The following is a 115,343-nucleotide window of genomic DNA, read 5'->3' as shown; positions in this document are numbered from 1 at the left end:
CCTGGACAAAGATGAATTACAGGGAGATGTTTTGCGGAATACTGGCTCTGGGGCTTCTTGGAATCTTCTTATTTGTCCTCTTGGATATTATGGAGGAGGTTCTGGTGCCCTGGTCTAAGGAAGAAACTCATTGAGGAAGGAAAGAAAAGTCAGTTAACTCCTCATAAGTATAATCCTTTGTTATCTGCCCCTTTTCCTTTGTCCACTTGATTATATCCTCAAACTGGGATTTATCGATAGTTCCGGCAGGCTCATAGGCTTTTTTCAGATTGCTAAGATAGGTGCCGATTGCTTCCGGGAACTGGTAGTCCGTCAGTATGGATACAAACTCCGAAACCTTGGTGGTATTCATATATTCGACCGCTTTATTGTAAGCTTTGTAGAAGGCTTTCACGCTGTCGGGCTTTTCTGTTAAAGCAGTCTCGGTAAAGAGCAGTGCACCGCCCTTAATGCCTGCATCTCTGGAGCTTCCAAGAAGATGGGCACCCTGGGCTGCCAGCATACCGGCCTGGGGCTCTGTAAATACTACGCCATCAACCTGATTGGACAAAAGAGCTTCTGAACGGCCGGAAAAGGAAGGGATTTCTACTATTTCATAAGTAAAGCCGTTTTCCTCGGCGAATTTGTCCATAATATACTCCAGAATAAAATTAGGAACCAGGCTGACCTTCTTGCCGTCAAGCCCCTTCATATCCGTGATTCCGGAATCCGGAGAAGAGAGGATCTTAAAGTCTTCGTTGATATCAGAAGTAATCTTAAGCTTTAATCCATTTTCGTAAAAGGCTGCCTCGGTCATAACGTCTCCGATTACTCCGTCCAATTCCTTGGCCTGTACCGCTACATTGCGGTCATTTGGAGAAGAAAAGGATTTAATCGTCACGTTGAGACCTTCGTCTTCAAAAAATCCCTTTTCTTTTGCCAGAATAATAGGAATAGCAGATTCTGCCGGCAATATACCAAAGGTAAGCTCTTTTTCGGGCTGCTTTTTGGTACTCTGGCAGGCGGTCAGAAGAAGAGCTGACAGTAAAAGTACTGTAAATATTTTTTTCATAATAATCCTCCAAGGGTCTTAAAAGTGTCTATATCTGCAGAATATGGAATTACATTTCTCTTTAAAAGCAGAGGATTCGTATCCTTTTCGTTACTTCCATTAATACAGGTAAAAGCCAGTTTAAAGTGTTCCCTGTTAAGAAGCTTTACATTCCTCTCTTCCAATAAACCAAAAGGATAGGCAAATGTATCTTTTGCAGAAATAAGGGGATACCGGTTGCAGGCGGCAAGATCGGCGGCAAAGGCTTCATCTGTTTCTGTCATAATACGGCCTGTCTGAATACTGCTTCTGGTATGAAAGTGGTGGGTATGGTTGGCATATTCGAATACATCCGCCATAGGGGTCAAGTCTTCCTCTGTCAGGCAGACGGACCTTTCAGGAGTAAAGTCTGCAGGATTAGTATTTAACCACCCTGTAACCGTAAACACAACCGCATGAAATCCGTATTCCTTAAGGATTGGATAGGCATAGCGCTTTAATGCCTGGTAGCAGTCATCAAAAGTAATAAGAATACTTTTATCCGGCAGGCTTTTGTCCTGATAATAAAAATCCCGTACTTCGTCTAAGGTTAAGGTATGGGCTCCCTGTTTTTTCAGATAGTTCATCTGTTCTTTGAAATTTTCCAGAGTAACAAATAAAAGGGAGGGAAGAGCATCCGTATAGTCCTGCTTCACCTCAATGGGAGAGGGATGGGAGGGATCAAAAACCGCCGCCTCTCTGATTTCGTGGTATAAAATTGTATGAAATGACATGGTGTAAACTCCTTTTAAAGGTTTGTGCGCATCTTACTATTATAAGCTTGTCGAAATTTTCTGTCAATTAAAAGGAGTTTAACCTTATTCAATGAATTTTATCAATTCCATGGACTTGTTCTTTCCGTTTCTCCCACATTGCCCATAGGGTGCCTGCCACACAGATAGAGGAATAACATCCGGTAACTATACCAAAAAACATAGGAAGCGAGAATTCCGTAATAGAATCAATATGGAATATGAGTGAAGCAATTAAAATAATGAGCACACAAATTCCGGTGGTGGAAGAGGTGTTGATGGAACGGCCAAGAGTTTGTGTGGTGCTTTCATTTACGAGGTCTACTACGGGCAGTTTGCCTGCTTTTTTTCGGTTCTCACGGATTCTGTCATAGATTACGATGGTATCGTTCATGGAGTATCCGATAATCGTAAGAATAACCGCTACAAAGGCATCATTTAATGGAATGCCGAAAAGTACAAAGGCAAAGAATACCACCAGGGCATCATGCATCAGCGCGACCAGGGATGTTATTCCGGCCGGAAGGCCTGATAATGCCGAAAACCTTATCCATACGTATACTAAAATAAAAGCCGAAGACAGTATAATGGCAAGACCGGCATTCCTAAGCGCTTTCGCACCGATATAAGGTTCTACCACAAAGGTCTGCGCCAGCTTTGCATCAATCTTGTCCGAGGTGCTGTTTATAGCGTTTGTGAGTGCTTTCTGGTCGCCAGGTGACATTCCTGCATTTCCGGCAAGAGTAACGGAAAGCCTCTTAATGCCGGTCACATTATCTTCTTTAATCTGTACTGTAACAGGTCTGCTGGTCTGTTTTTGGATAGCGTCCTGAATTTTACCGGTATCAGCACCTTCCGATACCGTATAGCTTAATACTGCACCTCCGGTGAACTGTGTATCCAGCCTAACACCCTTTATAAAGCAGCCTGCAATACCGGCCAGGATAATAGTGCCGGAAATGATGGCAAATATATATTTCTTTTGGTAAAAAGGTATTGTCTTTTTGGTTTTTCTTATACGGAACCACTTCTCATTATACCAACGGTTATATTCAATGACCGATAAAAGGAGTTGTTTGGAAACGGTTACTCCGACCAGAATATTTACGATCATACCGATTAAGAGTGTGTAACCAAAGCTTAGCATGGAACCGGAGCCGAATATCATCAGAATTACAGCCACAATCGCTGTCGTTACATTTCCGTCCAATACCGATGTAAATGCGTGCTTATATCCGTATATAATGGCTCCCTTGATTTGCATTCCTTTCTTAAGTTCATCGGAGATACGTTCCGAAATAATGATATTAGCATCCACAGCCATACCAAGAGTGAGGATGATACCGGCAATTCCCGGCAGTGTCAGCGTGAACTGCGGAATGGAAATGGCCAGCATCTGCAATATGACCTGCAGTATCAGAGTAATGCAGGCAACAACACCGGGTAATTTATACATCGTAATCATAAAAATGCATATTACGATAAAGGCAGTGATTCCGGCAGCCACCATAATAGTTAAAGCATTGCCGCCAAGGGTGGGACTGATAGTGGAAAAGTTGGTTGTTTCCAGCGAAAACGGCAGGGCACCGGCGTTGATTTTAGCTGCAAGCACCTTTGCCTCATTATAACTTCCAAGGTTTGTGATAACAGCGTTCCCCCCGGAAATCTGTGTCTCTACCTTGGGACTGGAGATAAGGGTTTTATCCATGTAAATACTCATTCTCTGGCCAACAAGCTTTCCGGTAGCTTTCTCAAATTCCCTGGCTCCTTTGGCATTGAATTTAAGCGCTACCAGGTATCCCCTTGTGACTCCTGAGGTATCCGCTTCCGGAGTTGCGCTGATAACATTCTTACCTTCGACCAGTACATTTCCCTTTTCGTCCTGGAAGGTAAGCTCTGCCATTTCTCCCAATTCCTTAATGGCATCTTCCGGATTGAAATTCGTCTCACTGGATTTCCAGGGAAACTGTACAATAATGTAACCTGCATTTTTGTCCACTGTCACTTCACGGTCGGAAATATTCTGGTTATCCAGCCTGGTCTCAATGACCTCTCTGGCTGACTCAAGCTCCTGGCTTGCAGGCTTACGGTTCAGCCCCTGAGGTTCAAAAACAGCTTCCACACCTCCGCGGATGTCAATACCATAACGCATGTCAAATACACCTTTGACAGCACTTCCGATTCCAAAAACTGCAATATAAATAAAAACTGCTAATGTTATAAAAATAGCAGCAAGCATTTTCTTTCCTGGCTTCATAGGTTATCCCCTTTTCTTATTCAATTTTAATATGCCATTAAATGCTTGCTGCTTTTCCTTTCTCGCCGTCCGAATTATGGATAAATAGAATCAGATACATTCTGCTGATATATCCGCCCTTTAACAGAACAGTCAATGCTGTCCACAGGATGAGCGGTATATATAAAAGAATTGTCTTCAGATAGATATATTTTAGAGATAAAACCTTAAGAGACAATGTATTTGCTGTAAGGGATGAAATATCAGCAGAAGCTTCAACGCCGACGTTTTCCGATACCTCGGCCATAACATCTGCTTTTTTGTTGTGTGGGGATGTTTCAGATAATACATCTGCAGATATATTATCTGCAGAGACAGAAGAAGGGAGGGCAGAATCCGAGTACATACCGGGAATAGACAGTTCTGCCAAAAATAAAACCATACAGAATATAAATGCCAGTATACCGTAAACAGATCTATTTTTCTTTGACCAGCACATGGATGGGGCCCCTCCTCACAGTGAGTTTTAAACTTTGTTTCACAATTACCCTATTCTTTACTACTCCTCTGGGTCCTTAGAAGGCGTATGTTTCATACATTCCGGACAGATTCCGTATACCTCCAGGTTGTGTCCGGTGATGGTATAGCCGGTCTTTTTCGCCAGATTTTCTTCGATAGGCTCAAGGGGGCAGACATCAATATTTACCTTCTTATTGCACATGGAACAGATAAGGGAATGCCTGTGCTTATGGTTATTGATTTCGAAATAAGTCTTTCCGTCCTGATATAAAGTCTTAATCACAATATTTTTATCAGTCAGGGCATTTAGAGCGCGGTATATCGTTGACAAATTCATTTTCATATCCTTTGAGGCCAGCTCGGCAATCTCCTCCACCGTAAGGGCAGTGGGTGCGGCTTCCAGCACAGCAAGAATCTGATTACGTTTTTTGGTTTGTTTTAAATCGGCAGATTTAAGTATATTGTTATTCACAATGCACCTCTCCCTTTTATTTATACAAGGTATTTCGAATTTCTAAATAAAATCATAGTTTACCTGCCATGAAATGTCAAGCATAATAAAAGGTATTAATTCGTTGACATGGCAATAGAATAGTTGTATATTAAAGGCAAATGTGTTGCATTTGCGAATTTAAAAAAATGACCGTAAGGAGTTTCCATGGCAGTAAAGATAGATATATTTTCAGGTTTTTTAGGAGCCGGCAAGACGACACTTATGAAGAAGTTGTTAGAGGAGGCCTTCATAGGGGAAAAAGTGGCATTAATTGAGAATGAGTTTGGCACGGTAGGTATTGATGGAAAGCTTATGAAGAACTATGACTTGCAGATTACAGAGTTGAATGCGGGCTGTATCTGCTGCAGCATAGCGGGAGACTTTACGCAGGGATTAAGAGAAGTATTAAAGCTTTACAATCCTGACAGAATACTGATAGAACCCTCAGGAGTAAGTAAGCTTTCCGATGTCATAAAGGGATGCACTTCTTTTCTCCGGGAAGGTCTGGTGTATTTAGAGCTGTGTATTACAGTGGTGGATGCCACAAAATATAAGATGTATCTGAAAAATTTCTCGGAATTTTACAAGGACCAGCTGAAAAATGCCAAAACGATTATGCTAAGCCGTACAGCAGGGGCAGACAGGGGAAAGCTAGATTCCATAGTAGAAGATATCAGGCAGTATAATGGTCAGGCGGCTATTATTACTACAGATTGGGACAGTCTTGACGGCAAAGCCATTCTGCATATTGCGAAAGAAGAGAGCAGAGGCAGTATGGAGGAGTCATTACAAAAGGGAAGACATATTTCTGTGTTAAGAACACAAAAGGTAACAGGTATCCGTATAGAAAAGGAAGTACATAGTGCGGAAGAGGTATTTTCGGTATGGGGAATAGAGACTGCCAAGATATTTAGCAGCGAGAAGCTAAAGGACATACTTCACAGGCTGGATAGCCTGGATATGCAGATACTTCGGGGAAAGGGAATTCTGGAGGGAGAGAACCATGAATGGCTGCAATTTGACTATGTTCCGGGTGAAGTTACTATAAATAAGTGGACACCGGATTATACCGGGAGAATCTGTATTATTGGCAGCTTTATTGATAAGGACAAATTAAAACGGCTGTTTGAAGTCTGAAAGCAGGAGTGTTTATGGCAGTTGATATTGATGTTGTTACCGGCTTTTTAGAAAGCGGAAAAACAACTTTTATAAAGCAAATGATAGCAAGCGGGATAACAGCGGAATATGAAGGAAGTGCTCTTCTTCTTTGTGAAGAAGGAGAAGAGGAATATGAGGAGGATTTTTTAAAGCGGCATAATATCACTCTTATCCCGGTAGAGGAACCGGATTCCATTACCGGAGATTATCTTAAAAGGCTTACTGAAAGCGGCGGAATAGACTATATAATGATAGAATATAACGGTACGTGGGATATGCAGAGTTTCTTAAACAGGAAGCTTGTGGGAGAATGCCGTATAAGAAATATTGTTTTTGTCAGTGAAGCGGCAGCCTTTAACAGTTATTACAGCAATATGGCAGGGTTATTAAGGCCTCATATGGGAAACAGTGACTATGTAGTTGTAAACCGCTATCAGGATATGGGAAAGGCCGAAAAGACAGAATTGAGGAATAAGGTAAAGAGGGTAAACCCTGTAACGAAAACGGTATTTTTAAATGACCCGGCAGAGGATAAGAGATTTCTTCGCATTTTTACGCCCTTTGAAGACTTGAAGAAAACCGTTACACCCGGTATGATTTTACTGATGTCGGTGCTGCTGGTGCTGTGCTTTTTGCCGACGGCTTACCTTTCTGTTCTTTATGATTATACGAGGAAGATTTCCGTGTCGTTTTTAAGTATTCTGATTCAGGCAGTACCCTTTATTTTATTAGGGGCATTTCTTTCTTCTATATTGCAGCTGATCATACCTGTAAGCTTCATCACCAGGCAGTTGTCGGGAAACAGCTGGAAGTCTTTTTTGGCGGCAGGGCTGGCAGGCTTTTTCTTTCCGGTGTGTGACTGCGGACTGGCACCTCTTATTTCCGGATTGTTAAAGAAAAATCTGCCCCTGCCCCAGATAATTACCTTCTGGCTGGCATCCGCGGCAGTAAATCCGGTAGTAATCCTGTCCGTATATTATGCCTTTCCCGATAATAGGAAGGTGATTCTTGCAAGGATTCTTTCCGGTATCGTAATCGCTGTTCTGGTCGGATGCATTTTGATGCTGTTAAAGGTCCGTACAAAGGAAGTTATCAGGCAGGATGCAGGTCTGACCTTTATGAGTGTCGACATGGTGTATGGAGACAGCAGGACAAGAAAAGCAGCAGCGGTTATCAAAGGAGCACAGCTGGAATTCTTCCGGGTATTCAAATATGTAATTATCGGAGCCTTTGTATCTTCGCTGTGCCTGACTTTTTTGCCTCAGACAATTAAATTGTTTATCAGTACGAATACTTTGCTGCAGTTTTTTATAATGCTTGCAGCGGCGGTCTTTATGTCTACCTGCTCCACTTCCAATGCCTTTATCGGCAGAAGCTTTTACGGACAGTTTACACTGCCTGCCGTGTTATCTTTTATGGTGCTGGGGCCTATGCTGGATTTTAAAAATATTATTATTTTATCCGAGGTCCTGACTAAAAAATTTATTATACAGCTGTGCCTGTTAACGTCAGTGGCAGGCTTTTTAACTTATACTGTTGTTATGTTTATTTTATAGCAGCAGGAATACCAAATCGAAGGTTTGATATTCACAAAAGGGAGTTAGTTTGAAAAATCAAGATTTTTCAAACGCAAATTTGTGCCTGCGGCCCAAAGTTTGCAGGTACAGGAAAGGCATGGCTATTAATATGCGAGGAAATAAGAATCTGGAAATATATATGAAGCTTTTTACCGTTATTGCTCTTGCGCTGTTTTTAGTATACGAGCTGCTTTCCGGCAAGGTATATTATTATGTACATCCAAGGTATAAGTATGGAATCTGGTTTGCCGCAATAGCTCTTTTTGTATTTGCTTTTAGCATGATAGGGGAATTGAAAAAAGGGAGGCATAACTCCGGTTTAAAGCGTTATCTTATCTATCTGCTCCCCATTTTGCTGGCCTTTTTATTCCCTGATATAGAGGGGGGCAATGGAAATGTTGCGATTGCACAAAGCAGCAGGGGAGGGAACAGTCTGTACGAAAATACCGTAGACAAGACAGACAATGATCCGGGAGCCGTTTCGGACAGCACGCAGGATTCGGGGAGTATAACCGGTGACAGCACACAGGATTCAGAGAATATAACCAGTGACGGCACAGATGATACAGGCGGTGCGGTAATAGAGAAGGACAGATCCCTGAAATATAAAAACAAGACCAGCGACGGTGCTATTTTAATCACTGATGATGAGTTTAGCTGCTGGTATTTTGAACTTTTTGATTATCTGAAGGATTTTAAAGGGAAACGCTACCAGTTTACTGCCCAGGTATTTACCTCGGATGAGCTGAAAGCCGATCAGTTTCTTGCAGGAAGATATATTATGACCTGCTGTGCTGTGGATTTAATGGGATACGGGATAATTACGGACAGTACTTTAAGCAGTAAACTAAAGGAAAACGAATGGATTACCGTTACCGGGACTATAGGGGAATACAACTATAAAGGTACCAAGGTTCCTTTGCTTAAGGACGCTGTCATAAGCAAAACCAAGGCACCTAAGGAAGAATATGTTTACTACTATTATTATTGATAAAGTATCTCACCTTTGAATGATATGCTGATGGATTCCTTTGTATCTGCCTTTTACAGATGGCAAATCTTCTGATAAGGCAGATATTTTTATGCAAAGGTGTATTGACAAATGAAAAAAATATGATATGATAAATTCAGTAAATGCAAATGCAAATAATTTGCTTTTAGAAAGGGAATAGATATGAGAGTAAAAATTGTACTGGAATGCACGGAGTGCCATGAGCGTAATTATGTAACTACAAAGAATAAGCAGAAACATCCGGAGAGGATGGAGGCTATGAAATACTGCCCCCGTCTGAAAAAGTATACTCTTCACAGAGAAACAAAATAATACCGGTAGGAAAGGGATTAGTGTGAAAAATAGAAAACATTTTTCACTTTCTATTTAGGCAGTTTCGCAAGTAAACTTGCGAAATGCATAGGTGTTAGTGTGAAAAATAGAAAGCATTTCACACGCGAATTTGTGCCTGCGGCCCAAAGATTGCAGGTACAGGAAAGGTATGGCTATTTATATGAAAAAATTTGTCAGCTTGCTTGCAGCTGTAATGCTGGTAACTGTATTTGTGGCAGGATGCAGCAATAAGAATACAAATACCAATGGAGCTTTGGAATCCCCTGCAGAAAAAGGGAAGCTAAAGGTCGCTGCCAGCTTCTATGCCATGTATGACTTTGCAGAGAAGATTGGCGGAGATAAGGTAAGTGTAACAGATATGGTTCCGGCAGGAATTGAACCCCATGACTGGGAACCGGCAGCCTCCGATATTGTTAATCTGGAGGAAGCAAATGTATTTATCTATAATGGAGCCGGCATGGAACACTGGGTGGATACGGTGTTAGACAGCTTAAGCAATAAAGAGCTTGTAAAAGTAGAAGCGTCCTCCGGTATTACCTTACAGGAAGGACATAGCGAGGAAGAAGAACATAGTGAAGAGGAAAGCGCATATGACCCGCATGTATGGCTAAATCCCGAGTATGCCAAAATCGAGATGAAGAATATCAAGGATGCCTTTGTAAAGGCTGATCCGGACAATGAAGCTTATTATAATCAGAATTATGAGACCTACGCCGCCAAATTAGATGAGCTGGACAAAAAATACAAGGAAACCTTGACAGGCCTGAAAAATAAGGATATTATAGTAGCACATGAGGCTTTTGGCTATCTTTGCAGTGCTTATGGACTGAATCAGGTCGGAATTGAAGGACTCTCACCGGATTCTGAGCCGGACCCCGCAAAGATGGAGGAAATTATCAAATTCGCAAAGGATAATGAGGTTAAGGTTATTTTCTTTGAAGAATTGGTAAGCCCTAAGGTAGCCCAGACTATTGCAGATGAAGTGGGCGTTAAGACGGAAGTATTAAATCCTCTGGAGGGATTATCCGATGATGAAATAAAGGCCGGCGGAGATTATTTTTCCGTAATGGAAACGAATTTAGCCAGTCTGGTGGAAGCATTAAAATAAAGCCGCAGGAAGGGGTTGTTGCAGAAACGAGTTGATTCGTTTAAGTTGCAGCAGCACCTTCTTTTTGAGGATTTGCGATGTTTTGGTATTTTGTTTTGTATAATTGTTGAACATTATAAGTTACACTTGAAATTAGATTCAGGAATATCAGTCAGGAAAACGATATTCACGAAAGAGGTTAGAATGCAGGCAATAGAGATACAGAATGTAGACTTTGCATATGGAAAAGAACTTATCTTAAAAGAAGCTTCTGCTGGTATCGATGAAGGTGATTTTGTTGCCCTGACCGGTGAAAACGGTACGGGAAAGAGCACTCTTTTAAGGCTGCTTTTGGCAGAATTAAAGCCACTTCGCGGTAGAATCAGACTGTTAGGAGAGGATAATGATAGGATTATTCGAAGCGGAAAAGTGGGCTATGTAGCCCAGAATGGTACTTATGCCAATCAGAATTTCCCTGCTACGGTAGAGGAAATTGTGACGGCTAATCTCTATAAACAAATCGGTCTGTTTCGTTTTCCCTCTAAAAGCCACAAACATCAGGTTTATGAAGCCCTCGAAAAGCTTAAGATGTCGGAATTTGCAAAGACCATGATAGGTGAACTCTCAGGAGGCCAGCAGCAGCGCATTATGCTAGCAAGAGCACTGGTAATTAAGCCGGAGCTCCTGATATTGGATGAACCCACAACAGGTATAGATATGAAGTCTGTAAGACAGCTCTATGAGATATTGGGAGAATTGCATGAAAGCGAAAAACTTACCATACTCATGGTTACCCATGGCCATCTGGAAGAATGTGCGGGAATTAACAGAATCTTGCATTTGGAAGACGGAAAGATTGAAGAAGTTATTGGAAATGGGGGGGAGTTATGAGTATCTTACAGTATCCTTTTATGCAAAGGGCATTTCTTGTGGGAATATTCTTAGCAGTTATAGCCCCCTGTATCGGTATGACCATTGTATTACAGAGAAAATCCATGATAGGTGATGCCCTTTCCCATACCTCCCTTGCAGGAGTTGCAATCGGTATTCTGCTTGGAATCAACCCGATCTTAGGGGCAACCGCTACCTGTATTGCTGCCGCCCTAAGTATAGAATTCATTCAAAGGAAGATACCAAGATATTCAGAAATGGCTATTGCCATTATCATGTCAACTGGAATCGGCCTGGCCGGTGTACTCTCCGGCTTTACCAAAAGCAGCGGGAATTTCAACAGTTTTTTATTCGGAAGTATAGTTGCCATAAGCAATATGGAGCTTCGAATGGTAGTAATCATAAGCGTATGTGTCCTGACAGCTTTTCTTCTGCTGTATAAGGAGCTTTTCTACATCGGATTTGATGAAAGGGCAGCCAGGATTGCCGGTGTGCCGGTAAGACTGGTGAACTTTATCTTTACCATGTTAACGGCGCTAACCATATCCATTGCATCCAGAACCGTAGGAGCTTTAGTAGTATCTTCCTTGCTGGTAATACCGGTGGCCTGCGGTATGCAGATAGGAAGAAGTTATAAGATGACTCTTGTCTGCTCTGTTATATTTGCCGTATTCTTTACAGTTGCCGGACTGACTCTCTCCTATTATTGGAAACTAAAACCCGGCGGTACAATTGTTCTGACCGGAGTGGTATGTTTCCTGATAATTATTATTCTGAAAGCTCTCATAAAATCTCTTCGCCGCGCCGGTTGAAAGAAAGAGCCTTAATTCAATATAATAATATAATAAACTTCATTACTTTTCTTAAAATACCTGACTTAGAACTTCTTTGGTTGAGCCGGTAGAGAGGAAAAGGCATGAAGTTTTTTTGATTTTAAAACACGCCAAGTATGTACAAAAAATCACAAGAATATACTATTTACAAATTATGTAAAAACGGTGAAAGTGTAGTTGTAGGGGTTGTCCTTTGTAGGAATTATACAAAAGAAGGGGAGAGGAGGAGTGTAAAAGAATAAATTTTAACAAAGACTAAAAAACAGTACAGTAAATGTTGCTAGAAGTAAAATAATTAACAAGGAGGGATAGTTATGAGAAGGAAATTACTAAAATGCAGTATGGTTTTACTATTGATACTGTCAATGCTTCTTCCTGCTAAAGTCTTAGCTGCGGACTACACACAGGGAGTAAGTGCTTCAGGAAATAATGCCATCATATGGTTTAAGTCCACCGTAAGTACTACCTGGGTGGATGTCCATTACAAGGTCAATTCCGGTGCACGGCAAAATCTAAGGATGACCTACAATTCGGCAACTGCAAGATACGAACAGTCAGTTGATTCCGCAGCAAATGCCGTAATTGAATATTTCTTTACCTATAACAATGGTACCCCGGCCTATGACACTTCTACTTTTACATACACAGGACAGGCGAGCGGGATAAACAGCGGAAGCGTTTATAAAATTACCAGTAAGGTAAGTGGAAAGGTGTTGGACGTTACCGATAAATCTACTGCAGCCGGTGCCAAATTAGAGCAGTGGACGAATTATGATACAACCAATCAACAGTTTAAGGTAGAAAAGCAATCGGATGGCTACTATAAGATAACAGCCATGCATAGTGGTCTGGTGCTGGATGTGCCTAATAGTTCTTTAAGTAACAGCGTTCAATTACAACAGTGGACGGATAATGGGACCAGTGCACAGAGATGGAGTATCGTGGATGTTGGAGGGGGCTATTACAAAGTAATCTCCAAGGTCAGCGGACTGGCAATGGATGTCCGCAGCTCTCAGACTACCGACGGCGCTGTGGTACAGCAGTATACAGATAATGGAACCGATGCGCAGAAGTGGTCTTTTACCCTTGCATCCACCTCCGGCGGGACTAATCAAGGCTCTATTTATTCCATAGCAGCTTCGTCCATTCCTACTCCGTCAAATGGCGGTGTCAGTGTTAAGGTTATGAACGGAACCAATGGCGCTTATGCAGACAGTAATATTTACTGGGGAGTTATTGGAATTAATCCGGCTACCGGAGCGTGGAGTTATCTGGACCTGTCCGGTAATCTAGTACCTATTTCATTAAGTCTTAATGATGCGACTGGACACCTGACTAAAAACGGTATTAATTATGCCAATATCTATCATAAGGTAAGTGAAACTTCCTGGGTGAATTTACCGAAGATAACTTCAGGAAGAATGTTTTTAAGTGTGGGTTCACCCTGCTATATCAAGACTTATAATGATGGCTTCGCAGGTCCGGACATTAACAATCCGACAGACCCTAACAGAGATATATATTTTGACTTTATTGAATTCACGGTAGATGCTGCCGGATACCATGGGAATACCACCAGGGTAGATCAGTTTGGCTTCCCCGTTCAACACAGACTGGTAAATATTGCTGGGAATTATGACAGAACAGTGGGTGAACTGGAATCCGAAACCCGGGCAGGGTTATTCACCAAGTTCCAGAGCGAAGTTCCCACAGAGTTTAAGTCACTGGCAACGCTTCAGGCACCCTACCGTATTGTTTGCCCTATCAGCGGACCTTTTAATACCGGTGGAACTTATGCTAACTACTTCTCCAGCTATTCCGGTATATCTACTAGAGATATTTTACTGGGTATCGGAGGAGCCAGTGATGCGTCTGTTTGCGCTGCACTGAACAGGCATGTGTATGGAAATACTGCCGATTGGAATAATGTAAGCAAGTATTATCAGGCAGCTCCTGCCAACTACTATGCAAAATTCTGGCATGACCACAGCATAGACCGTTTAGCTTACGGCTTCTGCTATGATGATGTGAACGGACAGGCCGCGTACCTGGAGGTGGGAAATCCCAAAGGACTTATTATAAGAGTGGGCTGGTAATTCATCAAATGAAACAAAAGAACAGAAACATACCACATTGGAGCATTTTATAAAATTTGGAAAAGATTATAATATGCTTAAAGCCGGAAAGTAAAGGAGCAGCCTGCCAGGCTGCTCCTTTCTTTATAAATACTATATATTGGAGGTTGGGGTAATGGTAAAAAACAGTTTTAAGAGTAAGGCGCTGTCTTTTGTGGTAGCAGTTTCACTGTTCTTAGGAATACTTACGCCGGTAGGAGCGGCATTGGCAAAGACTGCCGGGCATACGTCTCATAGTGTTCCCGCAGCGCAATCAAAGGATGGGAATCCTCTTAAGGGCTTGTTTCCTTTTGAGGATGGAACCGATACTTCCTTTCCGCACAGCATGGAATGGTTCTACATTTCGGTAAAAGAAGTACAAACGGGTATGAAAACCTTTGATTGGACTGCTCTGGAAAAACATCTGGATGCTATTTCTGGCCGCGGCCATCAGGCGGCCTTCAGATTTTATTATGACTATCCGGGATTAGACACCGGTGTGCCGCAATTTTTAATTGACGGCGGCTTGAAGATGAATCAATATGATGAGCCCGATAACCTGGGAGGCTCAGGATACAGTCCCGATTACGAAGACCAGAATTTTAGGCTTTCGATGCAAAACTTCATAAAAGCCTTTGGTGAAAAATATGATGGTGATCCGAGAATCGGTTTTCTTACCATTGGTTTACTGGGTTTTTGGGGAGAGTGGCATACATGGCCTTATGACGGCTGGAATCCGCCGAAAGAAAACTGGTCCCCTTCCACAGCTGTTTACACGGAGGTATTAACAGCCTTTGACAAAGCATTTAATAAAACTCTTTTATGTATGAGGGAACCCAAGGATGGTGTTCCGAATTCGACAGCAGATGTGGGTTATCATGATGATTCCTTTTGCAGAGAAACCCTGACGGTGGATGCAGGAGGGCAGAGCTGGAGCTTTATGGAGAAGCTAACAAATGCCAAGGAGCAGAATAAGTGGATGACAAATCCTGTTGGAGGTGAAATTTATCCGGCAGATCAGACGACGATTTTCTCCGGCGATCCCTGGAGGGGAGGAGAAGGACAAACCTGGAGTGCATGCATTGCACAGGCACATCCTTCCTGGCTCATGTGCCATAAAATCCTGGAATATAGCGGAGATACCCTAAAAAATGCCCTGAAAGCATCCAAGCAGTTAGGCTATGATTTCCGGGTTTCAAAGGCTTATTTTGATACTATCTCTACAGCTGATCCCCTCTATCTGGGTATAGACATTAAAAATATCGGTATTGCGCCATTTTATTATGATCATACTATGTGGCCGGTACAGGTAGGGGTGAAAAAGTCCGGAAAGCTGGTGAAGAGCTGGACTACAAAATGGGATCTGAATACCATTGCAGCTGATGGAAAAGCAAAGACATTCGAGTATTCGGTTTCTGACCCCGGTTTGGCGGCAGGTACCTATACGATATGTATCAAAGTTAAAAATCCTTTGAAGAACGGTAATATCCTGGGCTTTGCAAATAAGGGACAGAATGCGGATGGCTGGTTGGATTTAGGTACTTTTAAGGCGGTAAAAGCAACTGCAAAAATTAAATAGGAGGCAAAGGTATGAGTGTGAAAAAGGTAATAGCCTTTACGTTGACGGTTTCTCTGATAATAGGAATTTGCTTCATAAATTATTCTTCTAATGTCGTTTCAGCCAGCACAGCAGGACATACCGCACATACCATCAGTACAGGTACCTCTTTTGATACCAATCCGCTGAGGGGGTTCCTTCCTTTTGATTATAGTACAACCACATTCCCCCATAGCCTGGAGTGGTTTTATATTCCGGTGAGAGATGTCCAGACCGGTATAAACACCTTTGACTGGACCGTTCTGGAAAGCAGGCTTAATGCCATTGCGGGTCGAGGCCATCAGGCTGTATTTCGATTCTATTACGACTATCCGGGATTATCCACCGGTGTACCTCAATTTCTGATTGACGGCGGGCTTATCATGCGCTACTATAATGAGCCTTCTAATCTGGGCGGTGCAGGTTATTGTCCTGACTATGAAAATCAGACCTTTAGAACCTCGATGCAAAACTTTATCAAAGCCTTCGGCACCAAATATGACGGGGATTCGCGCATCGGCTATATTACACTGGGACTTTTAGGTTTCTGGGGGGAATGGCATAACTGGCCTTATGACGAGGACACCTCCGACGGTAAAGCCAACTGGAACATTTCCACCACCGTATATACCGAGGTTCTTACAACCTTTGATACCTATTTTAACAAAACACAGCTTTGTGTGAGAGAGCCAAAGCCGGGAGTACCGAATGCCAGCGCGAACATTGGATATCATGACGATTCCTTTGGAAATGCAACTTTATCTGCTGCAAGCGGAGGGCAGACCTGGAGTTTCGTTCAAAAGTTAATCAACTTGAATCAGCAGAACAAATGGATGACAAACTGTGTAGGCGGTGAAATATATCCTTCGGACCAAGGGACTATCTTTTCCGGTACAACCTGGCAAGGTTCCACAAATCAAAGCTGGTCGGCATGCCTTAGTGAAGCACATCCGACCTGGATGATATGCGACCAGATAAAAAGCTATACCGGAAATACCTTAGCAAATGCAAAAGCAGCCGCAAAACAGATGGGATATGATTTGCAGGTTGCCACGGCATATTATGATAATTTATCAACCTCCGATCCGCTTTATCTAGGAATTAATATGAAAAATATCGGGATTGCGCCATTTTATTATGATCATACCATGTGGCCGGTACAGGTCGGTGTAAAACAAAACGGAACTCTGGTAAAAAGCTGGACGACAACTTGGGATCTGAATACAATACCGGCAGACGGCTCTGTAAAAACCTTTGAATACACGGTGTCTTCCCCGGGATTAGCAGCCGGTACTTATAATATGTGTATCAAAGTTTTAAATCCTCTGGCAAATGGAAATAAGCTTGGATTTGCCAATGCAGGGCAAAATACAGACGGATGGCTGGATCTGGGAAGTTTTACGGTAGGAGGAACAGTGACACCGACACCGACGCCGGGAAGTATAACAATAGATGGAAATTCATCTGACTGGAGTAATATTCCAGGCATTGCAACTGCTTCGGGACAATCAGCCACCAGCCTTAAGGCGACCAATGATTCGAATTATATTTATATTTGCGTGCAGGGAAGCAATCTTGGAACGAATAGTCAGATATATATTAACAGTGACAATAATTCTTCCACCGGCTATTTGGAAGGGACATGGAGCAATTCCGGCTGTGACTGCCTTATTGAATTGGGCAAGTTATACAGCTGCCCCGATAATAGCAATACTTGGAGCTGGACTGATCTTGGCACTTCAAATGTAATGGTTTCTGCTAATTCTTCTGTTTATGAAGCCAGGATTGCAAGGTCTGCCATCAGCAATCTAAGCAATACCTTTTGTATCGGTTTTAAGGATGTAAACAGCAGCTGGAGTACAGTAAGCAGACTTCCGGTTTCCGGATCACTTGCAAGCTACACCTTAAAATAACGGGAAAGACCCCAAAGTCAGTATCCAGATGACTTTGGGGTCTTTTATCAAGCATTTTTACTTCTGTATTTTGAAGGTGAAATTCCGATTGTGTTTTTGAAAGCCTTCTGAAAGACTACCGGATCATTATAGCCTGACATAACGGCAATTTCTGAAATAGAAAAGGACTCGTCTTTTAGCAGGGTACATGCTTTATTTATCTTGAATTGAGTTAAATAGGTCTGGGGAGGGATATTTAAGCACTCCTTAAAAATAGTAGTGAAATAACTACGGTCTAAACCTACATAATTAGCAAGGTCAGTTACTGTTATATGGTCCATATAATTAGTCTGAATATAGTCAATTGCTTTTCTGATATATTGATTTTTGGTAGTATGCAGGCTTACAGGAGTATTCTGCAGTGAGTTCTCCACCAATTCCGCAAATAGTGAATAGAGTAAAGATTGAATGCGCAGATTGGTGCTGTGAGTGTATTCATTATTTACCTTAACCATTTCCAGCAAGCAGTTCTTAAGCTGATCACCTCTGGTGAATTGGAACGTTGGCTTATCAGAGGATAACTCTGCCAGCTGCAGGTAATTATAAGCATTCAATCCATGAAAGCCGACCCAAACATATTCCCAGGGATTGTCATGACTTGCCGAATAGGTGGATATATCGTTGGGGCTTAATAAAAAGCCTTCATTTTCTTTCAAAGTATATGTCTTGTCTCTCATTTTCAAGGTGCCTTCACCGGATAAAATATAGTGTATAACGAAATGCTCCCGTATGGCAGGCCCCCAGGTATGGCCGGGTGCACAGGAAGAGATACCGCAATAATACACATAGAGTTCAGGTGAATTGGTATTGTCATAAAAATGATATTCTTTCATGGTGTCATCCGTGTATACTGCTTTTAAATAGGAATCATATTGACTAATTATTTTGCCGTCATCAGATAACAGCTTACAATGTTTGACTTTCATAGACAAGACCTTTCTTTGTTAGTATCTGCGTATGCAGTATTCTTATATTATAGCATGGACGACTGGAACATTACAATTGAATACACACAAAATGACAAGAAAAAGTATCAAAACGGGTATTAACGGTCTAAGTGGCAGATGATATGATAATAGTTGTATATCTAAATCACTAAAGGATGTGAAAGAATGAAAGAAAAGCAATATAAGTATGCTGAATGCATGTACTATTGCGGTTTTCATAACTTACCGGATGGAATAGAGCATTATTTCGATTTATATGACGATACGCAAAAGAAAGAAATTATTGAAAGAAGCTTTCTGATGGAAGTCTTAAAGGAATTCGAGGTGCCGGCTGCTAAAACAGAGCAGATGGAAAATGCTTTGGACGAAGTCGAAAGTGATAATATCTTATGCTATTTTACGAAATTTTTAATCTGGGATATGTGTCAAGCTAAAAAACGTTATGAAGATAATTTTTATAACAGCCTGGTACCGACGTGCATGAAGAGTTATCAGGAATACTATCCTTTCCTGGTATTATTGGCGTGTATAAAGCCTTCCATGCAGATGCTTGAACAAAGAGGAATCCCTTTGAAATACTATGAAGATATACCATATGCACCACTGAGAAGGCAGCTGGAGAAGTGGATTTTAACTGATGATATTACTGTCAGTGACTTTCAATGGGATATTAATTTTTATACTTGCTCTATTTTTTTGCTGGATAGATTCTACTTCATACCATGTAAATTGGAGGATGAAATATGCGCATACCGGAACCGTCATAACGGCAGTGTAGTGGCACTACAGAGGGGAAGTATTGAATTCAGACGCGATGGCCAGGTAAACGGTACGAATGAAATATACGATGAAGAAGGTAAAACTCGCTCAAAGTGGGTAGAAGATAGTTTCATGGTACAGGCTAACCGGGTAAATCCAATGGGCTTCTTGGAGAAAAACACTGTAACACTCCCAAAAGCTGATTGGGAGCTGGCTTTAAGAAAAGGTGATATTTTGCTGGCATTTCATATTCCGGAAGGGGAGGGGTATACCCCGCAACGAGTAAGGAATTCTATGAAGCTGGCACTGGAATTCTATTCCTCCTATTTTAGTGAAATCCCTGTAAAGGGCTTTTGGAGTGAGAGCTGGCTTTATGATTCCAGACTTTCTCTGATTATGGACTACGAGAAAAGCAATATAGTAAAAGTGCAAAGGCAATTTTATTTATACCCGACAAAGAATAATGATGATATGCTGCTTGACAGAGTATTTGGTGATGGAAAGATTGATTTGTCCTATGTAAACTATACGAGTTCCTTGCAAAAGGCAGTCATAAATTATATGAAAACAGGTGCCCGCTTTAACTCATTAAGCATGTTTGTGCTAAAAGAGGATGTTGATAAAATCGGAGAATGTCCTTATATCTCGGAAAATGACATCGAAACATTTAAGGCAGTGATGGCATCTTATGTGAAGAAGAAATAACGCTGCTTCCGGTGGGAGCTAAGATGATGACCCTGGAGTGCGGAATCCGCTTTCTGACAGATTATTTACAGGGAAATAAGTACTTTAGGCATCATTGATGAGAAGCACAGTGTAGAAAATATGTTAGGATGTGGTTTGGAATAGTCTATTTGTTGTGTTGGGATAAAACCTCAATAAAATGATGTTGTATTGACTGTGATTAAAATGTACATATTTGTAATCTATATTAAAAGATATACTGTGAAATAATACAACAAATCATCTTATTTGCCTAACAATAATTCGTATAAATGATGATTTTACTGTGCTATTATTATCAAGTAAACAGTTAATATGTTGTGTGAGGAAATGGAAATAAAACAGACGGGAAATTCTGAATATGGAATTTTAGTTGAATTTATAGTAGTAAAATCAGAAAGGAGCATGGTTATAAAAATGAAATTAGCAGTAATTGGTGCAGGACAACGAGGAATGATTTATGCAAAGATTGCAAGTACATATCCGGATGTGGAGATTACAGCTGTAGCTGAACCTTCGGAAGAAAGAAGGAATTTTGCGGCAGAATCATTGGATTTATCAAAGGATATGCTGTTTGATAACACAGATGCCTTTTTTCATCAGGGAAGATTAGCGGATGCAGTAATCATTGCAACAATGGATCAGGATCATTACAAGCAGACTATGAAGGCATTAGAATGCGGATATCATATCCTGCTTGAAAAGCCTATATCCCCTAATCCGGCAGAATGTCTGGAAATTATGGAAGCAGCCAATGCAAAGAACCTCAATGTGATTGTTTGCCATGTTTTAAGATATACTAATTTTTTTATGACTATGAAAGCAATTCTTGACAGCAATGAATTGGGTAAAGTGGTAACCATTGAACATAGTGAAAATATCGGGAATTTTCATATGGCCCATTCCTTTGTTCGAGGTAACTGGAGAAGAAAAGATTTATCAAGTCCTTTGATTATGCAAAAGTCCTGCCATGATATGGACATTTTAACCTGGCTTGTCGGAAGTGAAGCGGGTAGAATCTCCTCCTTCGGTAATCTGACTTATTTCAAAGAGGATAATGCTCCTGCAAACAGTGGAAAGAGATGTCTGGATTGCCAAGCAGCCGCTAAATGCCGGTTCGATGCAAGAAAAGTATATCTTCCCATTGCAGGTGAATGGCCGGCCACAGCAGTTTCAACTGTCCAAACAAAAGAAGGCCTTATGGAGGCATTCAGGAAAGGACCCTATGGCCGGTGCGTTTATCGCTGTGACAATGATGTCTGTGATAATCAGGTAACCATAATCGAATTTGAGAATGGTGTAACTGCAAGTTTTCACCTCAGCGGATTCACAAACCGTATCAGCAGAACCATCAAGGTCATGTGTGAGCATGGCGAGATTAAAGGAGATGATGGACTTAACACGATAGAAGTTACCCGCTTTGCATCCAATGCAAATGAAGCCTATGAGAAACGTGTTATTTATCCGGGAGTTGTTAACAGCGGACATGGCGGCGGGGATTCCGGGTTAATGGATGATTTTATCAGCTTAATGAAAATGGACAGCGATATAAGTAAATCCTCCATTAATAAATCGGTGGAAAGCCATGTTATGGCATATGCAGCAGAACAATCCAGAATCAGCGGACAGGTAATAGATATCTGCAATCTGAAGAAGGAAATAAAAGAAGAGTGGTGATGATAATGCGAGCAAAAGACGGCAGAATAAAAAAGAAAAACGGATTGTTAAAGGAAATAAATGATAACAAGATTTTATATTTAATGTGCTTGCCTGCGTTAGTGGTCTTGCTGCTCTTTTGTTATATTCCATTTACCGGAATCTGGATGGCTTTTACAGATTATAACGTTGTTGATGGAATTTTCGGAAGTAAGTTTGTAGGGCTTGATAATTTCAGATATTTCTTTATTGGAAACAGTATGGCAAGGAGAGTTACTTATAACACATTAATTATTAATATTTTCTGTATTATATTTGGCCTGATTATACCGATTAGCATAGCAATATTTTTTAATGAAGTGAAGGGTAAACTCTTTAAGAAAGTCACACAAAGCGCAATGTTTTTCCCTTACTTTCTTTCATGGGTTGTTGTAGGCGCAATTGTATACGGTTTTTTTTCAACGGATGTCGGAATGGTAAACAAAGTGCGTGAGACGTTGGGGCTGGATACAATAAGCTGGTATGCCACTCCGAAATATTGGAAGCCGATTATCATCTTTGCAAGCGTATGGAAATGGAGCGGATATAATTCTATTATTTATATGGCGGCTATGGCGGGCTTTGATGCTTCTCTTTTTGAAGCGGCAGAAATTGATGGTGCCAATAAGTTTCAAAGGATTCTATATCTTACATTACCTATGTTAAAGCCAACGGCTGTTGTTTTGGTATTACTTAGCGTCGGACGTATCTTTTACGGTGACTTTGGTATGATCTACGGTATTGTAGGCAATAACGCCAGTCTTGCAGATGCGGTCACAGTTATTGATACTTATGTATATTCGTCCATGAAAACCTTAGGTTTCTCCTATTCCACAGCGATTGGTCTGTATCAGTCCATCATGGGATTAATACTTGTTACCATATCGAATAAATTTGCGAAAAAAATAAATGATGGAGAGGGGTTGTTCTGACATGAAGATACAAAAATCATTTAGCGACAGATTATTAACAACTATAGCGTATCTTTTCATGGGTCTGTTCGCTGTAATTTGCCTTTATCCATTAATTCTTACCCTAAGTGTTTCCTTATCTTCTGAAAAGAATGTAGCAATACATGGATATTCCATATTACCCCAGGGATTTAGCTTAAATACCTATATTTATATTTTTGCCCATAGCGGTAAAAAAATCCTTAGATCCTATGGAATTACAATTTTTGTAACGGCTGTCGGAACGCTGGGAGCATTGCTGATTACCACTATGATTTCATTTGCAATCTCCGTAAAGACATTAAAATATAGAAATGTGATAGCATTCCTTTGTAATTTTACAATCATTTTTTCTGCCGGCTTAATACCCTGGTACATTGTATGCATTAATTACTATCACTTAAGGAATAGTATTCTGGCATTAATTCTGCCATCGATTTTCAGCGTATGGAATATGTTTTTGCTGCGTACTTATTTTTCCTATATTCCGCCATCCTTATATGAGGCGGCTAAAATAGACGGAGCCAATTATTTCAAGATTTACTATAAAATCGCTTTGCCATTATGCAAAACCGGAATTTTAACGGTTGGATTAATGTACGCTCTGCAATATTGGAACGATTGGTGGAATTCATTGATGTTTATCAATGATAAAAAGTTATTTCCGTTGCAGTATTATTTATACAATATTTTATCAAATGTAAATGCAATTAGTTCAGGATTAGTTCCTTCCGGAGCAGCAGCCAACATAGCCTTACCGGCGGAAACTGTAAAAATGGCGGTTACTATTATTACGATTGGTCCAATCATATTCCTGTATCCATTTGTTCAAAAATTCTTTATTAACGGTATTATGACCGGAGCGGTGAAAGAATAAGGATAGTTTAAAGTTAGATGGGAAGCAAATTCGCTTAACATAAAAATTAATTTAAGGAGGATTTTATGAGGAAACAAAAATTATTAGCTATTGTTTTAATGCTCACCATGAGTATGGGGTTATTGGGAGCATGCAGTAAAAATAATAATAGCGGCCAGACAAGCAATGAAACAAAAACGGAAGCAAATGCTGATAAAGGAACAAAAGACACTTCATCTGAAAAGCCAAGCACTTTAACGATTCTATACCCGGGGGATGAGTCAGACCGTATGACCGATTTTCTGGAAAATGAATTTGCTGAAAAAATGGCAACTGACCTTAATATGAAGGTTAAGATGATTTATGTTCCCTGGGATTCCTACTGGGATCAAAAGGATATCATGCTGGCAGCCAATGAGCCTATCGACTTATACTGGGATGGACTTCCCAATCTTTCACAGATAGTGAATGAAAAGCAGGCGATGCCTCTTGACGATTTGATTAGTAAGTATGGTCAGGATATTAATAAGGTAATACCCGAAACTCATATTGAAGGCGCAAAAGTTAATGGCCAGATATATGGTATCCCCTCTTCTTATGCATCATCCTCCGGTATGTATCAATTTGTAACTGTACGCCAGGATTTGATGGATGAAGTTGGAATGACAGATTTGAATACTCCCGACGATTTAAAGGAATATGCAACCAAAGTGAAAGAGAAGCATCCTGAATTAAAAGGACCCGGAGATATAATCTTTAAGCCTCTTACGAGATTTTATCAGCCCGAGCAGTACACCTTTGTAGCGAAAGAAGAGACTGCCGTATATGGTGAGGATACCGGTAAAGTTTATAGCTACTATGAAACAGATGCTTTTAAGGATGTAGCGAAATTTAATAGAGACATGTATACTTCAGAGCTATACAAAGACGAATTATCTACCAACTACAATGAAAGAACCAACCGTATGCAGACAGGCTTATATATATGGACCGAAGGTTCTTTTGGAAAAGATACGGAAATCTCCAGTGGTGTAAAAGCAAATGCACCTGATGCAAAATTAAAGAATTATCTATTAGCAGATGATAAGCCCCGTTACATCACAGCTACTGGCGGAGAAGCTCTTTGTATTCCAAACACGGCTCCTAATCCAGAAGGCGCTATGAAATTTATTAACTGGATTTATTCTTCTCAGGCAAACTATTTATTTGCTCTTTACGGTGTAGAAGGAAAAGATTATGAGATGGCAGACGGAAGAATCAATAGATTAGTAACCAATGATTTCTTCTATGAATGGATGTTCCGTAATAAGAATTACACTGTTTTCACACCGGATGTTGATCAGGCGTATATTGACGACTACCAGCATTGGGACGATGATGCTAAATTATCCAATGCCATCGGCTTTGTATTTAATAATGAAAACGTTAAAGAGATTGAAACAGCCGTATATGAAGTGTGTCAGAAGGATCTTGCTCCTATTAGAAATGGATTTGTAGATTTTGATTCAAACTATGATGCTGCTATTAAGAAATTAAAAGACGCAGGAATTGATAAATACATTGCAGAAGTGCAAAAACAATTTGACGAATTTACAGCTAATAAGAACAAATAACATATCTGGCATTATCTAAAGGATATAGGATGAGTAAGTAATAATTGATATATGTTTATAACTTGACCACCTAAATGTAAAACAAAAACAGATATACTGTTTTATATTAGGTGGTCTTCTTATAGCATGGTTTATTTATTGATACGGTAATTAGCGATAGGGTAGGATAAAGAGCCGGGCAAATGATATATAAATAGCTTTGCAAAGGAGTACTATATGTTGATTGGTAAACTGGCTAAAGATTTTAAATTTAAAAAGGGAAGCACACAACAGATACAAAGCAAGATAAAGCGTAAGGAAAAGAATGCAGCAGGGGGTATCTTTAATAAAATCCGCTATAAACTAATCGTATCATTTATGCTCCCAATTGCGTTTATCATAATACTGGGAGTGGTTTCGTATAAAGTTGCATCGAATAACATAATCAGTAATTATAAAACAAATGTCAGCCAGATGTTAGGAATGACAAGTGATTACATCAATTTTGGCTTACAATCCTCAAGAGACCTGTCGGTCCAGTATTTGTCCGACAATGAACTGGCGAAGTATTTAAGAGGCAGGTACAGCAAGAATTCCCCGGATTATTTAGAGGTATATAAGAATTTTAAAACAGAATTGTTATCGAAAAGGATGGCAGACAGTTTTATTGAAAATATCCATTTGTTAACGCCCAATGCAGAAATAATAAGCACCACTGAAAAAGCTAGTCAAACGGATCAGGGTGATTTATATGAGAAGTTAATGGATACAAAGGAAGGCTCGCTTATAAAAGATAACCCCAAAGCAGAATTGTGGTTAAGCAGCCTCAAAGAATTGGATGATTCCTTTAGACTAAAAACTTCAGAGTATTCCCTGCGGTACATGAGAGCTTTTGTGGATTTTGATGGATTAATTATTGTTGATATAAGCTCAAGTGCAATTCAGGATACCTTGGGTAAACTGAAATTTGGTAAGAACAGCTATTATAATTTCGTAACAGAAGATGGGAAAAACCTGATCTATCCTGCCTCGGACAACAATGCAATCAGTGATTTCGTGGAAAAAGAAGTGGCAAAAAATTATGAAGGCTGTTATTTTACGGTTTTAAAAGGAAAAGAATATTTATTTTGCAGATCAGAGATTGGAACCACAGGAGCGGTGGTGACTGCTTTAATACCAAAAAGTCAAATATTAAAGCAAGTTATGAGGATTAGGATTATTACATTTATCGTCGTATTGATTGCATCTGTTATTGCGCTGATTGTTACCATTATTATATCCGGGGGGATTGGCGGTACCATTTCCTCTATCATTGATAAGTTGGGTAAAGTGGCGGAAGGTGATTTGACCGTAGCGATTAAGACAAACAGGCGTGATGAGTTTCATGATTTGGTGCATAGTATGATGGACATGATAGGAAATAATAGAAAGTTAATTGAGAACATAAGAAATATCAGCAGAAAAGTAGAGAAAACTTCAAATAAAGTCGAAGATACCACCATGTATTTTATAAATGAAACCAGCAATATATCCAAATCAATTTCGGAGATTGAACAGGCTATGCAGCAGCAGGCAGGAGATTCATCGGAATGCTTGAAGCAAATGGATGACCTGTCGGAAGAGATTGGGCAAATATATGCTATTACAAAAGAAGTGAACCAGCTGATAATTGATATAAACAATAATATAGACCATAACATTATTATGTTTGCTGACTTAAAGGAAAAAGCAAAAGATACGAATCAAATTACAATTAAGGTTATTGATGAGGTCCAGGAGCTTAACAAGACATCAATGGCAATAAGAAAAGTGCTTGAAGTCTTAAATTACATTGCAGAACAGACTAATCTCCTCTCTCTCAATGCGTCTATCGAAGCAGCAAGAGTAGGGGCAGCGGGCAGAGGTTTTACGGTAGTTGCAGATGAAATACGTAACCTTTCAAATCAATCAATGGAGGCTTCTAAGGAGATTGAAAAGCTGATTGGTGATGTGCAAAACCATATTAATAAGGTTGTAAATAGTTCTTTTACAGCAAAAGAAATAGTCGAGCATCAGGAACTTGCCGTAAACAATGTATTAGATTGCTTTCAGCTGATGAACAAAGATTTATATGAGTTTATCAATAAAGTAAACATTATTCAAAATAAGATTGGTGTGGTTGAATCAAGCAAGCAGATAGTGTTAAGCGCCCTTGAGAGCATGTCTGCCATCATGCAGGAAACTGTCGCATCATCTGAAGAAGTAAACAGGGTAACGGAAAAACAGTTAAGCTATGCTGATAATCTGCATTTGGCATTTGATGAGCTATGCAGCCATGCATTGGACTTAAATGTATCGATAGAAGTATTTGAAATATAAAACAGACCCAATATTAGTAAACATAATAGCATTGGTACTTACTTATGCTAAGGAGGAATATATGAAAGAAAGAATTTTAGAGAATGAATACTGGTATGGAACATGTGTAAAATATGGCTTAAAAATGCCATTAGATGCTGAAAGTGAATGTGAATTGGATTTCAGAAGCAATGAAACCCCTAATCAGGCCATGCCCTTTCTGGTATCCAGTAAAGGACGGTTCCTTTGGAGAAAATCCGGCTTTCAGATTACTTTTCACAACGGTGAAATGGAATTTCCGGATGATACCATTCTGAAATCAGGATTTGGCAACCTGAAGACCGCATACCTTTCCGCCATGAAGGAGTATTTTCCATTTCATCAGATAGCGCCGTCAAAAGCTCTTTTTAACAAGGTTATCTATAATACCTGGATAGAGTTTACTTTTTATCAGAATCAAAAAGATATTCTGGAATATGCCAAGAGTATATTGAATTCAGGCATGCCAGCCGGTGTGTTAATGATTGATGACGGCTGGGCAGAGTATTACGGAGACTGGAAATTTCATAACGGTAAATTTCCCGATGTTAAGAAGATGATAGATAGTCTGCATAAAATGGGATTTGAGGTCATGGTTTGGATGTGCCCTTATGTTACACCGGATACGGTTGCATACCGCGATGCAGTGAAGAAAGATATTCTGCTGAAGGAAAAAGATGGGGAGTCATACATAACAAAATGGTGGAACGGTTATTCGGCTGTTCTGGATATGTCAAATCCGAAAGCACAGGAATGGCTAAGTGAGCAATTAAGGGAATTACAGGCAATTGGGGTGAATGGTTTCAAATTTGACGGAGGGGACAGCCTCTATTATAGAGAAGATAATGTGGCTTTTCAGAATTTGACTCCCGATGAACATTCTAATTTGTGGGCAAAATTTGGTGAGCAGTTTGAATTCAACGAATACCGCGTTGCTTTTGGAGCAGGCGGCTATGGACTTTTGCAGAGATTATGCGATAAAGATCACTCATGGGGAGATAATGGGATAGCTTCGCTAATTCCAGATATTCTATTGCAGGGTCTTACAGGACATCCTTTTGGCTGTCCGGACATGATTGGCGGAGGGGAATATGTTAATTTTCAGGAAGCAGCAGAAAACAACCTGGATCAGGAACTTTTCGTAAGACATTGTGAAATAGCTTGTCTGATGCCGGCCATTCAGTTTTCAGCAGCACCTTTTAGAGTTCTAAGTGAAGAGAATTTTAAGCTTATCTTAAAGAGTCTGGAATTTAGAAAGCAGTACCTTGATATTATCTGTCACTTCGTTGAATTGGCAGCGGTGACGGGCGAACCTGTAATAAGATATATGAGTTATGAATACCCGGAGGAACCGGTAGAAAAGATGATAGATCAGTTTATGATAGGAGACAGACTTTTGGCAGCTCCGGGTTATCAAAAAAACTGCACTGGAAGAGAAGTTTACATACCAAGAGGTAATTGGAAGAGAGAAAATGAAACGATAATAAGCAAGGGTGAAAAATTATATTTCGAATCCGTACCCGGCTGCCCGTTGGTATTTGAGAAAATATAAATGAAAGTTATTAAAAGAAGGTTATTAATAGAAAATCAGAAAAATGGATCAATTGTATTTAAGTTTCTGAAAAAGGAGCAGTTTGGTTTTCCAGACTGCTCCTTCGTATGTTGGATATGTGGAATGTAAGGCTTACATAATCAAAAACAAATATAAATATTCTTGCTATTCTTAGAGTAAGGATATTCTGCTATAATTATAAAAGATATGACCAATTAAAGGGAGAAAGAATCCATATGACAGAAGCAGATTTTTTAAGAATAAAGGATATGACTACAGGATTTTCATACAATTCTTTGGAACATACGGATTATGAAGATATTGCCGGGTATGAAATCAAGAAAAAAACTGGCAGTATCATACTAATAAGTGGCTTTCACAGGGAAGCAGATTGTATGCATTACCATTGGGGAGCCAATGAAGCAAAGCAGGTATTGGATGCTTTGGGTAAGGATAGCAGGGGCATGATTGAATTCATACCAGGAGAATGGGTGAAGGATTTCGAGAATGAGGGCTTTGTAATCAGAGATGTCTGGAAGGATTATTTTATGGATTCCATTACAGATATCCCAACGATAAAGGCAAGTGAGCTGGAAGAAGAATTCTTAAAGGAATATGAAAGCAAAGGAGCTTCGGATGCGACCATTGCCTGTAAGGGACAAAGCCGTGGATTTACCGGGCAGACGGAGGAATGGATTAAGGAATGGTTAGACAATTCCGCAGAAGAAGATGTGGTAAATAAGGTGGCTCTGGTAGAGCGGAATGAAGCTAAGGAGATTATTGGCCTTGTGTTTACCGGTATCTACGGACTTGAGAGTATGAAAGGCCCAATTGCCTGGATTAGAGAAGTATCGGTTATTCCGGAATATCAGAACAGGGGAATTGCAAGAAGTCTTATCAGAAAAGCATTGGGGTATTGTAAATCCAATGGTGCCACAAGAGCTTTCCTTACAGCAGATGAGTGCAATATCTATGCTATCCATTTATATGAAAGTATCGGATTTCGTCCCGGGCCGGACAAAGGACAGATTGACATGGTTAGAGAATAGGAGTTACAATAGGGGTATCATAGATTGATAAGGAGGAATGGACATGAAAATAACGATGTATGGAACAGAAATCTGCAGCGATTGTGTACAGGCAAAGAAAGACCTGGCTGATTGTAAAGATATTGAACTGATATATAAGAACATTACCGGAGATACAGCTACCTTAAAAGAATTTCTCGCTTTTCGTGATAAGGAAGAAATGTTCTCCTCGGTAAAGGAAAGAGGCGGAATCGGAATTCCTTTCTTTGTATTAGAGAATGGCGAAAAGACCTTTGATATCAGCGACTTTGCAGAAGTACCACAGAAAAAAGGTGACTTCGTACATGCAGCCAGCTATTGTTCCATAGACAATCCCGGCCAGTGCTGATGTGAATTATAGAAAAGCATAATTCTTATATGTTTAGAAACGAGGTAAAGATGTTAAACTATTTGTTATTGATTAAAAAATCCAATCAATCACCCAAAAAGCTCTATGCAGCGCAGGACATGTAGACTGGCGATTCCTTGCATAGAGCGATAATTGAATCGCTGTAAATATGAAATGTGCTGCACTCTGATGGAATTTATCAGAAGGAGTGAGAGGCATGTCATATGTAAATGGGAAAGAGATATTACCGGATAATATCTTAGAAGAGATACAAAAATATTTTGGAGGAGGATTAATCTATATCCCCCTGCCAAAGGATAAACGCTGTAAGTGGGGCAGCAGAACTGCCGTGAAAGAGGAATTACAGCTAAGAAATGAAAAAATCAGACAGAGAAAAAGAGAAGGGTGCAGTATAAAAGAGCTTATGGAAGAGTTCCACCTTTCTTATGATAGTATCAAAAGGATTATATATCAAAAAAACTAACAGGAGGCTGCCAGATTATTTTGGCAGCCTTTTTGTGTAAAACATTTTTTGAAAAATTTATAGCAAAGGCAGCAACAGCCAGGTGTGATATACTCGAAAGAGAGGTGGGGCTGTAACGGCATTTAAGATTCCATACAGTTTAGCCGCACCATAGGAGATTATATACCGCAGTATATGGCCGCAAGGGCAGTGAAGGAGTAAGCTATGGATTTTACAAAGAGTAATAAAGAAGCTTGGGAAGAAGCTTTTTGCAACCGTTCAAAAGATTGGAGCGGAGAGGATATAAAGGGAAAGCTTAAAGATGAAAAATTCTCTTTTCTTGAGAAAGTTCTGACAGAGGAATTAGCAAAGTACGACTATCAAAACAAAAAGATAGCACAGTTTTGCTGTAACAATGGCAGAGAGTTATTTTCCTTTATGAGGCTTGGGGCATTAGAAGGAACCGGTTTTGATATTGCAGAGAATATGGTTGATTTTGCAAACACTACAGCAAAAGATATGGGAGTTAATTGCCGGTTTATTGCCACAGATATTCTAAAGATCCAGGAAGAGTATTTTAACAGTTTTGACTATATTCTTATTACCATTGGAGCTTTAACCTGGTTTCGGGATTTAACCCCGCTTTTTCAAAAGGTATCCCAGTGTTTGAAAAAGGATGGTGTATTCTTCATTCATGAGACACATCCTGTTATTAACATGCTGGCTGCTCCAGGAGAAGATAATTATGATGAGGGAGTTCCGGAGAAAAATGTGAATTCTTATTTTCGGAAAGAGCCCTGGGTTGAAAATAATGGAATGGGCTATATGAGCAAAAAGGAATATGAATCCAAGGACTTTTATAGTTTTTCACACACATTTTCTCACATCATCAATGCTATTGATAATAATTGCATGTATGTTAAGAAATTAGAAGAATATGATTATGATATTTCAGATGCTTTTTATCATCTGAATGGCAGCGGAATTCCGTTGTCCTGCCTTATGGTAATTAAAAAACATGAGTAAATAGTATTATATTGTAAAATCAGGAAAAATGCTCCTTTGACGGCTATAGATTAATTGTTTTATAATATCTATAAAGCAGTCAGGGAGTATTTTGATTGATAGAAAGTTGATAAAAGTATAAAATAGAATCAATTAATCATAATAGTGATAATTATTTCTGTTTAGGTTGAAAAGTGGTAAGTCGTATTGTATTATACTTATGAGTTTTACTATTCTATTGATAATCGGGAGATGACGGTATGCCTTATGACGGTACAAAGGAAAAAACAGATTTAAGTGATGAGCAGTACATTGCTTTGGCGGGTGAGTTTGCAGCTTTATTTCATCAGGCTCTATTTATTCAAAACAGTGTGGTAATAACAGACAAGGAAAAGTTCACCCACTATTCTATGGGAATAGATGATAAGGTAACAGGCTTGGTAGGAAGGCCATATCCAACGAACGGAAATATTCCTGCAGTACTAAGAACAGGGCAGCAGAGTATCGGAAAAATCCCCAAGGAGGTATATGGAGCTGAGTTCAAATCTTCTACGGTGGCTATTAAAAATGCATCAGGAGATAATATCGGAACCTTAACCATAGCTTTGAGCCTTGATTCACAAAATTCTTTGAAAGATGTCATTGAAGGGCTTTCTTCCTCCACGGAGGAATTGTCGGCTACCACAGAGGAGATTGCTTCATCATCCGGTATCTTATCGGAAAATATCTCCGATATCGTAGATCAGACTGCGGATATTACACAGCTAATTGAGCAAACGAATGCAATTCTTGGTTTTATCAGTCAGACAGCCAGCACTTCCAGAATTTTAGGACTGAATGCTTCCATTGAAGCAGCAAGGGCCGGAGAGCATGGCAAAGGGTTTTCTGTAGTAGCCAATGAAATAAGAAAAATGGCGGAAAACAGTGCCAAGGCGGTTGTAGATACAAAGGTCATTCTGTCATCTATCCAGGAAAAAATTGATTTGCTGCTAAAGAAGACACAGGATATTTCAGACATATCGTTATCACAGGCATCTGCCACCCAGGAAATCTCCGCAACGGTTCAGTCACTTGCCGGGGACACGGATATCATAAAAAAGATTGCTGATATTATTTAATAGAGCAGTTACATAAATATAAGGGAAGCTTCCTATCTTTTTGTAGCGCACAAACTTTTTATTCAGGTGTGCCGGAAAGATACGGAGCTTCTTTTTTCATTTGTCAGCCTCCGTATCGCAAGAATTTGTTTATTAAAACGTTATTTATTGTAAGGAAAAAGAAATTGAAGGTACATATTAAATGGTATATAATGGAATTTAAAATTATTATTCAAAAGAATGGAGAAAAATATGAAAAAAAATATCTATCATGTACTATCAATCTTTATGCTATGTGCTGTTTTAGTGGGGTTCTTACCCGGTGATGTTGTGTTTGCAAAGGAAGCAGCCTACAATCCGAAGCACATAGTTGCTGAAATAAAAAAGGAAGATGTCCATCTTTACTATGATAAGAAAGCTGATGGTATGCTGCAAGGCTTTTACTTGAAATCAGGCAATAAAACAAAATATTTTGATTGGAGCAGTATAGACCAAAAAGCTTTTTATCCGGAAATTAAAATACTGGATAGTAAATATATTGCAGTTATTTGCACTACAGGAAAAGGTACCGGAGTAAACGAGGAAAAATTACATATTATAAATAGAAGTAATTTAAAGACGGTTGCCTTTGATAACCCGGTAGATGTCGTAAAGTCCAAGGTTAAGTTTGATATAAAGGCGCCGAAGGTATCTGTAAAAATTGACAATAAAACCTGGAATGGTTCCTTTGACGATATTGATATCAGTCATTTTAATAAAACAGTCGGTTATGAAAGTATCATCATATATGATGTAGAAAACGATGGTTTTACTGTAAGATTATCAGCGCAGATAACTCCCGCCGCCTTTATTGGAGATATCGAGATTCAGTATTATCTAAATGAGAAAAAAACTGCGTTTGTTCCAAAATATATAAATTTTAATTTTTACAAAACAGAAATCAAGTGATGTAATGAGCCGATTGAATACAATACCCAATAGATTAGCAAAAGAAGAGAATAAGCCTATTTTCCTATCTATTGGGTATAGCTAACTTTTGTTCAATTTTCGCACATGCCGCTGGTGGTAATCAAGTTATTGCACCCAATGAAAACTAATGATTTTACTTGGTTTTCGGTACATATTTCAATAAATATGCAAGAGCTATTGTATTTTAATAAAATTATTTTATAATAGTTACAGCAGAGTATCTACTTAATCATACAGTAGGACGATTATCGGGTTTTAAATGCTTAATTTATCAATTTTATGCAGTTTCTGTATTCAACTGCAATTTATGTGCATATGAGGTGAAATAATGTTACTTGACAGGATAAATGATTTTATGATACTTGGCAAAAAAGAGATTTCTTCACTTTTCGCTCAGTTTGACAGTAAACTAATTATACTGGATTTTTCGCTTATAAAAGATAGTATGAGCAACAGCGGTTATGTAGTTACAACAGATTCAGGGCAATATCTTTTAAAGCTTTATTCAAATACGACCGACAAGATTGAAACCGCCTCATACATATACCTGCATGATAAAATAAACGTTCCGGAACTGTACTATTATGACGGCAGTAAACAGAGTTTTCCGTTCGCTTATACTATAACGGAGTTTCTTAAAGGTGTGACCTTCATAAAATATGTTCGTAACGGTTTGAATTATCCTCCGGAATTTGCATATGAAATCGGCAGAATGTGTGCTACGATACATAAACGAAAATACGTTCATGATGCATTGCTGGATGATAATTTGAATATATCAAAAGAGCTTCCACGCACACGAGAAAAAATATTGAACTTAATTAACGATAAACCAAAGGAATATCTTAAAGCCGAAACGATTGAAAAGTTGCGCAATTTTATAAAAGAAAACCCGGATTTGTTTGACCGAATTGAATCCGAAAATGTCTTATGCCACGGCGATTTGGGATATAGTAACATTATGATATCTGAAAGAAAGGTTTATTTCATAGATTTTGAGTTTGCTTATTCCGGCAGTATTTACCACGATATAGGACATTTTTTTAGAAAAAAAGGAGACGACGTTCAGTCTCTTATTAATGAGCAAATTTATGATGCCTTTGCGCAGGGATATAATTCGGTTTCTTCGAATCAATTACCAGCCGACTGGCTAACGCTTGCGCATTTGTGCGATATAAACGCCATGCTCTGCTTGCTGACATACGATAACGTTCCGCTGGATTGGATTTCAGATATCGAACACGATATTCTGTTTGCAATTAATGAGAATATCAAAATGTAATAGAACATACAAAATAAGCATAACACCGTAAAGTCAACACTTAATCATACCCTATACCTAATAAATTTACCATACATAATTACAGCCCGGTCACACCATAAATGTGACTGGGCTGTAATTATTCTTCGAGATTTGTAAACATAACATCGGATTGTGCTTTGGCATACTCACCTGTGTAATATGTGCCGCCATTTGGCTTGTTGAGATATGTCAAACTGTATCCTTTGTTACTTAATTGGGTATAATAATCCAATCTTAAACATAGAAAGGAGTTGATGCCCATGCAAACTACAACAGATAGAGTACCTAATCGCTTGATAAATGAGAAAAGTCCGTATCTCTTGCAACACGCCTATAATCCCGTGGATTGGTTCCCTTGGTGTGACGAAGCTTTTGAAAAAGCTAAGAAAGAAGACAAACCAATCTTCCTGTCGATTGGGTACTCTTGACGTGGGTACAGTTATCTACATGCCACTGGTGCCACGTTATGGCGCATGAATCCTTTGAAGACAGAGAAATAGCAGAATATTTGAATACCAATTTTATTTCCATAAAGGTGGACAGAGAAGAGCGTCCGGATGTTGACAGCGTATATATGTCCGTGTGTATGAGCCTGACAGGGGATGGCGGATGGCCCCTTAGTATTTTTATGTCACCGGACCAGAAGCCTTTTTATGCCGGAACCTATTTCCCAAAATATTCTCTTTACCAGAGGCCAGGCTTTCTGGATTTATTAAGAGCTGTAAAAAACGCATGGAAAAATTCCAGAGATGAGCTGATAAAATCTGGGGAAGATATCACGAAGGCATTAAAGGAGCAGGAAAGTAAGAAGGGAACAGCCAATGTGCAGGAGCTTATCCAAAATGGAGAAAATTATTTAAGAAGATATTTTGACAAGGAGAATGCCGGTTTTGGTCGGGCACCAAAATTCCCGACGCCTCACAATCTGATATTTTTACTTAAATATGCCTATTATTATAAAGATAATAATGCCCTTGAAATGGCCGAGAAGACTCTTATCTCCCTGTACAGGGGCGGGATATTTGACCATATCGGCTATGGCTTTTCCAGGTATTCCACAGATTCTGTCTATCTGGTTCCACATTTTGAAAAGATGCTCTATGATAATGCTCTCTTAACCATTGCCTATCTGGAGTGCTATCAATGTACGAAAGTCACGCATTACAGGGAAATTGCCGAAAAGATTATGGAGTACGTAAAGAAGGAGCTTACCGAAGCGTCAGGAGGCTTTTATTGCGCCCAGGATGCCGACAGTGAGGGAAAAGAGGGAAAGTATTACGTGTTTTTTCCGGAAGAAGCAATCAAAATCCTGGGAGAAGAAGACGGAAGATATTTTAATGAATACTTTGATATTACAAAAGAAGGCAATTTTGAAGGAGCCAATATTCCAAACCGTATAAAGGCAGTGAAACAAAGCGGCCTGCAAAGTATCAAAAATGACAGGATTGACGGGCTGTGCAGGAAAATGTATGACTACCGTCTGACAAGGATGAAGCTTCATAAGGATGATAAAATACTTACTTCCTGGAGCAGCCTTATGATTGCAGCCTATGCCCATGCTTACCGTATCCTTGGGGAAGAAAAATACCTTGAGGAAGCCGTAAGAGGAGTACAGTTTATTAAGAAGCATCTGACAGAGGGCGAAAGGTTAAAGGTACTTTACAGGGACGGCGTAAGTAAAGGAGAAGGGCATCTGGAGGATTATGCCTTCTACTGCCTGGCATTACTATATCTGTACGAAGGAAGCTTTGAAGCAGAATTTCTGAAAGAAGCTCTGTATTATGCCAAGATAATGTTGGAATTGTTCTTTGACACAGAGGAAGGAGGATTTTATCTCTATGCAAAGGATGCGGAGAGCTTACTCTTTCGCCCCAAGACGGCAGAGGATAATGCCATGCCCTCCGGTAATTCCGCGGCAGCACTGGTACTGCAAAGACTGGCGCTTCTTACTGGGGATGCATCCATGGAGAAAGCCTGCAATTTGCAGTTAAACTACCTTTCAGAAGTGATTGATTATCCGGTATCACATTGCTTTACCCTTTCTGTGATGCTGTCCGAAATCAATCCTTCCAGGGAGCTTGTATGTGTAAGTGTAAGTAAGGATATTAAGGAATTGCAAAAGATTCTTAGAGAGCATTATCTTCCCGATATGACAGTCATAGTTAAGAACGGGGAAAATGAAAAACTTTTGGGTGAGCTGATACCTTTTACAAGGGAGTATCCGGTGGAGGAGAAAGACGCATATTATCTGTGTGAAGATAAGAAGTGCCAAAAGCCTGTTTATAATATAGAAGAATTAAAGTCGCTTCTTCGGATACCGGTAATAATATAAGGGATTTCGGTTATATTAAGGTTAGCTGCGGTTCCATAAGTTATTTCTTCACCCTAATTGTTGTGAAGAAAGCTTATGGAGGTGCAGCTTATTATGTTAGTTCATTCGACAAAGCCAGACCAGGCCTTTAGCCGACAGGATTGAAAATCATCGGAAAATCCTTTATACTTAAGTACGGCAAGTAAACTTGCGAAATGCATGGGAGCTAGTGTGAAAAATAAATTTTCACACGCAAATTTGTGCCTGCGGCCCAAAGTTTGCAGGTACAGGAAAGGCATGGCTATTAATATGAAATTACCAAGAGAATTTTACCGGCAGGATGGAGTAGCCCTGGCAAAGGCGCTTCTTGGAAAAGTGCTGGTACATAATACAGAGCAAGGCATTGTAAAAGGAATTATCGTGGAGACGGAAAGCTATATGGGGGTTATTGATGCAGCGGCCCATTCTTATAAGGGAAAGAAGGACGGCAGGTGCAATATTCAATACAATGAGGGAGGCTATGCTTATATCTATATGATTTATGGGATGTATTACTGTATGAATATTGTGGCCAATGCGGAAGGTGTACCAGAGGTAGTGCTTCTTAGGGCTCTTGAGCCGGCAGAGGGAATTCCTCTAATGGAAAAGCGAAGAAGCAATGCCAAAAGAAAAGCACTTCTTAGCGGTCCTGGCAAGCTCTGTCAGGCTATGGGAATCGGAAAAGAGAATTACGGCATAGACCTTTGCGGAGATCAGCTCTATGTAGAAGAACCGGAAGAAAAAGCTGATTTTGAGATTGAAGCTTCCAGGCGGATTAACATTGACTATGCCGGAGAGGCTAAGGACTATCTCTGGCGGTTTACTATAAAGGATAGCCCCTATGTATCCGTAAAGGTCAAGAAGCCTTGTTAATAATTTTTTATCAAAAACTATGGACTAATTTGACTTTTTATGAGAAAATAAGTGCGGTGTTAAAATAATAACGATTTATACTGCAATTATTGATGTACATTGAAAGGAGTCTTGACATGATTTATTCACATGAAGTAGAAATGATGTGTCCGGTTGCGCAAGGCGTTAACCACGGGGCAGCACCTATCCCGGAAGAAGCAAAATGGGTACAGGCTAAGGAAGTGAAGGATATCTCCGGTTTAACACATGGTGTTGGCTGGTGTGCACCTCAGCAGGGAGCCTGTAAGTTAACCTTAAACGTAAAGGACGGTATTATCCAGGAGGCGTTAATTGAGACTATCGGATGTTCCGGTATGACCCATTCCGCAGCTATGGCAGCAGAAATTCTTCCCGGAAGAACTGTTTTGGAAGCACTGAACACAGACCTTGTATGTGATGCTATCAATACTGCTATGAGAGAGCTTTTCTTACAGATTGCTTACGGTAGAACCCAAAGTGCTTTCTCTGAAGACGGACTTCCTATCGGAGCAGGTCTTGAAGATTTAGGTAAAGGCTTAAGAAGCCAGGTTGGTACGATGTACGGAACCTTAAAGAAAGGTCCCCGTTACCTTGAAATGGCAGAAGGCTATGTTACCGGAATTGCTCTTGACGAAGAAGACCAGATTATCGGTTATCAGTTCGTAAACCTGGGCAAAATGACTGACTTCATTAAGAAGGGTGATGACCCTACTACCGCTTATGAGAAGTCCAAAGGACAGTATGGACGTGTTGCGGATGCAGTGAAGATTATAGACCCCAGAAAAGAATAATAACCGAAGGAGGATACATAAAATGGCTTTATTTGAATCATATGAAAGAAGAATAGACAAAATCAATGCTGTATTAAACAGCTATGGAATAGCTTCTATCGAAGAAGCAGAAGAGATTACAAAAGCAGCCGGTCTTGATGTATACAACCAGGTAAAGGCTATTCAGCCTATCTGTTTTGAGAATGCCTGTTGGGCATACCTTATTGGTGCTGCTATCGCTATCAAGAAAGACTGCAGAAGAGCAGCAGATGCAGCAGCAGCTATTGGTGAAGGACTTCAGGCTTTTTGTATCCCCGGTTCCGTTGCTGACCAGAGAAAGGTTGGTTTAGGACACGGTAATTTAGGAAAGATGTTGTTAGAAGAAGAGACAAAGTGCTTTGCTTTCCTTGCGGGACATGAATCCTTTGCAGCAGCAGAAGGTGCCATCGGTATTGCTCTTTCTGCCAACAAGGTAAGAAAAGAGCCATTAAGAGTAATCTTAAACGGTCTTGGAAAAGATGCCGCTCAGGTTATCTCCAGAATTAATGGCTTTACATTCGTAGAAACACAGATGGACTATTACACCGGTGAAGTAAAAGAAGTGTTCAGAAAATCTTACTCCACAGGAGACAGAGCTAAGGTTAACTGCTATGGTGCCAACGATGTAACAGAAGGTGTTGCTATCATGCACAAGGAAGGTGTAGATGTTTCCATTACCGGTAACTCCACCAATCCTACCAGATTCCAGCATCCCGTTGCAGGTACCTACAAGAAGGAATGTGTTGAACAGGGTAAGAAATATTTCTCCGTAGCTTCCGGCGGCGGAACAGGAAGAACTCTTCATCCTGATAACATGGCAGCAGGTCCTGCTTCCTACGGTATGACGGATACAATGGGAAGAATGCACTCTGACGCTCAGTTTGCAGGTTCTTCATCCGTTCCCGCTCACGTTGAGATGATGGGCTTAATCGGCATGGGAAATAATCCTATGGTTGGAGCCACCGTTGCTGTAGCAGTTGCGATCCAGCAGAGTGCTGACGCAGGCAAGTTCTAATTATTCTGTAAAGTTTAAGTCTGGTTAGACGAAGTATTTGATTAAAAGCATGAAGAGAACCCCTGTGTTTTGTCCCCGGGTTCCTTCATGCTTTTTATTCATGAAACAGTGTAACCTGAAAATACCAGTAAAAAAATGATGGTAGAATTTGAGCATTATAACAGTTTTATCGTAAAAACATGCTGTATATTAGTGAAAGATTTTGAAGTTAAAAAGCATATTATGTCATAGATAAATAAGTAATCATAAAAATTGTATTTTTCTACATATAAAATGCTGAAAAATAAGTAAAATACAATATGTAAAGTGTATAAATATAGATGAATACAATGTTTGTAAAGATTCGTTGACAATCAAGTAATTGTATTATATAATACAACTTGTGATGGCGGCTTAAAGTCGTAAAGATATAGTCCGATAAAATTTGTTTGCAATGGTGCTTTTCTGAATCATTCAGAGAGAATGAGGAAAGGCTTTTTTTGTATAATGTTTTAATAAGTTAATTCTTTAATTTACTAAAATAATTACATACATATTTTCAGTTGCAAAGCAAATATTATAGGGTAGTATCAAAAATATTTTAAGGAGGAAATTTTATGCAAAAAAGAGTGTTAGCATTATTGCTGACCGTAGTCATGGTATTTTCCCTTGCAGGCTGCAAAGGAAAGAATGACACGGGAATATCAACAGAGCCTACTACTGCTCCTGTTGACACCACAGATGAACCTACTGAGGCTCCTACTCAGGCGCCCGCTGAACCCAGCGGACAGATTATAATAGGTAGTACAACAGATCTAAGCGGTGAGTTTATACCTTATTTCCAAAATGGCGCTGCTGATAATGATATTTTTTACATGACAAACGGATATCCTACCACAGATATTACGGATGCCGGTGAATTTGTTGTAGATAAAACAGTAGTTAAGGATTATAAGGTTACCAGTAACGAGGACGGTTCAAAGACTTATACATGGACCATTAACAACAACCTTGTATGGAATGATGGAACACCTATTACAGCCAAAGACTATGTTGCCAATCTGCTTTTATGGTCATCAAAGCAAATCGCCGATATGGGTGCCAATAATACTATTGTTGGTATGTATTTCAAAGGATTTACAGATTTCTCAAGCGGCAAGACAAAAGAATTTTCCGGCGTTAATTTAATCAGTGATGATACATTCGCCGTTACAATTGATGCATCTAATCTTCCTTATTTCTTTGAGTTAGGTTTAGTGCAGGTACAGCCTACAAAGCTTTCTTTCTGGACAGATGATAAGGTTACAATTTCAGATGACGGAAAAGGTGCTTATTTCTCTGATAACTTTACAGTAGAAAATTATAAGGATAAGATTAATGCTGCCAGAACAAAGGTTCCTGCCATTACTTGCGGAGCTTATAATGCTGTTAGCTTTAATGGATCCGCCAAAGAGGCTGTTATCGAAGTTAACCCTAAGTATTTAGGAAACCGCGACGGACAGAAACCCAGCATAAAGACAATTATCTATAAAAAAGTTACAACTGAAACAGCTCTTGATGAATTATCAACCGGATCTGTTGATTTATTAAATGGTATGTCAAGCGGTGATGAAATCAATGCCGGACTTGATTTAGTTGATAAGGGTGGTTTTGCTTATTCATCCTATGATCGTAATGGTTATGGTAAACTGCAGTTTGCCTGTGATTTTGGACCCACACAGTTTGTTGAAGTTCGTCAGGCTATTGCACATCTGTTAGATCGTAATGATTTTGCCAAGGCCTTTACAGGCGGTTTCGGTTCTGTTGTTAACGGACCTTATGGACCTGCAATGTGGATGTATCAGGATACCAAGGATACCTTGGATGAAAAACTGGATTCTTATCCTTACAGCCTTGATGATGCTGTTAAATTACTGGAAGACGGCGGCTGGGTATATGGCAAAGACGGTAAGGACTATACCTCTGGCGTACGTTACAAGAAGTTAGATGACGGAACCTTAATGCCTCTTGTTATTGAATGGGCATCCTCCGAACAAAATCCTGTATCTGAACTTTTGGTAGTTAAGTTACAGAATAATCCTGATGTTGCTGCTGCTGGTATCAAGATTAACCAGACAGTTATGACATTTACAGAATTATTAAGCTACCTGTACAGAGATGGCTCTAATGACAAGAAATATGAAGTTCCCACTTATAATATGTTTAACCTTGCAACCGGATTTACACCTATATATGATATGGTTCAGCAATATACTATTAAGGGCGGGGATAATACCAACTTTATAAAGGACGAGGAACTCGATAAGCTTACAAAGGATATGGTTCTGGTTGATCCTGCAGATAAAACCACCTTTGAATCTAAATTTGTTTCCTTTATTGAAAAATGGAATTATTTATTACCCGATATTCCTTTATACTCCAATCTCTATCATGACTTCTATAATGCAAAATTAAAGAATTATAATCCTAATGGTATTTGGGATATGAAGTATGCTCTTATGTACGCTTCTGTAGAAGAACAGAAATAATTTAATTGCATTTTATATTAATCAAGAAATAGGGTATGATAAATACCCTATTTCTTATGAATAAAAGAATATGTATTTTAAAAGTTATCAAGAAAGTGTCTATGCTTAAGAATAGGATTCTTCACTGTGCTTAGAAGCTGACATTATTTCTAAGCATAATGAAGAAGCCTATTTATTTATGATAGAAGAAAATCTGTTAAAGTTTTGCATGATTCGTTACAATTGTAGGAGGAATAAGAATGTTAAAGTATATTGGGAAGAGAGTGCTTTACATGATTTTTGTATTTTTTATCATGTCTCTCGTTATGTTCTTTTTGTATAATCTAATACCCGGAGATCCGGCAAGAGCAGAATTGGAGCCTCTTAAAAAAACCATGAGACCTGAAGCATATCAAATGAGATATGAACAGTTAAGAAAGCAGATGGGACTTGATGATCCTATTATCGTTAAATACGGTAAATGGATCGGCGGAGTATTACAGGGGGATTTTGGTATGTCAACAAGGCATAAAAAGCCGGTTGTCGACTTGATTAAAGCGCCTATGGGGAATACCATTTTTATTAATATATTTGCAACCATTTTAGCACTTGGCATATCGATTCCACTCGGAATTAAATGTGCGGTAAAACGTAATTCTGTGATGGATAATGTGGTACAGGTTTTAACCATTGTAGGTTACAGTTTGCCAATATTTATTATAACGCTTGTCAGTATTTTCTTATTTGCAGTTACCCTGCGGTGGTTTCCCGTCAGCGGTATGAATACGCCGAACTTTCATGGAACTGGTATAGTATTTTTCCTTGACAGAATGCATTATCTGGCACTGCCTTTGATTGTTATGACAATTGGTTCCTTAGGCGGTATGACAAGATATGTCCGTGCTGCTATGATAGAAGCCCTTCGTATGGACTATATCAGGACAGCCAGAGCAAAAGGTTTAAAGGAAAAGGTCGTTATCTATTCCCACGCCTGGAGAAACGCACTTCTTCCGGTAATTACATTAATTATCGGCTGGTTTATCAGTATTTTTTCCGGCTCTCTCGTTATTGAACAGATGTTTAACCTTAACGGTATGGGTAAATTTTATATGGATGCCCTTATGAATCAGGATTACAATGTTGCGCTTGCGGTACAGATGTTTTATATGGTTGTCGCATTAATCGGTAACTTAATTATAGATTTAAGCTATGGTTTTGTTGATCCCCGTGTCAGGGTAAATCATTAGGAGGAGGCTAAGTATGGACAACAAGAATACGCCCAAAAAGAAAAAAAGTTTTTTACAGCTTCTTTTTATTAAGGCCTTTGGTACTGGGAAGAAAAAATTATCCATTTTAGAAGAAGAACAGATGCAAGGACCTGTAAGAACAATTATCAAAAATTTTACCAGCAACAGGCTGTCTATGACCGGCCTAATTGTGTTTTTACTGATATTTGCTGTCGTTATTATCGGACCTTTCTTTGTGAAGCTGGATTTATCTTATACAGAAACCAGCCAGCAGAATGTGAATCCGGGCTTGGATTTGATGAAGGTGCCTTCCTCCTTAGAGGGAAAGGTGGCGGAAATCTCCGTAGGACCTACATATACAATTGCTGTTTCAGACAGTGGCCAGTTATATATGTGGGGTAAGACAAAGATTACAAGTACTCTGAACTTAAAATACGTTCCCTCTAATATGGGAAAGATTAAGCGTATATCTGCCGGCTTTGACCATATACTTGCTTTAAATGAAGAGGGCAAGGTCTTTGCATGGGGCAATGACAGGCAGAAGCAGTGTGCTGTTCCGGATAAAGTAAAGGAACTTACCAATATTGTAGATGTTATTGCAGGTTATCAATGTTCTGTTATCTTAACAGCTGACGGACATACCTATTTCTTTGGTAATGAAGCAAACAATGATTATAAAAATACACATAATTATCAAGGCCAGATTGTTAAGGTGGTTACAACAGCAGATGCTGTTTTAGGACTTACCAAGGATGGCCAGGCTGTATACCTTGGAAAGCAGAGCAACGGATATACCAAGATGCCTGAGAACATGGGAACGGTTGTCGATGTTGCTGCAACTGCTTCCACTATGGCAGCAGTAAACAGTGATGGTAAGGTATTTGTATGGGGTAATCTCTCCGAAAGAGGAGAAGGAAAAGTACCCGAAATTACCAGTAAGATAGTAGCTTTGGAAGCCGGAAGATATCATTATACCGGAATTACAGAAGATGGTAAAGCGATAGCCTGGGGCTTTGATAATTATAACCAGGCATCAGTACCTGCTTCGGTGAAGAACAGCAAGGTTGTAAAACTATTTACCGGTGCCTATCAGAATTATGCTGTCACAGACAGCGGAAAGATTCTGACATGGGGATTAAAAGGATATCTTTTAGGCTCAGATGATTTAGGAAGAGATATTTTAAATCGGTTGATTAATGGCGGAAGAATGTCTATGACCATTGGTGCGATCGCAGTTATTATATCAACGATTATTGGTGTAATTATCGGCGGTGTTTCTGGCTTCTTTGGCGGTAAGGTAGATATTATATTACAGCGTATCGTAGAGATTGTATCAGGACTTCCTTTCCTTCCTTTTGCTATGATCCTTTCAGCACTTTTAGGCAATGCCCTATCTTCCAACCAGCGTATTTACCTGATGATGATTATTCTGGGTCTGTTGCAGTGGCCAAGCCTTTCACGTCTTGTGCGTGCCCAGGTGTTTTCAGAACGTGAAAAGGAATTTGTAACAGCTGCAAAGGCAGTTGGTGTAAAGCAGATGTCTATTGTATTTAAGCATATACTGCCAAACGTTATTTCGGTAATTATTGTTACTGCAACCCTTGATTTTGCAACCTGTATGCTGACAGAAGCAACTCTTTCCTACTTAGGATTTGGTGTTCCCGCACCTCAGCCTACATGGGGAAATATGCTCTATGGCTGCAACAACAGTATCGTAATACAGAACTATTGGTGGAGATGGGTATTTACCTCCATTGTTCTTGGTATCTGCGTAATTTGCATAAATCTGACCGGTGATGGACTGCGTGATGCAATCGATCCGAAATCACAGGAACGTTAGGAGGGAATACAATGGCATTACTGGAATTAAGAGACCTACACACATTCTTTACGACGAAAAAGGGAATAATAAAGGCAGTTAACGGCGTTTCTTACGAGGTTGAAGCAGGTAAGACTCTTGGCGTTGTTGGAGAAAGCGGAAGCGGCAAGAGCGTATCTGCTATGAGTATTATAAAGCTGTTAGACGGCAATGGTTATATTAACAGCGGTGAAGTTATATTTGACGGAAAAGATCTTGCAGATGTTTCTATAAAGGATATGACTAAGATAAGAGGAAATGATATATCCGTTATCTTTCAGGAACCTATGACCTCCCTGAATCCGGTATTTACCGTAGAAAGACAGGTTTCCGAGCCCTTTATCATCCACCAGAGGATGAGCAAGAAGGCAGCGGCTAAAAAAGTAGTGGAAATGTTAAGACAGGTTAATATACCGAATCCGGAAGCTGTTGCAAAGCAGTATCCCCACCAGTTATCCGGTGGTATGAGACAGCGTGTTATGATTGCTATGGCACTTGCCTGCAAACCTAAGCTTTTGATTGCTGACGAGCCTACAACAGCACTTGATGTTACGATTCAGGCTCAGATATTAAAGCTTATGAATGCTTTAAAGAAAGAAAACGGAACCTCCATCCTGTTCATCACCCATGACCTTGGAGTTATCAATGAAATGGCAGATGATGTAGCCGTTATGTATTGCGGGCAGGTAGTGGAAATGGCTCCTTCCAGGGTTATATTCGGAAAGGAAAATAATTACTCTCATCCATATACCGAGGGACTTATGTATTCTATTCCAAGGCTTGATACACCTACCGGTGTCCGCTTAGAGGCTATTCCGGGAGCTGTACCCCATCCTTTGGATCTTCCAAAGGGATGTAAATTTGCCCCCAGGTGTAAGTATGCAACGGATAAGTGCCGCAATGAGGAGCCTGCTTTAGTAGAAGTGGAAAAAGGCCATCCTATTCGTTGTTTTTATCCGGAGAAAGGAGTGAGGGCAAATGGCAAATAAGGATAGAAAAGTATTAATAAAGGTTCAGAATTTAAAACAATATTTTCCTATAAAGAAAAACTTTATTCAAAAAGAAAAGCTCTTTGTAAGGGCTAATGATGATATAACCCTTGATATCTACGAGGGAGAAACTCTCGGACTGGTTGGAGAAAGCGGCTGCGGAAAGTCTACTCTTGGGCGTACACTATTACAGTTATATGCGCAGACAGACGGAAGAACTATGTATTATGGCAGAGATGTGGATGAAATTGCACCTGCTTATGTATTAGATATTCTTAACCATCTGGTAGACAGAAAGAAAGAGTACTTTACTTTAAAAGAAAAAGTTGAAAATATCAAAAAGCAATATGATGCTTTGCCGGACGGCGATGAGAAATATGCACTTAGAGCTCATCTTTTGGAGGCAGAAAAACATTCCAGAGACAGCTTTTTAGACATTGTACAGCTCATTGGCGGATTCTTTGTAGCAGACAATCTGGCTCCTGTTTCTGATATTCTGGTAAAGGAATATAAGGCGGGAGTTGAGTACCGTAAGCTGAAAGAAAAGCAAAATGAAGCCCGTGTTGCTTATGAGGGACAGCGTTCTTCTTTAAAAGAAAAAGGAAAGACAGCCGTGCAGATTGATGCTGCAACTAAGGGTACCCTCTCACAGATTGAAAAGCAGGATGAATTCATCAAGATAAAAGAAAAAGAACTGGAAGAAATCCGGGCAGAGATTTACAAGCTCATGAAGAAGTATGATGGTAATCCTGATTTTGCAAAATATGAAGTATACAGGGATAAAGGTATCAACCTGGCAAGACTGGACGAAGAGGAGAGCCGTAAGCTCCGTAAAGACTTACAATTAATCTTTCAGGATCCTTATTCATCCTTAAATCCCAGAATGACAGTAGGGCAGATTATTTCAGAAGGTCTTCTGGCACATAAATATTTTGATAAAAATGATGAAAAGCTTCAGAATTATGTTATGGAGGTCATGGAGAAATGCGGACTTGCTCCCTACTTCATCCACCGATATCCGCACCAGTTTTCCGGCGGTCAGCGTCAGCGTATCGGAATTGCCCGTGCTCTGGCATTAAAGCCGAAATTCGTTGTTTGCGATGAGGCTGTATCTGCTCTTGATGTATCCATTCAGTCACAGATTATCAATCTTTTGCTGGATTTAAAGGAACAGGAGAACTTAACTTACCTTTTCATCTCTCATGACTTAAGTGTTATTAAGTATATCAGTGACCGCGTAGGTGTTATGTACCTTGGAAACATTGTAGAGCTTGCGGCAACGGAAGAGCTTTTTGCCCATCCGACACATCCGTATACGGAAGCGCTGTTATCTGCAATTCCTACAACAGACGTAGACAATAAGAAAGAAGCCATTATCCTGGAAGGAGATATACCAAGCCCCATAAAGCCTCCTTCGGGCTGCAAATTCCATACACGCTGCCGTTATGCAACGGACATCTGTAAGAAAGTGATTCCTGATTTTGAAGAAGTAAGACCGGATCATTTTGTGGCATGCCACCATAAGATCAATCTATAAAAAGGAGGTGAAATGGTGTTTTTTCAAAAGAAAAATGACAGAGCAATGAACTGGCTGAAAGAGCAGAATGACAAAGAACTGGAGAAGCCAGATGATGCAGCACCATATTCACCGGATGAGTTCAGTGAAGACCAAAAAGCAGAAAATACTGCAGATGAGGATACTATAAAAGAAAAGCATAAGTCTCATAAGAACAATAAGAAGGGAATGGAGATAGAAAAGCATGATATGTCGGCATTAACATTGGCAGCTTTTCTGGTATTTATGCCCATCGCTATTCTTATTCTTGGATTATTTGCCTTGATATCCTGGCTTTTCTTTTAGGCAGCTCCTGGTTTTTCTGGCTTTGTAACAGTAATTTAGTGACAAAAGAAGCCCTGTAATTTTCGTATGAAGGAAAATTACAGGGCTTCTTTTGGCAGGATTAATTTATTCATCAGCAATTTTTATAATAAAAAATAGCAATTTGTGTACGGTCCCTTAGGGAAAGTTTCTCAAGAATCAGACTGATATAGTTTCTTACGGTACCTTCACTTAAAAATAACAATTCTGAAATCTCTTTGTTTGAAAGACCATCTGCTATTTTACATATAATTTCATATTCCTTATCCGTTATTCCGTAGCTTTCGTAATTCACCCTGCTGTTTGACTGTTGTAACAATACGGGCAGCTTCGTTATAATCTCATTTCCATAAACATTCTGTCCTTGATAAACTGCATGGAGGGCAGAGAGGATACTTTCGAAATCCTGTTTTAGCATATAGCCCTTTGCTCCGATATTCAAAGCTTTTATGATGTAATCATCATCCAGAAATGTAGTAAGATAAAGGATTTTTGCATCAGGATGAAGATGAAGTATTTTTTCTCCGGCAGCAAGGCCTGACATGGGCTCCATGCGTATATCCATCAGAAGAATATCCGGGTTGGTTTCTTCATAGAGGTTTATGGCGTCTTCTCCGCTGTTGCCGCTTCCGCATACAGTAACCTCCTTATCAGAAGAAAGAATAATTTTTAAGGAAGAGCATACAAGTTTGTCGTCATCGATAATAAGAACTTTCATATAGATCTCCATTTCTGCAGCTTTATTTGGTCTATTTTGGTATGCTGATAAAGATTTTGAAGCCATTATCAGCTGATATATTCATAATTCCCTGAAATCCCTTTACCCGGTCCATCATATTCTGCAATCCCATTCCATCAAAATAATTCTGGCTTTTATCCAGGGCTTTCAGCTTGATACGCTTTTCTTCGCTTATATGTCCATTGTCGGAAATAATCAACTGATACATGGCGGGATGCTCTCTTAGGCTTACTTGAATCTTTGTAGCATCGGAGTGCTTTACGGCATTGGAAAGCGCTTCCTTTGTAATAGCAATAAGCGCATACTTTAGCTTTATGTCGGGAGTATTACGGATGTCATAATCAAAGATTACAGGACAGAAGGTAAAATCTTTTGTCAGAGCTTCTATGGAGGTGTACAAATCAATGGATTCGTCGTACATATTGTGGATACTCGTTCGGATGCTGTCCATTCCCTGGGAAAGGGAAACTTTCAGGTCAGTTAATCCTTCTTTTTCTGTTTCATCCTTGGTTATCATAAGCAGGGCACCAATCTGTAACAGGGCACGGGAGAGGATATGGCCGACATTATCATGGATTTCCTTGGAAATACGGTTCCTTTCATTTAAAGTGGCTACATTGATTTCATAGTCCTGATTTTCAAGAAGGCTTTGGTTTCGTTCCTCCTGGAGGAGAGAGAGCTCTTTTGAGGTATCACGCTGTTCGTTGTATTCCAGCTTCATGGATTCATACAGATAGGATTTATGCTTCATGAAGGTGGAGAGTATGAATAGCAGGAAAAGGGAAGCTATAGCCTTAATATTATATTCTGTAAAGTTCATAAATAAAGGAATTAGAAGCAGAAAAACAAAATTTCCATACACTTCATATACAATGTCATAGTATATCAATGGCATTAGAAGAAGGCAGGGAGGCCAGAACTGGCAAAACCCCAATGCCAATAAAAATAAGGCCAGTTTGATACGCGGGTTTTCAATATAAGTACAGAGACAGGCCAATATGACAAACAGCAGTATTTGCACGGGTGAATAGTCAGAAGGATAGGAAAAAAGATATAAAAGCAGGCAGCCTGTCCCAAGAATCATCTTATCAGTAATAAATTGCAAAGTAATTTCCTCCTTCCATTAACAGCAAATATTTTTCCTATATCATAACAAAAGCGGTAATAAAAAGCAATTCATATTGCGAAGGAAGGCTACTTTAAGTATAATGGAAAAAAGACTTTTCGGGCAGGGTGTTCTCATGGTGATAGAAGTTAAAAATCTGGTAAAGAGATATGACAGAATAATTGCATTGGATTACTTTAATTTGATGGTAAAAGAAGGGCAGATCCACGGCATCTTAGGGCCGGCCGGCTCCGGCAAAACCACCTTATTAGACTGTATTCTTGGCCTTAAGAAATACGATAAGGGCTCCATCCTTTTATGGGGAAAGAAGATGGACAGGGATTCTTATGAATTAAAAAAAGATATTGGTGTGGTTTTAGAAGAGGAAGCTGTTTTTGAAGAGCTGACTTTGTACGAGAATATATCTTATTTTTGCAGTCTTTACGTGGGCGATAAGCAAAAGGTAAAGGAATTTACGAAAGAAACGATAGAGTTTCTGGGTTTAGAGGACTTTATTAAGCTTTATCCTAAAAAATTAAGTCCCGGACTTTTAAGAAGACTTAGCTTTGCCTGCGGAATTGTCCATAAACCAAAGCTTCTGATATTGGATGAACCAATAGAGGGGGCAGATCCCCACAGCAGAAAGAAGATAATGGATTCTATCCAGGAATTAAAAAATCGAGGAACTACTATTTTATATATATCCCAGAATATGGATGAGATAGAGCAGCTTTCGACAGAAATTACAATGCTGGACAGAGGAAGAGCTATTGCCCAGGGAACAAAGGAAGAATTAAAGAATATGATTTCCCTGGGGGAGAAGATATCCGTAGAAGTATATTCCCTGTCAGAGGAGCAGATGAAAGAGATATCACAGCTTCCCAATGTCTCGGGAACAGAGTATGATAACCGGACATTAATTATGAAAGCCAAAAAGGGGAGAAATAATCTGATGACATTATTAGATTATCTGCAGGAGCGAAAGATCCCATTTGGCAGAATTATTACAGAGATGCCTACCCTTGATGATGTTTACCTGGAGATAACCGGTAAGGAGTTAGGTTGAAAAATAAATTTTTTCACTACGTAATCACGAGAGAGGTTAAAAGACTAAATCATGAATAAAGTGAATTACTGGGAGCTTTTTTTAGATAGAATAAAACTTTTGTGCAGAAGAAAGAAAATCCTTTTTTTCTCGTTAATACTGCCCCTACTGATAATGGGAATAATTAATTTTATGATGACTGCCCTGCTTTCGGCAAGGGAAGAAGGAAACATAGAGCTCGGTATTGTAAGGGATGAGAAAGAAATGGCGGCATATTCCTTTCTCAACAAGGGAGAGTTTCATATAGTCTATGGTGACAAAGAAAAGATGCAGACCCTTCTGCTGGAAAAGAAAATAGATGCTTATCTGGTTTATAGCCAGGTTCCCGAACTTCACATGAGTGATATGGGGCGCAAGCAGGCAATCATCAAAGGGTATATTGACAGTGAAATACAAAGAATGGACAGCCAAAACAGCAACAGTAAACTGATAGTCAATATGACAGAACCTATTGCTTTACCGGATAAAAAGTGTTTGGCCTTTTTATATATAACCTCCCTGCTGTGTATTCTTGGGGCAAGATGGGGCTTTGAGGAAATGAAGGAATTGATCCCGAATCAGTCAGCGGTTAGTAAAAGGCTTCTCTTAAGTCCTGTTCCTAAGGAGAAGCTTCTCCTTTTCCATTTGGCTTGTGTATATATTTTACAGACCGGATGTATTCTGATCTTTTCTTTCATTATGTTAAAAACCATAGGGAAGCACCTTCAGTTAAGAGAGGAACTATATCTTGCAACTGTTGCGGCTGGCTCTCTTGGCAGCATATTGGCAGGAGCATTTTTTGGTACTTTAAAGAGGATAAACCAGAAGGTTAAAGATGTATTGTTGAATGGTGTGTTGATTGTAATGCTTTTAACAGCTTTTTTCACTCCGGCTGCTTCACGCTATTTCATATCCGATAAGCTTCCATACCTGACCTTTTTAAATCCGCCTGCCCTTATTACAGAAATGCTTTATTGCATTGCCTTGCAAAATGGCCTGTTTGTATTCCTAAAAGATAGTTTATTGCTGTTTGTATATACTCTTGCAGCCGGTATCTGTTTATATCTGCGGTACAAATGGCGGAAAGAGTAAAACTCGTGGGAATTAATGTGCACGGGAGGATTTACGGAAAGGAAAGAAGACCTTGACGAACGTATATAGAAAGCTTTTAAGAAATTCCATCATAATACCGGTTCTCTTACTGGTTTTGTTTATCATATCGATAAAGTATTCTTTGTACAAAGAGTCGGATGGCAGTACTTTGTCCGGGATAAAGGCAGAAGTACTGGTAATTAACAGAGACATGGGCAGTGAGCTTACTGGCAGTCTTGTGAGGTACTTAAGCAAATACTGCGAACTTGTAATATCAGACTCTCCTGATGCATATTTTGATTATTTATCCAGTGTCCAATATGATTATATTTTGGAAATCCCCCAATTTTATCAGAAGGATTTTATGAATGGAAGTGTGGACAGCGAAACATTGCCGCATCAGCCGGCTGTCAGTCTGGATGATACAGGGAGACGTGAAAGTTTACCTTTAAAATTTATGGTTGATGGGTATCTTAAGACGGCACAGACCTATCTTAATGAAAATAAGAACATAACAGCAGGAGAGCTTGTAAAAAAGCTGGATAAGGATATGCAGGGCGAGATAGGTGTATATCTGGAACAAAAAGATAGGGAATATCAGAATAATGCGTATACCCAGAGCTATCTGATGAAAGCATCTTATATACTGGTGTTTTTATGCTTTTTTGCCATAGGGAGGATTCGCAGCTGTTTTGGTGAGAGCGGGATTCGTAAAAGGCATGAAATCGCGCCTATATCAGCAGCTAAAAATGACTTCCGTCTGCTTTTATCAAATTTTGTGTTCGTTCTGTTCTGCGATGGTCTACTGTTGGTTCTTATGTTTTTATTGAATCCGGAAATAGGATTAACGTGGAATATTTTCATATATTTTATAAACTTTTTTGTATATTCCCTTTGTATTTTAGGTCTGTGCTATATGGTATCGGCTCTGGCTTTGAAGCATGGAATAAATAGTATTCTGATAATATTTTTTACAGTTGTCATGGGATTTCTTAATGGGGACATACTTGGGACAGAGAAGGAAAGTTTGATTAGCTTTGCAGAGTTTACGCCAGTTTATTGGCTTAAAAATATTAATACTGAGGTTGGAATGTTGAATAGCTTTACATGGACAGAGATTTATAAAATACTGTATATGCTGGGTGTAAATGTATTAATTGCAGGTGCATATTTCAGTATATCCCTGGTAATTAATAAGAGTAGGATGGAAAGAAAATAAAAAATGAACATTTGTTCGAAAAAATCTTGAAAATCTACTAACGCTATGCTATACTAATACAAACAAATGTTTGCGGGAGGATGGCATGAGTATTGTTATTCAGGAAAATATGACGGTACAGAAAAAGCTGGAGGTACTTTCAGATGCTGCAAAATATGATGTAGCCTGTACCTCCAGCGGTGTGGACAGAACGAATAGCGGCACTGGTAACTCCGGGATTGGAAACTCTCTGGCTTGCGGCATATGCCATACCTTTTCGGCGGATGGAAGGTGTATCTCCCTTCTTAAGATACTGCTGACTAACGAATGTATATTTGATTGTAAATACTGTATGAACAGAGCTTCTAACGATGTACTTAGAGCTACCTTTACACCGGAAGAAATCTGCGGCTTAACGATAGAATTTTACCGGAGAAACTACATTGAAGGGCTATTTTTAAGTTCAGGTGTACTTAAAAGCCCTGATTTTACCATGGAATTGATGCTTAGGACCTTAAGGATGCTTCGGGAGGAGTATCAATTTAACGGATATATTCATTGTAAGGCTGTTCCCGGAGCTGACCCTGTTCTTGTAGAGATGGCAGGCTGGTATGCAGACCGAATGAGCGTGAATTTAGAGCTGCCTACGGCAGACAGCCTGCGACAGCTTGCACCCAATAAGACCCGTAAGAATATTCTGCGGCCCATGAAGCAAATTCAGATTGGAAGAATGGAAAATAGAGGGAAACCTGCTTTTAACCGGATTCCGCTTATGGAAGAGGATGGGTATAGAGAACAGGGATTTACTAAGCTTGAACAGGAAGCTTCCGGTGACAGAGGGAATACCGGCAGCTTGATATTACCCCATGAGACAGCACGGAATGTAAGAATAGGGCAAGGAACGGCAAATACTCTGATAGCAGAGGATTTGCAGGAGATAGCGGAAGCAAGCAGCAGGAAGACTTCCTTTGGAATGATCAAAGCTCCGAGTATCAATAGAGGGTTTGTACCTGCCGGGCAGAGTACACAGATGATTATCGGTGCAACACCGGAGAGCGACTACCAGATTATATCGGTAGCGGAAGCGCTGTACCAGAAGTTTGACTTAAAGAGAGTATTTTACTCGGCTTATATCAGTATTAATGAAGACAGCTCACTTCCTGCACTGAACCAGGGACCGCCTCTTCTTAGAGAACATCGTTTGTATCAGGCAGACTGGCTTCTTAGGTTTTATGGCTTTAGGGCCACGGAATTATTATCAGAGAACAGACCGAATTTTAACATATTGATGGACCCTAAATGCAATTGGGCCATCGGACATTTGGAACAATTCCCTATAGAAGTTAATAAGGCAGATTATTATACCTTACTCCGGGTTCCGGGAATCGGAGTTAAATCAGCACAACGAATTGTAAAAGCCAGAAAAACAGCAATTCTATCCTTTGAAGACTTGAAGAAAATGGGAATTGTTTTAAAACGTGCCATTTACTTTATTACCTGCAACGGCAGAATGATGTACCCGGTCAAAATAGAAGAAAATTATATCACGAGTATGCTTTTAAGAGTGAAGGAAAAGCTGCCTTTTGATATGGAAGCTGCATCGGCCTATAAGCAGTTATCATTATTCGACGATGTAAAATTTGCATCAGCCAATGCACAGATAGGAAGTTTCATATGACAATGAAAAAGGTTTATTTTTGTGAAAATAGCCTGGAAGGCATATTCAGTGCGATTTATGATGCCTGGAGTGACAGGAATGGACATGCTAATAATGAAATTCGTCTCCTTGCCGGTGAGGACCAGGGGAATATGGAATTATTCACAGAATATATCTATGTCAAAAATTCAGAAGAGAAAATTTCGAAGGTGGCAAGGTCTGTTTACGAAAAGATATCAAATGAAGCATACGAGCTTATCTGTGGTGCATCCTGTTCCTGTGAAGCTTCCAGGGGAGATGATATTTATCGTTTTCTGATTGTCGGATTTTCTATGGGAAAGGGTGTAATCGATTGTCTCCATAATAAATATGTTATGAAGATTTTTGAACTGAACCGGAATGTATCCAATGAAGCCCATCATCTCAAAGGTTTTTTGCGTTTTCAGGAGATGGAGGAGGGAATTCTAATCAGTAAAATAGCTCCCAAGAATGATATCATAAGACTACTGGCACCTCATTTTAGTGACAGATTGAGTCAGGAAAACTTTGTGATTTATGATGAGAACAGAGATACAGCAATTATTCATCAAAAGGCAAAGCAGTGGTTTTATACAGGCGGTGAATTCTTAGATACGGATAAAATTAAAAAAATAACAGAAAAAGAAGAAAGCATTGGCAGTATGTGGAAGGCTTTTTTCTCTTCTATATCTATCAAAGAACGGGAAAATAAAGAGCTTCAAAGAAATAACCTTCCGCTTCGTTTCCGCAGTAATATGCCAGAGTTTAAGTCATCCGGTCAGGAATAATATCTGGGCAATGAGTTATACTAAACAGGTAAAATTAAATCATTTATAGGAGGACTATTATGAAAAAAAGTTTATGCCTGTTATGTTCAATATGCTGTCTCACATTATTAACATTTACCGGATGTGCTACGACAAATGATAAGAACAATTCAGCTACAACAGACGATAAGAACAAAATCGGTACAGATTATAATGATACCGGAACAAACAACACGGATACTAATTATGACAATGGTGTGACAAATGGTACAACAAACGGAACCACAAACGGTACGACTAATGGAAAGATAAATGGAACCACCAATGGTACAACTAACGGAACCACTAATGGTACCACAGGTACTACCAAAGGTACGAATAACACCATAGGAAATGATGTTAAGAACGGTGTTAATAATGCAGTTGATGATGTGGAAAATGCTTTAGACAACAACAAGAACAATACCAATACTAATACCAACACCAACGGTACTAGGAAATAACAGCAAGAGCAAGGTATAATGGCGATTTAATTTTCGGGTAAACGGGCTGTCAGGTGGCAGCCCATTTACTTTCATAAAAATGAATGATTATATTTCTGATACATATCCCCATCACGGGTGATATTCTTTTCATATAAAAACCCGGCCTTTTTTATTGCTTCTATGGATGATATATTTTGGGGAGAAATAAGGGCTGTTATCTTACCGATATCCAGACAGTTAAGGGAATAATTAAGGACGGCTTCAATTGCTTCTTTACCATAGCCCAGGTCCTGATATTTGCTGTCAATCAGATATCCGATTTCAATGGAATCCTCTCCATCAATATGAGCAGGTTCGATGCCGCATTGTCCGATAAGTCTGCCGGTCTTTAAATATACCCCCCAAAGTCCAAATTCATAAAAATGATACATATTTTTTATATAAGCCTTGTGTTTATCAATAGCTGTATCCAGGGAGTCCAGAGAAGCTTTATAAATCTGCGGAAGAAAGGAATTTACGGCAGGGTTCTTATAAATATTCATCAGAGCAGGGATATCATCCACAGACATTTCCCTTATAACAAGCCTTTTGGTTTCAGCTATGACCACAGGAAAATTATGATATCTGTTATAGGCTTTTTCCAAAAAGGCAGCGTCTATTTCGTCAAAACCTTCAATTAGGATGGCAGCCTGGCTTAAATCCTGATTGCCGGAATTGGGATTTAAGTATCCGATAACAGGAATAGCTGCTGCACAGGCGGCCTTTACCCCATTGCAGGAATCTTCTATGATAATACATTCCTCTGCCTTTAAATTCAGCTCTGACACTGCTTTTATAAAAACATCCGGAGCAGGCTTTGGGTGTAAGACAGTAGCTCCGCTTACCAGCTTAGAAAAACAGGAGGATATCTGTAAAGCCTGTGTTACTGCGGTAATCTCCTCAGGCGTAGAGGAAGAAGCGATAGCAAGAGCATATCCTTTCTGGTGTAGATGCTTAATAAGTGTAATGACATGAGGAATAGGAATGTAACCTTCCTCTTTGATAAGCTTTGCCAGTGCTTTTTTATAGAGTTCATGAAGAGAGTCAATGGTAATGGAAAGATTAAAATCCTGTATCATAGTTTTTAACATATATTCTGTTGTAGAACCGATAAAACGGTAGGGATAATCAAGAGTTAAGGATACTCCAAGTGTTTCCAGTGTATTTACGGCGGCTTTCGCATGGGTGGGTTCGCTGTCAATGATAACACCATCCATATCGAAGATAATGCCCTTTAGCATGTCTGACAACCTCTTTCTATACTTTATTTTTATATAAATCCAATCTATTATAGCAGATATCGCCTCTTCCTAACAATGATAAAATAACATGAATCAGCCGCAGCGGAAAGTATTCGCTTCGTTGACTTTCCGCATCACTATGATATAATTGGTGATAAAAGCAAAAGACAGGAGAAATACATGGAAAAAGCAATTGTAACATTAAAAAAAGGAGAAGGCAGAACCTTAAAGGCCGGCGGCATGTGGGTTTATGATAATGAGGTAGCTGGCATTACCGGGCAGTTCGAAGATGGTGATTTGATATATGTGCATGACTTTGACGGATATTATATGGGCTGTGGATTTATAAATACAAAATCAAAGATAACTGTCAGGATGCTTTCAAGGGTAAAGGGTGAAGAGATAAGCAGGAGCTTTATCAGAATGCGCGTACAGGCAGCCTGGGATTACCGTAAGAAAGTTGTAGATACCGAAAGCTGCCGCATCATATTCGGAGAAGCGGACTTTTTGCCCGGTCTTGTGGTAGATAAGTTTGCAGATGTATTGGTGGTACAGTCTCTGGCATTGGGAATAGACAAACTAAAAAAGGTTATTTTGGACGAACTTGTTGATATCCTTAAACAGGATGGTATCCTAATCCGCGGGATTTATGAACGCAGTGATGCCAAGGTCAGGGAAAATGAAGGAATGGAAAGAAGTAAAGGCTTCATAGGTGATCCCTTTGATACCAAGGTAGAAATTCTTGAAAATGGCGTTAAGTATATGGTGGATATAGCAGAAGGGCAAAAAACCGGCTTTTTTTTGGACCAGAAATACAATAGAGAAGCTATTAAAAAGCTTTGTAATGGTGCCAGAGTACTTGACTGCTTTACCCATACCGGTTCCTTTGCACTAAATGCAGGACTTGCAGGGGCTAAAGAGGTAACAGGTGTGGATGCTTCATCACTTGGCGTAAGTCAGGCAGAAGAAAATGCCCGTTTAAACGGTTTAGAGGACAGGGTGCATTTTGCCTGTGAGGATGTATTTGAGCTGCTACCAAGACTTGAAAAGGAAGGAGAGCTTTATGATGTAATTATCTTAGACCCTCCTGCTTTTACAAAGTCCAGAAATTCTCTAAAGAATGCTGTAAAGGGATACAGAGAGATTAATTTAAGAGCTCTTAAACTGATAAAGGACGGAGGATTTCTGGCGACTTGTTCCTGTTCTCATTTTATGACCCCGGAGCTTTTTGCGGAGACCATAGGGCAGGCAGCAAAAAGTGCGAAAAAAAGCCTGCGTCAGGTGGAATATCGGACCCAGGCTCCGGATCATCCGATACTTTGGGCAGCTGACGAATCCTATTATCTTAAATTCTATATATTCCAAGTCTGTGAAGAAAAATAGCGAAAGATAAAGTTTCACTCGGCAAGTTTATGTCTGCGCTGCAACCACAAACTAAAGACGCGCAAAAAGCAGTGCAGAAAAGGGGGTAGAATGGAATATTCAAAAGCCATAAGCTTTTTAGAAGAGGTGAAAAAGACAGGCAGTAAACCTGGGCTTACCGCCATCTCACAGCTGCTTAAGGAACTTGATTCACCGCAGGAAAAAGTGGCATTTGTACACGTGGCAGGGACTAATGCAAAGGGTTCTGTCAGCGCTTATATTGCCTCCATATTGGCATGTGCCGGATATGTGACCGGACGGTTTTCCTCTCCCGCTGTTTTTCAGTATGAAGAAATGATACAGATAATTTCAAAACAGCCGGCAGGTAAAAGGAATGAAGATACAGTGAGTAAAACCGATGCTTCTGCTGAAATAGACATTACTTCCATTGAAAGGGAGGAGTTTGCTTCCTGCATTGAAGTAATCAAGGGCGCTTGCGAAAGAATGACAGCTAAGGGAAAGGATTGTCCTACAATCTTTGAAGTGGAGACAGCCATGGCATTCCTGTACTTTTACCGGAAAAAATGCGATATAGCAGTTATTGAGGTGGGCATGGGAGGAAGACTGGATGCCACGAATATCATAGATTCTCCTAAATGTGCCGTACTTACTGCTATCAGTATGGACCATACCGAGTATCTTGGACATACCTTAAAAGAAATAGCCTGGCATAAGGCTGGTATAATCAAAAAGGGAATACCGGTGGTGTCCTATAAGCAGGAAGAAGAAGCAGAAAAAGTTATTGAAGAGACAGCAAAAGAAATGGAAGCTTCCCTCATAACAGCGGATTTTTCAAAGGTTACTATTAAAAACATGGACATGGGAGAAACCCTGTTTGATTATGGTGACTGGAAGAACTTAAAAATTAAGCTTCTGGGTAAAAACCAGATCTACAATGCAGTTACTGCAATTCATGCCGCAGGAGCGTTAAATAAGAATGGAATTTCCTTAAAAACAGAAGATATTTATGAAGGACTTAAAAATGCAGTATGGGAAGGAAGATTCCAGTGCATTTGCAAGAGCCCGCTTATCATGATAGACGGAGCCCATAACGAAGGAGCTGCAAGAGCTTTAGCAGATAATATCAGGCTCTATCTTAAGGATAAAACGCTGTACTATATTATGGGAATTTTTAAGGATAAGGATTATGAAGCTGTCTTACGGCTTACGGCCGGGTACGCATCTGAAATATACTGTATTACACCTCCAAACATAAGGGCACTGCCTTCAAAAGAACTGGCAGATGCAGCAGCAAAGCAGGGGAAGAAAGCAGTGGATGCAATAACTGTAAGGAATGCGCTTTCAATGATAAAGGAGAAAACAAAAGAGGATAAGAATTATGCTGTCCTGGCTTTTGGATCACTTTCTATTCTAAAAGAGGTAAAAGAAGAAGTATACCGCTTATATCTGCAGCCACAAACGTAAAATGCGTAAATAAAAGCATAAAGCAATATCTTAGGCAGGTCTGTGATATGTGTAAAAGACAGATTTGATATTCACGAAAGGAGTTAGATTAGTATGATAGATTTGCAGAATAGCAGAGATGAAATTGACAAAGTCGATAAAGAAATCGTCCGCCTTTTTGAATACCGTATGAAGCTGACAAAGGATGTAGCAGAATATAAGATACAGACAGGAAAAAAGGTTTACGATAGAGAAAGGGAGCAGGCAAAGCTTACCGCCTTAAAAGAATTGGCAGGGAATGACTTTAACCGTCATGGAGTAGAAGAATTATTCACACAGATTATGTCCATGAGCCGTAAGATGCAATATAGCCTGGTTAGCGGAGACAATACCGATATTCCTTTTGAAGAAAGGGATGCCCTTTCCGTAGATTCCTCTACAAAGGTAGTGTGGTTTGGGGCAAAAGGATCTTATACGGAACAGGCCTTTAAAGAGTATTTTGGTGAAGATGTCAGTGCTTTCAATGTTTCAACCTTCCGGGAAGTAATGGAGAAGGTAAAGAATGGGAGTGCAGACTATGGAGTACTTCCTATAGAAAATACCTCCACAGGCGGAATTACAGATATTTATGATCTTTTAGTTGAGTATGATAATTCTATCGTAGGCGAACATATACTTAAAGTAGATCATGTGCTCTTAGGCCTTCCCCAGGCAGAATTAAAAGACATAACCAGAGTGTACTCACACACACAGGGAATCTTGCAATGTCAGAAATTTTTAGATACAAATCCACAGATAAAACCGGTGGAATGTAAAAGTACCTCGGATGGAGCAAGGAAGGTATACACAGATGGTGATATTACCCAGGCGGCCATAGCCGGCAAGCAGTCGGCAGAAATCTACGGTTTAAAAATTTTAAAAGAAAATGTGAATCATGAGTGCAATAATTCTACTCGTTTTATTATTATAGGCAAGGAAAAGAAATATAGGAAAGATGCTAAGAAGATAAGCATCTGCTTCGAACTGCCCCATGAAAGCGGAAGCCTTTATAATATGCTGTCACATTTTATCTATAATAACCTGAACATGACAAAAATCGAATCAAGACCCTTGGAGGGAAGAACTTTTGAATATCGCTTTTTTGTGGACTTTGAAGGAAATTTAAAGGACGCAGGGGTAAGGAATGCCCTTTTTGGAATTAAAGAAGAGGCAATCACGTTAAAGATTTTGGGAAATTACTAACGATTCTTCATATTTTTTTCAATTTCTCTACACAAAGAAGACATAATTTGATGTTAAACTTTAGTCATAAATAAAAAAGAAACAAATGAGATAGATAGCTAAAGTTGAAAGGAGAAATTAATATGAGTGAATATAATGATTTTAATCATGAAGATACCGGGAAGATTATTGAAGGACAGGGAATTTTTACCGAAGACATCCCCGGGGAAGAAAAGAAAAGAAGAAGCAGGGGAAAGGGAAGAGGTAAAAACTTTGCTAAACTGGTAGCTTCGGCCTTAGTATTCGGTCTGGTAGCAGGCGCCGCTTTCCAGGGCTATTATGCAATAACAAATGGAAGCATAGCAACTGAAAAGGTAGGCAGCGCATCAACAGACTCTAAGACAGATAATGGGGTAACCGCAGTTGAGACAAGTACTTCACAAAATAAAGATTCCAGTGACGTATCCACGGTGGTATCCAATGTAATGCCCTCCATAGTTGCAATCAATTCAACAATCAATCAGAACACTACAGATTTCTTTGGAAGACAGTATAACCAGCAGGAAGAAGGCAGCGGTTCCGGTATTATAATCGGACAGAACAGCAATGAAATATTAATAGCAACCAATAACCATGTGGTTGAAAATGCAAGCTCTGTTCAGATTGTATTTGATGATAATACGAAAGCGGAGGCAACCATCAAAGGAACAGCCCCTAATTCAGACCTTGCAGTAGTTGCTGTTAAAACAAGCGGGTTATCAGAAAAAACGCTCAGTAACATTAAGATAGCAACCTTAGGAGATTCCAGTTCCTTAAAGCTTGGTGAGATGGCTATTGCTATCGGTAATGCTTTAGGATATGGACAATCCGTAACCGTAGGTTATATCAGCGCATTGAACAGAGAAGTAACTGTAAATAATGTCACACTTAAACTTATCCAGACAGATGCAGCAATTAACCCCGGTAACAGCGGTGGTGCATTATTGAATTCCAAAGGTGAAGTTATTGGTATTAATTCTGTTAAATATGTTGATGACAGTGTTGAAAGTATCGGTTATGCTATTCCTATATCCGATGCAATTCCGGTTATCAACGAATTGATGAACAGCAGCTCTACTGATAAAACAGAATCCGCTTACCTTGGTATCCAGGGTAAAGATGTAACCTCTGACTATGCAGCAAGCTTTAATATGCCGGTAGGTGTTTACGTAGGTAAGGTATCTAAAGATTCCGCAGCAGAAAAGGCAGGCGTACAGGTCGGCGATATTATTACGGGTATTAATAATGTCACAGTACAGTCTATGGCCGATTTACAGCAGGGATTAAGCTACACCAAAGCTGGTTCTGCCGGTACCCTCAAGGTAGAGACTCTGGAGAACGGAAAGTACGTAGAAAAGACATTAAACATTACTTTTGATGCTAAACCCATCAAGTAAGAAGAAAATTAGGTGCTTCAAATTATAGCCTATAAATCAACAGAAACCGTACAGGGAAGAAAAGTTTCCCTGCACGGTTTTTTATTTCACACTAACCATCCTTAACTCTGTTATAGGGGTTATTAACACTTCCTGCTTTTTATCGCTATTAAACTGAAAACCTGCTTTTTCATAAAATTCGATAGCCTTTTGATTGGTGTTTAATACCCATAAACAATATTTGTCATAATTGCTTAATTTATTTATGCATGCCTCCAAAAGTGCTTTACCGATACCCTGTTTCTGGTATTTTTTTAATACATACAAAGCTATAATCTCTCCATAATCGTCCATACCTTCATCCTTGCATTGCCCATAGCAGGCAAAGCCAACAATCATATTATTGATAATTGCAACTAAATTATTTTCGGGATATTTTCGAGCTATATTGATACAATTTTCAGCCTTCATATTTTTCATATAAGCATCATTCATCAAACCGGTATATGTTTCTTGCCAGGTTTGATAATGTACAAATCCTTTTTCTTCGGCATCATTGATAGTTGCGTCCCTAATGATTGGCATTTCTTTTATCTCACTCCTTAAATTTTATTTTATGATATTACCATAATCGTACTCTATTATCAATGAATTACAATAGTAATACCCATGCATTTCGCAAGTTTACTTGCGAAACTGCCTAAATAGAAAGTGAAAAATGCTTTCTGTTTTTCACGCTAACACCCATGCATTTCGCAAGTTTACTTGCGAAACTGCCTAAATAGAAAGTGAATTATAATTTTCAATAATTCACACTATAATCATTTCAAAGTGTCAATCCGGCCAAAAATGTTCAAAAAAGTAGTCCCTTAATTCCTTGACAAATGGAAGTACACGCGGGTATGATGTAGTTTATAGATTAACGAAAAGAGAGGTCATATCTGTGATGGAAGTAACGGATATTAAAATAGATGTCATTATTCCGGTATATAAGCCGGATATAAAATTTAAGCATCTGATAGAGAGGCTGAAAAAACAAAAGGATAAGCCTGACAGAATTATCCTTCTTCAAACGATAGAGGAAGAAAAGCAGGGAGAGCGGAATAAGAACCTGATAGGAGAAGAATTTATCGCCTATGCCATGGAGCTTGAAGAAAGCGACTTTCGCATTGAATGTATCGAAATAAATAAAAAAGACTTTGACCATGGCGGGACAAGGGCCTATGGGGCATCCCTTTCAACGGCAGATCTTTTGATGTTTATGACCCAGGATGCAGTTCCTGCTGATACCTTGCTTTTAACAAAGCTAAAGGAAGCTTTTGCTGACGAAAGTATTGGAGCTGCTTATGCAAGGCAGCTGCCAAGAGAGGAAGCAGGGGTTATTGAAAGCTATACAAGAAAGTTTAATTATCCTGAAGAAGATGCGGTTAAAACACTGGCTGATCTTGAGAGGCTTGGAATCAAGACCTATTTTTGTTCCAATGTGTGTGCGGTATACAAAAGAAGTGTTTATGAGGAGTTGGGTGGTTTTGTCTCAAAGACAATCTTTAATGAGGACATGATCATGGCAGCGGCTATTATAAAAGCCGGTTATTCCATAGCCTATGCTTCCGGGGCAAAGGTTTACCATTCCCATAGCTATACCAGCAAAGAGCAGTTTAAGAGGAACTTTGATCTGGCTGTTTCCCAGGCAGAGTATCCGTCGGTTTTTTCCGGGCTTAAATCAGAAAATGAAGGAAAGAAGCTGGTCCTTCAAACAGCCTCCTACCTGTTGAAAAAAGGAAGGATATATCTGATACCGGAACTTGTAATAGAGAGTGGATTTAAGTACCTGGGGTATCTGGCAGGTAAAAACTATAAAAAACTGCCCCTTTCCCTTATCAAGAAGTGGAGTATGAATCCGGGATATTTTAAAGATGGAAAGTCAATTGTGAATTAACGAATATCCAACCAAAGATTGAATGTTCAGAAAAGAAGATAGTTGAAAAATGCGGTACATTTTTTAATTTCTATTTGGGCAGCATTGCAGACTGGTCTGCAGACAAGCCTGGGATATGCATGGAGGATGAAATGGGCAAAGTTCATATAATTATGGCGGCTTATAACGGAGCAGCTTATCTAACGGAGCAGATTATGTCCATAAGGCAGAGTACCTTTACAGAATGGGAACTTTGGATTTTTGATGATGGTTCGCTTGATGAAACAGAGGATATCATTAGCAGGCAGGAAGCAGAAGCGAATGGCAGAATTCATTATATTAAAAATGTAAAAAATAAAGGCGTAACCCTTAATTTCTTAGAGGGTGTGAAAACTGTTTCCTCACAAACGGTAAATAACAGCCCTGAAAATGAATCAGATAATTACTATATGTTTTGCGACCAGGATGATGTCTGGATGCCTGATAAAATCGAGAAAACCCTAAAGGCTATGAAACGGTATGAGAAAAAGTATTCCCAAAAACTTCCGCTGGTGATATTTACGGATGCTATGATAACAGATGAAAAATTAAATGTTATTAATCCGTCTTTTCATAAGAGTAACCACCTGAATACAGGAAAATTAGACCTTCCCCATATCATGATGGAGAATAAATTAATAGGATGTACAGTCATGTTTAATGCAGCACTGGAGAAGAAACTGACGGTGCTACCGAAGCAAGTCCGATACCATGACTGGTGGATAGGCTTACTGGGAGCAGCTTTCGGACACATGGTATATCTGCCCTTTCCCACCCTTTATTATAGGCAGCATGGCGGCAATGTTGTTGGAAATCAGGATTTTTACGCCTATGTAAGGAAAAGGATAGCTGCCTTAAAGGAACAAAAAAAGGTACTCTACGCTAATGCAAGTCAGGCAAAAGAGTTTTATGAAATCTATAGGGATTCTCTTTCGGAAGATAAAAAAATGCAAGTTTATGCAATGTCGAATCTCATGGAGAAAAATTGGTTTTGTAAAAGATACCAGTGTCTCCGCTTTGGATTCTTAAAATCCGGGCTGGTAAGAAACATTGCATTGTTGTTGATATTATAGAAAAATCAAGGACTTTTATGCAAAAGCTTTCTTTGACTTTTTGACGGTAAAGCGTTGAAAAGTTAAAATTTCCGGTTTTCTTTATTGACATTTTATATTCATATTGTTACAATGTAAACAATTTATATACAGGAAGTGAAGGTATTACAATCTGCTAGAAGAGTCAGGTTGAATAAACAAAAAGGCTGTTTTTTCAACTACCAATTATCGAATATTCAATCAGAGACTGAATATTCAGAAAAGAGGTCAATATGAAGAAAATGGTTTTATCAATACTTGTGGATAATACCGCCGGAGTATTAAGCCGAGTTTCCGGATTATTCAGCAGAAGAGGTTATAACATAGACAGCCTCACTGTTGGTGTTACCCAGGATTCTTTGTATTCCAGAATGACAGTTGTAGTAAACGGAGATGACCAGATACTGGAACAAATCAGGAAGCAGCTTTTAAAGCTTGAAGATGTCAGAGAAGTAAGAGAGCTATTACCGGAAGAGTCTGTCTGCAGGGAATTGATTTTAGTCAAGGTACTTGCTACTGTAGAAGAAAGACAGGCCGTTATAGCAGTTGCGGATATTTTCCGTGCCAAGATAGTGGATGTGGCAATGGAGTCATTAATGATAGAACTTACCGGAAACCAGGCCAAGATAGATGCTTTCATTAAACTTTTGGAGGGATTTACCATAAAGGAAATGGTTCGAACCGGTATAACAGGACTTGCAAGAGGTTCGGGAGACATTGCGGATTATTTGGACGACTAAGATTATTCCTAAGTGTAACCACACTATTGTGTAGCCACACTTTTTCAATAATAATTTTAATTTTTATTAGGAGGATAAAAGATATGGCAAAGATTTTTTACCAGGAAGACTGCAACTTATCATTACTGGAAGGCAAAACCGTAGCAGTTATCGGTTATGGCAGCCAGGGACATGCTCATGCATTAAATGCAAAGGAATCCGGTGTCCATGTCATAATCGGACTCTATGAGGGCAGCAAATCCTGGAAGAAGGCAGAAGCAGCAGGCTTTGAAGTGTATACGGCGGCAGAAGCTGCAAAGAAAGCTGACATCATTATGATTCTTATTAATGACGAGAAGCAGGCAAAGCTTTATAAGGAATCTATCGAACCGAACCTTGAGGCAGGTAATGTACTTATGTTTGCTCATGGTTTTTCCATACACTTCGGACAGATTGTACCTCCTTCTGATGTAGATGTTATTATGATTGCTCCTAAAGGACCCGGACATACCGTTAGAAGCCAGTACCAGGAAGGACAGGGTGTTCCTTGCCTTATAGCTGTTGCACAGGATGCGACCGGTAAAGCACATGATATCGGACTTGCTTATGCCCTTGCTATCGGCGGAGCAAGAGCCGGTGTTCTTCAGACCACCTTCAGAGAGGAGACAGAGACAGACCTTTTTGGTGAGCAGGCTGTTCTTTGCGGCGGTGTTACACAGCTTATGAAGACAGGCTTTGAAGTACTGGTAGAAGCTGGCTATGAACCGGAAAGCGCATATTTTGAATGTATCCATGAGATGAAGCTGATTGTTGACTTAATCAATGAAAGCGGTTTTGCAGGCATGAGATACTCCATCTCCAATACAGCAGAGTATGGTGATTACATTACCGGACCCAAGATTATTACAGAAGATACCAAGAATGCCATGAGAAAGGTATTAAAGGATATTCAGGAGGGTGTATTTGCACGTAATTGGCTCCTTGAGAACCAGATTGGATGTACAAACTTCCTTGCCATGAGAAGAAGAGAATCAGAGCATCAGCTTGAGAAGGTCGGCGAAGATCTTCGTAAGATGATGAGCTGGACCAAAAAGAATAAATTAATCAATAACTAATAATGGATTTTGCAGACAGGCTGTAATAAAAGGCAGCAGAAAACGTGCCGGAACTTAAGGGTTCCGGTACGTTTTTTCACGAATAAAACAATATTTGAAAGGTTATCGATGATGAAGTACGATTATTCCCCAACAATAGAATTTTTACTGGACTGGTATGGGCAGAATGCCAGAATACTCCCCTGGCGTGAAAATCCAAAACCCTATTATGTCTGGATATCGGAAATTATGCTCCAGCAGACAAGAGTAGAGGCAGTAAAAGCTTACTTTGAACGTTTTATCAATGCCCTTCCTGACATCAGCTCCCTGGCAGACGTAGAAGAAGAAAAGCTTTTAAAGCTGTGGGAAGGATTGGGATATTATAACAGGGTCAGGAATCTGCAAAAGACAGCCAGGATACTTGTCAGTGAGTACGATGGGAAACTTCCCAAAGATTACACGAAACTGCTTACTCTTCCCGGTATTGGCAGCTATACGGCGGGGGCAATAGCATCCATAGCCTTTCATATTGCGGAGCCGGCAGTTGATGGAAATGTATTAAGGGTAATGATGAGGGTGTCAGGAAGCTTTGATGATATAACAGAGGCAAAAGTTAAGAAAAGCCTGGAAGAGGATTTAAGAGCTGTAATGCCAAAGGACAGGCCGGGGGATTTTAACCAGGCGGTTATGGAATTGGGAGCAACAGTGTGTATTCCGGTAGGAAGGCCTTTGTGCAACAAATGCCCCCTTATGCATTTATGCCAGGCATTTAAAAACCGGACTGAGGATAAAATTCCGGTTAAGAAAGAAAAAAAGCCGAGAAAGATTCAGGAGAGGACGGTCTTTTTGCTTGAAAGCGGAGGAAGATATGTTCTAAACAAGAGAGAAAAGAAGGGACTTCTTGCCGGGATGATGGAGTTTCCGGGGGTGGATGAAAAGCTCTCGCCACTTATGGCAGAAGAGTATCTTACAGGCTTAGGGTATGCAATAGAAGGGTTTATACCCTTAGGAGAAGCAAAGCATATATTCTCACATGTGGAATGGCACATGACAGGGTATCTTGTTCATGTAAGGGAAATTGTGGCAGAGGACAGCAGAAGCTATAGGAAGGACAAGGAGGAGAGTAAGACTGTCCCTGTCTGGGCACTAAAAAGAGAAATAGAGGAGATATATTCCCTGCCCTCTGCATTTGATTATTACAGAAAGTTCATTGTCTGACAGCTCGCCTTAAGAAGCAGCCGTTGGTTACATCTGCTCACACAGGACAATAATCCGGTAAGGTGTTGTGATTGCAGGAATACTTCTTGTGGTTGGGCCGTAAAGAACAATAAGGGTATGATTCGCGGGGTTTTGGTAGAAAGCTTGACCGTTTTGCAAAACAAGGGCGGTGGTAGGAGCAATGTTTAGTCTTAGCATTCCATCAGTACTTATAAGATTCCGGTTGAAATAATCTACTTTAACATTGACATCACCCATATTCACGGCCATAATCAAGGCACGAAAGCGGGGGGGATATATTAAGGGAACCGGTGCATTGGCATCATAGAAACCGGTTATATAATCACCCTCGTTTGCTGTGGTATCGTCAATAAAATAAGTGGAAGGGGTTACAAGGAAGGTAATGATATTGTTGTCATTGTCTTCTATGGTAAACAGCTTATTACAGCCCAAGGTATCTCTTGAGTCCAGCAGAACATCCTCTATGGTTAGGATCATTCCGGAGTAGAAATTATATTGCGTCATAGGGGACTCTTTTCGTTGTTTTATTTTAAGTATATGCATCTAGCTTGAGCAGCGTTCCTTGTAAAAGCTGATAAAATGCTTTAAAGATTGGGGAAGAAAGGCTTCCTTACTGTAGGCAAAGCCTACGGCTCTCTTTTTTAAGGGAGGGTTTAAAGAAAGTTCTATAAGCTCCTTGCTCTTTAATTCCTCCTGGACAAATTCTTTAATAACACAGGAAATGCCAAGGCCGATTTTGGCAAATTCGATCAGCAAATCCATACTGCTGACTTCCAGCAGCTGGTTTGTCTTAATATTATTTCTGGTAAAGTAGTCCTCCACATATAATCTTGTAATATTCTTTTCATCTAAAAGCATTACATTTGAATTTCTTAGAATTTCCGTGGCGCTCTTTGTATCAAAGGAAGCCTTATTATTAGTATTCTTTGATAATTGAAGGCTTAGATTATTAAGATAGGTCTCTGTGCTGACAAAGATATCTTCAATCTGCTGCACCTCATAAAAATCCATACCTTTTAGATTATCAGGCTTACCGATTAAACCAATGTCGATTTTATTCTGACTTAGAAGCTCTAAGGTTTTGTAGGTGGACTGGCATTCAATGGTGATTTTGATATGGGGATAGCATTTTACAAAATCTTTTAAGTAAGGCAGCAGGATGTATTTGCAAAGAGTAGTGCTGACACCTATGCGCAGGTGTCCTATACCAAGCTCCTGCATCTGAAAGAGGGTCAGCTCACCCTGTTTTAGTGTGTCAAAAGCTGATTTCGTATATTCATACAAAAGAGCGCCTTCTTCTGTCAGGCGTACACCTCTGGAGGAGCGGATGAATAAGGTCATATGAAGATTTTCCTCAAGGGTCTGAATTGCCTTACTTACTGCCGGCTGGCTGATAAAAAGCTCTTTGGAGGAGCGGGATATATTTCCTGTTCCTGCTACGGAATTAAAGATGCGGTATAGGGTCAGGTTGCTTTCCAGAAAAATCACCTCCTTTTATCATAACTTTAAGTTATAATAAATATTCTTATTATGTATTTCAATTATACCAAAATATATGCTAGAATACCAGTAAAAGAAAGAAAGGCAGGGAAGCGGCGATGGAATACAGCATTGCGGTTATTCCGGGAGATGGGATCGGACCGGAAATTATCAGGGAAGCAAAGAAGGTACTGGACAAGGTTGGAAAGGTTTGCGGACACAGCTTTCGCTACACGGAGCTTTTAATGGGAGGGGCCTCCATAGATGTTCACGGCGTCCCCCTTACGGAAGAGACTCTTGCTGCAGCAAAGAAATGTGATGCGGTGCTGCTGGGAGCTGTAGGAGGAAATGTCGGAGTGTCGAATTGGTACAGTCTGCCGCCGGAGCTAAGACCGGAAGCGGGACTGCTAAAGATACGCAAAGGACTTGAACTTTTCGCCAATCTTAGGCCTGCGCTTCTCTTTGATGATTTACGGAAAGCCTGCCCTTTAAAGGAAGAAATAATCGGGGAAGGTTTTGACCTGATGGTAGTAAGGGAATTGACAGGAGGACTTTACTTTGGAGAACGCAAAACCGTTATAGAAAACGGACTTAGAAAGGCCTATGATATGCTGACCTATGATGAGGAAGAAATCAGGAGAATTACGCAGGTGGGCTTTGAAACTGCCAGAAAGAGAAGAAAGAAACTGTGCAGTGTTGACAAGGCAAATGTTATTGATTCCTCCAGACTGTGGAGGCAGGTAGTAAAGGAAGTTGCAAAGGATTATCCGGATGTGGAATTAAGTGATATGTTGGTTGATAACTGCGCCATGCAGCTGGTAAAGGACCCCGGACAGTTTGATGTAATCCTTACTGAGAATATGTTTGGTGATATCTTATCCGATGAAGCGAGCATGATAACCGGTTCCATCGGTATGCTGCCTTCGGCAAGTCTTGGAAAGACAAAGCTTGGACTTTATGAGCCAAGTCATGGATCGGCACCGGATATTGCAGGACAGAATAAAGCAAATCCCATGGCAACCATCCTATCTGCGGCCATGATGCTGCGGTATTCCTTTGACCTGGAAGCAGAGGCTCTTAAGGTGGAAGATGCAGTAAGAAGTGTGTTGAGTAAAGGTTACCGTACGGTTGATATTACGTCGCCGGGCAGCACTTTGGTTGGAACGGATGAAATGGGTGACCTGATAGCAGAGGAAATCAGGTAATATGGAGATAATAAATTCAGGAATATTCAATCAAAGTTTGATATTCACGAAAGGAGTTCATTATGGGAATGACAATGACGCAAAAGATTCTGGCTGCTCATGCAGGGCTTAAGGAAGTAGAAGCCGGACAGTTAATAGAAGCTGATTTGGATATGGTTTTAGGAAATGACATAACCGCACCTGTTGCTATACAGGAGATGGAAAAGATAGAGAAGAAACAGGTATTTCACAAGGACAAGATTGCTCTGGTGCCGGATCATTTTACCCCTAATAAGGATATTAAGTCGGCCCAGAACTGCAAATGCTTAAGGGAATTTGCAAAGGAATATGATATTACCAATTATTTTGAAATCGGTGAGATGGGTATCGAACACGCACTGTTACCGGAGAAAGGGCTGGTAGTTGCCGGAGAAGCAGTAATCGGTGCAGATTCCCACACCTGTACTTACGGAGCATTAGGCGCCTTTTCAACGGGAGTTGGAAGCACCGACATGGCAGCCGGAATGGTAACCGGAAAAGCCTGGTTTAAGATACCGGCAGCCCTTAAATTTGAATTAACCGGATGTCCTGCCAAATGGGTCAGCGGCAAGGATATTATCCTTCATATTATCGGCTTAATCGGAGTGGACGGAGCATTGTATAAATCCATGGAGTTTGTGGGAGACGGAATTAGGAATCTTTCTATGGATGACCGTTTTACCATGGCAAATATGGCAATTGAAGCCGGTGCCAAGAATGGAATATTTCCTGTGGATGAGAAGACGATTGCTTATATAGAGGAACATTCGAAAAAGGAATATAAGGTTTATGAGGCGGATGCCGATGCTGAATATGACAAGACCTATATCATCGATTTATCAAAGATACGTCCTACGGTGGCTTTCCCGCACCTTCCGGAGAATACGAGAACTATTGATGAGATAGGAGATATTGAAATCCAGCAGGTAATAATCGGCTCCTGTACCAACGGAAGAATTGAAGATCTAAGAGCAGCAGCCAGAGTACTGGAGGGCAGAAAGGTTAAGAAGGGCATGAGGGTTATTATCTTCCCTGCAACCCAGGATATTTACCTTCAGGCGATAGAGGAAGGACTTCTTTCTATCTTCATAAAGGCCGGTGCTGCCGTAAGTACTCCGACCTGCGGACCCTGCCTTGGCGGGCACATGGGTATCTTAGCCCAGGGTGAGCGTGCCGTTGCTACTACTAACCGGAACTTTGTAGGAAGAATGGGACATGTAGAATCAGAAATTTATCTGGCCAGCCCTGCGGTGGCTGCTGCCAGTGCCGTAACCGGAAAGATATCCGGTCCGGAAGAATTAGGACTGTAATATAAGCTCTTTCTCACAAATATGAAAAAGCAGTAGAATATAATAGATAGTTAAAAGGGTGAAGACAAAGGACCTTAAGAATACCACCCGGAAAAGGAGTCGAACATGAAAGCGCAGGGAATAGTGCATAAATACGGTGACAATGTTGATACGGACGTTATTATACCCGCCAGATACTTAAATTCCACCAGTCCTTTAGAACTGGCAGGGAAATGTATGGAGGATATTGACCCGGATTTTGTAAAGAGGGTAAAAAAGGGAGATATCATTGTTGCCAATAAGAATTTTGGCTGCGGTTCCTCCAGAGAGCATGCGCCGATTGCCATTAAGGCATCCGGTATCAGCTGCGTAATTGCTGAAAGCTTTGCCAGAATATTTTACCGTAATTCCATTAATATAGGACTTCCTATTATTGAATGTAAGGAAGCGGCAGATGAAATCGAAGCAGGGGATGAAGTAGAGATTGACTTTGACAGCGGTATGATTTACGACCTTACTAAAAAGACAGAATACAAAGGCCAGCCTTTCCCGGAATTCATGCAAAAGATTATTAAGGCAGAGGGCCTTATCAACTATATCAACAGTTAATGCATAGCCATATAAAACCACCGGAAACAATAATTATTGTTTCCGGTGGTTTTATATTTGGGTTTACAGGGGAATAGAGTTATCTTGTATTGATATCCAAAAAGTGTTAAAATGATACTGTAATATTTGAATATTTTATACAGGCTGGAAGAAAATAGAGAGAGAAAGGATGCCAAAAATATTCTTACAGCACCAGTTTTGGCAGTATCAATGCAATACTTGGATACTTGGTATTGTGAATGAGGGACTATGTTATCGTAACGGATGGGACAGCGGACTTAACACAAGAGATGATAGAGGAGTTGGGGATCATATCCATACCAATGAATTTTGAGGTTGAGGGAAAGGCTTATGTTCATTATCCGGACGCAAGGGAATTGTCAGCCCACGAGTTTTATGAAAAACTAAGGCAGGGAGGTAAATCGGTAACTTCACTGATTAATACAGATACTTTCCTAAAAGTATTTGAGCCGCTTATAAAAGAAGGAAAAGATATTTTATACATTTCATTTTCCTCTGCCCTTAGCGGAACGTATAATTCTTCCTTAATTGCAAAGGAGGAACTTGAAGAAAAGTATCAGGGAACGAAAATCCTGTGCTTTGATTCCAGGTGTGCCTCTGTCGGTGAAGGGCTTTGTGTATATACGGCAGCAGAGCTTAAAAGGGAAGGCTATACTATAGAGGAGCTTTTTAACTGGCTTGAAGAGAATGTGTTACATCTATGCCATTGGTTTACGGTGGATGATTTATTCCATCTGAAAAGAGGCGGAAGGGTCAGTGCTTTAAGTGCAGGAATCGGTACGGCACTAAACATTAAGCCGGTTCTTCATGTAGATGATGAAGGACGTCTTATTCCAATGGAAAAGGTAAGAGGAAGAAAGAAGTCCATTCAGGCGCTTTTTGAGCATATGGAAGCTACTGTTACAAATCCAAAGGATCAAGTAATTTTTATAGGACACGGAGATGCAAAAGAGGATGCAGAATATCTTGCGGGACTGGTTAAGGAAAGATTTCCGGTAAAAGATGTTATTATTAATTACATTGGCCCCGTTGTCGGTACCCATTCAGGGCCCGGCACCATTGCATTATTCTTTTTTGGAACGGGAAGATAAAAGTTTCATTCATTTATCCTGTCATGTATGAAGTACCCTGTATAGGGAATGATAGAGAACAGGAGGTTATTTATGAAATTAACATTTATCGGAGCTGCCCATGAGGTGACTGGCAGCTGCTATTTATTAGAGGCCTGCGGTAAAAATATCCTCATTGACTGCGGGCTGGAACAGGGCCGCGATGTATTTGTCAATAAGCCTATTCCCATATCGGACAGGGAAATAGACGCCGTTTTGCTGACACATGCCCATATGGATCATGCAGGAAGGCTTCCTTTGTTATATAAGGAGGGTTTTCAGGGAAATATACATTCCACGGAAGCGACAAAGGAATTGTGTGGAATCATGCTTTTAGACAGTGCTCACATTCAGATGTTTGAAGCTGAGTGGAAGAACCGTAAGGGTATCAGAAAAGGAGAAGCACCTGTTGAACCCCTATATACCGCGGAGGATGTCAGAGGAACCCTAAAAACCTTTGTGTCTCACGGTTATGGAGAAAAGATAAGTCTTTTCCCCGAAGTTGAATTCCAGTTTACAGACAGCGGCCATTTACTGGGCTCTGCCAGCATAGAAATCTGGGTTACGGAGGAAGGTGTAACAAAGAAGCTGGTATTTTCCGGTGATATCGGAAATATCAATCAGCCTTTGATTAATGATCCCCAATATATAAAGGATGCGGATTATGTAGTAATGGAATCCACCTACGGAACCAGAGATCATGGTGCGGCACCGGATTATGTAAAGGAACTGACAGAAATCCTGCAGGCCACCTTTGACAGAGGGGGAAATGTAGTAATTCCTGCCTTTGCTGTGGGCAGAACGCAGGTGCTGCTATATTTTATCCGCCAGATAAAGGCAGAAAACCGTATCAAAGGACATAAAGACTTTAAGGTTTATGTGGACAGTCCTCTGGCTAATGAAGCGACAGAAATCTTTAAAGAAAATGTACATGGATATTATGATGCCCAGGCAATGGAATTGGTGGAGAAAGGTATAAATCCCATACAGTTTCCGGGACTTGTTACAGCAGTTTCCGCAGAGGAGTCCAAGGCCATCAATTTTGATAATGATGTAAAGGTTATCATATCTGCCAGCGGTATGTGCGATGCGGGCAGAATCAGGCATCATTTAAAGCATAATCTCTGGCGAAGCGAATGCACGGTTCTTTTTGTAGGTTACCAGTCGGAAGGAACTCTGGGAAAGATTCTTATAAACGGAGTAGACCACGTTAAGCTCTTTGGCGAAACCATTCAGGTAAGTGCGGAAATAAAAAGGCTTAACGGTTCCAGCGGTCATGCGGATAAGACAGGACTTTTGAAATGGATTAATTCTTATGAAAAGAAGCCGGATACGGTGTTTGTAACTCATGGAGAAACGGAAAGCTGTGAATCCTTTGCCGCGGCGTTAAAGGAAGAATACGGATTTAACAGTTTTGCTCCCTTCAGCGGTGACTGCTATGATTTAAAAGAAGGTATCTGGCTAGAGCAGAATCAAGGTATCAGAGTGAAACGAGGGGAAGAGAGAGAAGAAAAGAAAGCTGCTTCTCCTGTATACGGCCGTTTATTGGATACGGCTAACAGACTTATGACCATTATCCGTCAAAGTGATAAGAGATCCGCGAAGGATTTGGCTAAGTTAAATGATATGCTGAATTCCCTGATTGATAAGTGGAGATAGAGATATAAAGAGACGCTTTATGACTTCCAGATACAAAGCTACAGGAAAGTCATGGAGCGTCTTATTATTATGTATTATCACAAGAAAATAAAGATAAGAGAATTGGAGTTTAATAAGGAGGTTTATATGGTAATAAAGATAGTCTACACACTTTTGGTGGGGGCATATAGTATTTTATTGTTACTGTCAGCTATAAAGGAATTGAGGGAAAAGAACACGGATTCCGGAAATAAATTGATTTTCATCGGAAGCATACTGCTATTCTTTAGCATACTGCCTGTTTGGGTGGTTGATTTTGGCGCATATTTCTTTGTACTTTTGGCAGGATTAGTTATCATACATACAGGAGCGCTGATGAATGGTTATAAGTTATATGGAAGACCCCACTTTCAGCATCATATAGTCAGGTTAGTGTTCACGGTTGTTATATTGGCAGGTTTTTATAGCATTGCAGGGGTGTAGCATATGAGGTATTTTACAAGAGAATATATTAAAAATTCCCAAAACATAATACAGGATGGAATATTTACAATTGATAACAGGACCGGGGTAAAGGATTAACACTTAAATATATGGGAGAAAAATAATTGGACATAGATAAGATTAAAAGTCACGAGCAAAAAATTCTGGAGGAAGGAATGAAACTAAATAATGGGGATATCCAGATAATTGAGAAGTTTGCACAGAATAGAAATTTTCCAGTACAAGACTAATGAATAAACCAATCCTCTTCTGTTATAATATTGCCAGAATATTATTAGGGTATCCAGAAGGTTTCTCCGGTACCCGGTGGGAGAGAGAATGAAAAAAAGTATACAGGTCTATATTCTGGTGTTTGTAAGTATGTTCCTTTTAGCATTAATCGTTAAACCGGTACATATAAAAGCAGCCGTGTCAAAGGACGGGAACTGGGAATATTGGCAGGATGACGGAAGGACCTACATAAGCCCCAAGAGTGACAAGGTTAAAAAAGGGGCAGTAACCATACCGTCAAAGGTAGACGGACATACTATCACAGCAATTGGAGGCTATGCTTTCTGGGACTGTACGGAGCTGACAGGAATAACCATGCCTGATACGGTGACAATGATTGACAGCCAGGCCTTTCGAAACTGTGAAAACCTGAAAAGTATTTCCCTGTCAAAAAATCTTCAACTTATCGCTGATCATGCCTTTCATGCATGTACAAGCCTGACACATATTGAACTTCCCGATTCATTGACCTGCATAAGCACGGGAGCTTTTGACTATTGTGAAAACCTGGAAGAAGTGAAAATCCCGGGCAAGATAAAAATTCTCTATGACGGCATTTTTGGTTCCTGTTATTCACTTAAGAAAGTAATAATACCAAATTCCGTCACGGTTATTGAGGAGAATGTATTTTTCGAGTGCAAGGCCCTTGAAAGTATCAGCCTGCCCTCTTCGTTAAAAAGCATAGGGGAAGGAGCTTTTTCGAGATGTGAGGCACTAAAGACCATTAAGCTGCCGGAGTCTGTGACCTCTATTGGAGAAGATGTCTTTTCGCAATGCAGCTCCTTAAAGAGCATTACAATTCCTTCTAAGATTAAGACTATCAGCGATTCTCTCTTTTACGATTGCAGCAGCCTGACTGATGTTAAACTGCCGGAAAAGCTTAAAGGGATTGAAAAGGGTGCTTTTTCCCAATGTACCGGCCTGACCCATATTGATTTACCGGAGTCCCTTGGATACATTATGAATTATGCTTTTCTGGGGTGTACAGCGCTAAAGAGCATTGAGCTGCCAAAGAATCTCCATGCGGTTTACGGTTCGGCCTTTTGCGGCTGTATAAGCCTGGAGTCTGTAAAGGCACCTGGAATAACCGCTGTTATGAAAAATACTTTCTATAATTGCAAGTCCCTGACTTCCATAACTCTGCCGGATAATCTTAAGTATATAGAAGAGGATGCGTTTTGGGGATGCGATAGGCTGACGGTGGTTTTCTGCGGAAAGAAAAATAAGCTGGTGAGGCGTTATGAGTTCCGAAACGATCAGATAAGCTTTATTGACCCGGCAGAAGATTTGGATAGGGATGCGGTAAAGAAGCTTTTTTTAGATAATAGTAAAATACCGGATAACATGAAGGCAAGTAATTCAGGATATGACAGTATAAAGCTGTCGTGGGAATTTGTAGGAGATGCTTCCGGATATCAGATATACCGCGCGGCCTCTCTTGGCGGGAAGTATAATTGCATAAAAAACACGGCATCAACAGAGTACGTCAATACCGGTCTGCTTTCAGGAAATACGTATTATTATAAGGTAAGAGCCTTTAAATACATGGGTTCCATCAAGGTGCTGGGAAACTTTACGGAACCTGTAAGTGCGGTTCCCGTATTGGCAGCACCGGCAAATCTTAAAACCGCCGCCTATGGTGGTAACGGAGTGAAAATTTCCTGGAATAAGACAGGGGGTGCCTCCGGTTATCAGATATATGCGGCAGCCTCACAAAACGGACCGTATAAATGGCTGAAGACCACACCAAATTCATACTATGTATATTCCGGTAAGAAAAAGGGAAGCACCCTGTATTTTCAGGTGCGGGGCATCCGCTATGCCGGTGAAAAGAAGCTCTACAGCCGGTTTTCCGTTACGGCTGGCTAAGCTCCTTCATCATTTCTGCATAGATGTCCAAGGTGGCACTATCGGGAATGGAGGTATCCAGGAATATTTCAGCAGCCTGCTTTGCCTGGGCTATGAGCATTTCAAGACCATTTATGGCAGGAAGGCCAAGGCTTTCTGCCTGTAATAAAAGCTTTGTTTTCAAAGGGTTGTAGATAATGTCTACAACTCCTTTCAAATTGGTATAGGGTGCAAGGTCCATGGGGGAGGCTTCTGTGTTTGGATACATGCCTACGGGACTTGTATTTATAATATAGGAAACATCCCGGTGGCTTTTCAGAGCTTCCTCATAGGTGATGCAGTCTGTATCTTCTCTGTACTTAACAATTATAATTTCAGAGGCGCCCAGATAGGAAAGTACGGCAAGTACAGCTTTGGCAGCACCGCCGTTGCCAAGAACAAAGACCTTCTTACCTTTTACCTCCATATGATGATGTTTAAGAGTATATAAAAATCCATAAAAATCGGTGTTATAGCCATGTAACTGTCCGCTGCGGTTCACAATGGTATTGACGGCACCGATTTTTTTGGCATGTTCATCTATTTCCGACAGATAAGGAATCACATCACTTTTATAGGGAATTGTAACGTTGATAGCCTTAAAATCCTTCTTTTCCATAAAATCTGCAAATTCACCTCTTGAAACAGGTCTTATTTCATAGCTGTAATTTTTGATCTCATGATAGCGAACCAGTTTTTCGTGAATGGGCTTTGAGAAGCTGTGCCCTAATTTTTCTCCGATTAATCCGTATTCCATAGCAGCCTCCTTATATTATCCATTAGGATAATATATAAAATTCTATTTTGCAAGTTAAAATATAAGGTCATAAATTTAAGAGGGGGACATATATTGTTTTAAAGGAGGAGGACGAGTACCGAATGACTGGTAGGAGAGCTATCAGGATATTCTGTTTCGGGAAAGATGAGCAATGAATAAAAAAGAAGAACTTCTAAAGATCTTTTCCATAAAGCTTAGGAACATACTGGCGAAGGCAGAATTGGATTATGGACTTTTGCAGGAAATCAGGCTTAGAGTGGATGCTCCTTTGCTTATTGTTTATGACAATAAGGAATATTTTCTAACAGAACAGTCAGAGCTGTCAGTAAACGGTAAGAACAGCTACCTGTTAACCAAAAACGAATTAAAGGAGACAATGGAATATATCAGTAACTATTCGTTGTATGCCTTTGAAGAAGAACTAAAGCAGGGGTTTATTACTATAACAGGCGGACACAGGGTAGGGATTGCCGGAAAAGCAGTATTGGAAGAAAACAGGGTAAAGAGCATTAAGCATATATCCTTTATCAACATACGTCTGTCCCATCAGATTAAAGGATGTGCGTCGAAGGTAATTCCCCTCATTATGGAGAAGGGAAGCTGCCTTCATACTCTTATTATTTCTCCGCCCTGCTGCGGTAAAACCACTCTCCTAAGGGATATTATAAGGCTGATATCAGATGGCGGAGAGGGAAGGCCCGGCCTTACCGTAGGAGTTGTGGATGAAAGGTCTGAAATCGGAGCCTGTTATATGGGGGTACCGCAGAATGATCTTGGTATCCGTACGGATGTACTTGACTGCTGCCCTAAGGCAAAGGGAATGCTAATGTTAATCCGTGCCATGTCTCCCAGAGTAATTGCAGTGGACGAGGTTGGTTCTAAGGAAGACATTGAAGCCATAGAATATGTCATAAACTGCGGATGTAAGCTTATCGCAACCGTACATGGCAACTCCCTTTTGGATGTCAAGGGAAAACCGCTGCTAAGGAAATTAATTGAAGATAAGCTCTTTGAGCGGTATATCCTGTTAAGTAATAAAGGAAGTGTGGGACACCTGGAAGAGATTTACGACAAAGACGGTAATAGGATTTATAACATAACGTAAGAAGAAAGGAGGCTTTTTATGATTATAACCTTTATCAAAATGTTGGGCTGTGTGCTGATACTTATCTCCTCGGCAGGAATGGGAATGTATTTTAGCGGTGAATTAAAGGGCAGGATTCGGGATTTGAAGGAGCTAAGAAGAATAGTAACCCTTTTGCGCGGGGATATCCGTTATGCCAATTCACCGCTGCCAGAAGCAGTACAAGCCCTTTCGGTAAGGCATGACGGCAAGTATAAAAAATTCCTGCAGTCCGCTGCAGAGAGGTTGAATGAGTTTGGAGGTGTTTCCTTTTGTGATATCTGGAAAGAGGCAGTACACAAAGGGCTTGGGGATACCTCTCTTAGCAAGAAGGACATTGTAAACCTGTCACAGTTTGGTGAGAATATGGGGTATCTGGACAAGGAAATGCAATTAAATACCATTGATTTATACCTATCGCAGATAGAAGAGGAGATAAAGGAGCTTTCAAAGAGTGTCAAGGAAAAGACCTATATGTATAACACCCTTGGTATTCTTGGAGGAATCTTTTTAACAATTATAATGCTTTAAGTTTTACAAGGAGGATAACATGGACATCAACCTGATATTTAAAATTGCTGCGGTAGGAATCCTGGTCTCTGTATTAAATCAGATACTAAAGCAATCAGGAAGGGATGAGCAGGCTTTTTTAACTACCCTGGCGGGGCTCATCCTTGTTCTGTTCTGGATCGTACCTTATATCTCGGACTTATTTAAGACCATACAAAATTTGTTTACATTATAAGAAAGGGAGAACGGGATGTTACAAATTGCCATAGTTGGAATCAGTGTGGTACTGCTCGCAATTATATTTAAAAATTACAAATCCGAATATTCAGTGTACATCAGCCTTGCGGGCTGTATTCTGATTTTTTACTTAGGATTCAGCAAGTTAGAGCTTATCATCAGCACCATAAAAAAAATTCAGGCATACATAAACCTAAACGAATCCTACTTAGGCATTTTGATAAAGATTATTGGCATAACTTATATTGCGGAATTCTCTGCAGACCTCTGCAAAGATTTTGGACATACTGCCGTGGCAAATCAAATTGAACTCGTAGGAAAGCTGACCATATTAGCTACAGGGATGCCTATTTTACTAGCCCTCTTAGATACCATCAATAAATTCCTCACCGCTTAAGTAAAAAGTTACCGTAAGGAAGGAGGCACTATGAAAAAAACATTCCTATGTATGATATTCGTATTGCTGTTATTGGCAGTGCCTAAGGTAAGAGCCCTGGCAGCATCTGATAACCAGCTGCAGGGGGGAGAGGATATTGATTTCAGTCAGATTCAGTCGGCAATAGATGAAGCTTTGTCAGCAGACAATGATTTTGATTTTATGGACTATGTGAACGATTTGGTATCAGGCAAAAGAACTTTTTCCATAACCGGAATTCTGGATGATCTAAAGCTGGCGGTAACAAATGAGGTAAAGAATAATATAAATACTTTCACAGGGCTTATATCTATTGCAGTTATAGCAGCGATTTTTACGAATTTTTCCTATGCCTTTCAGAATATGCAGGTGGCGGACACCGGATTTTATGTTGCTTATCTTCTATTGTTTTCTATTTTGACCGGTTCTTTTATTACCGCCTCTTCTATGGCGGCTGATGCACTTTCTTCACTGCTTGAATTAATGAAAGCGCTGGTTCCCTCTTATTTCATGGCAGTGGCCTTTTGCAGCGGGGCAGGAACCTCTATGGTGTACTATCAGATAACCTTGTTTTTAATAACCTTTGTGGATGTATTGCTGATTAAAATAATTATTCCTATGATTAATATCTATCTGGTAATTTCCATGGCAAATAATCTTTCAAAAGAGGACGTTCTTTCAAAGCTGACAGAATTAATGGAAACCTTAATGAGCTGGGGACTGAAAACACTGGTAGGTGTTGTAGTGGGCTTTAATGCTGTACAGGGACTTATAACACCGGTATCGGACAAGATGAAAAAATCTTTGGTATTTAAGGCGGCGGAAGCAATTCCCGGAGTAGGCGATATATTTGGCGGCGTGGCAGAAAGTGTTCTGGGAGCCGGAGTGCTGTTAAAAAATGCAATTGGTGTTGCTGGGATTGTAGTTATTGTTATTCTGTGTGCAGTGCCGATTATCAAACTGGCTGTTTTGACATTAATATATAAGGTCAGCAGTGCAGCGGTCCAGCCGATTTCGGACAAGCGTATGTTAAAGTGTATTTCTGCTTCTGCCGATGCCTGCATGTTTCTTTTGCAGACTGTTATCGTAGGAGCTGTTCTCTTTATTATTACCATAGCCATAGTTGCGGCCACTACTACATAGAAAGGAAGAGTATGCATTATATTTATTCCTGGGTAAAGGATATTATTATTTTTATGGTGCTCATCAGTGTAATGACAAATCTGATGGGAAAGAGTTCCTATAAGAAATATATCAATCTCATATCAGGTATCATTTTGGTTATCCTTGTGATATCTCCGTTTCTTAAGGTATTTCAGCTTAATAATACACTGGATTATTACTTTACTACTAATTCACTGGTAGCGGAAGCGGGAGATGCTCTTGATATGGAAGAAAAATTCAGTGACACACAAGCAAAGCAGAGGGAAACTATATTTGCACAGGTGAAAGAGAAAATAAAAACCAAGGTAAAGGAACTCTTAGAGGGAGAAGATATTGAGGTTAAAAGTATAAAAATTACGTTAGAAGAGGATGAGTCAAGCAGCAGCTATGGTGATCTGAAAGAGCTTGATATAACGGGAGTATACGGCAAAAAGGAAAAAGAAAAGGAGGACAAGGAGAAGGTTAAGATTGACCAGGTAGTAATTGACAGTATCAGCATTGAAAAAGAAAAGGAGGACAAGGAGGTTAGCAGAAATTTCTTGTCCCCGGTTGAAATCAAAGCAAAAAAAGTTTTGTCGGACTTCTATAATTTAAAGGCTGATAATATAAATATTAGTATACAGGAGTAATACCTCCCTATACTAAGAATGTTTCAGAAGGTACCAGTTAATAAGCACCCGGACGGGGGCTGCCTCATAAATGCAAAATTGCCGGCTTGTTTGCAATATGCATGGAAGACAGAATATGGAAAAAGAAAAGAAGAAAATTACATTAAAGGAAATTGGACCTGCAAGGCTTGTAATGCTGCTAATGGCAGGAATATTCCTAGTGTTATTGTCAATTCCCAATCTACCATCATCTGATAAAAAATCCAAAGAACCTTCCACTAACAGTAATAAAACTGTGAATCAGGCATCTGCCACAACGAATGATGAAACAAAGCTTTATGTTACAGACCTTGAGAGCCGCTTAAAATCCGTATTGATGAAAGTAGACGGTATCGGAGCAGTGGAGGTTATGATAACCCTAAGAGACGCTAGGGAGACTGTAGTATTAAAGGATAGGCCATATACCAAGGAAAGCGTGAATGAAGTTGACGGGGAGGGCGGAAGCAGGAACAGTAATAAAACAGAACAAAGTGATACCACCATTCTGGTAGAGGGAAGTGACGGAGTTAAAAAGCCCTATGTCCTAAAGGAGATTGAACCTGAGGTGGAAGGTATCCTTGTGATAGCTCAGGGCGGCGGCCAGGCTGTCATCCAAAGTGAAATAATAGAAGCTGTACAGGTATTATTTGGCGTTCCGCCACATAAAGTTAAAGTAATGAAAATGAATTCATAAAGATTCTTCAAGGAGGTTAGCATGAAAAACTTATTCAGGAAAAATAATATCATTATTGCAGCATTGGCAATCATGATAATAATTGCCGGGTATCTGAACTTTAGCAGCAAAAATGACCCTATAAAAACCGGCGATACAAATGACTATGATACTATGGAATCTACAATGGGAGACGATATATCGGACAGTGATATTTTATCCTTGGATGACCAGGGAAATGTATTGCCGGAATCTGCACTGGATTTATCAAGCACCGGTGATGCCACAAAAGATCAGACGGCAGACAGTTCAAAAGACAGTGCCACATCAAAGGATACGGCGTCCACAGACAGCACAAAGGATACCGCTGACAATAAAGATGCAGCTAACACTGTAGCAAGTGATGACAAGAATACAGCGGACACTGGTAAGGACACTACGCAAAAGGCAGATTCCAAAGATGATAAAGAAACCAGCACGCCAGGAGAAGCTGTTTTGGTAAGTACAACAACGACTGCTGATTATTTTGCCTCTTCCAGACTAAAAAGAGAGCAATGGAGATCAAAATATGAACAGAACTATAATGATATCATTATTAATGAAAGCGTGAGCGAAGAAACGAAGCAGATCGCCCTTAATGCACTTTTGAAATTAAACAAGGTTAAAGAAGCAGAAAATGCGTCAGAGACATTACTGGAAGCGAAAGGTTTTAGCGATGCACTGGTATTTATGCAGGATAAGAGAGTGGATGTGGTTATAAATGCCGAAAAGGTAACAGAGCAGGATCTTGCACAGATTATGGATATCGTAAAAGCCGAAACCGGTATGAAAGCAACCCAGATCCATGTTAATCCAACAATAGCAAATGAATAATATTGTTATTTTTGTAAGTTACATAAAAAGAGCAAAAAGCAGCCGGGATGTTTGCGGCTGCTTTTTGCTCTTTTTCATAAGGGTGTTTGCTGACAGATAATCTAAGACAAAGGCATGAAATCAAAATACTTGTTAATAATAGAAAAAAGCAGATTTAAAGGGCATCACAAGCCCTGGAAGAAAAGATGTATAAAATCCTTTGCAAATAGGTATATTTTTGGTATAATACCTGATATAGGGATTGTTTGTATGTGAAGGCATTTGCCATAGACTTAGGAGGTAATAGAGTTGGTCAAAGAAGAAAATAGAAACACTTATCAGATACATGCGGACAGTAATGTCGGAGAAGTTCAGATAGCAGATGAAGTAGTTGCCACCATAGCAGCCCTGGCTGCAACAGAGGTAGAGGGAGTGGCAGCCATGAGCGGGAATGCAACAAGGGAATTGATAAGCAAGCTTGGTATGAAGGGCTATTCCAAAGGCGTTAAGATAGAGGTCAATACAGACTCTGTAGCTGTGGATTTATCCCTTACCTTAAGTTATGGTTACAGTATTCCGGAGACTTCCAGACAGGTTCAGGAAAAAGTAAAAACAGCCATTGAAAACATGACCGGATTATCCGTATCGGAAGTAAACGTAAGGATTTCCGATGTGAATATCGATAAGAATAAATAAGTAAAACGAATAGTGTTAATCCTATGCAGCCCTTAGATATATCCTATTTAAGGGTTGTTTATGCGTTAATGCTTAAGTACTGAGAAAGGTTGGTTAGGGATGAATAGAAGAGAAATAAGGGAGCATTTGTTCCGTATGTTGTTTAGAAAAGACTTTCATGAAGAAGGCGAAATGACGGAGCAGATGAATTTATATCTGGAATCCCTGGAGGAGCCAAAGGAAGAGGACATGGGGTATTTAAGGAATCGTTTTTCACAAATGCTTTCTAAGATTCCTGAGATTGATGCCATATTAAGTGAAATCTCCAGTGGCTGGAAATTAAACCGTATGGGCAAGGTGGATCTTACCATATTAAGACTTGCCGTATATGAAATCAAATTTGATGAGGAAGTACCAACCAAAGTTGCAATCAATGAAGCAGTAGAAATTGCAAAGCTCTTTGGAGGAGATTCTTCGGGAGCCTTTGTAAACGGTGTTCTTGCGAAACTGGCAAGAGAAGAATAGAAGCTAGGCAGTACCGCAAGCGAGCTTGCGATATGCACGGGAGTCAGCATGAGTAATGTTTATACGGTAACACAGGTTAATACCTATATAAAAAACCTCTTTGTACGGGATTATAATCTTGGGAACATCTATGTGAAAGGGGAAGTATCCAACTGCAAATACCATACCTCAGGACACATTTATTTTACCTTAAAAGACGTGACCGGACAGATAGCCTGCGTTATGTTTGCAGGACAGCGAGGCGGGCTTAAATTCACTCTAAAGGAAGGTCAGAGTGTAATTGCCCTGGGAGCGGTTAATGTGTATGAGAGGGATGGTAAATACCAGCTCTATGCCAAGGAAATCATTGAAGAAGGCTTAGGGCTCCTTTATCAGAAATACGAGCAGTTAAAAGAGTCTCTGGAAAAGGAAGGCTTATTCCTTAGCGAGCACAAGAAAAAAATACCGGCTTATCCGGTATCCGTAGGAATTGTTACTGCCAAAACAGGTGCAGCAATTCAGGATATTATCAATATCGCAAAAAGGCGTAATCCCTACATTCAATTATACTTATATCCTGCCCTTGTTCAGGGGGAAGGCGCTGCAGAGACAGTTGTGGCAGGTATCAAGGCATTCGAAAAACAAAAGGTTGATACCATAATAGTTGGACGTGGCGGAGGTTCTATTGAGGATCTTTGGGCCTTTAATGAAGAAATCGTGGCCAGGGCAATATACCAGTGCAGTATACCGATCATATCTGCCGTGGGGCATGAAACGGATGTCACCATAGCGGATTTTGCAGCGGATCTAAGAGCTCCGACCCCTTCTGCGGCAGCAGAACTGGCAGTCCCTGATATCCGGGCAATTCTTTATGAACTGGACAAAGCAAAAATCACGCTGAACCGGAATATGGAAGTCAGGGTGTCTCTTTGCCGTAAGGAAATAGAAAGCATTACCTTACGGTTGGAGCATTTAAGTCCTATATACCAGATAAGGCAGAAACGCCAGCTTTTAATGGATACGGAACAGTCACTAAACCAATTGCTTCATAATAAGATAATAAAAAAGCGGCATATGCTGGAGCTTTACATAGAAAAGCTGGAAGGGCTTTCTCCGGTCAAAAAGTTAAATAAAGGCTATGCCCTGGTAGTAAATGAGCAGGAAAAAATCGTGAACAGTATCGAAAAAACAACCCCGGGGGAACAGCTTAGAATCAGTGTAACCGATGGGGATATCTTAGCAGAAGTTACAAAATTAACTAAGGTTGCAAGAACCTGATTTTTGATAGAAAGAGGCAGGTATGAAGGAAAAAGAAAACAATCTGGAACAATCCTTTCTTGAATTAAATGAAATCATAAAAAAACTGGAATCAGAGGATATTTCCCTGGAAGATTCCTTTTCTTTGTATCAGGAAGGTATAAAGCTGTTAAAAAGCTGTAATGACTCTATTGACAAAGTGGAAAAGCAGCTCATAATCCTGGGAGAAACCAGTGAGGCTTAAAGCCAATATAATTTGAACCAGTACGGCTTACTTTAAGAGTATACGAGAGATTGCCGGGGAGGAAGAAAGGATCAATGGAAACAGAAGTATTTAACGGATTACGCCAGGAAAAAAAAGAATATATTGATAGTGTTATCAAAGGATTTCTGCCAATGGGAGAAGAGCCCCAGAGTAAAATATACGAAGCCATGAATTACAGCATACTGGCAGGCGGAAAACGTTTAAGACCTATGTTCATGCTTGCTGCCTTCGAGATGTTTGGCGGCAGTGAGAAAGAGATAATAGAGCCTTTTTTGGCAGCCATTGAGATGATACACACCTATTCCCTGGTACATGATGACCTGCCTGCTATGGATAATGACGAATACAGAAGGGGAAGAAAGACTACCCATGCTGTATTTGGGGAAGCTCTTGGCATCCTGGCTGGAGATGCCTTGTTAAATTACGCCTTTGAAACAGCCTGTCTTGCCTTTGGGAAGAACAGGCATATAGAAAGGATTGCATCAAGCATGGCAGTATTGGCGAAAAAATCCGGCATTTATGGCATGCTTGGAGGTCAGGTGGTTGACATGGAAGGCTTTTTAAAGGAAGCCAGAAAAGAGCAGCTTGATTATATGTACCGGTTAAAAACAGGAGCCTTATTGGAAGCCTCTCTTATGATTGGCACCATTTTAGCGGGCGGTACGTTAGAAGAAGTGAAGAAAATGGAGCAGCTTGCAGATAATATAGGGCTTGCTTTTCAGATACAGGATGATATTCTGGATGTGACCTCAACGGTAGAGATTTTAGGAAAACCTATTTTAAGTGATGAAAAAAACAATAAGATTACCTATGTGAATCTATTGGGATTAGAAGAAAGCCGCAGGGAAACCGAAAAGCTTACCAGGGAAGGTCTAAGTGTATTAAAAGATCTTGGCAGAGATTCAGAATTTCTGGAAGCTCTTTTAATCAGCTTAATTGACCGTAAGAGTTAAGACGGATGCCTCTAGAAAGCCAGAAGCAGATAATAAATGAAACGAAGGTGAATCAGTGTCAGGAATACTTGACCTCATTAATGAGGCAAATGATATAAAAAAGGTAAAGCCATCGGATTATAACAGGTTGGCAGGTGAAATCAGGGAGTTTATAATTGAAAATATCAGTAAGACCGGAGGGCATCTTGCATCAAATCTGGGAACGGTGGAGCTTACCATGGCCTTACACCTGTATCTGGATTTTCCGGAGGATAAGCTGGTGTGGGATGTCGGGCATCAGGCCTATACCCATAAATTGCTCACAGGAAGAAAGAAGGATTTTGCCAGCCTCCGTACTTTTGAAGGCTTAAGCGGTTTTCCCAAGAGAAAAGAAAGCAATTGCGACTGCTTTGATACAGGACACAGTTCTACCTCCCTTTCAGCGGCCATGGGGCTTGTGAGAGCAAGGGATTTAAAGGGTACTGATGAAAAAGTTGTAGCGGTAATAGGAGACGGGGCACTTTCCGGCGGAATGGCTTTTGAGGCTTTAAACAATGCTGCTGAACTAAAATCCAATCTGATTATCATATTAAACGATAATAAAATGTCCATTTCTGAAAATGTTGGAGGAATGGCAAATTATCTCGGTAAGCTTCGAACCGGGGATAAGTATATTAATTTAAAACAGATCATTGAGAAGGCGCTTAATAATGTGCCGGGTATCGGGCATATTATCGCCGATAAAGTCAGAAAATCAAAGGACTCTATCAAGCGTTTGGTAATACCGGGGATGCTCTTTGAAGATATGGGATTAACTTATATCGGGCCTATTGACGGACATAACCTGAATGAGCTTCAGATGGCGTTAGCCAGTGCTTCCAAGGCAAAGAAAGCGGTTATTATCCATGCTATTACCAAAAAAGGCAGAGGATATAAGCCTGCGGAAAAGAATCCCAGCTATTTTCATGGTGTGGATGCCTTTGATGTAAAGACGGGAAAAAACAGTAAGGTGAAGAAAGGTATCACATATACTGAGATTTTTTCTGATACCATGCTGGAATTAGGGGAGATGCACAAGGACCTTGTTGCAATCACAGCAGCTATGCCAAGCGGTACGGGTTTAAATAAATTCAAGCAGAAATATCCTGAGCGTTTCTTTGATGTAGGAATAGCAGAAGAGCATGCAGTAACTTTTGCGGCAGGTTTGGCATTAGGCGGCATGAAGCCCGTTGTGGCAGTGTATTCCACCTTTTTGCAAAGGGCGTATGACCAGATAGTCCATGATGTATGTCTTAGTTCCCTGCCGGTGATATTTGCTATAGACAGGGCCGGAATTGTTGGAAATGACGGAGAGACCCATCAGGGAATCTTTGATGTGTCCTTCTTATCCCATATTCCATCCCTTACCCTAATGGCTCCGAAAAATGCCGTGGAGCTTATAGAGATGCTCCATTTTGCTTATGCTTACAACGGGCCTGTTGCTGTCCGTTATCCTAGAGGAAGGGCATACGAGGGACTGTCAGAGTTTCAGGCACCTATCGTATATGGCAAGAGTGAAGTTATCTATCAGAGCAACACAGCAGGGAAGAAGAAAAATACCCAGAAAAACAGAATCCTTTTGCTTGCAGCAGGCAGCATGGTCGAAGCAGGGGCGCAGATACATGATATACTGGTAAGTGAAGGAAGAGAAGTGACCCTTGTAAATATCCGTTTTATAAAGCCGATGGATACTGCGTTGTTAAAAGAAATGGCAGCCGGTCACGGCATATGGGTGACGCTGGAGGAAAATGTCCAAAGAGGCAGTTACGGAGAAGGCGTTGCCTCCTACCTGTTTGAGCAAAACTTAAGAGATATCAGGTTATTAAATATTACGCTGCCGAATCAGTTCATAGAGCAGGGAGATGTAAGTGTTTTAAAAGAAAAGCTTGGCTTTGACACGGCTTCTTTGACAAAGCGCATAAAGGATTTCATCTCTCATTCATAAAACAGCAGGCAGGAGGAAAAATTGGTGAAAGAACGTTTGGATATTTTATTAGTCAAGAGAAATCTGGCAGAATCCAGAGAGAAAGCCAAGGCAATCATTATGTCCGGCAATGTGTTTGTAGACGGAAGCAGAGAAGATAAGGCAGGTGCATCTTTTCCGGAAACCGTAAATATAGAAGTAAAAGGGCAGAACCTTAAATATGTCAGCAGGGGCGGCTTAAAGTTAGAAAAAGCCATAGCAAGCTACAAATTGGAGCTTACAGGGAAACTGTGCATGGATGTCGGTTCCTCTACGGGAGGTTTTACAGACTGCATGCTTCAAAACGGAGCCCTAAAGGTATATGCTGTGGATGTCGGTACCAATCAGCTTGCCTGGAAATTAAGGCAGGATGAGCGGGTAGTAACCATGGAAAAGACAAACATCCGGTATGTAACAAAAGAGGACATTGGGGAAGAGATGGACTTTATTTCCATTGATGTTGCCTTCATATCACTGACCTTAGTACTGGAACCGGTAAAAAACCTTCTAAAAGAGGGAGGCGAAATAGTATGTCTTGTAAAACCCCAGTTTGAGGCTGGCAGGGAGAAGGTAGGGAAAAAAGGAGTAGTGAGGGAAAAAAGTGTTCATAAGGAAGTAATCATAAAAGTGATAGATTATGCAAAATCCATCGGATTTACTATCTTGAATCTGGACTATTCCCCCATTAAAGGACCGGAAGGCAATATCGAGTACCTGCTGCACCTTAAAAAGCCGTTGGAATCCGGTCCTTTAGAGGATTCGACCGGTGAGGACTTAATTGATGAAATAGTTGAAAAATCACATAATACTTTAAACTTGTAAATGATGGGGCTTTATGTTACAATGAATATATCATTGTATAAATAACCATAACAATGTAAATACAGGAGTAGTGTGAAAAATAAAAAACATTTTTCACTTTCTATTTAAGCAGTATCGCAGGCGGCCTGCGAAATGCATAGGAGTTTTCATGAACAAATTTTGTCTGATAACCAATCGTAATAAGGATGCGGATTTAGAGCTGACCAACGAGATAATAAAATATATGACACTGCATCAGAAGGATTGTGTGTGCATTGACAGAGAAGAAAACTATGAGAAAAACGGCAGCTCTGCCATAAAGGATAAGATAGGAAAAGACACAGACTGTATCCTCGTATTAGGAGGTGACGGAACAATTATTCAGGCAGCTGACATTGTCTGCAGTTTAGAAGTACCCATCCTTGGAATCAACCTCGGAACCTTGGGCTTTCTTGCAGACATTGAGAGAAACCAAGTATGGACGGCTCTTGACAGCCTGTTTGCAGATAATTATTCTATTGAAGAAAGAATTATGCTTCGCGGAGTTTTGATAAATAACCAGGAACAAGAAGATCTTGGCGTTGCACTGAACGATATCGTGATATCCAGAAGTAATTTTTCTAAGATTATCAATATCAGTATTTACATCAATGATGAGCTTGCAGACAGTTACCGCGGTGATGGAGTTATTGTATCTACGCCGACCGGCTCTACCGGCTATAGTCTCTCTTCGGGAGGTCCTGTTGTAAAACCGGATGCAGACATACTGGTGTTAAGCCCTATTTGTCCGCATACCCTTGGAGCAAGAAGCATTGTAATATCACCGAATGATTCTGTTAGAATACAGATAAATGAAAATAAAGTTTCAAACCAGGAAGGCGCTGTTGCTGTATTGGACGGTAAGTTAGTAAAGGAATTGACCGCCGGGGACAGCATTCGTATAGCAAAGGCATCAGAAAAAACCAGGATGGTTAAGGTTAATCATGTGGAATTTTTTGAGGTCTTAAGAAAAAAAATCGGACAAGGCGGAGAAAAGAGATGAAAGTTGGCAGGCAAAGTAAGATAATAGAGCTCATTAATAAATATGATATCGAAACACAGGAAGATCTTGCGGACCTTTTAACCCAGGCAGGTTATAATGTTACCCAGGCAACCATTTCCAGGGATATCAGAGAGTTAAAGCTTACGAAAGTAGCCATAGATGATGGCAGGCAGAAATACATTGTGTTAAACAATACAGAAACAGGCATGAGCGATAAATTTGTAAGGGTGCTAAGAGAAGGCTTTGTTTCAATGGATATGGCGCAGAATATTATTGTGGTTAAAACCGTATCCGGCATGGCAATGGCTGTAGCAGCTGCTTTGGATGCGCTTCATATCCCTGGAATTATGGGCTGCATAGCGGGCGATGATACCCTGATGTGTGTCATAAAGACTACAGAGGAAACTATCTTAGTAATGGAGAAGTTAAATAAACTTATTAATTCCAAAACCTTGTAAAGAGAAGCTAACCATGGTAAAATAAATCAAAAAGAAGAAAAAAAGCATCAGTCTGTAAAAAGGAGCCGTTTTTTGCGGCCTTTTTTGGGTCTGGAAACAGGTAAAAGGAGATGTATTATGTCAGGACATTCTAAATTTGCGAATATAAAGCATAAAAAAGAGAAAAATGATTCTACAAAAGGTAAGATATTTACAAAACTGGGCAGGGAAATTGCAGTTGCCGTAAAAGAAGGCGGTTCGGATCCCAATGCCAACAGCCGCTTAAAGGATATTATAGCCAAAGCAAAGGCTAACAATATGCCCAATGATACAATAGACAGAAGTATTAAGAAGGCAGCAGGAGATGCTAACTCTGTAAATTACGAGTTTGTAGCTTATGAAGGTTATGGTCCTAACGGTACTGCTATTATCGTTGAAGCTTTAACAGATAATAAAAACCGTACAGCCTCTAATGTAAGAAATGCATTTACCAAAGGGAACGGCAATGTAGGAACGCCTGGCTGTGTATCCTTTATGTTTGATAAAAGAGGACAGATTATTATCGACAAAGAAGAGTATGATAAAGATGCAGATGAGTTAATGATGCTTGCCTTAGATGCCGGAGCATCGGATTTTAACGAAGAAGAGGACAGCTTTGAGATACTTACGGAAGAAGACAACTTCAGTGCTGTAAGAGAAACTCTTGAAAATGCCGGAATTCCCATGGCACAAGCTGAAGTCACCATGATTCCTCAGACCTGGGTAGAGCTTACTGATGAACAGGATATCAAGATGATGAACCGCACCCTTGATTTACTCGATGAAGATGATGATGTACAGGAAGTATATCATAACTGGGATGAGTAAGATGTTATTTCAGTAAAATCAGTGTTTACAGCGTTTTATAACAGAGTTTTTGGCGGTGTTTTAACAGATTTTCTTAACCAGTTAAGATATACTGTCACTTTTCCATAATTCAAAAGGGCATACATCTTTCACTCCTGTATATCGTAACAGATAGAGGAGTGATTTTTTTATGTTTAATAATGAGATATTACAAGAATTTATATTTGATTGCAGAATGAGAAAGCTGTCAGAAAAAACTGTAAAAGGTTATAACAATAATAATCTGGCTCTATTCCGTTTTATCTCGAATGAATACGGCATTGAGGAACTTGAGGAGACGAACCATATAACAATAAGAGGTTACATCGAGTTTCTGACGAATAAAGGACTTTCAGAGACATATATAAATAGTCAGATAAAGTGTTTTAAGGCTTATTTCAGTTACTGTATACAAGAAAGATACATTAACAGAAACCCTATAGATAAGGTAAAGAAACAGAAAGAAGCTATTCCTCTGATAATCACTTTCAATGATGATGAAGTGAAAAGGATGATAAAGTTTTATACTGACTCTTCTAATGTTCATTGTTTCCAGATTGTTGGGACACTCAAAAAATGACGTTACAAAGAGATACCTACAATCAATGGAGAGAGACACTGCTTCTAGGGGCAAAGAATAGTCCATTAACTAACGTATAGACATGAGAAAGCTTCCAGTGTTCTCAATAGCTCTACTCAAAAGTATCTTAGCTTTTATAAACGAAAGTTTACAGAAATGACAGTAGTTCCTTGTAATGGTATCATTCATATAATATACCAATTAATACCTAAATAGTGTCTAGAATACTAACTTTACCAGAACCCACCAACGGTGGGAAGCCCTCTCCAGAAAGCACCCGTCTTGCGTGTTAAACATATACACAATGGATTTTAGCTTTCGGGGGTAATTATCTTCTAATTGAAAACATCTGGAACTTATTGTATAATGAGGTAAATGTTATTTTGCTGTAGTTTACATTTATAAATTAAGATTGTGTATGTGTAATGGCAATAAATCAGAATTTGTCGAACTGCTTTTGAACTGCGGATTATATATATTAGGAGTTGATTAAAATGGATTTACGTTTTACATTTAATGAAGATGTATTAAATTATGATAGAATGCGCCCAACCTATGTTAAAGAATTATATGAAGATATTATACAATTTTCGAACTTGGATAGTAAAAAAAATGCTCTTGAAATAGGTATCGGAACAGGGCAGGCTACACTGCCTTTTTTAAGCACGGGGTGTAAACTTACAGCAGTTGAGCTCGGCGAAGATATGGCTGAGTTTACAAAAGAAAAATTCGCCAAATTCCACAATTTTGATGTCATACATAGCGATTTTGAAAATGTTAATCTTAAGAACGATAATTATGATTTAATTTACTCTGCGACAGCTTTCCATTGGATCCCTCAAGAAGTCGGTTATAGTAAAGTCCTTAACTTTTTGAAAAGCGGTGGCGTTATGGCCTTGTTTTGGAATCACCCCTCACGAACCGAAAATGAACTTGATTTTGCAATGCAAGAAGTCTACAATAAATACAGGTCAATCTATAATTCTACAGTTCACAAATTCAGCGAAGAAAAATGCTTGGAAATCGCAGAAACAATAAGGAAATACGGGTTTGTTGATGTTGAGTATAAATTATATCACCAAACAAGATTCTTTGACGCTCCTCAATATATGTCACTTCTTAATACCTACTCTGACCACAGAGCAAGGCAAGAGGAGACTCGCATTTTAATTGAAAGTGAATTGTCAAATGCAATAAATAATTTCGGCGGTAAAATTGATATAAAAGATACGATAGATTTATATTTAGCAAGGAAACCATAACACCCACTAATAAGAATACTCCACAGCATGACAAATTTCAATTTGTAGAGTTGGGTTGTATCACAATCTTCATTATCACTTTTATCCCTTTACCGTAGACCATGGAAGTTATCCGTAAACCTTGTGTAACATTCTTCATATCTATCCCTTTAGTATATCATAACTGACAGATATGCTGGAGGGATATTTTTATGCTCTTTTGTTACTTAAATTGAGAGTAGCCAGGTCCAATTTTATAGAAGTGCATTTTAAACCATAATCAGTTTAATTCCTAATTTATTAATATAGTCAATCCATCCATCAGACAAGGCTGAATCAGTGACAATCATCTGAAAGTCGGACAAATCTGCAAAAAAGGAAGATTTGACAACACCGAATTTGGAAGAGTCGGCAAGAAGTATTTTTTCCACGGCGGACTGCATAATTGCACTTTTGGTGGGGACTTCATAATTTGCGGCACATGTGATGCCAAGTTTTTCATGAATACCGGCGGCAGAGACAAAAACTTTGGTGGCGCGGATAGATTTAATGAGTAATATTCCTTCTCTGGATTCAAACATCTGGGTATTGTGGTGAAAATATCCGCCAGGTACGATGATTTTAATGTTTTCTTTGTCAACCAGGCTGTTTAAAATGTTAATATTAAAACATAATATGGTTGCATGCAATGAATCATTAATGTTCATTGCCAACTTTTCTGTTGTAGAACCAGTATCAATAATAACTACATCCTCTTCATTAATTAACGAGGCGGCAAAATTACCGATACGAGATTTTTCTGAATCTTTTGTGATTTTAGCATTGGAGAGAGAGTATGGGTTCTCTATAACTTCCGTATCGCTGGATGGATTATAGATAGCGGCACCATATACGTTATTAATAATATGTCTGGATTCTAAGATGGACAGATCTCGACGAATGGTCATCTCGGACACTCTAAATTGAGCGGCTAATTCTTTTACGGTTGCACCGTTCTTTTCTCTTACAATTGTGGCTATTTGATTTAGTCGGTCAAGTTTCTTACTCATATGCTCTCCTTGCTTATATACTAACAAAATAGTGATGAATAATGAAGTATAACATACTTACTAAAGTATAGCATTTTGTCTTGAATAATTAAAGGGATTTAAGAATAAAAATACAAGTTAACTCTACAATTTTTTTCAGGGATTTTGCCTGTCAATTGGAAGTTTACATAAGTTCTTTCATGATTTGTTATGTATCCGGTAGTCCATTTATGACTTATTTCAAAGAGTTGGAGGTCATGCTTATGGATTATAAGGAATAGTTGTAAATTGTTGGCGTTTTTTAGATAAAAAAATGTAATAAAATAACATATTGAAATGTTCGTACTATAACATTTTGAAATTGAATTGTATTTTTATTCTAAAATGATAAAAGAAACAATATAACTATTGTGCAATATATCTATACAGCATACCACAAAATGGTATAATTTAAACAAATGTTAAAGAAAGAACAAAAATATCGTTGATTCTATTGTGCAATTGTGATACAATAATAACAAATAAAAGTTACGGTGAAGATATATTTTAATTTACATTACATAGACGAAAGGTACTTTATTTGTAACCATTCCGTCACTCTATATAATGAAGAGCGTTTTTTAATAAAATTTTGCAATCTCCTTACAGTCTGAAAAGAATTCTTTAAGAAAAATCAGGTAGTATTTAACAGTTATGAATTTTCCCTTGTTTTTGAGTGAAATTGTATAAGTGCCCAATATGGTTTTACCGCAAGCAGAGAGAAAATTTATATAAATGTAGTAAGCAACCCATTAAAATCAATGGGTTCAGGCATTTGGCAAATGCTTGGAATATAATAAGGAGGAGAAATTATGAAAAGAAATGCAAAACGGTATTTGGCAGTGCTGTTAAGTATCATAATGGTATTTTCAGTAAGCCCTGTCAAGAGTTATGCATATGAGACTGCTGGCACTTATGTGAAAATAAATAGTGCAGCGGAACTAACTTCAGGTAAGTATGTAATGATAGTAGATAGCGGTTACGCAATGGGTACCCTTGATGTGGCGACATCATGGGTTCTTCCAACGGCACTTACTGCAACAGATGACAAAGTAATAAATCCAGACAATAGTTTGATCTGGAATCTTGATGTTTCAGGGGATCAAGTGAATTTGACGGATTCAAACGGAAAATCAATTAAACCAAAGGCTGCTGCTACAAATGGAATACTTGAAGGAAGCTATACATGGACATTTGTAGAGAGCGGTGAAAGCTTTATGGTTAAATCAACAGAGGCAGATGCTGTAGTTTTAGCAAGTAATAAAACCGTAGGCAATGGCGATAATAAATTTAGGGCATATAAGACTTCTACAGCAAGTGGTACGAGTTACGCAACTGCTTTTAGCTTGTACAAATTAGACAGTAGTATTCCATCAGGCCCCGTAAAAGCAGCAAAGCCACAGGCAAGTGCTGCATCTGGTGCGGTTGTTTCAGGAACAGCAATTACACTTACCAGTGCGGTATCAGGGGGAGCAATTCAGTATTCAACTGATTCTTCGTCCGGCCCTTGGGCGGATTATACACAGTCAATCGTAATTACTGCAGATACTACGATTTATGCAAAAGTATTGGCAGATGTTTTAGGCACCTATACAGAGAGTGATGTTGCGGTGTATAATTACGTAATTGCAAAGGAGCCGGAAGTAGATCCGACGTTAAAGGATCCAATTACTGCAATTCCGGATGGCGCAAAGGACATAAAGCAGGTTCTCCAGGAAACAACTGCTAAGACTACTGAGACGGCACAGGATTTTACTACAGTGGGGCAGATTGTTTATCAATACGGCAGCAAGGGTACTTTAAATTCTACAATTTTAGAGGACGTTGTTGACGGGCAAATTTATGCCTTGCAGGTATTTAATACAAGTAGTTTTAGCGGCAATAAAGTTGGTGACATTGTAAAAGTAAGCGGTAAAGTTTACGAACGTTATGGTGTTAAACAGATGATGAGTCCGGTGGTGACCAAGATTACGGATGCCGCCGATGCAACGGCGGTAATAGGACCGCAGGTATTTAACACTCTTGCGGAAATAAAGGCAATGAAAGCTTCGTTGATATCGGAATATGTATACATTAAGAATATAAAACTTGGTACTTACGCTGCAGACTATACTAAAGTAACGGATAGTATAGGGGTGCAAATGGATATATATCAGGGAGCACCTTATCCAGTTGGTGTAGCGGCGGGAGAAACAGTTGACCTGTATGCAGTTGTATCTACATATAATACGAGCGAACAGCTTTGTAATGGTACTTCCGCAGATTATGTGATAACCAATGATACAAAAGCACCTGCGATTACATTTCCTACATTTGACAATGCAGAATTAGGAAAAGATTATGCGGTATCTGTAACAATTACCGATAATGTAGCAGTATCCGAAGCTACATTAACCTATACCGTAAATACTGTGCCTAAGGAATTAACTTTAGTACAGAATACCTCTGATAAAACAAAATGGGAAGCAACGATTCCTGGAAGCACCTTTACTTCAAGTGTTTCAAGCTTCACGGTTAGTGTGACTGCCAAAGATAATGCAGGTAATGTTGCAACCAGTGATGTAAAAGAAATTTTGGTTAAAGATGAGCCTCAGGTTACGAAAGTTACACCTGACCGCAATGGAAAAACGGGAGATGAGAAGAAACCGCTTATTAGTGTAACTGCGACTAATATTGGATCAGCTCCAACCGCAAAGCTTACATTAAAGACAGGAGAGACCGTTAAATTAAATGCTGTTCCTATGAGCTATTCTAACGGAACCTTTTCCTATACGCCATCTGATAATCTGGCAGATGCACGTTATACAGCATCCGTAGTGATTACCCGTGCAGATGGTAAAGCCATAACCTATGAGTGGCCGTTTACAGTAGGTACACCAAAATATAGTTTATACTTTGGACAATTACATAGTCATACAACTTATTCGGATGGTTCTGGTTCTTTAGATGATGCACTTGCTTATATTAATAAGATCAGCAAGAGTGATAATATCGATTTTGCCGCATTTACGGATCATTCCAACTATTTTGATACAAAGGATGCAGCTAACCCGGAAGCTTCTCTTTATGACAAGAACTTAATGACAGCAGGAAGCCAGACGTTATGGAACGAATATAAGAGTAAGATTGATGCTTTTAATGCTTCTTCCACAAACAGGGGAGTAATTGCCCTGGGTGGTTTTGAAATGACATGGTCCGGCGGACCGGGACATATAAACACCTGGAACACAGAAGGTATTGTCAGCCGTAATAACACAACTTTGAACAGCAAAACAAGTGATGCCGGGATGAAAGCTTATTATTCTTTATTAAGCCAATCAGAAGGTGCTGACACTGTCAGCCAGTTTAATCATCCAGGTACAACCTTTGGTACTTTTAGTGATTTTGCTTATTGGGATCCTATCATTGATTCCCGTATTACTTTAGTGGAAGTTGGTAATGGAGAAGGTGCAATTGGCAGCGGCGGATATTTCCCATCCTATAATTATTACACCATGGCACTGGATAAAGGATGGCATGTAGCTCCGACAAATAATCAGGATAACCATAAGGGTAAATGGGGAAATGCAAACGATGCCCGTGATGTTATCATTACCGATAACTTTACAGAACAGGGTATTTATGATGCATTAAAGGATCATAAAGTATATGCAACCGAAGATAAGAATTTGGAGATTACCTATACTGTAAATGATGAATTAATGGGAAATATCATAAATGAAGTACCTGAAAGTCTTAATTTAAATGTAACATTGAATGATGCAGATGATGCAATTCAAAAAGCAGAAGTAATTGCAAACAGCGGACGTGTCGTTTATACTTGGGATGTAAATGCTCAGAGTAAGGAACTTAGCACAACACTGAAACCGGACTATAGTTACTATTATATCAGAGTAACAGAAAAAGACGGAGATCTCGCAGTAACAGCACCGGTATGGGTTGGTAAGACAAAAGTGTTTGGAATTTCCAACGTGGAAAGCAGCACAAGTACACCGGTTACCGGAGAAAAATTGACTGTTAAGACAACCTTGTTTAACAGTGAATCTACTGATTTAACCGTTAAATCTCTGACCTATAAGTTAGATGGAACTGTTATTGATACAAAAACAAATGCAGGTACCGTTGCAAAAGGAACGAATGCTGTAATTAATTATGACTTCACACCAACAAAAGCAAAAGTACAAACAATGACGGTTGAGGCTGTTTTCACAATAGACGGTCTGGACTACAACTTTACAAAGGATCTTAGCTTAGATGTGAGAGATGCGAATAAACTGGTATACGTAGGAATCGACGGAAGCCATTATAATGAATATGTGGCCGGAAATTACAAAGATTCCATGGGTAACTTCAGTTTGCTTGCAGCACAAAGCAATGTAAGATGCGTTGTTCTGAATACCAGTGAGGAATTATTAGCGGCAGCTAAAAATACAAACGGTAAGTTTAAGATGCTCGTATTGACGGCACCAAGCCGCCGTGGCAGTAGTGGGTTAAGAGAACCCTATGCTACATATTCAGATGAAGAAATTGCAGCCATTAAAGGTTTCTCAGAAGCAGGCGGAAGCTTAGTACTCTGCGGATGGTCAGATTTATATGAAAATTACAAAGTTTTCCCGGCAGAAGACCATATGGCAGCACAGCAGAATAAGATACTGAAAGCAGTTGGAGCATCTTTGCGTATCAGTGATGATGGTGCTTATGATGATGTGTTGAATGCAGGCGGAAGTGAAGCAAATAAAGCAAGATTATACTTAACTACTTATAATTGGGGTAATTCATTAACCAACGGTATTGTATACGATGCGGAGCATCCTAATGATAACATATACACACAACGCTTCAGTCAGTATGGCGGTGGTACTATTTATGCGGTAGATAAGGATGGAAAGCCCATTTCTACATTACCGTCCAGTGTATCACCAATTGTATACGGACATAGTTCTACCTATTCCAAAGATTGTGATAATGACGGTCTTGGCGGAAGCAGCATACCCAAATATGAATATGCAGCAGGTGATAATCGTTTGATGGTGCTTGCAAGCGAGACTGTCACACATGCAAATGGAACTCAGTCACTGGTAATTGCAGACGGTGCAGCGTTTATGAGTAACTTTGAAATTCAAGCTACAATTGCGGACACCAATGCAGAGTTAAATTACTCGAACTATACAATTTTACAGAACCTAATCCAGTATGTAAATCCGACACAGATCGATAAGATTGCGGATGTACAAAAAGAAGCAGAAGAAGGTGTTAAATTTACGGTAGAAGGTATTGTAACCTCCAATGCTTCCGGATATGATAAGACTACAGCATTCTTTGACTGTATTTATCTGCAGGATGGAACAGCCGGTATCAATGCATTCCCAGTGGCCGGAGACTTTAAAGTTGGTCAGAAGGTTCGTATTACAGGAACAACTTCTTCTTATCAGGGTGAAAGGCAGTTAAATGTTAGCAGTGTATCCCTGGTAGATAGTAAAATTACACAAGTAGAACCAAAAGAAGTAACCGCAAAGCAGATTAATGACAGAACATACCTTGGAAGCCTTGTAAAGATTTCCGGAACAGTAACGAAGGTTGAGCTTGCAAACGGAGCTGTTCAGACGATTCTTGTTCAGGATAATGCAGGAAACACTGCCCGAATCTTTATTGATGGTTATATTACAACCGACAAGGAGATCAAGAATTTAGCAGTTGGAAATTTAATAACTGCAGTTGGCTTGTCCTCTTATGATAATACCTTTGATGGTCTTGCAGCGCGTATCCGTGTCAGAGACCGTGCGGATATCGTATGTACCAGCAATGGTTCCTCATCTGGCCCGGGGACTGCACCAACATCAACACCTACGCCTACACCTATACCTACGCCGACACCTGCACCGGGGGGTAAAACTGTAGTAACGGTTGATAAACCAATAAGTACGGTTGTAAATGGAAAAGCAAATGTAAAGGTTGAAATCAGTGAAAAAGCACTGATGGATACCGTAAAAGCTGGTAATACTAATATTACGGTTTCATTAGGTGAAGATGCATTAAAGGATGTTTTGACGGATAGCCAGGTTAAGAAGGGTGTAGTAATCGAATTATCGATTCCTGCCGTTAAAGATGCAGCTGTGAATAATATTGTATTAAGTAAAGATGCATTGTTATTAGCAAAGAAATCCGGACAGAATCTTACTATCAATGTAGAAAATGGAAATGCAAAGGGTTACACAGTTAGCATTCCTGCTTCCGAATTAAAGAAAGTTACAACTGGTTCAAAAGATCTGAATGTAGCGGTTGCTTTGGAAAAAGATACGAAAGCAGCAGCAAAAGCAGCAGGAGTTCTTTCCGTAGGAACAGAAGGTAAATTAACAGCAGGTATGGTGGTTACGGTGCCTGTAGAAGGCACGCTTTCCGTATCAGCAGGCAATAAGGTATATGTTTACCATAAGAATGCTAAGACGGGTGCATTAGAAGAAGTACCAAACAATCTGCAAACCGTAGCACAGAATGGTACTTTAAAGCTTTCGACCCTAAGTGGAGGAGATTTTGTTATTTGTACAGCGAAGGCAAAGGATGCAGTTAAATTAGTAGATAAGGCGACAGTATCTGTTAATGCTTCCGTTGCAAAGGGCAAAAAGCTCAATGTAAAAGTAAGTCTTCCACAGGAATTAGCACGGGTTACTGCATTTACAAAAGGTGATCCGGTTGGACAGGAAGAAGCAAAGGTAACATATAAGGTAAATGATAAGGCTATTGCAACTGTATCCAGCAATGGAACTGTTACTGCAAAGAAGAAAGGAACCGTTAAGTTAACAGTTGTAGTTACCTTAGAGAACGGACAAAAGAAGAGCTTTAGTAAATCCATCAAAGTAAAATAGTAGATTGCAAATATGTATAAAGCTTAATTTAGGAAGGGCTGCCACACTAATTTAGTGTGGCATTCCTTTGTCAGGTAATTGCTTTAGTAATCAGAGAGGAATACTGTATGAAAAAGAACCTTAAGGTGAGAATTTTAACTGCAGTGCTGATGCTGTTAATATTTATAGGAGCAGCTGTAATTTTAAATCGTCCGAGTCCGGATGAAGTATTATCATCAGCTCAAAAACGAATGTTTGCGGTTGCAAAGGTTACAGAGGTATTAAGCGATAATGCAGCACCAGATACTTGGACAGAAGGAAGACGTATTGGTGCACAGGAATTGGAAGTAAGAATTCTTACAGGTAAACATAAGGGAGCTGTGCTGGAAACGGTAAACTATGTAAATGCATATTATAATGTGGATGCAAAAATTGGAACCCGGGTTATTGTTCGACTGGATTATGACGATGCAGGAGATCTTTATGTAGTTTCTATTACTAATTATGATCGAAGCAGTGTCTTAATTATGGCGTTGATTGTTTTTGCTGTTTTCATGATGTTAGCAGGCGGAAAGCAGGGAGTAAGAGCATTGTTTGGATTGCTGTTTACTTTGCTTAATCTTTGGTTTATTTTAATTCCTCTGGTTCTAAAAGGTGTTTCTCCGGTTATAGCTACTATTTTGATTTCTGCATTTACCAGTGCTGGTGCTTTGCTGATGTTGACCGGATATACAAAAAAGACACTATGTGCATTCTTAGGATGCGTTGGCGGAGTTATAGCAGCTGGATTTTTTGCATGGGTTATTACGATTCTGACACCAATTAGCGGATTTAATATGTCAGAGGCAGAAGAATTGGTAGTACGGGCTTCGGACTTGCCATTGAAAATCAGCGGTTTGCTGATTAGTGGTATTCTTCTTTCAGCACTTGGAGCATTGATGGATACGTCCATGTCTATTGTATCTGCACTGCATGAGGTTTATGAGCAAAATCCTTCAATATCCAGAAAGCAGATATTCCGTTCTGGAATGAATATCGGACGGGATACCATGGGAACGATGGCAAATACATTGATACTTGCATTTGTTGGATCGGCGTTTAACCTGTTAATTTTATTCCAGGTGTATAAGTACCCAATGATTCAAATATTAAACAGTGATATGATAGTAATTGAAATATTGCAGGGAGTTGCCGGTTCAATAGGTATTATTGCAACCACGCCGTTGGTTGCAGCCCTAAGTGCTGTCATATTTCAATTTAAGAAAAAAAAGAAATAGACCTAAAGTGCTATAAGTCGAAAGATGCACAGGAAATATATCATAGCTGGGATGAGTAGGCCCATGCAGTAGAAATTCAGTAAAATCGAACATACATCTATTCCCCTTGTATATCATAACTCACGGATATGCTGGGGGATGTTTTTATGTATTTAGAAGAAGTTAGAAGAGACTATGAGGGTTCATAATTATACTCATTCATACTTAAATAACGATAACAACATTGAATGGTTTGACAATATACTTAGATTGAGTTTTAATAAAGACGAATACGGTGAATATATAGAAAAATTTCGCTTGCATAATTTGGATATTAAATTGAGAAAACACTAACGAACCCTTAAAAGTTTTGCAGTTAGTACTATCTGCATATCTATAAGTTCATTTATAACAAGCAAACAGACAAAATATAACATTATAACCGGAGAAATTTATATGGAGGAGCTGCTTTCGGCAATTCCCATAAAAAAGTTGCTTATAAGTAACTTTTTTGAATATTAACTGCTTGAACGCTGTTGAGACTGGGGAGAATTAAAGGTATCTTAGATTTGACGGGCAGGAGGTATTTAATGAGTGATATTTCTAAGGTAGTAGGTGATAGGATCAGAATAGTCAGGAATGATAAAGGTTTAAGTATAGAGGAATTGGCAGAAAGAGCGGATGTAAATACAACTCATTTAGGACGTATTGAAAGAGGGGAAACGGTTCCTAAACTGGACAGTATAGAAAAGATAGTAAATGCTCTGGGGATAACATTCGAGGAACTTTTCAGACATATACAACCAGCTGCGGAAATCAGCGGAGAAAATGACACAGCATTAGCTTTCCTGATTAACAGATTGAACACCTTAAAGCCGGCAGAACAGAAAGAGGTCCTAAGTCTCTTTGAAATCCTGTTTAGGCTGATTAATAAGTAAGGAATCAAAAGAATAGGAGTTTACAGCGGTTAACTGTAGACTTTTTTTATTTGTAAACTCAAAACGCTTTACAAGCGATTAAAATAAAAAAATATCGCTCAAATGCGATGAAAAAATATTGAATAATATGTAAAAATATGTTATTATAATGTACATGAGGTTACATAACTTTCCAAATCAACTATTTCCCTCATTTAATATCCAAGTATTAGATAGGAAGGTTATTTAACCCCACCATTATCCCCATTACAATCCAAAATGAGCGTGAATGTAAGATGTAGTTAGAATCGAGACTGTCAGTAGGAGCAGTCTCTTTTCTTTTTCGGCAGTATATTAAGGAACTTCTTAAAAAGTAGACTTAAAATGTGCATATGATAAAATCCTCTGTATATCGTAAGTGAATTACAATGTACGGAGGATTTTTGCTTGCCTTTATGACAAAGATATTTCTTGTAATTTCAAATCTTCTGGGAACAAACGGGTATAAAAGAATTAGCAGTAGATAGAGCAGCGAATAGATAGTATAATGACCATATGTAGAAAAATGTTGATTTTTGTTAGGAGATAACTAGTGGAATTAATAAAAAGAAGAATTACAGTTCATGGGGGGAAGGAAGTATATGTTCTAACTCCGGGTAATGTTAGCAAAAGTATAACAGCCGGGCATGATAACAAAGGTTTTGTGTTAACATGGGGCAATGGCAGCGGATATCAATTTCTGGCAGAGTGTTTTTCAGCAGCGGCAGATTTACAGAAAAACGAGATTCTATATCTGCCTGTCAGATATCAGGCAAGTGAGGAATTTATAGAATCATTTGGTGGATGTGAATACAACTATAATATTGTATGTACAAACTATTGTGAGACACGGATTTCTCCGAAAGACATAGAAGAAATTCTCAAAATAAAAATATGGACCGAAGAACTTATCATCCGCAGATCGGATATTCATACAGAATATATCGATAGGTGGAAAACGAACAAGCGTCTTACAGTCAAAATCCATAAAAAAAATATGTATATTTCAACAAACAGAGATGGTTTTCACTCACTATCATGCGGGGCATGTAACCTGACTGAATATGGAGATGAATATATTGAAGATTATTTACCCCATATGCACTATGATTGGAATGAGAATACGTCTGTCAGCGTTGGGGTAACACTTTATTACTGGCATGATAGGTAGAAAAGGAGCAGATCAGCTGTGAATACAGTTTACATCCACCAGGTATTGGCTATTTTGGTATGGGAACTACGAGTTTTATGAAAAAAGCTGTCATGATAATTTATGAAAAGTCCCTGCAAAACATCCGGTCGTTATCATCAATAAACACAGCTTTTGAACTTCTAAAAGTATATCTTTGCAGCAATAATTGTGATTTATGATATAGAATCTCAAAGCTAAATTTACCAATGATTTTATTATGTTTTAAATGATAACCTGTAAATTGTTTATGGCTTTTATATCCGTCATCAAAGATTAATTCAGTCTGTTTTTTATTTATTAGAAAAGCAGATGAGCCGTCTATATCAATGTCAAAAATCTGGTCATTGTGAAAGTCCGTTTTAATTAAATTAAAATCAGTGTAATAATAAAACCAAAGATTATTAGATTCGTCGATATTTAGTGCATAACAATCACAGATATCATACTTTGTATTTTCCCATATCTTCCCGCCGGATTCATTCCAGACTACAAGTCCGCTTTGTCCTAAGGGGGTATCCCAGCCATAGTTACCAAATATACCCTCGTCAAAATAGCTGGTAATAATCCTTTTGTCTGAAGTAACGATACAGTCTTCAATACCGTCACCAAGGCAGAATTTTTTGATTATATTTCCGTATTTATCAACTATAATAGCATTCTTATCGGTTCTGCCATCTCTGTAATGGTAAGCTCTTGCTCCAAGAAGGAGAATTTCATTACCTATAGGTTGAATGAAATGTATGTTAGTTTCCTGAACTCCCAGATTATACAATTCGGAGCCTAATAATTCATTGTTCTCCCAGTCCGCTGCCACAATAATACATTTATAATCAGTATTACTTTTAGTTGGCACGAACATACCACTAATTCTTTCAGGAATATTTCCAGCCAATAACAGATAGATAACATCATCATATCCAACAGATAAATTGGCAAGCTCATAATCTCTGATATTATACTGTTCTTTTAGTTTACCATAGTCAATAAAATTCGTGAATTCACATAATCTTTTCATTTTTGCTCCCATTGCGTACCACAAATAAAGGTTGTTTGCTGTTAGGATATTATAGCATATAAATCCCCATGCTTGTATGAAAATAATTACAAACGTATCCGCAGGTAAATTGAAAATTACGGATACAATACTATAATAAGTCTGTCTTAATATTTGATAAATAACATTTTTAGGAAAGGATTATGGACATGTTCAAAAAAGTAAAATATTATATTATTGTAGCTGATAATGGTTTTGTTATAAAAAATGAGATTAACCAATCTGAAAATATAATTGAATTTCCGGCATATATACCGAATGTACCATTTTATCTGCATTTATTTGACGAAAATAATAATGAAATCAAGAATATAACTAACCATATCAAAAACCTGAAAATGAAAAATGTATCAGTGATAATGCCTGATGATACATTAGATATCTATGTCGATAAGAAAATTTTTCTGGATTATTTTTATACATTTGGAGCAAAGAAAGTAGAAGTGAATTATCAATGTTTACTTTTAACACAGTATGGCAATCACTACATTTCTTTTTCAAAGACGGCAAGAAATATGGCGATACAATATATCAAAGGAGGTAAAAGCTTAGCTCAAAAATATTATGACAAAGACTTTAAAGACATTGAGCAAATCAGAAAAGACATGCAAAGACTGCACATAGATTGTGAGTATGGTAATCAAACAGTATATATTAATAATGTAAATAATAACATGGACTTATTTGAAAATATTGGGAATCTGGTTACAAGGTCTGATATTTTTAATAATGCCATGAATAATCTGCCGGAACTGTAGTATTTGTGTCTTATTACTGGGTATATGACACATAAGTGACAAAACATGGCATTAAATTTAAGTCAGAAAAATATAAGAAAAATCATATATTATGACGATATATGTATAAGGACAAGAAGCAGGACATAAGAGAGACAGGGAGGTCAGAATGAAAAAAATATTTACAAAACGATGGATGGCAGTAGTCTGCTGTCTGGTAATGGTGGTTACATCTGTTTTTCAGCCGCTTGGCATTGAGAAAGCAGAAGCGGCGAGCCCGTATCATTTCGTGGTTGCAGGTGCCGTGAAAGAATCAGGAAGTGAAGTGACAATAAAATCCCTAACTACCGATATCAATTTAAGCAGTGATACCGGAATAGTTAAAAATATTGTATCCCAGCAATGGTTTGTTAATAATGTTGAGGTTAAAGCCGGAATGGATGAAAGCCAGCTGGGAGTTGTGTCAATTGATCCTACCAGTATTGTCAACGCTAACGGCTTATCTGCTAAATTAATGACCAAAGGGCCGGGTTACGCACGTGTCAGACTCCATTATGAAGACAGCAATAACATGATATGGGATTACTATCTGAACGTAAAAGTTGACTTTGCCGTAGATAAGAGCAATAAGACGGATTTTCCCGACGTATTGGTTTCAGGCAGCAGTTATGACATGAACGTAATGCTGTTTAAGAATATTAATGAAAGCAAATACCTTAGGCTTAAATATGCGGACATTAATCCTGATACTATCAGCCTAGCAGGCAGTTCTGTGTCAATTGAAAGTTCAAATACAGATGTTGTTACTGTTAATCCCACAACTGGCGAGGTAGTATCAAGGGGAGCCGGTGTCGCGCAGATTACGGTAAAGACAAATAATGCCCCGGGTGATAATATATCCAGTAACCTGACATCAACCTTTAAGGTAGTGGTAACGCCTAAGGTTTCGGCGACGCTTTCCTCCAACCCTACAGATTATAGTTACACAATTGATAAATCTACAACGGGAAGTATAACTTTTTATACCAATGCGGCGCAAGCCTCCAAACTGATCTGGAAGTTCTATTATAAAACGGATTCCGGGCCACAGCTTATCCCGAATCCGGCAGGAATAATATCTTATACTGCCAGTGAAGTAGACGGTTCCATCACGATTAATAATACAACTAAGGCAGCCGATTATATTATCATGGGTTTTGCTGATTCAATGTACATACCGGACCATTTGGAGAACCCTCCGGACCAGGTTAAAGTACCTTATATAAAAATTAATCTGAAAGTAGTACCTGCTATACCTGCTTATCTGGTCATGAATGTGAATGATACTTATAATATCGGTAATTTGCTGAATTCTGCAATTGATACCTATACATATGTTTCCAGTGACAGTTCCATTGCAAGCATTAGCAACGGAATCCTGACAGCGAAAAAGAGCGGTGACGCCGTTATAACGATATCAAAGGCTGACGGAACCAAGTACACCATGAATCTTACAGTAGTAGATGGTATTTCACTGAATCTTACAGAGGCAAATATTTATGTTTCCGGGACCTTGCAGCTTACGCCAAAAACCACCAGTGATAATACTGAGGTGAAGTGGTATAGCGTGAAAACTCCAACCGCTGACTATGATGAAAGTACCAATAATGGAAGCGGCATTGCATCCGTAAAAAAGGATGGTACAGTTACGGGTGTAAGCGAAGGAACGGCATATATTGTAGCTTCCATCACAACCGCCACAGGTGTGGTAAAGAAAGCAATATGTAAAATAACAGTCGGCAAAACGATTACTTCCATAAAGGTAGAACCCGCAGAGCTGCCATTAAATATCGCAGAAAGCTATACCTTAAAGGCCACTTTTGATCCGGCCATATCACGAACCGTACCTGTAAAATGGATAAGTACGGATGAAAAAATCGTTAAAATAAACAGCAGTAACTCGGAACTTGTAAATATCAGTGCCATGGATATACCGGGAACGGCACTTGTAATGGCAATCAATACGGAAAATTATATTATCGGATATTCCAAGGTTACTGTTAAACAAAAGGTAAGCAGTCTTACTCTGTCGGCGACGAATCTTAGCCTGATGAAATCAGCCGGAACCTATCAGTTAAGAGCAACTGTTTTACCTGCTAGTGCAACCAATCAGAAAGTTATCTGGATGTCTACCAATCCTGCGGTGGCAACTGTAAGTGATACCGGACTTGTCACATTGCTTACTTCCGGCTCCACTTCAATTATTGCAACTTCGCAAGATAATCCTGATGCAACGGCCGTTTGTAATGTAACAGTAGGTGTTTCTTCAACGGCAATAAAGCTGGATGATTCCAAGAAAGTTATGTATACGGGTGATACCACAAAGCTTTCTTATACCATAACACCTACTAATGCTACCAATACGGATGTTGTCTGGAGCACTTCGGATTCCAGTATTGTCAGTGTGGATGCAAAAGGAAATGTTAAGGCCGTGGCGGCTGGTACGGCAGTTATTATTTTAAAAACTGCAGATGGGCTCTATATGTCCACTTGTACAATAACAGTAAAGGAAAAAGCGACAGGTCTGGCCTTTGATGTCACAAGCTTAGAGCTTTATATCGGAAAGACCTATACCATAAAAGTAACACCTATACCTGCAACTGCAACAGACTATACCCTAACCTGGAGTTCGCTGGATGCAACCATTGCCTCTGTGGACAATAATGGTACTATAACAGCAAAAGCAGCCGGAAAAACTATAATAACCGCAACCACCTCAACAGGCAGTATTTTGTACTGTACGGTAACGGTCAAAGCAGAGGCAACAGGAGTAATACTTAATTATACAGAGAAAACATTGGTAATCGGCGATTATTTTGATTTAAAGGCATCTGTTAAGCCAAGTGCTGCAGCCGATGAAGTGAGCATTGTTTGGGTCAGCTCAAAGACCAGTGTTGCCACAGTATCCACCAGCGGAAGAGTAAAGGGAATAAAAGGCGGTACGGCAGTTATAACCTGTAAAACTTCGGACGGCAAATTCACTTCCTTTTGTACGGTAACTGTAATAGAGAGAGTTACGAGCGTTACCTTGAATAAAACCAGCCTTAAGCTTGGACTTGGAAAAAACTATACTCTGGTGGCAAAGGTAAAAACAAATGCAGCCAGCAATCCAAAGATAAAATGGACTACCAGCAATTCCAAAATTGTAACGGTAGACCAAAAAGGTAATATAGCAGGCAAGGCTTTAGGAACAGTAAATGTTACGGCAGCAGCAACCGATGGAAGCGGTGAAAAGGCGATAGTACAGATTAGAGTAGTAAGGAATGCATCTTCTATTACTTTAAACAGAACTGCGGTAACAACGATAGTTGGCAAAAACTTTACCCTGAAAGCTACGGTAAAACCGACAAATGCAACTTATAAGACCGTTTTTTGGAAGTCCAGCGATGAATCTATTGCCATTGTAGATTCTTCCGGTAAGGTCACAGCCTTAAAAGCGGGAAATGCAACGATTAAGGCATCTGCCAAGGATAACAGCGGAAGATACTCCATCTGTTATGTCATTGTTCAGCCTCGTGTTCCGGCGAACAGTGTCACAGTATTGAATCAGAATCTGACTATGGTGGTAGGAGAAACTTCAGTATTGCAAAAGGCAATGAATCCTTCTACTTCAACAGATTCAGCCAGCTGGGCAAGTGATAACAGAACAGTTGCTACGGTAACAACTTCCGGCAAGCTTACGGCCAGAAAACCGGGAATTGCCAATGTTACAGTAATGACAGAATCCGGAAAGACAGCAACCACAAAGGTAACGGTTGTCGGATTAAATTCTACGAATCTTGTATTGGAGCAATACTCAAACTACACATTAATGGTACTGGGAATATCAAGCGGTGTAACCTGGGATGTTACAGATTCGGAAGTTGCTATTGTCAATAATGGCGTGGTAAGCACAAGAAGGATAGGGACAACAACAGTAATAGCGACTGTAAATGGCAGACGTTTAACCTGTAAAGTAACGGTAAAGAAAATAAAGTAGAAATACCATAATAAGGCCTTACGGCCATTAGCCCCATAAACTGCAGTCTTTGATATACTACCCCCTTGCACCAAAAGGTTTCGTGTATCTTGCTACGGTAAAAGCAGAATAAAGCATATCAAGCCTCTTAAAGGATACGAAAGCCTTTAAGAGGCTTTTTCTTATAGAAAAATAATAAATATCTGGAAATAAAATTGAAATGTTGACATATATATTAATATATCGTAATATATAAATATTATGATTTATATTTGACAATCTTGTACTAAAATTGTAAAAGGAGTAGCAATGGATAATAACATTAATCGTTATACGGAAGCGGCAGAAATACTTAAAGTACTTGCGCATCCGGTGCGCCTTTGTATCGTCAGCGGACTGTTGGAGAAAGGAGAATGTAATGTGAATTATATGCATTCCTGCTTAAAAGCACCCCAATCTACCGTATCCCAGCATTTGCAGAAGTTAAAGGCAGCGGGCATAATAGAAGGCCGAAGGGAAGGACTTGAGATTTACTACAGAGTCAGTGATGAAAGGGTTGCTGATTTAATCAGAATATTAACCAAAGAAGTTGATTAATGGTCAAATTGTTAATAAAAAAAGCAGCATTAAAGACTACGACTAAAGTGGCAAAGGGCAGAAGAAAATGAAAAAAGAAAGGATGCCATAAAGATTCTTTTGCTTCAATATAATATGGCGGCATTTAAGGAAGTTCTTAGGTGCGGAAAAAGCAATGGCTAAGAAAGTATTGATAGTTGGAGGCGTTGCAGGAGGGGCATCTGCTGCTGCACGTCTTAGAAGACTGGACGAAAATATTGAAATTATTATGTTTGAGAGAGATAACTATATCTCTTATGCTAACTGCGGTCTTCCTTACTATATCGGAGGCACCATAGAAGAAAGGGAAAAACTGTTGGTACAGACGCCCCAGGCGATGAAGGACAGATTCCGTATTGATGTCAGGATAAACAGCGAGGTTATAGCAGTAGATACTGCAAAAAGTTGTGTTACCATTAAGAGTAAGGACAGAGGAGTGTATGAGGAGAATTTCGATAACCTTATTTTGTCACCGGGAGCTAAGGCACTAAGACCGAATATTTCCGGCATAGAGAACAACCGTATTTATACTTTAAGAAACGTTCCGGATACGGATAAAATCAAAGCCTTTGTAGAAGAAAAGAAACCGTCCGGTGCTGTTGTAATCGGGGGAGGTTTTGTCGGTGTAGAAATGGCCGAGAATTTAAAAGAAAAAGGAATTAAGACCTGCCTTGTAGAAGCTGCACCCCATATTTTAGCTCCTTTTGATGAGGATATGGTTATTTCGGCAGAACGGGAGAT

101 protein-coding genes (2 of these 101 only partly in view) are annotated in these 115,343 nt (G+C 39.6%); 86 read left to right on the top strand and 15 right to left on the bottom strand.

The genetic code is table 11. The features are described 5' to 3' along the window. A protein-coding gene (locus BUF11_RS18945; protein ID WP_084558764.1) for an ABC transporter permease crosses the window boundary here: on the top strand, positions 1 to 134 show its 3' end. The gene continues 649 nt to the left of window position 1, outside the view; 134 of the gene's 783 nt are visible here — the last part of the coding sequence; its start codon lies beyond the left edge, outside the window; its stop codon occupies positions 132 to 134. Here the strand turns inward: BUF11_RS18945 and BUF11_RS18940 are convergent. From BUF11_RS18940 to BUF11_RS18920, 5 genes are all read right to left on the bottom strand, one after another. Further along, on the bottom strand, positions 128 to 1,051 hold the full coding sequence (locus BUF11_RS18940; RefSeq protein WP_073590419.1) for an ABC transporter substrate-binding protein: 924 nt from the start codon (positions 1,049 to 1,051) through the stop codon (positions 128 to 130). The genes BUF11_RS18945 and BUF11_RS18940 overlap by 7 nt on opposite strands. After that, positions 1,048 to 1,803, bottom strand: coding sequence for a polysaccharide deacetylase family protein (locus tag BUF11_RS18935; protein WP_073590418.1), 756 nt, complete (start codon positions 1,801 to 1,803; stop codon positions 1,048 to 1,050). Before BUF11_RS18935 ends, BUF11_RS18940 begins: the two co-directional genes overlap by 4 nt. Positions 1,804 to 1,891: 88 nt before the next feature. Then, positions 1,892 to 4,078, bottom strand: a complete 2,187-nt coding sequence (gene secF, locus BUF11_RS18930; RefSeq protein ID WP_073590417.1) for a protein translocase subunit SecF — start codon at positions 4,076 to 4,078, stop codon at positions 1,892 to 1,894. A 37-nt stretch (positions 4,079 to 4,115) separates the two neighbouring features. After that, positions 4,116 to 4,556 carry a hypothetical protein gene (locus BUF11_RS18925; RefSeq protein ID WP_073590416.1) on the bottom strand — a complete coding sequence of 147 codons (441 nt, stop codon included), beginning with the start codon at positions 4,554 to 4,556 and terminating at the stop codon, positions 4,116 to 4,118. Between the two features lie 60 nt (positions 4,557 to 4,616). Further along, positions 4,617 to 5,048: a Fur family transcriptional regulator gene (locus BUF11_RS18920; RefSeq protein WP_073590415.1), complete on the bottom strand. Its 432-nt coding sequence runs from the start codon at positions 5,046 to 5,048 to the stop codon at positions 4,617 to 4,619. 186 nt (positions 5,049 to 5,234) lie between these two features. Between BUF11_RS18920 and BUF11_RS18915 the strand changes: the two genes are divergently transcribed. The 10 genes from BUF11_RS18915 to BUF11_RS18870 all read left to right on the top strand — a co-directional run bounded on the left by BUF11_RS18915 (position 5,235) and on the right by BUF11_RS18870 (position 17,584). Next, on the top strand, positions 5,235 to 6,206 hold the full coding sequence (locus BUF11_RS18915) for a CobW family GTP-binding protein (RefSeq protein ID WP_073590414.1): 972 nt from the start codon (positions 5,235 to 5,237) through the stop codon (positions 6,204 to 6,206). 14 nt (positions 6,207 to 6,220) lie between these two features. Then, a complete protein-coding gene (locus BUF11_RS18910; RefSeq protein ID WP_073590413.1) occupies positions 6,221 to 7,783 on the top strand; it encodes a permease in 1,563 nt (520 codons plus the stop codon). A gap of 118 nt (positions 7,784 to 7,901) precedes the next feature. After that, the gene (locus BUF11_RS18905) at positions 7,902 to 8,795 is read left to right on the top strand and encodes a TIGR03943 family putative permease subunit (protein ID WP_073590412.1); all 894 of its coding nucleotides are present in this window, start codon (positions 7,902 to 7,904) and stop codon (positions 8,793 to 8,795) included. Between the two features lie 183 nt (positions 8,796 to 8,978). Then, on the top strand, positions 8,979 to 9,128 hold the full coding sequence (gene rpmG / locus BUF11_RS18900) for a 50S ribosomal protein L33 (RefSeq protein ID WP_073590411.1): 150 nt from the start codon (positions 8,979 to 8,981) through the stop codon (positions 9,126 to 9,128). 214 nt (positions 9,129 to 9,342) lie between these two features. Continuing rightward, a complete protein-coding gene (locus BUF11_RS18895) occupies positions 9,343 to 10,257 on the top strand; it encodes a metal ABC transporter substrate-binding protein (RefSeq protein ID WP_242952415.1) in 915 nt (304 codons plus the stop codon). A 183-nt stretch (positions 10,258 to 10,440) separates the two neighbouring features. Beyond that, positions 10,441 to 11,127 (top strand): metal ABC transporter ATP-binding protein, encoded by a 687-nt coding sequence (locus BUF11_RS18890; RefSeq protein ID WP_073590410.1) that lies wholly within the window; start codon positions 10,441 to 10,443, stop codon positions 11,125 to 11,127. Next, positions 11,124 to 11,939: a metal ABC transporter permease gene (locus BUF11_RS18885; RefSeq protein WP_073590409.1), complete on the top strand. Its 816-nt coding sequence runs from the start codon at positions 11,124 to 11,126 to the stop codon at positions 11,937 to 11,939. Before BUF11_RS18890 ends, BUF11_RS18885 begins: the two co-directional genes overlap by 4 nt. A 335-nt stretch (positions 11,940 to 12,274) precedes the next feature. Then, on the top strand, positions 12,275 to 14,056 hold the full coding sequence (locus BUF11_RS18880) for a beta-1,3-glucanase family protein (protein WP_073590408.1): 1,782 nt from the start codon (positions 12,275 to 12,277) through the stop codon (positions 14,054 to 14,056). Positions 14,057 to 14,210: 154 nt separating this feature from the next. Beyond that, the gene (locus tag BUF11_RS18875) at positions 14,211 to 15,653 is read left to right on the top strand and encodes a DUF4832 domain-containing protein (RefSeq protein WP_084558763.1); all 1,443 of its coding nucleotides are present in this window, start codon (positions 14,211 to 14,213) and stop codon (positions 15,651 to 15,653) included. Between the two features lie 11 nt (positions 15,654 to 15,664). Continuing rightward, on the top strand, positions 15,665 to 17,584 hold the full coding sequence (locus BUF11_RS18870) for a hypothetical protein (RefSeq protein ID WP_073590407.1): 1,920 nt from the start codon (positions 15,665 to 15,667) through the stop codon (positions 17,582 to 17,584). A 47-nt stretch (positions 17,585 to 17,631) separates the two neighbouring features. Here the strand turns inward: BUF11_RS18870 and BUF11_RS18865 are convergent, their stop codons facing one another. Further along, entirely contained in the window at positions 17,632 to 18,549 is a 918-nt protein-coding gene (locus BUF11_RS18865; protein ID WP_084558762.1) for an AraC family transcriptional regulator, read from the bottom strand. A 186-nt stretch (positions 18,550 to 18,735) separates the two neighbouring features. On the opposite strand from BUF11_RS18865, the gene BUF11_RS18860 reads away from it, so the two are divergent. The 25 genes from BUF11_RS18860 (at position 18,736) to BUF11_RS18740 (ending at position 48,832) form a co-directional block, all read left to right on the top strand. Next, positions 18,736 to 20,034: an acyltransferase domain-containing protein gene (locus BUF11_RS18860; protein ID WP_139243457.1), complete on the top strand. Its 1,299-nt coding sequence runs from the start codon at positions 18,736 to 18,738 to the stop codon at positions 20,032 to 20,034. 435 nt (positions 20,035 to 20,469) lie between these two features. Beyond that, on the top strand, positions 20,470 to 21,729 hold the full coding sequence (locus BUF11_RS18855) for a Gfo/Idh/MocA family protein (RefSeq protein ID WP_073590449.1): 1,260 nt from the start codon (positions 20,470 to 20,472) through the stop codon (positions 21,727 to 21,729). Further along, complete coding sequence (locus BUF11_RS18850) at positions 21,729 to 22,679, top strand: ABC transporter permease (protein ID WP_084558761.1); 951 nt, start codon at positions 21,729 to 21,731, stop codon at positions 22,677 to 22,679. Before BUF11_RS18855 ends, BUF11_RS18850 begins: the two co-directional genes overlap by 1 nt. A 1-nt stretch (position 22,680) precedes the next feature. Continuing rightward, complete coding sequence (locus BUF11_RS18845; RefSeq protein ID WP_073590406.1) at positions 22,681 to 23,574, top strand: carbohydrate ABC transporter permease; 894 nt, start codon at positions 22,681 to 22,683, stop codon at positions 23,572 to 23,574. Positions 23,575 to 23,639: 65 nt separating this feature from the next. Continuing rightward, on the top strand, positions 23,640 to 25,166 hold the full coding sequence (locus BUF11_RS18840) for an ABC transporter substrate-binding protein (protein ID WP_073590405.1): 1,527 nt from the start codon (positions 23,640 to 23,642) through the stop codon (positions 25,164 to 25,166). A gap of 216 nt (positions 25,167 to 25,382) precedes the next feature. Continuing rightward, on the top strand, positions 25,383 to 27,503 hold the full coding sequence (locus tag BUF11_RS18835; protein WP_073590404.1) for a methyl-accepting chemotaxis protein: 2,121 nt from the start codon (positions 25,383 to 25,385) through the stop codon (positions 27,501 to 27,503). Between the two features lie 61 nt (positions 27,504 to 27,564). Continuing rightward, on the top strand, positions 27,565 to 29,073 hold the full coding sequence (locus tag BUF11_RS18830) for a glycoside hydrolase family 31 protein (RefSeq protein WP_073590403.1): 1,509 nt from the start codon (positions 27,565 to 27,567) through the stop codon (positions 29,071 to 29,073). Positions 29,074 to 29,309: 236 nt separating this feature from the next. Next, positions 29,310 to 30,122 (top strand): GNAT family N-acetyltransferase, encoded by an 813-nt coding sequence (locus BUF11_RS18825; RefSeq protein ID WP_073590402.1) that lies wholly within the window; start codon positions 29,310 to 29,312, stop codon positions 30,120 to 30,122. A 43-nt stretch (positions 30,123 to 30,165) separates the two neighbouring features. After that, positions 30,166 to 30,489 carry a glutaredoxin gene (locus tag BUF11_RS18820; protein ID WP_073590401.1) on the top strand — a complete coding sequence of 108 codons (324 nt, stop codon included), beginning with the start codon at positions 30,166 to 30,168 and terminating at the stop codon, positions 30,487 to 30,489. Positions 30,490 to 30,706: 217 nt separating this feature from the next. After that, on the top strand, positions 30,707 to 30,973 hold the full coding sequence (locus tag BUF11_RS18815) for a CD3324 family protein (protein WP_073590400.1): 267 nt from the start codon (positions 30,707 to 30,709) through the stop codon (positions 30,971 to 30,973). A gap of 204 nt (positions 30,974 to 31,177) precedes the next feature. Continuing rightward, positions 31,178 to 31,978 (top strand): class I SAM-dependent methyltransferase, encoded by an 801-nt coding sequence (locus BUF11_RS18810; RefSeq protein ID WP_073590399.1) that lies wholly within the window; start codon positions 31,178 to 31,180, stop codon positions 31,976 to 31,978. Between the two features lie 239 nt (positions 31,979 to 32,217). Further along, a complete protein-coding gene (locus tag BUF11_RS18805; RefSeq protein WP_073590398.1) occupies positions 32,218 to 33,075 on the top strand; it encodes a methyl-accepting chemotaxis protein in 858 nt (285 codons plus the stop codon). 231 nt (positions 33,076 to 33,306) lie between these two features. After that, entirely contained in the window at positions 33,307 to 34,002 is a 696-nt protein-coding gene (locus BUF11_RS18800; protein ID WP_073590397.1) for a hypothetical protein, read from the top strand. A 376-nt stretch (positions 34,003 to 34,378) separates the two neighbouring features. Continuing rightward, positions 34,379 to 35,305 (top strand): aminoglycoside phosphotransferase family protein, encoded by a 927-nt coding sequence (locus BUF11_RS18795; protein ID WP_175562098.1) that lies wholly within the window; start codon positions 34,379 to 34,381, stop codon positions 35,303 to 35,305. Positions 35,306 to 35,586: 281 nt separating this feature from the next. Next, entirely contained in the window at positions 35,587 to 35,754 is a 168-nt protein-coding gene (locus BUF11_RS24130; protein ID WP_073590395.1) for a DUF255 domain-containing protein, read from the top strand. A gap of 38 nt (positions 35,755 to 35,792) precedes the next feature. Then, on the top strand, positions 35,793 to 37,658 hold the full coding sequence (locus tag BUF11_RS18785) for a thioredoxin domain-containing protein (RefSeq protein ID WP_073590394.1): 1,866 nt from the start codon (positions 35,793 to 35,795) through the stop codon (positions 37,656 to 37,658). Between the two features lie 276 nt (positions 37,659 to 37,934). Continuing rightward, the gene (locus tag BUF11_RS18780) at positions 37,935 to 38,549 is read left to right on the top strand and encodes a DNA-3-methyladenine glycosylase (protein ID WP_330393912.1); all 615 of its coding nucleotides are present in this window, start codon (positions 37,935 to 37,937) and stop codon (positions 38,547 to 38,549) included. 116 nt (positions 38,550 to 38,665) lie between these two features. Then, positions 38,666 to 39,358, top strand: coding sequence for an iron-sulfur cluster assembly scaffold protein (locus BUF11_RS18775; protein WP_073590393.1), 693 nt, complete (start codon positions 38,666 to 38,668; stop codon positions 39,356 to 39,358). A 22-nt stretch (positions 39,359 to 39,380) separates the two neighbouring features. Further along, positions 39,381 to 40,391, top strand: coding sequence for a GGGtGRT protein (locus BUF11_RS18770; RefSeq protein WP_073590392.1), 1,011 nt, complete (start codon positions 39,381 to 39,383; stop codon positions 40,389 to 40,391). 596 nt (positions 40,392 to 40,987) lie between these two features. Continuing rightward, positions 40,988 to 42,898: an ABC transporter substrate-binding protein gene (locus BUF11_RS18765; protein WP_073590391.1), complete on the top strand. Its 1,911-nt coding sequence runs from the start codon at positions 40,988 to 40,990 to the stop codon at positions 42,896 to 42,898. 239 nt (positions 42,899 to 43,137) lie between these two features. Continuing rightward, the gene (locus tag BUF11_RS18760; RefSeq protein ID WP_073590390.1) at positions 43,138 to 44,124 is read left to right on the top strand and encodes an ABC transporter permease; all 987 of its coding nucleotides are present in this window, start codon (positions 43,138 to 43,140) and stop codon (positions 44,122 to 44,124) included. Between the two features lie 13 nt (positions 44,125 to 44,137). Next, positions 44,138 to 45,964, top strand: a complete 1,827-nt coding sequence (locus tag BUF11_RS18755; RefSeq protein WP_073590389.1) for an ABC transporter permease subunit — start codon at positions 44,138 to 44,140, stop codon at positions 45,962 to 45,964. A gap of 11 nt (positions 45,965 to 45,975) precedes the next feature. Next, positions 45,976 to 46,971 carry an ABC transporter ATP-binding protein gene (locus BUF11_RS18750; RefSeq protein WP_073590388.1) on the top strand — a complete coding sequence of 332 codons (996 nt, stop codon included), beginning with the start codon at positions 45,976 to 45,978 and terminating at the stop codon, positions 46,969 to 46,971. Further along, on the top strand, positions 46,961 to 48,508 hold the full coding sequence (locus BUF11_RS25070) for an ABC transporter ATP-binding protein (RefSeq protein WP_073590387.1): 1,548 nt from the start codon (positions 46,961 to 46,963) through the stop codon (positions 48,506 to 48,508). Before BUF11_RS18750 ends, BUF11_RS25070 begins: the two co-directional genes overlap by 11 nt. 12 nt (positions 48,509 to 48,520) lie before the next feature. Next, positions 48,521 to 48,832 (top strand): hypothetical protein, encoded by a 312-nt coding sequence (locus BUF11_RS18740; RefSeq protein ID WP_073590386.1) that lies wholly within the window; start codon positions 48,521 to 48,523, stop codon positions 48,830 to 48,832. Positions 48,833 to 48,944: 112 nt separating this feature from the next. Here BUF11_RS18740 and BUF11_RS18735 read toward each other — a convergent pair whose 3' ends face one another. Beyond that, positions 48,945 to 49,568, bottom strand: a complete 624-nt coding sequence (locus BUF11_RS18735; RefSeq protein ID WP_073590385.1) for a response regulator transcription factor — start codon at positions 49,566 to 49,568, stop codon at positions 48,945 to 48,947. A 31-nt stretch (positions 49,569 to 49,599) separates the two neighbouring features. Beyond that, a complete protein-coding gene (locus BUF11_RS18730) occupies positions 49,600 to 50,694 on the bottom strand; it encodes a sensor histidine kinase (protein WP_084558760.1) in 1,095 nt (364 codons plus the stop codon). 103 nt (positions 50,695 to 50,797) lie between these two features. On the opposite strand from BUF11_RS18730, the gene BUF11_RS18725 reads away from it, so the two are divergent. The 6 genes from BUF11_RS18725 to BUF11_RS18700 all read left to right on the top strand — a co-directional run bounded on the left by BUF11_RS18725 (position 50,798) and on the right by BUF11_RS18700 (position 57,013). After that, positions 50,798 to 51,760: an ABC transporter ATP-binding protein gene (locus BUF11_RS18725; protein ID WP_242952412.1), complete on the top strand. Its 963-nt coding sequence runs from the start codon at positions 50,798 to 50,800 to the stop codon at positions 51,758 to 51,760. 51 nt (positions 51,761 to 51,811) lie between these two features. Further along, the gene (locus BUF11_RS18720; RefSeq protein ID WP_073590384.1) at positions 51,812 to 52,870 is read left to right on the top strand and encodes an ABC transporter permease; all 1,059 of its coding nucleotides are present in this window, start codon (positions 51,812 to 51,814) and stop codon (positions 52,868 to 52,870) included. 52 nt (positions 52,871 to 52,922) lie between these two features. After that, positions 52,923 to 54,089, top strand: coding sequence for an ABC transporter permease (locus BUF11_RS18715; protein WP_073590383.1), 1,167 nt, complete (start codon positions 52,923 to 52,925; stop codon positions 54,087 to 54,089). A 91-nt stretch (positions 54,090 to 54,180) separates the two neighbouring features. Then, positions 54,181 to 55,746, top strand: a complete 1,566-nt coding sequence (locus BUF11_RS18710; RefSeq protein WP_175562104.1) for a putative DNA modification/repair radical SAM protein — start codon at positions 54,181 to 54,183, stop codon at positions 55,744 to 55,746. Continuing rightward, positions 55,743 to 56,531 carry a TIGR03915 family putative DNA repair protein gene (locus BUF11_RS18705; RefSeq protein ID WP_084558759.1) on the top strand — a complete coding sequence of 263 codons (789 nt, stop codon included), beginning with the start codon at positions 55,743 to 55,745 and terminating at the stop codon, positions 56,529 to 56,531. Before BUF11_RS18710 ends, BUF11_RS18705 begins: the two co-directional genes overlap by 4 nt. A 59-nt stretch (positions 56,532 to 56,590) precedes the next feature. After that, the gene (locus BUF11_RS18700; protein ID WP_073590381.1) at positions 56,591 to 57,013 is read left to right on the top strand and encodes a hypothetical protein; all 423 of its coding nucleotides are present in this window, start codon (positions 56,591 to 56,593) and stop codon (positions 57,011 to 57,013) included. Between the two features lie 71 nt (positions 57,014 to 57,084). On the opposite strand, the gene BUF11_RS18695 is transcribed toward BUF11_RS18700, so the two are convergent. Beyond that, complete coding sequence (locus BUF11_RS18695; RefSeq protein ID WP_073590380.1) at positions 57,085 to 58,275, bottom strand: GNAT family N-acetyltransferase; 1,191 nt, start codon at positions 58,273 to 58,275, stop codon at positions 57,085 to 57,087. Positions 58,276 to 58,455: 180 nt separating this feature from the next. On the opposite strand from BUF11_RS18695, the gene BUF11_RS18690 reads away from it, so the two are divergent. From BUF11_RS18690 to BUF11_RS18675, 4 genes are all read left to right on the top strand, one after another. Beyond that, positions 58,456 to 59,658: a class I SAM-dependent rRNA methyltransferase gene (locus BUF11_RS18690; protein WP_073590379.1), complete on the top strand. Its 1,203-nt coding sequence runs from the start codon at positions 58,456 to 58,458 to the stop codon at positions 59,656 to 59,658. 90 nt (positions 59,659 to 59,748) lie between these two features. Further along, on the top strand, positions 59,749 to 61,122 hold the full coding sequence (locus BUF11_RS18685; protein ID WP_073590378.1) for a bifunctional folylpolyglutamate synthase/dihydrofolate synthase: 1,374 nt from the start codon (positions 59,749 to 59,751) through the stop codon (positions 61,120 to 61,122). A gap of 93 nt (positions 61,123 to 61,215) precedes the next feature. Further along, the gene (pheA, locus tag BUF11_RS18680; protein WP_073590377.1) at positions 61,216 to 62,343 is read left to right on the top strand and encodes a prephenate dehydratase; all 1,128 of its coding nucleotides are present in this window, start codon (positions 61,216 to 61,218) and stop codon (positions 62,341 to 62,343) included. A gap of 122 nt (positions 62,344 to 62,465) precedes the next feature. Then, a complete protein-coding gene (locus tag BUF11_RS18675; protein WP_084558758.1) occupies positions 62,466 to 63,758 on the top strand; it encodes a S1C family serine protease in 1,293 nt (430 codons plus the stop codon). An 81-nt stretch (positions 63,759 to 63,839) separates the two neighbouring features. On the opposite strand, the gene BUF11_RS18670 is transcribed toward BUF11_RS18675, so the two are convergent. Beyond that, a complete protein-coding gene (locus BUF11_RS18670; RefSeq protein WP_073590376.1) occupies positions 63,840 to 64,322 on the bottom strand; it encodes a GNAT family N-acetyltransferase in 483 nt (160 codons plus the stop codon). Between the two features lie 361 nt (positions 64,323 to 64,683). On the opposite strand from BUF11_RS18670, the gene BUF11_RS18665 reads away from it, so the two are divergent. The 5 genes from BUF11_RS18665 (at position 64,684) to mutY (ending at position 69,816) form a co-directional block, all read left to right on the top strand. Continuing rightward, positions 64,684 to 65,676 carry a glycosyltransferase family 2 protein gene (locus BUF11_RS18665; protein ID WP_073590375.1) on the top strand — a complete coding sequence of 331 codons (993 nt, stop codon included), beginning with the start codon at positions 64,684 to 64,686 and terminating at the stop codon, positions 65,674 to 65,676. 131 nt (positions 65,677 to 65,807) lie between these two features. Further along, the gene (locus BUF11_RS18660; protein WP_073590374.1) at positions 65,808 to 66,767 is read left to right on the top strand and encodes a glycosyltransferase family 2 protein; all 960 of its coding nucleotides are present in this window, start codon (positions 65,808 to 65,810) and stop codon (positions 66,765 to 66,767) included. 251 nt (positions 66,768 to 67,018) lie between these two features. Further along, complete coding sequence (ilvN, locus tag BUF11_RS18655) at positions 67,019 to 67,525, top strand: acetolactate synthase small subunit (RefSeq protein ID WP_073590373.1); 507 nt, start codon at positions 67,019 to 67,021, stop codon at positions 67,523 to 67,525. A gap of 83 nt (positions 67,526 to 67,608) precedes the next feature. Further along, positions 67,609 to 68,619, top strand: coding sequence for a ketol-acid reductoisomerase (gene ilvC, locus BUF11_RS18650; protein WP_073590372.1), 1,011 nt, complete (start codon positions 67,609 to 67,611; stop codon positions 68,617 to 68,619). Between the two features lie 108 nt (positions 68,620 to 68,727). Continuing rightward, a complete protein-coding gene (gene mutY / locus BUF11_RS18645) occupies positions 68,728 to 69,816 on the top strand; it encodes an A/G-specific adenine glycosylase (protein WP_330393911.1) in 1,089 nt (362 codons plus the stop codon). Between the two features lie 27 nt (positions 69,817 to 69,843). On the opposite strand, the gene BUF11_RS18640 is transcribed toward mutY, so the two are convergent. Further along, positions 69,844 to 70,341, bottom strand: coding sequence for a hypothetical protein (locus tag BUF11_RS18640; protein ID WP_073590371.1), 498 nt, complete (start codon positions 70,339 to 70,341; stop codon positions 69,844 to 69,846). Positions 70,342 to 70,380: 39 nt separating this feature from the next. Then, entirely contained in the window at positions 70,381 to 71,316 is a 936-nt protein-coding gene (locus BUF11_RS18635) for a LysR family transcriptional regulator (RefSeq protein ID WP_073590442.1), read from the bottom strand. Between the two features lie 119 nt (positions 71,317 to 71,435). Here BUF11_RS18635 and leuB point away from each other — a divergent pair, with 119 nt between their 5' ends. From leuB to BUF11_RS18600, 7 genes are all read left to right on the top strand, one after another. Beyond that, positions 71,436 to 72,521: a 3-isopropylmalate dehydrogenase gene (leuB, locus tag BUF11_RS18630; protein WP_073590370.1), complete on the top strand. Its 1,086-nt coding sequence runs from the start codon at positions 71,436 to 71,438 to the stop codon at positions 72,519 to 72,521. Positions 72,522 to 72,583: 62 nt separating this feature from the next. After that, on the top strand, positions 72,584 to 73,849 hold the full coding sequence (gene leuC / locus BUF11_RS18625; protein WP_073590369.1) for a 3-isopropylmalate dehydratase large subunit: 1,266 nt from the start codon (positions 72,584 to 72,586) through the stop codon (positions 73,847 to 73,849). 105 nt (positions 73,850 to 73,954) lie between these two features. After that, a complete protein-coding gene (gene leuD, locus BUF11_RS18620; RefSeq protein WP_073590368.1) occupies positions 73,955 to 74,437 on the top strand; it encodes a 3-isopropylmalate dehydratase small subunit in 483 nt (160 codons plus the stop codon). A 239-nt stretch (positions 74,438 to 74,676) separates the two neighbouring features. Continuing rightward, positions 74,677 to 75,549, top strand: coding sequence for a DegV family protein (locus BUF11_RS18615; RefSeq protein WP_073590367.1), 873 nt, complete (start codon positions 74,677 to 74,679; stop codon positions 75,547 to 75,549). Positions 75,550 to 75,621: 72 nt separating this feature from the next. Next, positions 75,622 to 77,226, top strand: a complete 1,605-nt coding sequence (locus BUF11_RS18610; protein WP_073590366.1) for an MBL fold metallo-hydrolase RNA specificity domain-containing protein — start codon at positions 75,622 to 75,624, stop codon at positions 77,224 to 77,226. A gap of 126 nt (positions 77,227 to 77,352) precedes the next feature. Beyond that, positions 77,353 to 77,688 (top strand): hypothetical protein, encoded by a 336-nt coding sequence (locus BUF11_RS18605; protein WP_139243455.1) that lies wholly within the window; start codon positions 77,353 to 77,355, stop codon positions 77,686 to 77,688. A gap of 339 nt (positions 77,689 to 78,027) precedes the next feature. Next, positions 78,028 to 79,848, top strand: a complete 1,821-nt coding sequence (locus tag BUF11_RS18600) for a leucine-rich repeat protein (RefSeq protein ID WP_073590364.1) — start codon at positions 78,028 to 78,030, stop codon at positions 79,846 to 79,848. On the opposite strand, the gene BUF11_RS18595 is transcribed toward BUF11_RS18600, so the two are convergent. Next, positions 79,835 to 80,623: a shikimate dehydrogenase family protein gene (locus BUF11_RS18595; protein ID WP_073590363.1), complete on the bottom strand. Its 789-nt coding sequence runs from the start codon at positions 80,621 to 80,623 to the stop codon at positions 79,835 to 79,837. The two genes, BUF11_RS18600 and BUF11_RS18595, sit on opposite strands and share 14 nt — an antisense overlap. Before the next feature lie 172 nt (positions 80,624 to 80,795). Between BUF11_RS18595 and spoIIIAA the strand changes: the two genes are divergently transcribed. From spoIIIAA to BUF11_RS18495, 20 genes are all read left to right on the top strand, one after another. After that, positions 80,796 to 81,749 (top strand): stage III sporulation protein AA, encoded by a 954-nt coding sequence (spoIIIAA, locus tag BUF11_RS18590; protein WP_073590362.1) that lies wholly within the window; start codon positions 80,796 to 80,798, stop codon positions 81,747 to 81,749. 18 nt (positions 81,750 to 81,767) lie between these two features. Next, a complete protein-coding gene (locus BUF11_RS18585) occupies positions 81,768 to 82,298 on the top strand; it encodes a stage III sporulation protein AB (RefSeq protein WP_073590361.1) in 531 nt (176 codons plus the stop codon). A gap of 19 nt (positions 82,299 to 82,317) precedes the next feature. Further along, a complete protein-coding gene (spoIIIAC, locus tag BUF11_RS18580) occupies positions 82,318 to 82,512 on the top strand; it encodes a stage III sporulation protein AC (protein WP_033167787.1) in 195 nt (64 codons plus the stop codon). A 15-nt stretch (positions 82,513 to 82,527) separates the two neighbouring features. Further along, the gene (locus tag BUF11_RS18575; RefSeq protein ID WP_073590360.1) at positions 82,528 to 82,911 is read left to right on the top strand and encodes a SpoIIIAC/SpoIIIAD family protein; all 384 of its coding nucleotides are present in this window, start codon (positions 82,528 to 82,530) and stop codon (positions 82,909 to 82,911) included. A gap of 30 nt (positions 82,912 to 82,941) precedes the next feature. Then, positions 82,942 to 84,072: a stage III sporulation protein AE gene (locus BUF11_RS18570; RefSeq protein ID WP_073590359.1), complete on the top strand. Its 1,131-nt coding sequence runs from the start codon at positions 82,942 to 82,944 to the stop codon at positions 84,070 to 84,072. Between the two features lie 11 nt (positions 84,073 to 84,083). Then, positions 84,084 to 84,722 carry a stage III sporulation protein AF gene (locus BUF11_RS18565; RefSeq protein WP_073590358.1) on the top strand — a complete coding sequence of 213 codons (639 nt, stop codon included), beginning with the start codon at positions 84,084 to 84,086 and terminating at the stop codon, positions 84,720 to 84,722. A gap of 115 nt (positions 84,723 to 84,837) precedes the next feature. After that, complete coding sequence (locus BUF11_RS18560) at positions 84,838 to 85,434, top strand: hypothetical protein (protein ID WP_073590441.1); 597 nt, start codon at positions 84,838 to 84,840, stop codon at positions 85,432 to 85,434. Between the two features lie 21 nt (positions 85,435 to 85,455). Continuing rightward, complete coding sequence (locus tag BUF11_RS18555; RefSeq protein WP_073590357.1) at positions 85,456 to 86,286, top strand: SpoIIIAH-like family protein; 831 nt, start codon at positions 85,456 to 85,458, stop codon at positions 86,284 to 86,286. Positions 86,287 to 86,574: 288 nt separating this feature from the next. Then, entirely contained in the window at positions 86,575 to 86,961 is a 387-nt protein-coding gene (locus BUF11_RS18550) for an Asp23/Gls24 family envelope stress response protein (protein ID WP_073590356.1), read from the top strand. A 99-nt stretch (positions 86,962 to 87,060) separates the two neighbouring features. After that, on the top strand, positions 87,061 to 87,465 hold the full coding sequence (gene nusB, locus BUF11_RS18545; RefSeq protein WP_073590355.1) for a transcription antitermination factor NusB: 405 nt from the start codon (positions 87,061 to 87,063) through the stop codon (positions 87,463 to 87,465). Between the two features lie 48 nt (positions 87,466 to 87,513). Beyond that, entirely contained in the window at positions 87,514 to 88,722 is a 1,209-nt protein-coding gene (gene xseA, locus BUF11_RS18540; RefSeq protein ID WP_073590354.1) for an exodeoxyribonuclease VII large subunit, read from the top strand. 22 nt (positions 88,723 to 88,744) lie between these two features. Then, positions 88,745 to 88,945: an exodeoxyribonuclease VII small subunit gene (gene xseB / locus BUF11_RS18535; protein ID WP_073590353.1), complete on the top strand. Its 201-nt coding sequence runs from the start codon at positions 88,745 to 88,747 to the stop codon at positions 88,943 to 88,945. 74 nt (positions 88,946 to 89,019) lie between these two features. After that, on the top strand, positions 89,020 to 89,919 hold the full coding sequence (locus BUF11_RS18530; protein ID WP_073590352.1) for a polyprenyl synthetase family protein: 900 nt from the start codon (positions 89,020 to 89,022) through the stop codon (positions 89,917 to 89,919). A 55-nt stretch (positions 89,920 to 89,974) separates the two neighbouring features. Then, a complete protein-coding gene (gene dxs, locus BUF11_RS18525) occupies positions 89,975 to 91,882 on the top strand; it encodes a 1-deoxy-D-xylulose-5-phosphate synthase (RefSeq protein ID WP_073590351.1) in 1,908 nt (635 codons plus the stop codon). Positions 91,883 to 91,906: 24 nt separating this feature from the next. Continuing rightward, positions 91,907 to 92,722, top strand: coding sequence for a TlyA family RNA methyltransferase (locus BUF11_RS18520; RefSeq protein WP_073590350.1), 816 nt, complete (start codon positions 91,907 to 91,909; stop codon positions 92,720 to 92,722). A 148-nt stretch (positions 92,723 to 92,870) separates the two neighbouring features. Then, positions 92,871 to 93,743 carry an NAD(+)/NADH kinase gene (locus BUF11_RS18515; protein ID WP_073590349.1) on the top strand — a complete coding sequence of 291 codons (873 nt, stop codon included), beginning with the start codon at positions 92,871 to 92,873 and terminating at the stop codon, positions 93,741 to 93,743. Further along, positions 93,740 to 94,201 (top strand): arginine repressor, encoded by a 462-nt coding sequence (argR, locus tag BUF11_RS18510; protein WP_073590348.1) that lies wholly within the window; start codon positions 93,740 to 93,742, stop codon positions 94,199 to 94,201. The genes BUF11_RS18515 and argR overlap by 4 nt, the downstream gene beginning before the upstream one ends. A 117-nt stretch (positions 94,202 to 94,318) precedes the next feature. Further along, positions 94,319 to 95,047 (top strand): YebC/PmpR family DNA-binding transcriptional regulator, encoded by a 729-nt coding sequence (locus BUF11_RS18505; protein ID WP_073590347.1) that lies wholly within the window; start codon positions 94,319 to 94,321, stop codon positions 95,045 to 95,047. Positions 95,048 to 95,216: 169 nt separating this feature from the next. Next, a complete protein-coding gene (locus BUF11_RS18500; RefSeq protein WP_073590346.1) occupies positions 95,217 to 95,645 on the top strand; it encodes a tyrosine-type recombinase/integrase in 429 nt (142 codons plus the stop codon). 494 nt (positions 95,646 to 96,139) lie between these two features. Further along, positions 96,140 to 96,907 carry a class I SAM-dependent methyltransferase gene (locus tag BUF11_RS18495; RefSeq protein WP_073590345.1) on the top strand — a complete coding sequence of 256 codons (768 nt, stop codon included), beginning with the start codon at positions 96,140 to 96,142 and terminating at the stop codon, positions 96,905 to 96,907. 248 nt (positions 96,908 to 97,155) lie between these two features. Here BUF11_RS18495 and BUF11_RS18490 read toward each other — a convergent pair whose 3' ends face one another. Next, on the bottom strand, positions 97,156 to 97,935 hold the full coding sequence (locus tag BUF11_RS18490; RefSeq protein WP_073590344.1) for a DeoR/GlpR family DNA-binding transcription regulator: 780 nt from the start codon (positions 97,933 to 97,935) through the stop codon (positions 97,156 to 97,158). An 830-nt stretch (positions 97,936 to 98,765) separates the two neighbouring features. On the opposite strand from BUF11_RS18490, the gene BUF11_RS18485 reads away from it, so the two are divergent. The 4 genes from BUF11_RS18485 to BUF11_RS18470 all read left to right on the top strand — a co-directional run bounded on the left by BUF11_RS18485 (position 98,766) and on the right by BUF11_RS18470 (position 108,178). Continuing rightward, on the top strand, positions 98,766 to 104,816 hold the full coding sequence (locus BUF11_RS18485; RefSeq protein WP_139243454.1) for an Ig-like domain-containing protein: 6,051 nt from the start codon (positions 98,766 to 98,768) through the stop codon (positions 104,814 to 104,816). Between the two features lie 107 nt (positions 104,817 to 104,923). Then, positions 104,924 to 106,072 (top strand): YibE/F family protein, encoded by a 1,149-nt coding sequence (locus BUF11_RS18480; RefSeq protein ID WP_073590343.1) that lies wholly within the window; start codon positions 104,924 to 104,926, stop codon positions 106,070 to 106,072. Between the two features lie 569 nt (positions 106,073 to 106,641). Further along, the gene (locus BUF11_RS18475; protein WP_073590342.1) at positions 106,642 to 106,989 is read left to right on the top strand and encodes a helix-turn-helix domain-containing protein; all 348 of its coding nucleotides are present in this window, start codon (positions 106,642 to 106,644) and stop codon (positions 106,987 to 106,989) included. Positions 106,990 to 107,560: 571 nt separating this feature from the next. Further along, positions 107,561 to 108,178, top strand: coding sequence for a hypothetical protein (locus BUF11_RS18470; protein ID WP_073590341.1), 618 nt, complete (start codon positions 107,561 to 107,563; stop codon positions 108,176 to 108,178). A gap of 100 nt (positions 108,179 to 108,278) precedes the next feature. Here BUF11_RS18470 and BUF11_RS18465 read toward each other — a convergent pair whose 3' ends face one another. Continuing rightward, on the bottom strand, positions 108,279 to 109,214 hold the full coding sequence (locus BUF11_RS18465) for a hypothetical protein (RefSeq protein ID WP_073590340.1): 936 nt from the start codon (positions 109,212 to 109,214) through the stop codon (positions 108,279 to 108,281). Positions 109,215 to 109,402: 188 nt separating this feature from the next. Between BUF11_RS18465 and BUF11_RS18460 the strand changes: the two genes are divergently transcribed. The 4 genes from BUF11_RS18460 to BUF11_RS18445 form a co-directional block, all read left to right on the top strand. Then, positions 109,403 to 110,011 (top strand): hypothetical protein, encoded by a 609-nt coding sequence (locus tag BUF11_RS18460; protein WP_139243453.1) that lies wholly within the window; start codon positions 109,403 to 109,405, stop codon positions 110,009 to 110,011. A 148-nt stretch (positions 110,012 to 110,159) separates the two neighbouring features. Next, positions 110,160 to 114,008, top strand: coding sequence for an Ig-like domain-containing protein (locus BUF11_RS18455; protein WP_073590338.1), 3,849 nt, complete (start codon positions 110,160 to 110,162; stop codon positions 114,006 to 114,008). A gap of 288 nt (positions 114,009 to 114,296) precedes the next feature. Next, positions 114,297 to 114,584, top strand: coding sequence for an ArsR/SmtB family transcription factor (locus tag BUF11_RS18450; RefSeq protein WP_073590337.1), 288 nt, complete (start codon positions 114,297 to 114,299; stop codon positions 114,582 to 114,584). Between the two features lie 154 nt (positions 114,585 to 114,738). Beyond that, positions 114,739 to 115,343 carry the start of a CoA-disulfide reductase gene (locus BUF11_RS18445; protein ID WP_073590336.1) on the top strand. 1,891 nt of this gene lie beyond the right edge of the window, so only the first 605 of its 2,496 coding nucleotides appear in the window; the start codon lies at positions 114,739 to 114,741; its stop codon lies beyond the right edge, outside the window.

This window comes from Anaerocolumna xylanovorans DSM 12503 (assembly GCF_900143645.1).
Classification (GTDB): Bacteria; Bacillota; Clostridia; order Lachnospirales; family Lachnospiraceae; genus Anaerocolumna; species Anaerocolumna xylanovorans.
The sequence above is the reverse complement of the archived record's forward strand: the minus strand, read 5'-3'. Positions and strand labels throughout refer to the sequence as shown.

Coding starts and splice junctions, on each gene's coding strand:
- BUF11_RS18940 (WP_073590419.1), bottom strand. CDS start 1,051: ATGAAAAAAATATTTACAGTACTTTTACTGTCAGCTCTTCTTCTGACC.
- BUF11_RS18935 (WP_073590418.1), bottom strand. CDS start 1,803: ATGTCATTTCATACAATTTTATACCACGAAATCAGAGAGGCGGCGGTT.
- secF (WP_073590417.1), bottom strand. CDS start 4,078: ATGAAGCCAGGAAAGAAAATGCTTGCTGCTATTTTTATAACATTAGCA.
- BUF11_RS18925 (WP_073590416.1), bottom strand. CDS start 4,556: ATGTGCTGGTCAAAGAAAAATAGATCTGTTTACGGTATACTGGCATTT.
- BUF11_RS18915 (WP_073590414.1), top strand. CDS start 5,235: ATGGCAGTAAAGATAGATATATTTTCAGGTTTTTTAGGAGCCGGCAAG.
- BUF11_RS18910 (WP_073590413.1), top strand. CDS start 6,221: ATGGCAGTTGATATTGATGTTGTTACCGGCTTTTTAGAAAGCGGAAAA.
- BUF11_RS18905 (WP_073590412.1), top strand. CDS start 7,902: ATGGCTATTAATATGCGAGGAAATAAGAATCTGGAAATATATATGAAG.
- rpmG (WP_073590411.1), top strand. CDS start 8,979: ATGAGAGTAAAAATTGTACTGGAATGCACGGAGTGCCATGAGCGTAAT.
- BUF11_RS18895 (WP_242952415.1), top strand. CDS start 9,343: ATGCTGGTAACTGTATTTGTGGCAGGATGCAGCAATAAGAATACAAAT.
- BUF11_RS18890 (WP_073590410.1), top strand. CDS start 10,441: ATGCAGGCAATAGAGATACAGAATGTAGACTTTGCATATGGAAAAGAA.
- BUF11_RS18885 (WP_073590409.1), top strand. CDS start 11,124: ATGAGTATCTTACAGTATCCTTTTATGCAAAGGGCATTTCTTGTGGGA.
- BUF11_RS18880 (WP_073590408.1), top strand. CDS start 12,275: ATGAGAAGGAAATTACTAAAATGCAGTATGGTTTTACTATTGATACTG.
- BUF11_RS18875 (WP_084558763.1), top strand. CDS start 14,211: ATGGTAAAAAACAGTTTTAAGAGTAAGGCGCTGTCTTTTGTGGTAGCA.
- BUF11_RS18870 (WP_073590407.1), top strand. CDS start 15,665: ATGAGTGTGAAAAAGGTAATAGCCTTTACGTTGACGGTTTCTCTGATA.
- BUF11_RS18865 (WP_084558762.1), bottom strand. CDS start 18,549: ATGAAAGTCAAACATTGTAAGCTGTTATCTGATGACGGCAAAATAATT.
- BUF11_RS18860 (WP_139243457.1), top strand. CDS start 18,736: ATGAAAGAAAAGCAATATAAGTATGCTGAATGCATGTACTATTGCGGT.
- BUF11_RS18855 (WP_073590449.1), top strand. CDS start 20,470: ATGAAATTAGCAGTAATTGGTGCAGGACAACGAGGAATGATTTATGCA.
- BUF11_RS18850 (WP_084558761.1), top strand. CDS start 21,729: ATGATAATGCGAGCAAAAGACGGCAGAATAAAAAAGAAAAACGGATTG.
- BUF11_RS18845 (WP_073590406.1), top strand. CDS start 22,681: ATGAAGATACAAAAATCATTTAGCGACAGATTATTAACAACTATAGCG.
- BUF11_RS18840 (WP_073590405.1), top strand. CDS start 23,640: ATGAGGAAACAAAAATTATTAGCTATTGTTTTAATGCTCACCATGAGT.
- BUF11_RS18835 (WP_073590404.1), top strand. CDS start 25,383: ATGTTGATTGGTAAACTGGCTAAAGATTTTAAATTTAAAAAGGGAAGC.
- BUF11_RS18830 (WP_073590403.1), top strand. CDS start 27,565: ATGAAAGAAAGAATTTTAGAGAATGAATACTGGTATGGAACATGTGTA.
- BUF11_RS18825 (WP_073590402.1), top strand. CDS start 29,310: ATGACAGAAGCAGATTTTTTAAGAATAAAGGATATGACTACAGGATTT.
- BUF11_RS18820 (WP_073590401.1), top strand. CDS start 30,166: ATGAAAATAACGATGTATGGAACAGAAATCTGCAGCGATTGTGTACAG.
- BUF11_RS18815 (WP_073590400.1), top strand. CDS start 30,707: ATGTCATATGTAAATGGGAAAGAGATATTACCGGATAATATCTTAGAA.
- BUF11_RS18810 (WP_073590399.1), top strand. CDS start 31,178: ATGGATTTTACAAAGAGTAATAAAGAAGCTTGGGAAGAAGCTTTTTGC.
- BUF11_RS18805 (WP_073590398.1), top strand. CDS start 32,218: ATGCCTTATGACGGTACAAAGGAAAAAACAGATTTAAGTGATGAGCAG.
- BUF11_RS18800 (WP_073590397.1), top strand. CDS start 33,307: ATGAAAAAAAATATCTATCATGTACTATCAATCTTTATGCTATGTGCT.
- BUF11_RS18795 (WP_175562098.1), top strand. CDS start 34,379: ATGATACTTGGCAAAAAAGAGATTTCTTCACTTTTCGCTCAGTTTGAC.
- BUF11_RS24130 (WP_073590395.1), top strand. CDS start 35,587: ATGCAAACTACAACAGATAGAGTACCTAATCGCTTGATAAATGAGAAA.
- BUF11_RS18785 (WP_073590394.1), top strand. CDS start 35,793: ATGGCGCATGAATCCTTTGAAGACAGAGAAATAGCAGAATATTTGAAT.
- BUF11_RS18780 (WP_330393912.1), top strand. CDS start 37,935: ATGGCTATTAATATGAAATTACCAAGAGAATTTTACCGGCAGGATGGA.
- BUF11_RS18775 (WP_073590393.1), top strand. CDS start 38,666: ATGATTTATTCACATGAAGTAGAAATGATGTGTCCGGTTGCGCAAGGC.
- BUF11_RS18770 (WP_073590392.1), top strand. CDS start 39,381: ATGGCTTTATTTGAATCATATGAAAGAAGAATAGACAAAATCAATGCT.
- BUF11_RS18765 (WP_073590391.1), top strand. CDS start 40,988: ATGCAAAAAAGAGTGTTAGCATTATTGCTGACCGTAGTCATGGTATTT.
- BUF11_RS18760 (WP_073590390.1), top strand. CDS start 43,138: ATGTTAAAGTATATTGGGAAGAGAGTGCTTTACATGATTTTTGTATTT.
- BUF11_RS18755 (WP_073590389.1), top strand. CDS start 44,138: ATGGACAACAAGAATACGCCCAAAAAGAAAAAAAGTTTTTTACAGCTT.
- BUF11_RS18750 (WP_073590388.1), top strand. CDS start 45,976: ATGGCATTACTGGAATTAAGAGACCTACACACATTCTTTACGACGAAA.
- BUF11_RS25070 (WP_073590387.1), top strand. CDS start 46,961: ATGGCAAATAAGGATAGAAAAGTATTAATAAAGGTTCAGAATTTAAAA.
- BUF11_RS18740 (WP_073590386.1), top strand. CDS start 48,521: ATGGTGTTTTTTCAAAAGAAAAATGACAGAGCAATGAACTGGCTGAAA.
- BUF11_RS18735 (WP_073590385.1), bottom strand. CDS start 49,568: ATGAAAGTTCTTATTATCGATGACGACAAACTTGTATGCTCTTCCTTA.
- BUF11_RS18725 (WP_242952412.1), top strand. CDS start 50,798: ATGGAAAAAAGACTTTTCGGGCAGGGTGTTCTCATGGTGATAGAAGTT.
- BUF11_RS18720 (WP_073590384.1), top strand. CDS start 51,812: ATGAATAAAGTGAATTACTGGGAGCTTTTTTTAGATAGAATAAAACTT.
- BUF11_RS18705 (WP_084558759.1), top strand. CDS start 55,743: ATGACAATGAAAAAGGTTTATTTTTGTGAAAATAGCCTGGAAGGCATA.
- BUF11_RS18700 (WP_073590381.1), top strand. CDS start 56,591: ATGAAAAAAAGTTTATGCCTGTTATGTTCAATATGCTGTCTCACATTA.
- BUF11_RS18695 (WP_073590380.1), bottom strand. CDS start 58,275: ATGCTAAAGGGCATTATCTTCGATATGGATGGTGTTATCATTGACAGC.
- BUF11_RS18690 (WP_073590379.1), top strand. CDS start 58,456: ATGGAAAAAGCAATTGTAACATTAAAAAAAGGAGAAGGCAGAACCTTA.
- BUF11_RS18685 (WP_073590378.1), top strand. CDS start 59,749: ATGGAATATTCAAAAGCCATAAGCTTTTTAGAAGAGGTGAAAAAGACA.
- pheA (WP_073590377.1), top strand. CDS start 61,216: ATGATAGATTTGCAGAATAGCAGAGATGAAATTGACAAAGTCGATAAA.
- BUF11_RS18675 (WP_084558758.1), top strand. CDS start 62,466: ATGAGTGAATATAATGATTTTAATCATGAAGATACCGGGAAGATTATT.
- BUF11_RS18670 (WP_073590376.1), bottom strand. CDS start 64,322: ATGCCAATCATTAGGGACGCAACTATCAATGATGCCGAAGAAAAAGGA.
- BUF11_RS18665 (WP_073590375.1), top strand. CDS start 64,684: ATGGAAGTAACGGATATTAAAATAGATGTCATTATTCCGGTATATAAG.
- BUF11_RS18660 (WP_073590374.1), top strand. CDS start 65,808: ATGGGCAAAGTTCATATAATTATGGCGGCTTATAACGGAGCAGCTTAT.
- ilvN (WP_073590373.1), top strand. CDS start 67,019: ATGAAGAAAATGGTTTTATCAATACTTGTGGATAATACCGCCGGAGTA.
- ilvC (WP_073590372.1), top strand. CDS start 67,609: ATGGCAAAGATTTTTTACCAGGAAGACTGCAACTTATCATTACTGGAA.
- mutY (WP_330393911.1), top strand. CDS start 68,728: ATGATGAAGTACGATTATTCCCCAACAATAGAATTTTTACTGGACTGG.
- BUF11_RS18640 (WP_073590371.1), bottom strand. CDS start 70,341: ATGACGCAATATAATTTCTACTCCGGAATGATCCTAACCATAGAGGAT.
- leuB (WP_073590370.1), top strand. CDS start 71,436: ATGGAATACAGCATTGCGGTTATTCCGGGAGATGGGATCGGACCGGAA.
- leuC (WP_073590369.1), top strand. CDS start 72,584: ATGGGAATGACAATGACGCAAAAGATTCTGGCTGCTCATGCAGGGCTT.
- leuD (WP_073590368.1), top strand. CDS start 73,955: ATGAAAGCGCAGGGAATAGTGCATAAATACGGTGACAATGTTGATACG.
- BUF11_RS18615 (WP_073590367.1), top strand. CDS start 74,677: ATGAGGGACTATGTTATCGTAACGGATGGGACAGCGGACTTAACACAA.
- BUF11_RS18610 (WP_073590366.1), top strand. CDS start 75,622: ATGAAATTAACATTTATCGGAGCTGCCCATGAGGTGACTGGCAGCTGC.
- BUF11_RS18605 (WP_139243455.1), top strand. CDS start 77,353: ATGGTAATAAAGATAGTCTACACACTTTTGGTGGGGGCATATAGTATT.
- BUF11_RS18600 (WP_073590364.1), top strand. CDS start 78,028: ATGAAAAAAAGTATACAGGTCTATATTCTGGTGTTTGTAAGTATGTTC.
- BUF11_RS18595 (WP_073590363.1), bottom strand. CDS start 80,623: ATGGAATACGGATTAATCGGAGAAAAATTAGGGCACAGCTTCTCAAAG.
- spoIIIAA (WP_073590362.1), top strand. CDS start 80,796: ATGAATAAAAAAGAAGAACTTCTAAAGATCTTTTCCATAAAGCTTAGG.
- BUF11_RS18585 (WP_073590361.1), top strand. CDS start 81,768: ATGATTATAACCTTTATCAAAATGTTGGGCTGTGTGCTGATACTTATC.
- spoIIIAC (WP_033167787.1), top strand. CDS start 82,318: ATGGACATCAACCTGATATTTAAAATTGCTGCGGTAGGAATCCTGGTC.
- BUF11_RS18575 (WP_073590360.1), top strand. CDS start 82,528: ATGTTACAAATTGCCATAGTTGGAATCAGTGTGGTACTGCTCGCAATT.
- BUF11_RS18570 (WP_073590359.1), top strand. CDS start 82,942: ATGAAAAAAACATTCCTATGTATGATATTCGTATTGCTGTTATTGGCA.
- BUF11_RS18565 (WP_073590358.1), top strand. CDS start 84,084: ATGCATTATATTTATTCCTGGGTAAAGGATATTATTATTTTTATGGTG.
- BUF11_RS18560 (WP_073590441.1), top strand. CDS start 84,838: ATGGAAAAAGAAAAGAAGAAAATTACATTAAAGGAAATTGGACCTGCA.
- BUF11_RS18555 (WP_073590357.1), top strand. CDS start 85,456: ATGAAAAACTTATTCAGGAAAAATAATATCATTATTGCAGCATTGGCA.
- nusB (WP_073590355.1), top strand. CDS start 87,061: ATGAATAGAAGAGAAATAAGGGAGCATTTGTTCCGTATGTTGTTTAGA.
- xseA (WP_073590354.1), top strand. CDS start 87,514: ATGAGTAATGTTTATACGGTAACACAGGTTAATACCTATATAAAAAAC.
- xseB (WP_073590353.1), top strand. CDS start 88,745: ATGAAGGAAAAAGAAAACAATCTGGAACAATCCTTTCTTGAATTAAAT.
- BUF11_RS18530 (WP_073590352.1), top strand. CDS start 89,020: ATGGAAACAGAAGTATTTAACGGATTACGCCAGGAAAAAAAAGAATAT.
- BUF11_RS18515 (WP_073590349.1), top strand. CDS start 92,871: ATGAACAAATTTTGTCTGATAACCAATCGTAATAAGGATGCGGATTTA.
- argR (WP_073590348.1), top strand. CDS start 93,740: ATGAAAGTTGGCAGGCAAAGTAAGATAATAGAGCTCATTAATAAATAT.
- BUF11_RS18505 (WP_073590347.1), top strand. CDS start 94,319: ATGTCAGGACATTCTAAATTTGCGAATATAAAGCATAAAAAAGAGAAA.
- BUF11_RS18500 (WP_073590346.1), top strand. CDS start 95,217: ATGTTTAATAATGAGATATTACAAGAATTTATATTTGATTGCAGAATG.
- BUF11_RS18495 (WP_073590345.1), top strand. CDS start 96,140: ATGGATTTACGTTTTACATTTAATGAAGATGTATTAAATTATGATAGA.
- BUF11_RS18490 (WP_073590344.1), bottom strand. CDS start 97,935: ATGAGTAAGAAACTTGACCGACTAAATCAAATAGCCACAATTGTAAGA.
- BUF11_RS18485 (WP_139243454.1), top strand. CDS start 98,766: ATGAAAAGAAATGCAAAACGGTATTTGGCAGTGCTGTTAAGTATCATA.
- BUF11_RS18480 (WP_073590343.1), top strand. CDS start 104,924: ATGAAAAAGAACCTTAAGGTGAGAATTTTAACTGCAGTGCTGATGCTG.
- BUF11_RS18475 (WP_073590342.1), top strand. CDS start 106,642: ATGAGTGATATTTCTAAGGTAGTAGGTGATAGGATCAGAATAGTCAGG.
- BUF11_RS18465 (WP_073590340.1), bottom strand. CDS start 109,214: ATGAAAAGATTATGTGAATTCACGAATTTTATTGACTATGGTAAACTA.
- BUF11_RS18460 (WP_139243453.1), top strand. CDS start 109,403: ATGTTCAAAAAAGTAAAATATTATATTATTGTAGCTGATAATGGTTTT.
- BUF11_RS18455 (WP_073590338.1), top strand. CDS start 110,160: ATGAAAAAAATATTTACAAAACGATGGATGGCAGTAGTCTGCTGTCTG.
- BUF11_RS18450 (WP_073590337.1), top strand. CDS start 114,297: ATGGATAATAACATTAATCGTTATACGGAAGCGGCAGAAATACTTAAA.